At 71.6% G+C, this 114,315-nt stretch carries 97 protein-coding genes and 2 pseudogenes (2 of these 99 only partly in view); 40 read left to right on the forward strand and 59 right to left on the reverse strand.

Annotation, left to right across the window (positions count from 1 at the left end):
* Positions 1–229 carry the 5' end (the start) of a dimethylargininase gene (gene ddaH / locus DSC45_RS14985; RefSeq protein ID WP_346426662.1) on the reverse strand. Its footprint begins 662 nt before the window's first position, so only the first 229 of its 891 coding nucleotides appear in the window; its start codon is at positions 227–229; the stop codon falls past the left edge of the window.
* 153 nt (positions 230–382) lie between these two features.
* Between ddaH and DSC45_RS14990 the strand changes: the two genes are divergently transcribed.
* Positions 383–1,015 (forward strand): TetR/AcrR family transcriptional regulator, encoded by a 633-nt coding sequence (locus DSC45_RS14990; protein ID WP_119291017.1) that lies wholly within the window; start codon positions 383–385, stop codon positions 1,013–1,015.
* A 24-nt stretch (positions 1,016–1,039) separates the two neighbouring features.
* Here the strand turns inward: DSC45_RS14990 and DSC45_RS14995 are convergent, their stop codons facing one another.
* Positions 1,040–1,864, reverse strand: a complete 825-nt coding sequence (locus tag DSC45_RS14995) for a glycerophosphodiester phosphodiesterase (protein WP_240434652.1) — start codon at positions 1,862–1,864, stop codon at positions 1,040–1,042.
* Positions 1,865–2,029: 165 nt separating this feature from the next.
* On the opposite strand from DSC45_RS14995, the gene DSC45_RS15000 reads away from it, so the two are divergent.
* Positions 2,030–2,770: a bifunctional DNA primase/polymerase gene (locus DSC45_RS15000; RefSeq protein WP_119291021.1), complete on the forward strand. Its 741-nt coding sequence runs from the start codon at positions 2,030–2,032 to the stop codon at positions 2,768–2,770.
* 27 nt (positions 2,771–2,797) lie between these two features.
* On the opposite strand, the gene DSC45_RS15005 is transcribed toward DSC45_RS15000, so the two are convergent.
* From DSC45_RS15005 to DSC45_RS15020, 4 genes are all read right to left on the reverse strand, one after another.
* Positions 2,798–3,787, reverse strand: coding sequence for an SCO2278 family lipoprotein (locus tag DSC45_RS15005; RefSeq protein ID WP_119291023.1), 990 nt, complete (start codon positions 3,785–3,787; stop codon positions 2,798–2,800).
* 104 nt (positions 3,788–3,891) lie between these two features.
* On the reverse strand, positions 3,892–4,731 hold the full coding sequence (locus DSC45_RS15010; protein ID WP_119291265.1) for a heme ABC transporter ATP-binding protein: 840 nt from the start codon (positions 4,729–4,731) through the stop codon (positions 3,892–3,894).
* Positions 4,722–5,789: a FecCD family ABC transporter permease gene (locus DSC45_RS15015; RefSeq protein ID WP_119291025.1), complete on the reverse strand. Its 1,068-nt coding sequence runs from the start codon at positions 5,787–5,789 to the stop codon at positions 4,722–4,724. The genes DSC45_RS15010 and DSC45_RS15015 overlap by 10 nt, the downstream gene beginning before the upstream one ends.
* Positions 5,790–5,899: 110 nt before the next feature.
* Positions 5,900–6,937 (reverse strand): heme/hemin ABC transporter substrate-binding protein, encoded by a 1,038-nt coding sequence (locus tag DSC45_RS15020; protein WP_119291027.1) that lies wholly within the window; start codon positions 6,935–6,937, stop codon positions 5,900–5,902.
* A gap of 165 nt (positions 6,938–7,102) precedes the next feature.
* Here DSC45_RS15020 and DSC45_RS15025 point away from each other — a divergent pair, with 165 nt between their 5' ends.
* The 3 genes from DSC45_RS15025 (at position 7,103) to DSC45_RS15035 (ending at position 10,966) form a co-directional block, all read left to right on the forward strand.
* Positions 7,103–8,545 carry an HtaA domain-containing protein gene (locus DSC45_RS15025; protein WP_119291028.1) on the forward strand — a complete coding sequence of 481 codons (1,443 nt, stop codon included), beginning with the start codon at positions 7,103–7,105 and terminating at the stop codon, positions 8,543–8,545.
* A 104-nt stretch (positions 8,546–8,649) separates the two neighbouring features.
* Positions 8,650–10,179, forward strand: a complete 1,530-nt coding sequence (locus tag DSC45_RS15030) for an HtaA domain-containing protein (RefSeq protein ID WP_119291030.1) — start codon at positions 8,650–8,652, stop codon at positions 10,177–10,179.
* Positions 10,180–10,249: 70 nt separating this feature from the next.
* Complete coding sequence (locus tag DSC45_RS15035; RefSeq protein WP_240434639.1) at positions 10,250–10,966, forward strand: PhzF family phenazine biosynthesis protein; 717 nt, start codon at positions 10,250–10,252, stop codon at positions 10,964–10,966.
* A gap of 97 nt (positions 10,967–11,063) precedes the next feature.
* Here DSC45_RS15035 and DSC45_RS15040 read toward each other — a convergent pair whose 3' ends face one another.
* Both DSC45_RS15040 and map read right to left on the reverse strand, forming a co-directional pair.
* A complete protein-coding gene (locus DSC45_RS15040; RefSeq protein WP_119291031.1) occupies positions 11,064–11,717 on the reverse strand; it encodes a biliverdin-producing heme oxygenase in 654 nt (217 codons plus the stop codon).
* Positions 11,718–11,856: 139 nt separating this feature from the next.
* On the reverse strand, positions 11,857–12,714 hold the full coding sequence (gene map, locus DSC45_RS15045; RefSeq protein WP_119291033.1) for a type I methionyl aminopeptidase: 858 nt from the start codon (positions 12,712–12,714) through the stop codon (positions 11,857–11,859).
* 77 nt (positions 12,715–12,791) lie between these two features.
* On the opposite strand from map, the gene DSC45_RS15050 reads away from it, so the two are divergent.
* Complete coding sequence (locus DSC45_RS15050; RefSeq protein WP_119291035.1) at positions 12,792–13,025, forward strand: hypothetical protein; 234 nt, start codon at positions 12,792–12,794, stop codon at positions 13,023–13,025.
* Between the two features lie 28 nt (positions 13,026–13,053).
* On the opposite strand, the gene DSC45_RS15055 is transcribed toward DSC45_RS15050, so the two are convergent.
* Positions 13,054–13,662, reverse strand: coding sequence for a hypothetical protein (locus DSC45_RS15055; RefSeq protein WP_119291037.1), 609 nt, complete (start codon positions 13,660–13,662; stop codon positions 13,054–13,056).
* 127 nt (positions 13,663–13,789) lie between these two features.
* On the opposite strand from DSC45_RS15055, the gene npdG reads away from it, so the two are divergent.
* Both npdG and DSC45_RS15065 read left to right on the forward strand, forming a co-directional pair.
* Positions 13,790–14,506 carry an NADPH-dependent F420 reductase gene (gene npdG / locus DSC45_RS15060; protein ID WP_119291039.1) on the forward strand — a complete coding sequence of 239 codons (717 nt, stop codon included), beginning with the start codon at positions 13,790–13,792 and terminating at the stop codon, positions 14,504–14,506.
* Between the two features lie 76 nt (positions 14,507–14,582).
* Positions 14,583–14,873 (forward strand): hypothetical protein, encoded by a 291-nt coding sequence (locus tag DSC45_RS15065; protein WP_162929230.1) that lies wholly within the window; start codon positions 14,583–14,585, stop codon positions 14,871–14,873.
* 16 nt (positions 14,874–14,889) lie between these two features.
* Here DSC45_RS15065 and DSC45_RS15070 read toward each other — a convergent pair whose 3' ends face one another.
* Positions 14,890–15,693 (reverse strand): site-2 protease family protein, encoded by an 804-nt coding sequence (locus tag DSC45_RS15070; RefSeq protein WP_119291042.1) that lies wholly within the window; start codon positions 15,691–15,693, stop codon positions 14,890–14,892.
* Positions 15,694–16,045: 352 nt separating this feature from the next.
* On the opposite strand from DSC45_RS15070, the gene DSC45_RS15075 reads away from it, so the two are divergent.
* Positions 16,046–19,363: an AfsR/SARP family transcriptional regulator gene (locus DSC45_RS15075; protein WP_240434640.1), complete on the forward strand. Its 3,318-nt coding sequence runs from the start codon at positions 16,046–16,048 to the stop codon at positions 19,361–19,363.
* A gap of 80 nt (positions 19,364–19,443) precedes the next feature.
* On the opposite strand, the gene DSC45_RS15080 is transcribed toward DSC45_RS15075, so the two are convergent.
* Entirely contained in the window at positions 19,444–20,286 is an 843-nt protein-coding gene (locus DSC45_RS15080; RefSeq protein ID WP_119291044.1) for an ABC transporter permease, read from the reverse strand.
* Positions 20,283–21,326 (reverse strand): ATP-binding cassette domain-containing protein, encoded by a 1,044-nt coding sequence (locus tag DSC45_RS15085; protein ID WP_119291046.1) that lies wholly within the window; start codon positions 21,324–21,326, stop codon positions 20,283–20,285. The genes DSC45_RS15080 and DSC45_RS15085 overlap by 4 nt, the downstream gene beginning before the upstream one ends.
* Positions 21,327–21,623: 297 nt before the next feature.
* Between DSC45_RS15085 and DSC45_RS15090 the strand changes: the two genes are divergently transcribed.
* Positions 21,624–21,776, forward strand: a complete 153-nt coding sequence (locus DSC45_RS15090; RefSeq protein WP_205571330.1) for a hypothetical protein — start codon at positions 21,624–21,626, stop codon at positions 21,774–21,776.
* Between the two features lie 164 nt (positions 21,777–21,940).
* Here the strand turns inward: DSC45_RS15090 and panB are convergent, their stop codons facing one another.
* Entirely contained in the window at positions 21,941–22,807 is an 867-nt protein-coding gene (panB, locus tag DSC45_RS15095; RefSeq protein WP_119291047.1) for a 3-methyl-2-oxobutanoate hydroxymethyltransferase, read from the reverse strand.
* Positions 22,808–22,984: 177 nt separating this feature from the next.
* On the opposite strand from panB, the gene DSC45_RS15100 reads away from it, so the two are divergent.
* The 4 genes from DSC45_RS15100 (at position 22,985) to DSC45_RS15115 (ending at position 28,107) form a co-directional block, all read left to right on the forward strand.
* Positions 22,985–24,568 (forward strand): MFS transporter, encoded by a 1,584-nt coding sequence (locus DSC45_RS15100; protein WP_119291049.1) that lies wholly within the window; start codon positions 22,985–22,987, stop codon positions 24,566–24,568.
* A 139-nt stretch (positions 24,569–24,707) separates the two neighbouring features.
* The gene (locus DSC45_RS15105; RefSeq protein WP_119291051.1) at positions 24,708–25,412 is read left to right on the forward strand and encodes a TetR/AcrR family transcriptional regulator; all 705 of its coding nucleotides are present in this window, start codon (positions 24,708–24,710) and stop codon (positions 25,410–25,412) included.
* A gap of 199 nt (positions 25,413–25,611) precedes the next feature.
* A complete protein-coding gene (locus DSC45_RS15110) occupies positions 25,612–26,634 on the forward strand; it encodes an endonuclease/exonuclease/phosphatase family protein (RefSeq protein WP_119291053.1) in 1,023 nt (340 codons plus the stop codon).
* A 252-nt stretch (positions 26,635–26,886) separates the two neighbouring features.
* The gene (locus DSC45_RS15115; protein WP_119291055.1) at positions 26,887–28,107 is read left to right on the forward strand and encodes an MFS transporter; all 1,221 of its coding nucleotides are present in this window, start codon (positions 26,887–26,889) and stop codon (positions 28,105–28,107) included.
* Positions 28,108–28,214: 107 nt separating this feature from the next.
* On the opposite strand, the gene DSC45_RS15120 is transcribed toward DSC45_RS15115, so the two are convergent.
* A complete protein-coding gene (locus DSC45_RS15120; RefSeq protein WP_119291056.1) occupies positions 28,215–29,981 on the reverse strand; it encodes an NAD+ synthase in 1,767 nt (588 codons plus the stop codon).
* Between the two features lie 196 nt (positions 29,982–30,177).
* On the opposite strand from DSC45_RS15120, the gene DSC45_RS36360 reads away from it, so the two are divergent.
* A complete protein-coding gene (locus DSC45_RS36360) occupies positions 30,178–30,891 on the forward strand; it encodes a DUF998 domain-containing protein (protein ID WP_240434641.1) in 714 nt (237 codons plus the stop codon).
* Positions 30,888–31,730 carry an alpha/beta fold hydrolase gene (locus DSC45_RS36365; protein ID WP_240434642.1) on the forward strand — a complete coding sequence of 281 codons (843 nt, stop codon included), beginning with the start codon at positions 30,888–30,890 and terminating at the stop codon, positions 31,728–31,730. The genes DSC45_RS36360 and DSC45_RS36365 overlap by 4 nt, the downstream gene beginning before the upstream one ends.
* Here the strand turns inward: DSC45_RS36365 and DSC45_RS15130 are convergent.
* The gene (locus DSC45_RS15130) at positions 31,715–32,386 is read right to left on the reverse strand and encodes a TetR/AcrR family transcriptional regulator (protein ID WP_119291060.1); all 672 of its coding nucleotides are present in this window, start codon (positions 32,384–32,386) and stop codon (positions 31,715–31,717) included. The genes DSC45_RS36365 and DSC45_RS15130 overlap by 16 nt on opposite strands.
* A 117-nt stretch (positions 32,387–32,503) precedes the next feature.
* Between DSC45_RS15130 and DSC45_RS15135 the strand changes: the two genes are divergently transcribed.
* Positions 32,504–33,121: an NADPH-dependent FMN reductase gene (locus tag DSC45_RS15135; protein ID WP_119291062.1), complete on the forward strand. Its 618-nt coding sequence runs from the start codon at positions 32,504–32,506 to the stop codon at positions 33,119–33,121.
* Positions 33,122–33,127: 6 nt separating this feature from the next.
* Here the strand turns inward: DSC45_RS15135 and DSC45_RS15140 are convergent, their stop codons facing one another.
* Positions 33,128–33,784, reverse strand: a complete 657-nt coding sequence (locus DSC45_RS15140) for a DUF305 domain-containing protein (RefSeq protein WP_119291064.1) — start codon at positions 33,782–33,784, stop codon at positions 33,128–33,130.
* Positions 33,781–34,461: a thioredoxin-like domain-containing protein gene (locus tag DSC45_RS15145; RefSeq protein ID WP_119291066.1), complete on the reverse strand. Its 681-nt coding sequence runs from the start codon at positions 34,459–34,461 to the stop codon at positions 33,781–33,783. The genes DSC45_RS15140 and DSC45_RS15145 overlap by 4 nt, the downstream gene beginning before the upstream one ends.
* Positions 34,462–34,664: 203 nt before the next feature.
* On the opposite strand from DSC45_RS15145, the gene DSC45_RS15150 reads away from it, so the two are divergent.
* Positions 34,665–36,026 carry a glutamine synthetase family protein gene (locus tag DSC45_RS15150; protein WP_119291068.1) on the forward strand — a complete coding sequence of 454 codons (1,362 nt, stop codon included), beginning with the start codon at positions 34,665–34,667 and terminating at the stop codon, positions 36,024–36,026.
* Positions 36,027–36,129: 103 nt separating this feature from the next.
* Here the strand turns inward: DSC45_RS15150 and DSC45_RS15155 are convergent, their stop codons facing one another.
* Positions 36,130–36,708: an HAD domain-containing protein gene (locus DSC45_RS15155; protein WP_119291069.1), complete on the reverse strand. Its 579-nt coding sequence runs from the start codon at positions 36,706–36,708 to the stop codon at positions 36,130–36,132.
* A 5-nt stretch (positions 36,709–36,713) separates the two neighbouring features.
* The gene (locus DSC45_RS15160; RefSeq protein ID WP_119291071.1) at positions 36,714–37,136 is read right to left on the reverse strand and encodes a VOC family protein; all 423 of its coding nucleotides are present in this window, start codon (positions 37,134–37,136) and stop codon (positions 36,714–36,716) included.
* Positions 37,137–37,454: 318 nt separating this feature from the next.
* On the opposite strand from DSC45_RS15160, the gene DSC45_RS15165 reads away from it, so the two are divergent.
* Positions 37,455–40,511, forward strand: coding sequence for a bifunctional [glutamine synthetase] adenylyltransferase/[glutamine synthetase]-adenylyl-L-tyrosine phosphorylase (locus DSC45_RS15165; RefSeq protein ID WP_119291073.1), 3,057 nt, complete (start codon positions 37,455–37,457; stop codon positions 40,509–40,511).
* Positions 40,512–40,638: 127 nt separating this feature from the next.
* Here the strand turns inward: DSC45_RS15165 and DSC45_RS15170 are convergent, their stop codons facing one another.
* A complete protein-coding gene (locus tag DSC45_RS15170; RefSeq protein ID WP_119291075.1) occupies positions 40,639–41,556 on the reverse strand; it encodes a phosphatase PAP2 family protein in 918 nt (305 codons plus the stop codon).
* A gap of 114 nt (positions 41,557–41,670) precedes the next feature.
* A complete protein-coding gene (locus DSC45_RS15175; RefSeq protein ID WP_240434643.1) occupies positions 41,671–42,708 on the reverse strand; it encodes a LacI family DNA-binding transcriptional regulator in 1,038 nt (345 codons plus the stop codon).
* 457 nt (positions 42,709–43,165) lie between these two features.
* On the opposite strand from DSC45_RS15175, the pseudogene DSC45_RS15180 reads away from it, so the two are divergent.
* Together DSC45_RS15180 and pulA are read left to right on the forward strand one after the other, a co-directional pair.
* A pseudogene (locus tag DSC45_RS15180) lies at positions 43,166–44,539 on the forward strand (alpha-amylase family protein); the annotation flags it as partial.
* Between the two features lie 93 nt (positions 44,540–44,632).
* Complete coding sequence (gene pulA, locus DSC45_RS15185) at positions 44,633–47,305, forward strand: pullulanase-type alpha-1,6-glucosidase (protein ID WP_119291081.1); 2,673 nt, start codon at positions 44,633–44,635, stop codon at positions 47,303–47,305.
* A 45-nt stretch (positions 47,306–47,350) separates the two neighbouring features.
* Here pulA and DSC45_RS15190 read toward each other — a convergent pair whose 3' ends face one another.
* From DSC45_RS15190 to DSC45_RS15210, 5 genes are all read right to left on the reverse strand, one after another.
* Complete coding sequence (locus tag DSC45_RS15190) at positions 47,351–48,076, reverse strand: TetR/AcrR family transcriptional regulator (protein WP_119291083.1); 726 nt, start codon at positions 48,074–48,076, stop codon at positions 47,351–47,353.
* A 48-nt stretch (positions 48,077–48,124) separates the two neighbouring features.
* Complete coding sequence (locus DSC45_RS15195) at positions 48,125–49,210, reverse strand: PDR/VanB family oxidoreductase (RefSeq protein ID WP_119291085.1); 1,086 nt, start codon at positions 49,208–49,210, stop codon at positions 48,125–48,127.
* Positions 49,210–50,124: a metal-dependent hydrolase gene (locus tag DSC45_RS15200; RefSeq protein WP_119291086.1), complete on the reverse strand. Its 915-nt coding sequence runs from the start codon at positions 50,122–50,124 to the stop codon at positions 49,210–49,212. Before DSC45_RS15200 ends, DSC45_RS15195 begins: the two co-directional genes overlap by 1 nt.
* Before the next feature lie 248 nt (positions 50,125–50,372).
* Positions 50,373–52,307: a hypothetical protein gene (locus DSC45_RS15205; RefSeq protein ID WP_119291088.1), complete on the reverse strand. Its 1,935-nt coding sequence runs from the start codon at positions 52,305–52,307 to the stop codon at positions 50,373–50,375.
* Positions 52,308–52,418: 111 nt separating this feature from the next.
* Positions 52,419–55,529 carry an alpha-N-acetylglucosaminidase gene (locus DSC45_RS15210; RefSeq protein ID WP_119291090.1) on the reverse strand — a complete coding sequence of 1,037 codons (3,111 nt, stop codon included), beginning with the start codon at positions 55,527–55,529 and terminating at the stop codon, positions 52,419–52,421.
* A gap of 173 nt (positions 55,530–55,702) precedes the next feature.
* Between DSC45_RS15210 and DSC45_RS15215 the strand changes: the two genes are divergently transcribed.
* Entirely contained in the window at positions 55,703–56,158 is a 456-nt protein-coding gene (locus tag DSC45_RS15215) for a hypothetical protein (protein ID WP_119291092.1), read from the forward strand.
* A 127-nt stretch (positions 56,159–56,285) separates the two neighbouring features.
* Here the strand turns inward: DSC45_RS15215 and DSC45_RS15220 are convergent, their stop codons facing one another.
* The 5 genes from DSC45_RS15220 to DSC45_RS15240 all read right to left on the reverse strand — a co-directional run bounded on the left by DSC45_RS15220 (position 56,286) and on the right by DSC45_RS15240 (position 61,706).
* On the reverse strand, positions 56,286–57,761 hold the full coding sequence (locus DSC45_RS15220) for a DUF1996 domain-containing protein (RefSeq protein WP_119291094.1): 1,476 nt from the start codon (positions 57,759–57,761) through the stop codon (positions 56,286–56,288).
* Positions 57,762–57,931: 170 nt separating this feature from the next.
* Positions 57,932–58,585 (reverse strand): response regulator transcription factor, encoded by a 654-nt coding sequence (locus tag DSC45_RS15225; RefSeq protein WP_119291096.1) that lies wholly within the window; start codon positions 58,583–58,585, stop codon positions 57,932–57,934.
* On the reverse strand, positions 58,570–59,826 hold the full coding sequence (locus DSC45_RS15230) for a sensor histidine kinase (RefSeq protein WP_119291098.1): 1,257 nt from the start codon (positions 59,824–59,826) through the stop codon (positions 58,570–58,572). The genes DSC45_RS15225 and DSC45_RS15230 overlap by 16 nt, the downstream gene beginning before the upstream one ends.
* Before the next feature lie 124 nt (positions 59,827–59,950).
* Positions 59,951–60,664 (reverse strand): SDR family NAD(P)-dependent oxidoreductase, encoded by a 714-nt coding sequence (locus DSC45_RS15235; RefSeq protein WP_119291099.1) that lies wholly within the window; start codon positions 60,662–60,664, stop codon positions 59,951–59,953.
* A gap of 121 nt (positions 60,665–60,785) precedes the next feature.
* On the reverse strand, positions 60,786–61,706 hold the full coding sequence (locus DSC45_RS15240; protein WP_119291101.1) for an NADP-dependent oxidoreductase: 921 nt from the start codon (positions 61,704–61,706) through the stop codon (positions 60,786–60,788).
* 79 nt (positions 61,707–61,785) lie between these two features.
* Between DSC45_RS15240 and DSC45_RS15245 the strand changes: the two genes are divergently transcribed.
* On the forward strand, positions 61,786–62,355 hold the full coding sequence (locus DSC45_RS15245; RefSeq protein ID WP_119291103.1) for a TetR/AcrR family transcriptional regulator: 570 nt from the start codon (positions 61,786–61,788) through the stop codon (positions 62,353–62,355).
* A gap of 66 nt (positions 62,356–62,421) precedes the next feature.
* Here DSC45_RS15245 and DSC45_RS15250 read toward each other — a convergent pair whose 3' ends face one another.
* The 3 genes from DSC45_RS15250 to glnII all read right to left on the reverse strand — a co-directional run bounded on the left by DSC45_RS15250 (position 62,422) and on the right by glnII (position 65,723).
* Positions 62,422–63,420, reverse strand: a complete 999-nt coding sequence (locus DSC45_RS15250) for an NAD-dependent epimerase/dehydratase family protein (RefSeq protein WP_119291105.1) — start codon at positions 63,418–63,420, stop codon at positions 62,422–62,424.
* A gap of 184 nt (positions 63,421–63,604) precedes the next feature.
* Entirely contained in the window at positions 63,605–64,246 is a 642-nt protein-coding gene (locus tag DSC45_RS15255; RefSeq protein WP_119291107.1) for a winged helix-turn-helix domain-containing protein, read from the reverse strand.
* A gap of 448 nt (positions 64,247–64,694) precedes the next feature.
* Positions 64,695–65,723 (reverse strand): glutamine synthetase, encoded by a 1,029-nt coding sequence (gene glnII, locus DSC45_RS15265; protein ID WP_119291111.1) that lies wholly within the window; start codon positions 65,721–65,723, stop codon positions 64,695–64,697.
* A gap of 208 nt (positions 65,724–65,931) precedes the next feature.
* Here glnII and DSC45_RS15270 point away from each other — a divergent pair, with 208 nt between their 5' ends.
* On the forward strand, positions 65,932–66,831 hold the full coding sequence (locus tag DSC45_RS15270) for a Gfo/Idh/MocA family protein (protein ID WP_119291113.1): 900 nt from the start codon (positions 65,932–65,934) through the stop codon (positions 66,829–66,831).
* Positions 66,832–66,860: 29 nt separating this feature from the next.
* On the opposite strand, the gene DSC45_RS15275 is transcribed toward DSC45_RS15270, so the two are convergent.
* Positions 66,861–67,229, reverse strand: coding sequence for an arsenate reductase family protein (locus DSC45_RS15275; RefSeq protein ID WP_119291115.1), 369 nt, complete (start codon positions 67,227–67,229; stop codon positions 66,861–66,863).
* A gap of 166 nt (positions 67,230–67,395) precedes the next feature.
* Between DSC45_RS15275 and DSC45_RS15280 the strand changes: the two genes are divergently transcribed.
* The 7 genes and pseudogenes from DSC45_RS15280 to DSC45_RS15310 all read left to right on the forward strand — a co-directional run bounded on the left by DSC45_RS15280 (position 67,396) and on the right by DSC45_RS15310 (position 72,680).
* The gene (locus DSC45_RS15280; protein WP_119291116.1) at positions 67,396–67,680 is read left to right on the forward strand and encodes a hypothetical protein; all 285 of its coding nucleotides are present in this window, start codon (positions 67,396–67,398) and stop codon (positions 67,678–67,680) included.
* Positions 67,681–67,910: 230 nt separating this feature from the next.
* The gene (locus DSC45_RS15285) at positions 67,911–68,915 is read left to right on the forward strand and encodes a fibronectin type III domain-containing protein (protein WP_240434644.1); all 1,005 of its coding nucleotides are present in this window, start codon (positions 67,911–67,913) and stop codon (positions 68,913–68,915) included.
* Between the two features lie 50 nt (positions 68,916–68,965).
* Positions 68,966–69,756: pseudogene (locus DSC45_RS15290) on the forward strand (SDR family NAD(P)-dependent oxidoreductase).
* Positions 69,757–69,823: 67 nt separating this feature from the next.
* Positions 69,824–70,264, forward strand: a complete 441-nt coding sequence (locus tag DSC45_RS15295) for a cytidine/deoxycytidylate deaminase family protein (protein ID WP_119291119.1) — start codon at positions 69,824–69,826, stop codon at positions 70,262–70,264.
* Positions 70,265–70,442: 178 nt separating this feature from the next.
* A complete protein-coding gene (locus DSC45_RS15300) occupies positions 70,443–71,213 on the forward strand; it encodes an NPP1 family protein (RefSeq protein WP_119291271.1) in 771 nt (256 codons plus the stop codon).
* Between the two features lie 175 nt (positions 71,214–71,388).
* Positions 71,389–72,000, forward strand: a complete 612-nt coding sequence (locus tag DSC45_RS15305) for an AAA family ATPase (protein WP_119291121.1) — start codon at positions 71,389–71,391, stop codon at positions 71,998–72,000.
* Positions 72,001–72,230: 230 nt separating this feature from the next.
* Entirely contained in the window at positions 72,231–72,680 is a 450-nt protein-coding gene (locus tag DSC45_RS15310; RefSeq protein ID WP_119291273.1) for an NUDIX hydrolase, read from the forward strand.
* A gap of 80 nt (positions 72,681–72,760) precedes the next feature.
* Here the strand turns inward: DSC45_RS15310 and DSC45_RS36105 are convergent, their stop codons facing one another.
* Complete coding sequence (locus DSC45_RS36105; protein WP_205571331.1) at positions 72,761–74,875, reverse strand: iron chelate uptake ABC transporter family permease subunit; 2,115 nt, start codon at positions 74,873–74,875, stop codon at positions 72,761–72,763.
* A 44-nt stretch (positions 74,876–74,919) separates the two neighbouring features.
* A complete protein-coding gene (locus DSC45_RS15325) occupies positions 74,920–75,939 on the reverse strand; it encodes a FecCD family ABC transporter permease (protein WP_240434645.1) in 1,020 nt (339 codons plus the stop codon).
* A 169-nt stretch (positions 75,940–76,108) separates the two neighbouring features.
* On the opposite strand from DSC45_RS15325, the gene DSC45_RS15330 reads away from it, so the two are divergent.
* Complete coding sequence (locus DSC45_RS15330; RefSeq protein ID WP_205571332.1) at positions 76,109–77,095, forward strand: ABC transporter substrate-binding protein; 987 nt, start codon at positions 76,109–76,111, stop codon at positions 77,093–77,095.
* A gap of 114 nt (positions 77,096–77,209) precedes the next feature.
* On the forward strand, positions 77,210–79,006 hold the full coding sequence (locus tag DSC45_RS15335; protein WP_119291125.1) for a siderophore-interacting protein: 1,797 nt from the start codon (positions 77,210–77,212) through the stop codon (positions 79,004–79,006).
* A gap of 73 nt (positions 79,007–79,079) precedes the next feature.
* Here the strand turns inward: DSC45_RS15335 and DSC45_RS15340 are convergent, their stop codons facing one another.
* From DSC45_RS15340 to glnA, 3 genes are all read right to left on the reverse strand, one after another.
* Positions 79,080–79,574, reverse strand: a complete 495-nt coding sequence (locus DSC45_RS15340) for an SH3 domain-containing protein (protein ID WP_119291127.1) — start codon at positions 79,572–79,574, stop codon at positions 79,080–79,082.
* 203 nt (positions 79,575–79,777) lie between these two features.
* Positions 79,778–81,154, reverse strand: coding sequence for a PQQ-binding-like beta-propeller repeat protein (locus DSC45_RS15345; RefSeq protein ID WP_162929232.1), 1,377 nt, complete (start codon positions 81,152–81,154; stop codon positions 79,778–79,780).
* Positions 81,155–81,568: 414 nt separating this feature from the next.
* Positions 81,569–82,978 (reverse strand): type I glutamate--ammonia ligase, encoded by a 1,410-nt coding sequence (glnA, locus tag DSC45_RS15350; protein ID WP_119291131.1) that lies wholly within the window; start codon positions 82,976–82,978, stop codon positions 81,569–81,571.
* 248 nt (positions 82,979–83,226) lie between these two features.
* On the opposite strand from glnA, the gene DSC45_RS15355 reads away from it, so the two are divergent.
* Complete coding sequence (locus DSC45_RS15355) at positions 83,227–83,694, forward strand: RDD family protein (protein WP_119291133.1); 468 nt, start codon at positions 83,227–83,229, stop codon at positions 83,692–83,694.
* A gap of 202 nt (positions 83,695–83,896) precedes the next feature.
* Here the strand turns inward: DSC45_RS15355 and DSC45_RS15360 are convergent, their stop codons facing one another.
* The 4 genes from DSC45_RS15360 to lipB form a co-directional block, all read right to left on the reverse strand.
* The gene (locus DSC45_RS15360) at positions 83,897–84,601 is read right to left on the reverse strand and encodes a DUF4191 domain-containing protein (RefSeq protein ID WP_119291135.1); all 705 of its coding nucleotides are present in this window, start codon (positions 84,599–84,601) and stop codon (positions 83,897–83,899) included.
* A gap of 151 nt (positions 84,602–84,752) precedes the next feature.
* Complete coding sequence (locus tag DSC45_RS15365; protein WP_119291137.1) at positions 84,753–84,983, reverse strand: SCO2195 family GlnR-regulated protein; 231 nt, start codon at positions 84,981–84,983, stop codon at positions 84,753–84,755.
* Positions 84,984–85,249: 266 nt separating this feature from the next.
* Positions 85,250–86,236, reverse strand: coding sequence for a lipoyl synthase (gene lipA, locus DSC45_RS15370; RefSeq protein WP_119291279.1), 987 nt, complete (start codon positions 86,234–86,236; stop codon positions 85,250–85,252).
* Positions 86,237–86,443: 207 nt separating this feature from the next.
* A complete protein-coding gene (lipB, locus tag DSC45_RS15375) occupies positions 86,444–87,262 on the reverse strand; it encodes a lipoyl(octanoyl) transferase LipB (protein ID WP_119291281.1) in 819 nt (272 codons plus the stop codon).
* 207 nt (positions 87,263–87,469) lie between these two features.
* Here lipB and DSC45_RS15380 point away from each other — a divergent pair, with 207 nt between their 5' ends.
* On the forward strand, positions 87,470–88,930 hold the full coding sequence (locus DSC45_RS15380) for an NsdA family TPR-like regulatory protein (RefSeq protein WP_119291138.1): 1,461 nt from the start codon (positions 87,470–87,472) through the stop codon (positions 88,928–88,930).
* 356 nt (positions 88,931–89,286) lie between these two features.
* Here DSC45_RS15380 and DSC45_RS15385 read toward each other — a convergent pair whose 3' ends face one another.
* Together DSC45_RS15385 and DSC45_RS15390 are read right to left on the reverse strand one after the other, a co-directional pair.
* On the reverse strand, positions 89,287–90,648 hold the full coding sequence (locus DSC45_RS15385) for an NAD(P)/FAD-dependent oxidoreductase (protein ID WP_119291140.1): 1,362 nt from the start codon (positions 90,646–90,648) through the stop codon (positions 89,287–89,289).
* A gap of 209 nt (positions 90,649–90,857) precedes the next feature.
* Positions 90,858–91,760, reverse strand: coding sequence for a TIGR01777 family oxidoreductase (locus DSC45_RS15390; protein WP_119291142.1), 903 nt, complete (start codon positions 91,758–91,760; stop codon positions 90,858–90,860).
* Positions 91,761–91,844: 84 nt separating this feature from the next.
* On the opposite strand from DSC45_RS15390, the gene DSC45_RS15395 reads away from it, so the two are divergent.
* Together DSC45_RS15395 and DSC45_RS15400 are read left to right on the forward strand one after the other, a co-directional pair.
* Positions 91,845–92,330: a GNAT family N-acetyltransferase gene (locus DSC45_RS15395; protein WP_119291143.1), complete on the forward strand. Its 486-nt coding sequence runs from the start codon at positions 91,845–91,847 to the stop codon at positions 92,328–92,330.
* Positions 92,331–92,482: 152 nt separating this feature from the next.
* Positions 92,483–93,679, forward strand: a complete 1,197-nt coding sequence (locus DSC45_RS15400) for a PP2C family protein-serine/threonine phosphatase (RefSeq protein ID WP_119291145.1) — start codon at positions 92,483–92,485, stop codon at positions 93,677–93,679.
* A gap of 852 nt (positions 93,680–94,531) precedes the next feature.
* On the opposite strand, the gene DSC45_RS15415 is transcribed toward DSC45_RS15400, so the two are convergent.
* The 3 genes from DSC45_RS15415 to DSC45_RS15425 form a co-directional block, all read right to left on the reverse strand.
* Positions 94,532–95,644 (reverse strand): alkene reductase, encoded by a 1,113-nt coding sequence (locus DSC45_RS15415; RefSeq protein WP_119291151.1) that lies wholly within the window; start codon positions 95,642–95,644, stop codon positions 94,532–94,534.
* A 105-nt stretch (positions 95,645–95,749) separates the two neighbouring features.
* Positions 95,750–96,352: an NADPH-dependent F420 reductase gene (locus DSC45_RS15420; RefSeq protein WP_119291152.1), complete on the reverse strand. Its 603-nt coding sequence runs from the start codon at positions 96,350–96,352 to the stop codon at positions 95,750–95,752.
* Positions 96,352–97,380 (reverse strand): zinc-binding dehydrogenase, encoded by a 1,029-nt coding sequence (locus DSC45_RS15425; RefSeq protein WP_119291154.1) that lies wholly within the window; start codon positions 97,378–97,380, stop codon positions 96,352–96,354. The genes DSC45_RS15420 and DSC45_RS15425 overlap by 1 nt, the downstream gene beginning before the upstream one ends.
* Positions 97,381–97,486: 106 nt before the next feature.
* Here DSC45_RS15425 and DSC45_RS15430 point away from each other — a divergent pair, with 106 nt between their 5' ends.
* Positions 97,487–98,086, forward strand: coding sequence for a TetR/AcrR family transcriptional regulator (locus DSC45_RS15430; protein ID WP_119291156.1), 600 nt, complete (start codon positions 97,487–97,489; stop codon positions 98,084–98,086).
* A gap of 364 nt (positions 98,087–98,450) precedes the next feature.
* On the opposite strand, the gene DSC45_RS15435 is transcribed toward DSC45_RS15430, so the two are convergent.
* Complete coding sequence (locus DSC45_RS15435; RefSeq protein WP_119291158.1) at positions 98,451–98,972, reverse strand: DUF4240 domain-containing protein; 522 nt, start codon at positions 98,970–98,972, stop codon at positions 98,451–98,453.
* Between the two features lie 151 nt (positions 98,973–99,123).
* Here DSC45_RS15435 and DSC45_RS15440 point away from each other — a divergent pair, with 151 nt between their 5' ends.
* Positions 99,124–100,071 (forward strand): SDR family oxidoreductase, encoded by a 948-nt coding sequence (locus DSC45_RS15440; protein WP_119291159.1) that lies wholly within the window; start codon positions 99,124–99,126, stop codon positions 100,069–100,071.
* Positions 100,072–100,078: 7 nt separating this feature from the next.
* On the opposite strand, the gene DSC45_RS15445 is transcribed toward DSC45_RS15440, so the two are convergent.
* The 7 genes from DSC45_RS15445 to DSC45_RS15475 form a co-directional block, all read right to left on the reverse strand.
* Positions 100,079–101,074 carry a helix-turn-helix transcriptional regulator gene (locus DSC45_RS15445; protein ID WP_119291161.1) on the reverse strand — a complete coding sequence of 332 codons (996 nt, stop codon included), beginning with the start codon at positions 101,072–101,074 and terminating at the stop codon, positions 100,079–100,081.
* 135 nt (positions 101,075–101,209) lie between these two features.
* Positions 101,210–103,906, reverse strand: coding sequence for a pyruvate dehydrogenase (acetyl-transferring), homodimeric type (aceE, locus tag DSC45_RS15450; protein WP_119291163.1), 2,697 nt, complete (start codon positions 103,904–103,906; stop codon positions 101,210–101,212).
* A 313-nt stretch (positions 103,907–104,219) separates the two neighbouring features.
* Positions 104,220–104,888, reverse strand: coding sequence for a GntR family transcriptional regulator (locus DSC45_RS15455; protein ID WP_119291165.1), 669 nt, complete (start codon positions 104,886–104,888; stop codon positions 104,220–104,222).
* A gap of 117 nt (positions 104,889–105,005) precedes the next feature.
* The gene (sucB, locus tag DSC45_RS15460; protein ID WP_119291167.1) at positions 105,006–106,784 is read right to left on the reverse strand and encodes a 2-oxoglutarate dehydrogenase, E2 component, dihydrolipoamide succinyltransferase; all 1,779 of its coding nucleotides are present in this window, start codon (positions 106,782–106,784) and stop codon (positions 105,006–105,008) included.
* A gap of 77 nt (positions 106,785–106,861) precedes the next feature.
* Positions 106,862–108,250 (reverse strand): dihydrolipoyl dehydrogenase, encoded by a 1,389-nt coding sequence (lpdA, locus tag DSC45_RS15465; RefSeq protein WP_119291169.1) that lies wholly within the window; start codon positions 108,248–108,250, stop codon positions 106,862–106,864.
* Between the two features lie 264 nt (positions 108,251–108,514).
* Positions 108,515–110,044 carry a leucyl aminopeptidase gene (locus tag DSC45_RS15470; protein ID WP_119291171.1) on the reverse strand — a complete coding sequence of 510 codons (1,530 nt, stop codon included), beginning with the start codon at positions 110,042–110,044 and terminating at the stop codon, positions 108,515–108,517.
* 159 nt (positions 110,045–110,203) lie between these two features.
* Positions 110,204–111,004: an adenosylcobinamide-GDP ribazoletransferase gene (locus DSC45_RS15475; protein WP_119291173.1), complete on the reverse strand. Its 801-nt coding sequence runs from the start codon at positions 111,002–111,004 to the stop codon at positions 110,204–110,206.
* A 139-nt stretch (positions 111,005–111,143) separates the two neighbouring features.
* On the opposite strand from DSC45_RS15475, the gene DSC45_RS15480 reads away from it, so the two are divergent.
* Complete coding sequence (locus tag DSC45_RS15480) at positions 111,144–111,923, forward strand: hypothetical protein (RefSeq protein WP_119291175.1); 780 nt, start codon at positions 111,144–111,146, stop codon at positions 111,921–111,923.
* A gap of 17 nt (positions 111,924–111,940) precedes the next feature.
* On the opposite strand, the gene DSC45_RS15485 is transcribed toward DSC45_RS15480, so the two are convergent.
* Together DSC45_RS15485 and cobT are read right to left on the reverse strand one after the other, a co-directional pair.
* Positions 111,941–113,821 carry a phosphatidylglycerol lysyltransferase domain-containing protein gene (locus tag DSC45_RS15485; RefSeq protein ID WP_119291177.1) on the reverse strand — a complete coding sequence of 627 codons (1,881 nt, stop codon included), beginning with the start codon at positions 113,819–113,821 and terminating at the stop codon, positions 111,941–111,943.
* Between the two features lie 130 nt (positions 113,822–113,951).
* A protein-coding gene (gene cobT / locus DSC45_RS15490) for a nicotinate-nucleotide--dimethylbenzimidazole phosphoribosyltransferase (protein WP_119291179.1) crosses the window boundary here: on the reverse strand, positions 113,952–114,315 show its end. Its footprint extends 713 nt past the window's final position; 364 of the gene's 1,077 nt are visible here — the last part of the coding sequence; its start codon lies beyond the right edge, outside the window; its stop codon occupies positions 113,952–113,954.

Consider the following 114,315-nt stretch of genomic DNA (forward strand, 5'->3'; position numbering starts at 1 on the left):
CCCGGTAGCGGTCCCTGAGGTCCTCCCACTGTGCGACGGCGAGCGGTACGTCGACGGGCTTGGCCGGATCCATCCAGGGGTTGATGGAGTACGTGACGCGGAAGTGCGCGGGTGGGCACATGAGATAGCGCCGGGGTGTGGCGCCGCGGTCCGGTCGCCGGGATGGGGCGGCCGTGGCGTGACGAGGCAAAGAGGGCTCCTCACGGTTGTCGGGTCGTGTGGTGCCCATGGTCCGCCCTGGAGCGCCGCGGCGCCCGGTGGCGAACGGGTTGTTTTCCGGCCGATCTGCCGCCGTTCGCGGGAAGTTGACCGTCGGCTAGTCCCGGCACCGCTCCGCAGTGAGACGATACGTCTCGCCTCATGGCGCTGCTACATTCGGACCATGGCCACTCGAACGACCGCCCCTGACGCCTCGCGCCGCAGCGAACGCTCGCGCCGCGCGATCTACGAGGCCGCCCTCTCGCTCATCGGCGAGGTCGGCTACCGCCGGACGACGATCGAGGGGATCGCCGCCCGGGCCGGCGTGGGCAAGCAGACCATCTACCGCTGGTGGTCGTCCAAGGCCGAGGTGCTGCTCGAGGCTTTCCTCGACGCGGGGGAGCGGGCCAACGAGGCGGCGGCCGCACCGCCGGGCGTGGAGCGGTTCGACGGCCTGCCCAACAGCGGCGACCTGGAGGCCGACCTCAAGTTCGTCCTGCGCGCCACGGTCGATGAACTGCTCGACCCGAAGTACGACCTCCCCGCCCGGGCCCTTGCCGCCGAGGGAGTGGTGGACCGGGAACTCGGACGCCAGGTGGTCGAGCGCCTCCTCGAACCGTCCCTGCAGCTCTACGTCCAGCGCCTCGAGGCGGCCCAGGAGGCGGGCGAGGTGCGCACCGGCATCGACCCGCGCATCGCCCTCGAGTTGATCGTCGCACCGCTGGCTCAGCGCTGGCTGCAGAGCTCGGGCCCGCTCAGTCACGCGTACGCCGACTCCGTGGTCGAGTACGCGCTGTACGGTCTGGCACCGCGCTGACCGCAGCCGCCCGGCCGTGCGGGGTCAGTCGTGGATCCGCTCGCGCACCGGAGTGCGCCACATCAGTCCGGGCGCATTGGTGATCACGCCGTTGCAGCCGAGGCGCAGCACCCGGTCCCGCTGCTTGGGCCGGTTCACGGTGTGCGCCCAGACCCGCGGGATGCCGGAGCGGGCCGCCCGCACGAGATCGGCGTTGCGGGCCTTGTAGTCGACGTCGAGCACGTCCACGAAGCCGCGCCACTTCTTCGGCTCGTCGTGCCGCATCTGCTTCGCCGAGCGCCACAGCTGGGCGATCAGGCCCAGTTCGTGGGCCCGTTCCGTGACCGCGGGGCGGTTGGAGTTCACCAGGACCGAGCGGACCAGGCCGCGCTTCTTCAGCATCTTCGCGAGGGCGTCGAGACTGTCCGGATCCTTCGCCTCGAGCATCAGCACGGCCCGTCCCCCGAAGCGGTCGAGCACCTCGGCGATGGTCGGCGGCCGCTCGGGCCGCCAGCGTCCCTCCAGATCCGCGTCCGGCTTGAGCCGTACCTTGCGCCAGTCCGCGGCGGTCAGGTCGCGCACCCGCCCCTTGCTGGTCGTCGTACGGTCCAGGGTCGCGTCGTGCATGGCCACCAGGGTGCCGTCGCGCAGCATCCTGGTGTCCACGTCGAGCACCTGGGCGGTGCCCCGCTCCAGGGCGGCGACCAGGCCGGACATGCTGTTCTCGGGGACTTCGAGGGCTCCGCCGCGGTGTGCCGTGTAGACGACCGGGCGCAGGGTGTCGACGGTGAGCGGGCCGCCGCCCCACTCCAGCGGGGTCAGGGTTCCACCGGTCGCCGCGAGCGCGGTCGCGACGAGCAGCGCGGGCATGGAAGGCGTCACCATGCCAGCCAAGGTAGGGGGATGAAACGGTACTTATCCGGCATCGACACCCGGTGGAACGCATCACCCCAGGCACCCCGACCGGGGACTGCGGCCACCCGGGGCGCAGGATGGTGGCACCATGGACAGCACGACACCTAGGTGAGGGGTTAGATGGGCGCAGGGTTCGGCCGCAACGGCGGCGGGCAGAGCAGGCTCTCCCAGTGGCTGCGCGCCCGGCGTCCCCATCCCGCCGCTGTCGAGGACGACCGCGAGGAACTCCTGGTCGCCGCGGCGGAAGCCGGACTGCCGCTCGCGCCGGCCGCGTACCCCGCCGGGTACCGATGTTCCTGCGAGCGCATCGGATGTCCCACCCCCGCCCGGCACCCGGTCTCGTTCGCCTGGCAGACCCAGTCCACCACCGACCGCTCCCAGATCGAGCGCTGGGCCAGGAACCAGCCGGACGCCAACTTCATCACCGCGACCGGCATGGTGCACGACGTGCTGGACGTCCCGCTGGAAGCGGGCAGCAGCGCTCTGGAGAACCTGCTCGCGGCCGGCATCGAGGTCGGCCCCGTCGCCGATTCGGGCGGCGACCGCATGCTGTTCTTCACCGCGACCCGGGGCACCCCCGAGGACGAGGACGAGTGGTGGCCCTGCGAACTGGACTGCCACCCCGAGACCATGGACGCGCATCCCGGTCTGCGCTGGCACTGCCGCGGCAGCTACGTCCTGGTCCCGCCCGCGCGACTGCCGGGTGACCTCGGACTCACCTGGATCCGCGGTCTCGAGCACCCGCTGCCCGATCCGCTCACCCTGCTCGAACCGCTGACGGACGCCTGCGCCCGCTACATGGACGCGCACGACAGCCCCGAGGACGAGGACGAGGCTGCGGCCTGGCCGTCCCGCCGCTGATCCACGGCGGCGGGGGCCGTCCGCGCGCTACTCGCCCTTCGCGCCCGTCAGGCCCTGGATCCGGCTGAGTACCTCGACCGCGCTCTCGTCGGCGCCCTTCGCCGGTACGCGCGCCGCCTGGTTCGACACCCGTTCCAGGGTGACCGACGTCTTCGCCTCGCCGGTGAGCAGGGCCTTCACCTCGGGGTCGAGCTTGAGCGTCATCCCGCGTGCCGCCGTCTGCCGCTCGAAGTGCCGACTGGCGTAGAACATCAGCGCCCCGCCGTCCTCGGTGCGCAGCCCCACGGGAGCGAAGTCGCCGTTGGTCGCGGGCTGGTCGATGTACTGGGTGGCAAGTCCCGGACGCTTGGCGTTCCTCTCGCGGATGTCGCGCCAGCCCGTGGTGTGGCTGCCCGCGGCGAACGTGTCGCCGCCCTTGCCCAAGTAGTCGGTGTAGCCCCGGCTGAGCCGGTCCGGGCGGACGGCCAGCTTCGCGTCGTCCGCGGGCACCGGCTCGGCCCAGCCGTCGGAGTCCTTCTTGAACTCGGGCACCTCGTCCGGCGACAGCAGCGTCAAGTACGAGGCCTCCCACAGCTGTTCGGCGCTGCCGCGGGTGAAGACCAGGACCCAGCGGGTGTCCTGCTTCGGATCGTCGTCCTTGTCCCGGTTGCTGTCGGTGTCGGCGACGAACCAGCGGGGCCAGCCCGCCTGCTTGGGGATCACGTACTTGGCGTCGTCGAGTTCGAGCGGCGAGTGGTTCGGATTGCCGTCCGGGTTGCTCGCCCGCTTCGCCTTGAGCCCCGACTGGTTGATGGCGCTCAGTGGTCCGGCGACCCGCGCCGCGTCGAGCGACGGGTCGAAATTCTTGTCCGCCTTGTTGTAGGCGGCGGTGAAGTCCTCGAGTGCGCGGGCCGCTTCGGCCTTCGTCGCCGACGGGACGATCTCCCGCTCACCGTGCACTGTCACGCACCCACCGGCGGTCAGGGCCAGCACCGTCACCGATGCCACCGCCGCCACCGCCCGACTCACCCTGCTCATGGCTCGCCTTCTGCTCTTGGGCCCTTTGACGGACGGAACCCTACCGGGCACGGCCGCGGCCCGTGTCGCGAAGGTCCCCCGTCGCGGGAGCGCCGGGGCCCCGGTCAGGCGGGCCGCTTGGGGAAGATCAGGACCGCGCCGGTACGCGGATGGGGCAGCACCTCGACCGGTTGCCGGTAGACACGGGTGAGGAGTTCCTCCGTGAACACCTCGGCCGGCCGGCCCTCCGCGGCCACCGAACCGTCCTGCAGAACGGTGACCCGGTCCGCGTACGCGGCGGCGAGACCGAGGTCGTGCAGGACGACCACGACGGCGTCGCCCGCCGCGGCACGCTCCCGGCAGACCCGAAGCACCAGTTCCTGATGGCGCAGGTCGAGCGCCGCGGTCGGCTCGTCGAGCAGGATCAGCGGGGTCCGTTGGGCGAGCACCCTGGCCAGTGAGACCCGGGCCCGTTCGCCACCGGACAGGGCGGAGAAGGGGCGTTCGGCGAAGGCGCCGGACTCGGTGGCCTCGAGGGCCTCGGTCACCGCGGCGTCGTCCTCGTCCTCCAGCGGCGTACCGGCCCACGGGGCGCGGCCCATCCGCACCACGTCAAGGACCGGGAACGGAAAGGACAGTTGGGCGGACTGCGGCAACACGGCCCGGTGCAGGGCAAGTTCGGCCGCCGTCCAGGCGTCCGCCGGCCGGTCCCTGACCCGTACGGCACCGGAGCTCGCGGGCAGGTCGGCGGCGAGGGCGGCGAGCAGGGTGGACTTGCCGGCGCCGTTCGGACCGACCAGGGCGAGTACCTCGCCGGCCCGTGCGCCGACCGTCACATCGCAGAGCACCTCACGACCGCCCAGACGTACGCCCAAGTCCTCGGTGGCGGCGAGCACTTCCCGGGGTGCGACGGGGTCCGGCAGCGTCCGGACGCGGGACGGGAACAGGGACTTGATCACGCCCAGCCTCCTTGCTTGCGGCGGGTCCTGCGCAGCAGGAAGAAGAAGAACGGGCTGCCGACCAGGGCGGTCAGCACCCCGAGCGGCAGCTCTGCGGGCGCCGCCACGGTACGGGCCGTCAGGTCCGCCACCACCAGGACGAGTGCGCCACCGACGGCGCTGCCCGGCACCAGGAAGCGGTGCCCGGGACCGGCCGCCATCCGCAGCAGATGAGGCACGAGCAGGCCGACGAACGAGACGATCCCGGCGACCGCCACGGCCGCCGCCGTGAGCAGCGCGACGACCAGGATCAGGACGACCCGCAGCCGCTCCACGTCCACGCCCAGGTGCCGCGCGGGCCGTTCGCCGAGCGCGAGCAGATCGAGGCGGCGGGCGTAGAACGGCGCGACGAGCAGACCGGCGAGCGCGCACGGCAGCACGGCCAGGACCTTCGGCCAGGTGGCCGCCGACAACGAGCCGAGCTGCCAGAACGTGATCTGGGTGACCTGCGCGTTGTCCGCGAAGAACAGGAAGAGGCCGATCAACGCGCCCGCGAAGGCGTTCAGGGCGATACCGGTCAGGATCAGCGTGACGACCTCGGTCCGGCCTCCCGACCGGGACAGCGAATACACCACGAGCACGGTGATCAGCCCCGCGACGAACGCGCAGAACGTCACCGTCCAGTTGCCGAAGAAGCTCAGACCGAGCGCGATCGCACCGACCGCGCCGACCGCCGCGCCCGAGGAGATCCCGATCACGCCCGGCTCGGCCAGCGGATTGCCGAACACCCCCTGCATCAGGGCGCCCGCGCAGCCGAGCGAGGCCCCGACCAGGACCGCCAGGGTCACCCGCGGCAGCCGTACGTTCCACAGCACGCTCTCGCCGACCCGCCCGAGGGACTCGCCGCCCAGACCGATCCGGTGCTGCACCGAGGACACCACGTCCCCGAGCGGAATCTCGTACGAGCCGATCCCGGCGGAGAGCAGGGCGCCGAGCGCGAGCGCGGCGACGAGCAGCACGGTGAGGACGTACGGGGCGCTGCGCCGGCGGGGTCGGGTCTCGGGCTCCTTGGCCGAACGGGGCACTGTGGGCGGGGACTTGACCGCCGACTCGGGGTCGGATGCCGTCCCGGGGCCGGATGTCGTCCCGGTGCCGGGTGTCGTCCCGGGCCCGGGCGCGGTGGACGGAGTCGCGGTCACTTGGACCCCTCGCCGTACAGCTGCTCGACGAGGGAGGCGAGTACCTGGTCCGTGCGCGGGCCGTAGTTGAGCAGCACGCCGTCGTCGACGGACACCACCCGCTTCTCCATGCCGGCCGGTGTCTGGGCGACCCCGGGGATCTCGACGAGGCCGTCCACGCCGTCGACCGACTCGAGCCCCTTGCTCATCACCAGGATCGCGTCCGGTGCCGCCTTGGCGAGGGCCTCGCTGGTGATCGCGGTGAAGTCCTTCTTCAGGCCGGACTCCTTGCCCGCGTCCACCGCGCCGGCCGCCTCCAGAAGTGAACTCGCCCCGGATTCCCGGCCGCCGAGCAGATAGACGGAGGCGGAGCCGCGCAGGTACAGGAACGCCACGCGCGGCGGCTGCGACTGCTCGGGGATGTCCTTCTGCACGTCGGAGATGCGCTGCTCGGTGCGTTCGGTGAGCGCCTTGCCGGCGGCGTCGACGCCCAGGGCGTGGGCGACCGTGGTGATGCGGGTGCTCACGTCGTCGAGGGACTTGGCCGGTTCGACGACGACCAGCGGGATCCCGGCGTCGCGTATCTGGGCGATCGCCTCGACCGGTCCGGTGCTGGTGTCCGCGAGGACGACGGTGGGCCGCAGCGACAGCACGCCCTCCGCCGACACATCGTGCGCCCGCGTCACCAGAGGCAGCTTCTTCGCCTGTTCGAAGGTGGCGGTGATGTCCCTGGCCACCACGCCGTCGCCGAGTCCGAGCGTGTACACGATCTCGCTGAGGCTGCCGGTGAGCGGGACGATCCGGTCGGCGGACCTCACCGAGACCTGCTTGCCGTCGGCCGACTCCACGGTGACGGGGAGCTTCGGCTTCGGCGTCCCGGCCAGCGGCTCCACCCGGTCCACCGGTGCCGCGGCCTTCGGCTTCCCGGACTTCTGCGACGCCTCGCCCCCGGCGGAACCGCCGCACCCGGCGAGGGCGAGGCAGAGGGCGACGACCGGGGCGACCCACCGGAGAGGTCCGGTGCCGGCCCGGCGTGAGGACTGCTGCGCGGCCACTCGTTTCCACCGTCCTGTCGTGCTGTCGAGATCTGGCTGCCGAAGTCCGGGGCGCCGGGGGCCTGCTGGGCCGTCCGAAGCTTCCCGTGGGTGGAGGGGTTCCGCCCGACCGGACCATAGCTTAGGTTAGCCTTACCTTCATGACCAGGCCTGGAGGAGGCAACGATGGTGTCCGTCAGAGCCGTGCGCGCGAGCGCCGCGGCCGTGTTCGCGGTACTCGTGGCCGCTCTGCTCCCGGCGCCGGCCGCGCATGCCGCCGACCGTACGGTGCAGGGCGGACGACTCGACTGGGGCATCAAATCGTCCTTCCAGAGCTATGTCACCGGCCCTATAGCCAAGGGGAGTTGGACTCTGTCGGGCGGCGCGGCCACGGCAGGCGGCAGCCAGTTCCGCTTCCACTCGGCGAAAGGCTCGTACGACCCGGCGAGCGGTGGCTTCAGCGCGGGCTACACCGGCGGCGTGCACTTCGTCGGACACAAGAAGGGCGGCGGGTATGAGCTCGACCTCACGGTGAGCCGCCCCACCGTGCGTATCGCCGGCGGCGCGGGCACCCTGCACGCCGACATGGTCAGCAAGGAGAAGGGCACCGGCAAGGTCACCACGGCCGCCCAGGTGCCGCTCGCCTCGCTGAACCTCTCCGGCGTGAACATGAAGGGCGGTTCGGGCCCGATCGCCCTCACCGGCATCCCCGCGACCCTCACCTCGCAGGGCGCCAAGGCCTTCGCCGGCTACTACACCGCCGGCACCGCACTCGACCCCGTCAGCCTCACCGGCGACCTCGCCGCGGCAGCTGCCCACAAGCCCGCCCCGGACGACAAGGACAAGCCCGGCAAGGGGAAGAAGGACGAGAAGGACAAGAGCACCGGCCACGAGAAGGCCGGCCGCATCGAGGACGCCGCCGTCGACTGGGGCGTACGCCGTACCTTCCGCGAGTATGTGTCCGGATCCATCGCCGAGGGCGAGTGGAAGCTGGGCTCCGGCGCCCAGGACGGCGGCGCACTCTTCCGCTTCCCCGAGGGCGAGGGGACGTACGACGCAGGGAAGCAGACCCTCGACGCGTCGTTCGCCGGCTCCGTCCGCTTCACCGGGAAGCACGGCCTCGACCTGACCCTCGACAAGGTCGCCGTGCGCGTGAAGGACGACAAGGGCACGCTCTACGCGGACGTCCGCAGCAAGGACTTCGACGAGAGGAAGGCACCGCTCGTCACCTTCGCCGCACCGGGGTTGAAGCCGAAGGACGACCTGATCGCCCTCTCCGAAGCGCCCGCGAAACTCACCGCCGACGGCTCGAAGGCCTTCGGCGGCATGTACAAGGCGGGCACCGCGATGGACCCGGTATCGCTCGCCGTCGCGCTCGACGCCGGTGCGAAACTGCCCGCCCTGCCCGACCTCGGCTCCTCCGCCTCGCCCGAACCGAAGGCCGAGAAGGCCGAGCCCGAGACCGAGAAAGCCGCCGCCTCCTCGGAGTCCGGCTCGTTCCCCACGGTGCCCGTAGCCGTCGGAGCGGCCGTCCTCCTCGCGGCAGCGGCCGCCCTGCTCGTCGCCCGAGGACGCCGTACCCGCACCGCGGACGGCACCGACACCGACGAGACGCCCGGCTCCTCTTAGCCGGCACCCGGAAGCCCCACCTTCCCGGTCCCCCCACGCACAGCACCAACCGTCCTGTCGTGCACCGCCGTTCGGCGGCCGCCTCACCAAGGAGACCCACCACCATGCCAGCCCTCCGCCGCCCGTCCGCCCTCGCCGCATCGGTGGCCACGGTCGTCGCCATCGGCGCCACCGCGCTCACCCTGCCCGCGATCGCCGCCGACGGCGCCGCCCCGAAGGCCGCGCCGATCGCCCTCAAGGACGGCACCCTCGACTGGGGTCTGAAGGAGTCGTTCCGCAAGTACGTCACCGGCATAGCGGCCGGCGAGATAACCGCGACCGACGGCGCCGAACAGGCCGCGGACAACGGCATCTTCACCTTCACCGACGGCACCGGTACCTACGACACGGGCACCCACGCCGTCGAGACGGCGTTCAAGGGCAAGGTCTCCTTCGTCTCCAAGGCCCACGCCTTCGACATCGGCATCAGCGACGTGAAGGTCTCCACCGAGGGCACCGGCGGCGCCATCGAGGCCGACGTCACCCTCAACGGCGAGACCCAGAACGACATCGCGCTCGCCGAACTCGACCTGACCGACGTCAAGCCCGGCCAGGGCGAGGGCGGCGCGATGACCTTCGAGGACATCCCGGCCACCCTCACCGCGGACGGCGCCAAGGCCTTCAACGGCATGTACGAGGAGGGCACCGCGCTCGACCCGGCCACCCTCACCGTCACGGCGGACACCGGCACTCCGAGCGAGGACCCGGACCCCTCCGAGGACCCGGGCGGCGAGCCCAGCACCGACCCGTCCGACGACACCGGCACCGAGCCCTCCGGGAAGCCCACCACGGACCCGGGTGGCGAGCCGACCACCGCGCCCTCCGGCGACGCCTCCGGGGCCCCCGCGGGCGACGCCGTCGACGGCACTCTCACCTGGGGCCTCAAGGAGTCCTTCCGCCGCTACATCTCCACCGGCGGCGAGGTGAAGACCGCGGACGGCGCCAAGAAGTCCGGCGACGACGGCTACACCTTCCCGTACGACGAGGCAGAGGTGGACGCCGACGCCAAGACGGTCGACGCCTCCTTCGGCGGCAGCGTGCAGTTCCTGTACAAGGCCCACGGCATCGACATGAAGTTCAGCGACATCCGGGTGGAGGCGCAGGGCGCCGAGGGAACCGTCGTCCTGGACGTCACCACGCCCGAAGGCACCAACGACGACGTCGAGTTCGCGAGCCTCGACCTGTCCAAGGCCTCGTACGCGATCAAGGACGACGTACTGCACCTGCAGAAGGTTCCCGCGGCCTTCACCGCGGACGGTGCCGAGCAGTTCGCCAACGAGACCACCGGGTCCATGTACAAGGAAGGCGACGCGATCGACCCCGTCGACGTCGCACTCGCCCTGTCCGACGACGCGAAGCTGCCGGGTGGCGGCTCCGGCTCGGGCGGCGGCTCCGGCTCGGGCGGCGGCGCAGGAACGGGTGGCGCGGGCACAGTCGGCGGCGGCTCCGTCGGCGGCACCGGCAACCTGGCCTCCACCGGTTCCAGCACGCCGACCGGCGCGCTGATCGGCGCCGCGGGCGCGATCGTGGCCGCCGGAGCGGGCGCGGTCTACTTCGCACGGCGGCGCACGGGCGCCCAGGCCGACCGGGCCTGACGCCCGCAGGCACCCGAACACCCTGTGGGGCCCGTGCAGTTGGCGCCCCACAGGGTGCTTCAATGCCACCGTGACCGAACTCGACGACGTGACGCTCGACGTGCTGAGGGTCTTCTGCGGCCCCGACGGCGGACACGGCAACCCGCTCGGTGTCGTCCGCGAAGGCTCGCTCGTGCCGGGCCGCGCGCAGCGTCAGGCGCTCGCGGGCCGGCTCGGGTACGCCGAGACGGTGTTCGTGGACGATCCCGAACGCGGCGTGCTGGACATCTACACCCCCACCGCGCGGCTGCCGTTCGCCGGACATCCGTGCGTAGGCACCGCCTGGCTGCTCGACGTACCGGAGTTGGTCACCGAGGCGGGTGTCGTGGAGGCCCGCCAGGACGGCGAGTTCAGCTGGATCACCGCAGCGGCCGCATGGGCGGGCGGCCGGCAGCTGAAGGAGTACCGCGCCGAGCGGGAACTGGCCGCTCTCGAGGTGCCACCGGCCGGCACCGGCTGGATCTACGCCTGGGCATGGCAGGACGAGGCGGCGGGCCGGGTGCGGACGCGTGGCTTCCCCGGCCGTCCCCGACTTCCGCGCGGCGACGGCCCGTCCGGCCCCGGTGCGCCCGAGAGTACGGCCGAGGACGAGGCCACCGGCGCCGCGGCGATGCTGCTCACCCACCACCTGGGCCGCGCGCTCAACATCACCCAGGGCAGCGGCTCCCAGCTCATCACCGCGCCGGGCCCCGACGGCACGGTCGAACTCGGCGGCAGAGTCGCCCTGGTGGCGAGCACCCGGCTCTGAGGCCGCCCGCCCTCTCGACCCGCACCCTCCCGATCCACGCCGCCGGGCCCGTCGCCGTGGTGGCGAGGGGCCCGGACAGAGCAGGGTGTGCGGTGAACTACGCCGCGCTGAGCGGGAACTCGTCACCCAGCTCGCGGAACACCGCCGTGTTCAGCGAGAAGGCACGCTTGCATTCGTCGACGATGCGCTGCTTCTCCAGGTCGTCCACCGCGATCCCGTCGAGCAGTTCGCGGTAACCGCGCTTGAACGCCGCCGGGTTGGAGATCGACTCGAAGACGTAGAACCGGACGCCGTCGCCCTTGCGGGCGAAGCCCCAGGTCTTCTCCGCCTTGTCGCGGATGATCTGGCCGCCGGAGAGGTCGCCCAGATAGCGCGTGTAGTGGTGGGCGACGTAGCCGCCGGGCCAGCTGCGGGCGCATTCGGTGACCCGCTCCGCGTACGCCGCCGTGGCCGGCAGGGCGGTGAGGCCGGACCGCCAGCCGTCCCCGCGCAGATGCGCGAGGTCCCCCTCGAGGGCGTCCACGCGCATCAGCTCCGGCTGCACGAAGGCGCCCGCGACCGGGTCGCCCTTCAGGCTGTCGGCGGCGTCCTCGAGTGCCCGGTACACGAACCAGAGCTGCTCCGTGTACCGCGCGTACGCGTCCACGCCGAGGCGGCCGCCGAGGAGATCGCTCATGAACGTCGAGGTCTCTGCCTCGGTGTGCTGCTCGTGCGACGCGGTGCGGATGAGCGTGGAGAACGGGGTGTCCAAGGGGACCTCCGGAGCCGAAAGGGGAGGGGAGCCACCGACGATCCTGCTACTTAGGCTTACCTAAGTCAATGACTTCCCGACGTCCTGTCGGTAAAGGTTCCCGACCTCCTGTCGGTAAAACACGCTCCTCGCGTCGGATTCAGGGCAGCGTGAGGATCTCCGCACCGTTCGCGGTGGCCACCAGGGTGTGCTCGAACTGGGCGGTCCGCTTGCGGTCCTTGGTGACCACCGTCCAGCCGTCCTCCCACAGGTCGTACTCGTGCGTGCCGAGCGTGAGCATCGGCTCGATGGTGAACGTCATCCCGGGCTGGATCACGGTCGTCGCGTGCGGGCTGTCGTAGTGCGGGACCACCAGGCCGGAGTGGAAGGAGGAGTTGATGCCGTGCCCCGTGAAGTCGCGCACCACGCCGTAGCCGAAGCGCTTGGCGTAGGACTCGATGACCCGGCCGATGATGTTGATCTGCCGGCCCGGGCGGACCGCCTTGATCGCGCGGTTCAGGGACTCCCGGGTCCGCTCGACCAGGAGCTTCGACTCCTCGTCCACGTCGCCGCAGAAGTAGGTGGCGTTGGTGTCGCCGTGCACGCCGCCGATGTACGCGGTCACGTCCAGGTTCACGATGTCGCCGTCGCGCAGCACCGTGGAGTCCGGGATGCCGTGGCAGATCACCTCGTTGACCGAACTGCACAGCGACTTCGGGAAGCCGCGGTACCCGAGCGTGGACGGGTACGCGCCGTGGTCGCACATGAAGGTGTGCGCGACCCGGTCGAGTTCGTCCGTGGTCACGCCGGGGGCGATGTGCTTGGCCGCCTCCTCCATGGCCTGCGCGGCGATACGGCCCGCGGTGCGCATCAGCTCGAGGGTCTCCTCGCTCTGCGCATGGGGGCCCGTGTACGCGGTGGGCGCCGGCTTGCCGACATACTCGGGGCGCCGGATGTTTCCGGGCACGGAGCGGGTGGGAGAGAGCTCCCCTGGAACGAGCAGTGACTGGCCAGACATGCCGACGAGTGTATCCAGCGCCGATCGGGCACGATGGCGGCGGAAGTACGACGACTGCGGGCGACGAGGAGCCGGACATGGCCCTGTTCAAGAAGCGTACGGTCGGCAAACCGGGCGAGTGGTACTACTGCCTGGAACACCAGAAGGTGGAGGAGGGGCCCGAGTGCCCCAACAAGGACCGGTTCGGCCCCTACACCAGCCGCGCCGAGGCCTCCCACGCGATGGAGACCGCCAAGGAGCGCAATCTCGAGTGGGAGACGGACGAGCGCTGGCACGACGGCGAGCCGCGCGAGGACCCGGACGGGACGTGAGACCTGCCCCGTCGAGGGCGACCGGCGCCTACCAGCGGGCGGGCGGCGGCTGGGTCAGCTGATCCGCGAGACGTGAGAGCCGGTCGCGGAACCGTCGGCGTCCCGCCGGTGCGGCGTCCGGCAGGGCGTTCTCCCCGGCCGCGGCGCTCACCAGGTGCTGCACCGTGTCGAAGTCGAGGTCAGGGTCCTCCGGCACCGTCAGGGCCTCGTGCGCCATCGCCTGCAGCTCACGGTCGCCGGTGTCCAGGGCGAGCACCGTGGCGCCGGCCCGACGGGCGTCGTGCACCCGCTCGAGCAGCTGGCCGCCGGGGCTTTCCGGGGCCACCACCAGGAGCGTCTCGCCGCGCCTGGCCGCCTCGAGCCGGCCGAGTCCGACCGACAGATGCGCGCGGTCGCCGGGCCACACCCGGTGGCGTACCAGTGTCGGCGTCAGCTCCGGAGTGCCCGACCAGGCGGCCTCGTCGACCAGGTGGGCGGCCAGGTGCCACGGTTCGTAGCCGGTGGTGCCCACCAGCAGCAGTCCGCCGCCGTGCGGGACGACCGAACCCCGCAGCGACCCCGCGAAGCGCCGGGTCGCCGCCGGCCACTCGGTCCCGGCGAGCACCTCGCGCAGCAGCGCCACTCGTACGGCATCCATGCCGCCGTATCCTGCCGCAACGGGCCGCTCCTGCGAGGCCGTTGGGGTGTCAATCCCTCCCGAGGGTGACGGTCGACGCTGTCGGGGGCGGGGGTTCGGGCGGACCACCTGCACGTAGGCTCGGGCCATGACTTCCAGTGATGACGTGCAGCAGGCCCCGGCGAAGGCTCCCGCCAAGGACCCCTGGGACCTTCCCGACGTGTCCGGCCTGGTCGTCGGCGTGCTCGGCGGTACCGGTGACCAGGGCCGCGGTCTCGCCTACCGGCTGGCACGGGCGGGCCAGAAGGTGATCGTCGGCTCCCGCGCCGCGGACCGCGCGCGTACCGCTGCCGAGGAGATCGGCCACGGCGTCGAGGGCGCGGAGAACGCCGACTGTGCCCGCCGCAGCGACATCGTGATCGTCGCCGTGCCCTGGGACGGCCACGCCAAGACGCTCGAGGCGCTGCGCGAGGACCTGGCCGGCAAGCTCGTCGTCGACTGCGTGAACCCGCTCGGCTTCGACAAGAAGGGCGCCTATGCGCTGGTGCCCGAGGAGGGGAGCGCCGCCGAGCAGGCCGCGGCGCTGCTGCCCGACTCCCGGGTCACCGCGGCCTTCCACCATCTGTCCGCGGTGCTGCTCCAGGACGAGGCCATCGACGAGATCGACACCGATGTGATGGTCCTCGGCGAGTCCCGCGCCGACACCGACCAGGTCCAGGCTCTCGCTGCCCGCATCCCGGGCATGCGAGGCGTCTTCGCGGGCCGGCTGCGCAACGCCCACCAGGTCGAGTCGCTGGTGGCCAACCTGATCTCGGTCAACCGCCGCTACAAGGCGCACACGGGACTGCGCGTCACCGACATCTGACGGATCTCGGGGCGCGGGCGGACGGGCCGGGGCCGGCCGAGGCCCCCGAGGGGCGACGTACGGGCACGATCGGGGCATGGGGGACACTGGACGGCGAAGCCTCGGGAGCGAGCTCCCGAACCGAGTCCGACAGGAGCTTTCCGCCATGCCCCGCCTCGCCGTGTACGCCCTCGTCGTCTGTGTTCTGTCGGTGGCCGCCGCCGTGGTGGCCTTCACCCAGGGCAGCTGGCTCGGCATCGTGTGGATCCTGCTCGCCGGTCTCTCGTCCAACATGGCCTGGTACTACCTGCGCCGCGGGCGGATGGCCGCGGCGGCCCGCAACCGGGCCGCGGACGGCTCCCCGGCAGGCGGTTCCCCCACCGCCTGACAGCCTGGCCGCCCGGTCAGGGCCCGATCGACGGGATGTCCGGAGCGCCCTGCCAGAACCGGTAGAGCTGCTGCCCCCAGTAGGTGTCCCAGTCCGTCACCCCGAGGCCCCGCAGGATCGCGTCCACGGCGTCGAAGAACACGGCATTGACCCCCGGGATCCACAGGACGCCGAAGACCACGAGCAGTCCGAACGGGGCGAACGGTTCCGCCTGGCGCCTGATGTTGGGCGACAGCCACGGCTCGATCACCCCGTACCCGTCGAGCCCCGGCACCGGCAGGAAATTCAGGATCGCGGCCGTCACCTGCAGCAGCGCGAGGAAGCCGAGCGCGAAGCGGAACGTGTCGGGTACCCCGTCGAGTGCGTCCAGCCAGAACGGTGCGGTGCACACCACGGCGAACAGGACGTTCGTCAGCGGGCCGGCTGCCGAGATCAGGCTGTGCCGCCAACGGCCCGGGATCCGGTGCCGCTCGATGAAGACGGCCCCGCCCGGCAGGCCGATACCGCCCATGATCACGAAGAGCACCGGCAGCACGATGCTCAGCAGGGCGTGGGTGTAGAGCAGCGGATTGAGGGTCAGGTAGCCCTTGGCGCCGATCGAGGTGTCGCCGCTGTGCAGCGCGCTGCGGGCGTGTGCGTACTCGTGCAGACAGAGCGACACGATCCACGCCGCGGTCACGAACACGAACACCGCTACACCGGTGCCGAGGCTGTCGGCGGAGCCGGTCCAGGTGGCCCATCCCGATGCGGCTGCGACGGCGACGATGCCCAGGAATACCGGGCTCACGGGTGCGCTGCGGCGGCGGGTGGGGGTGGTCATGGTCCGACGGTACGTGGTCGGCGGGGGCCGAGGGGGTGGGTTCTCAGGCCCGTGCGCCCGGGGTCTTTGTCCTCGAGTGCCGGACGGGCTTTCCTTTCGGCCTGGCGGCCTTGTCCTCAAGTGCCGGACGGGCTTTGTTCTTGGCCTTCGGCTGGTGTCCTCAAGTGCCGGACGGGCCTTCTTTTCGGCCTGGCGGCCCTGTCCTCGAGCGTCGGACGGGCTTGATTTTGGTCGGTCTTGGTCTCCGTCGCGGTCTCGGTCGAGGCCTCGAGGGTGGGACGGGCTTGCGGCGGAGGGGCTTGGTTTGTGGCCCGTCGAGGCCTGTGGATGCCGGTCCGGGGACAATGAGGGCGTGCAGATCTACGTACTCGGCAGTGCGCAGGCCGTTGATGACCAGGGACAGGCCGTCCCGCTCGGCCCCCGGCTGCGCGCGTTGCTCACCGTGCTCGCGCTGCGGGCGGGGCGGGCCGTGTCCGTCGAGTATCTCGTCGGTGAGGTGTGGGAGTCGGATCCGCCGGCCGATGCGACCGCCGCGCTGCAGGCGCTGGTCGGGCGGCTGCGCAGGGCCGTCGGGCACGCTGTCGTCGCCTCCGAGGACGGCGGCTACCGGCTCGCCGTGCCGCCGGACCAGGTGGACGTCCACCGCTTCGAGCGTCTCGTGGCCGACGGCGGGCGGGCACTCGCCGACGGCGACGCGGAGAAGGCGGGCGGGCTGCTCGACGAGGCGCTCGGCCTGTGGCGCGGTCCCGCCCTCGCCGACCTCCCGGACCGTACCGCCGACCTGGCGCGCCTCGAGGCGTTGCGCCTGACGGCCCGCCGTACCCGGATCGAGGCGGGCCTCGCGCTCGGCCGGGCCGAGCAGGCCCTGCCGGAACTCACCGCGCTCACCGGCGCCCACCCCCTCGACGAACCTCTGCACGCCCTGCACCTGCGCGCGCTGCGCGACGCGGGCCGCCCGGCCGAGGCGCTCGCCGCCTACGAGGACGTACGGACCACACTCGCCGACCGGCTCGGCGCCGACCCGGGGCCCGAACTGCGCGCCCTGCACACCGAGTTGCTGACCTCCCAGGCACCCGCCGCACGCCCCCCACACCGTCCCGAGCCGGCCCCCGCCCCGTCCGTGACGGGCAACCTCCGGGCACGCGTCACCAGTTTCGTCGGGCGGGAGGCGGACATCGAGGCGATCCGCGGCGACCTCGGGCGCTCGCGGCTCGTCACGCTGCTGGGGCCCGGCGGTGCGGGCAAGACGCGACTCTCCCAGGAGGCCGCGGAGTCGCTGGCCACCGGCACCGTCCCGGACGGGGTGTGGCTCGCCGAACTCGCTCCCGTCGACGCCACCGGCGACCCGGACGCCGTACCCGAGGCCGTACTGGCCGCGATCGGCGGGCGCGAGACGGTACTGCACGGGGCCGGCGCCGACGAGATGCGGGCCGCCGATCCGCACGCCGCCGATCCCCTGATGCGCCTGACCGCGCACTGTGCCTCGCGCCGCATGCTGATCCTGCTCGACAACTGCGAGCACGTCGTCGACGCGGCGGCCCGGCTCGTCGAGGAGCTGCTCGCCCGCTGCCCGGGTGTCACCGTCCTGGCGACCAGCCGGGAACCCCTCGGTGTGCCGGGGGAGTCGGTGCGTGCCCTCGAGCCGCTCCCCGAGCCGGTCGCGCTGCGTCTGCTCGCCGAGCGAGGAGCGGCCGCCCGCGCCGGATTCCGCGTCGAGGACGACCCGGAGGCCGCGGCGGAGATCTGCACCCGGCTCGACGGGCTGCCGCTGGCCATCGAACTGGCGGCGGCACGCCTGCGGTCGCTCACGCCCCGCCAGATCGCGGACCGGCTCGACGACCGCTTCCGGCTGCTGACCTCCGGCAGCCGTACGGTGCTGCCCCGTCAGCAGACCCTGCGTGCGGTCGTCGACTGGTCCTGGGACCTGCTCGACGCAACGGAACGCGCGGCCCTGCGCCGGTTCTCCGTCTTCGCCGGTGGCTGCGACCTGTCGGCCGCCGAGGCCGTCTGCTCGGGCGCGCCGGTCGGGGACGCACCCACTCCGCTCGACGCCGCCGCCGTACTCGGCGTCCTCGGCTCACTCGTGGACAAGTCGCTGGTCGTGGCCGCCGCGGGAACGCGCGGCGAGATGCGCTACCGGCTCCTCGAGACCGTCGGCGAGTACGCCGGGGAGCGCCTGGACGAGGCCGGTGACCGTGCGGCGGCCGAACGCGCGCACCTCGTGCACTACCGGGAACTGGTCCGCACCTCGGACTTCGAACTCCGCGGCCCCGGCCAGCGCGCCGCGATCCGGCGGATCGAGGAGGACTACGAGAACCTGCGTACCGCCATGCGCCGCGCCCTCGCCGCCGGCGACGAGGACGAGGCGCTCTGCCTGGTCCACGCGCTCGGCTGGTACTGGTGGATGCAGGACCTGCGCAGTGAGAGCCGTTACTGGGCGGGGCAGGCCGCCGAGCTCGGGCCCGACCCGTTCGCCGAACCGGTGCGCCCGGCCGAGCCGCTGTTCGAGAGATGCACCCAGGAGCCGCCTCCGTTCCGGCCGGAGGTACGCGCCGAGGCCCGGCGCGGGGCCCATCTGATGGCCCTGGCGACCATGGACCCGTCGTCCGAGTCCTGGTCGAGCGAGGAGAGTCTGGCGCGCCTGAGGGCCGTCACACGCAGCTATCTGCCGGGCCAGCCGCAGACCTGCCGGATGCCGGGTTGGCTGTGGGTCTTCGCCGTGATGCTGACGGGTGAGCCGATCGGCATCCGCGAGCTGGCCGACATCACGGTGGACGCCTGCCGCCGTCACGGCTTCCGCTGGGAACTCGCCTCGGCCCTGCAGATGCGGGCCAACGTCTCCGCCAACAGCGTCGCGTGGGGCGGCGACGCGAACGCCGACGCGGACGCGTCACTCGCCCTGTACACCGAACTCGGCGACCTGTGGGGCGCGGCCGAGGCGCACTCCGCCCGGGGCGAGGCCCACGAGAACCGCGGCGACTTCGATGCCGCGGGCGCGGATTTCCGCGCCGCGATCGACCACATGGAACGCCTCGGCGCAGGGGCACAGGTAGCGGTCCTGCGGGTGCGCTTCGCCAGCACCCTCCTCGAGAGGGGCCGGACCGATGAGGGCGAGCGGCTGATCCGGGAGGTGCTCGACGCGCCGGGCCAGAACAGCGAGGCCCTGTCGATGAGCCGCCTCTATCTCGCGAAGTGGCTCGGGCGTACGGGACGCACCGAGGAGGCGAGGGCGCTGATGCGGCAGATGCGCAGCCAGTTCGTGTCGGGCCCCGCCGCTCTGTTCCAAGGGGTCGCGTACGGGCTGCTCGGCTGGTTGGACACCCTGGACGGCCACTACGAGGAGGCGCTCGTCTCGCTCCGTATCGCCCTGGAGAGCGGACTGCAGCAGGTGTCGATGACGGTGGCGCCGCAGCTGCCGCCGTCCCATCTGGTCACTGCCGCACGGGCGTTGGGCGGATCCGCTGATCCGGGGCGGGCGGCGGAGGGCGTCCGGCTGCTCGGTGCCGCCGACGCGCACCTGCCCGACCGGCACGTCCGTTCCCCGGAGGAACGCGAGAACCGCGAGGCCACCGAGGCGGTGCTGCGCGCGACCCTGGACGAGGAGACCTACGCGCGCGCCTACGCCCAGGGCGGCGGCCTCTCCATCGAGGAGGCCGCCGCCCTGGTCTGAGACCCGCCCCGCACCGCCCGGCCGGACGCGATTCTGGTGGGGGGTGCGGAGCCGGGACTCGTCCCGGCTCCCGTCCGGCGTCAGCTCCGCTTGCGGAACTTGGCGACGGCGAGCGGTGCGGTGATCGCGGTGATGCCGATCGCCCAGGCGAGCGTGACCAGGGTGGGCTGGGCGATCGGGCCGACGCCGTTGACCAGCGCGCGGGCCGCGTCCGCCAGGTTGGACAGCGGGTTGACCTTGGTGAAGCTCTCCAGCCAGCCCGGCATGGAGGACGTCGGGGCGAAGATCGACGAGCCGAACTGCAGAGGCATGATCACGAGCATGGCGACCCCCTGGACGGCCTGCGGGGTCGGCAGTGACAGACCCAGCAGGATGAAGATCCACATCAGTGAGGCGCCGAACACGGTGGACAGCGCGATCGCGGCGAACAGTTCGAGGACCGAGGTGTGGATCTGCAGCCCGAGCAGGAAGCCCATGCCGAGCAGGATCCCGGTGGCGACCAGCATCCGGCCGATCTCGACGACGATCTTGGCGATCAGGACCGAGGACCGGGCGATGGGCATCGTACGGAAACGGTCCATCACCCCCTTCTTGAAGTCCTCGTTGACTCCGGAGCCGACGGCCATGGCGATGTTCATGCCCATCATCGCCATCATGCCGGGGACCACGTAGTTGACGTACTCCTGGTTGTTGCCCTTGCCGGCGATCGCGCCGCCGAAGACGTAGACGAACAACAGGATGAAGATGATCGGCATCAGGACCGCGTCGAACATCGACTCCGGGTCCTTCTTGATCTGCAGGGCGTTGCGGCGGACCAGGGCGCCGATGTGCCGGAGATTGGCGCGCAGGCCGATCCGGCCCTCGTCGGCGACCGGTGGCTGCTGCTGCGTGGCGGGTGGTGGGGTGAGGGTGGCGGTACTCATGCGGCCACCTCCTTGATCTCGTCGGCGGTGGCGTCCTGGACGTCGGCGGTCTTCTGGCCCGTGATGGCCAGGAACACCTCGTCGAGGCTGGGCAGATGGGTGCCGATGTCGGCGACGGCGTAGCCGCGGGCGGCGAACAGGCCGATGACGGCGGTGAGTTGCTCGTCGCTGAGGATCGGTACGTAGAGCGCGCCCTCGTCCGGCACGGCCTGCGAGCCGCCGACTCCGTCGAGGCCCGCCTCGTTCAGGTCCCGGACCATCGCGGGGAGCTGCCCGGCGTCGCCGGGTACGACGCGCAGGGTGCGGCCGCCGACCTTCGCCTTGAGCTCGTCGACCTTGCCGCCGGCGATGACCTTGCCCTTGTCGATGACCGTCAGTTCGTCGGCCAACTGCTCGGCCTCTTCCATGTACTGGGTGGTGAGCAGGACGGTCACGCCTTCGGCGACCATCCGCTGGACCTCGTCCCACACCTCGTTGCGGGTCCGCGGGTCGAGGCCGGTGGTCGGCTCGTCCAAGTACAGGATCGCGGGCCGGCCGATCATGGAGGCGGCGAGGTCGAGGCGGCGCCGCATGCCGCCGGAGTACTGGCCGACCGCGCGCTTGGCGGATTCGGTCAGCGAGAAGCGCTCCAGCATCTCGTCGGCGCGGGAGCGGGCCGCCTTGCGCGGGAGATCGAGCAGTCGCCCGATCATGTAGAGGTTCTCCCAGCCGGAGAGCTTCTCGTCCACGGAGGCGTACTGGCCGGTGAGGCCGATGGTGCGGCGCAGCTGCCGGGGCTGGCGGACCACGTCGTAGCCGGCCACGACGGCGTGGCCCGCGTCGGGCAGGATCAGGGTGGACAGGCAGCGGACGAGCGTGGTCTTGCCCGCGCCGTTCGGCCCGAGTACACCGAGGACCGTGCCCTCGTGCACGTCCAGGTCCACCCCGTCGAGGGCCTTGGTCTCTCCGTAGTGCTTGACGAGGCCCCTCACTTCCACGGCGACGGGCGAGCCGCCGGCGCCGTGGCCGCCGGGTGTCGGGTTCTTGTCGAATCGCGTCATACGACAAGAGTCGCGGGCGGCGCCGACAGGCGACCGACAGACTGCCGACACGGGGCCTGCGGCGGCGATCGGGTACCGATATGCCGCCGATACATCGAGTCTCTGCCCGGACTTCGGTCTGCCGGCGCGGCACCCACGCACCTGAAAGTGCCTTTTGCGCGCTCTGTCTTACTCGCCGGCAACGGGGTTGCGCACTACTGGTGAGGTGAGGGGCGCGGCGGCTACGGCCCCGGCGCCACCCGGTACGGCTTCGACTACGTCGTACCCGTCCTCGATGCGCTGCTCGGCCACGAGGACATGTTCGGCCTCGACGTCACCACCGTGATCCCCGAGCTGACCATGGCTCCGCACTCGCCGGCACTGGCTGCGCTGCTTGCGAAGCACGAGGCATCCATGACCGAGGCCCACGACCGTGCTCGCGAGCTCGCCGCGACGATGGCCGCCGCCTGAGCTCCGAACCGACGTGTCCGAGGAGTACCGGTTCGACGGCGCCCCGGTGATCGGCGCGGGTCACGACCCGCTCTGTACGTCGCTCGCCGGACGGGCTCGGGAGAGCCCGTCCGGCGAGCGACGGCACGGCGCCGAGCGGCGGGGCCGGAACGCGAACGCGCGCGTCAGCGCACAGAGTGTTCCGCCGCGGGGAAGGAGCCGCCGACGACGTCGTCGGCGAAGGCCTTGGCGGCATTGCCCATCACCGAGCGCAGCTCCGCGTACTGCTTCACGAAGCGGGGGACCTTGCCGTCGGTGAGGCCCATCATGTCGGTCCAGACGAGGACCTGGGCGTCGCACTCGGGGCCCGCGCCGATGCCGATCGTCGGGATCTCCAGGGAGCGGGTGACCTCCGCGGCCAGCTCCGCCGGGACCAGTTCGAGGACGACCGCGAAGGCGCCGGCGGCCTGCGCGGCCTTGGCGTCGTTCACCAGGCGGTGGGCCGCCTCGTCGCCGCGGCCCTGTACCCGGTACCCCATCGTGTTGACGGACTGCGGGGTGAGGCCCAGGTGGGACATCACGGGGATGCCGGACTGGACGATCAACTCGGTCTGCGCCAGGGAGCGTTCGCCGCCCTCCAGCTTGATGGCGCCGACCCCGGCCTCCTTGACCAGGCGAGTCGCCGAGCGCAGTGCCTGCACGGGTCCCTCCTGGTAGCTGCCGAAGGGGAGGTCGCCGACGATCAGGGCGCGGCTCGTGCCGCGTACGACCGCGGCCGAGAGCATCGCGATCTGGTCGAGGGTGACGGGGACGGTGGTGTCGTACCCCAGGTGACAGTTGCCCATCGAGTCGCCGACCAGCATCACGGGGATGCCGGCCTCGTCGAAGACCGAGGCGGTCATCGCGTCGTAGGCGGTGAGCATCGGCCACTTCTCGCCGCGCTCCTTGGCGGTGACGATGTCGCGGACGGTGATGCGGCGTGTGCCCTTGCCGCCGTACAGCGCTTTGCTGCTGTCGACGGGCTGTGTGCGGGCAGCCGAGATCTCCTGCATGGCACGGCTCCTTCAGGTCATCTCGAGGCGCCCTGACGGCGTCCCCGGATCCCTTCCATGGTGGCATCCCGTGCCGCGTTGCGGCTAGGTCGTGTCCACCCGGATCCCGCCCGGCCGCAGGCAAAATCTTTACAATACGAGACGGTCTCGTATCGAAATGGCTCTACGCTGACGTCCATGACTTCACCCACCACCGAACGCCGCGTGCCGGAGGCCGTCCACCGCCGCCGGTGGGCCATCCTCGCCGTGCTGATGTTCAGCCTGCTGATCGTCGTCCTCGACAACTCGATCCTGAACGTGGCTGTCAAGGTCATCGCCACCCCCGAGCCGATCGGCCTCGGAGCCACCCAGAGCGAGCTCGAATGGGCCATCAACTCCTACACCCTGGTCTTCGCCGGGCTGCTGTTCACCGCCGGCCTGCTCGGTGACCGGCTCGGCCGCAAGAAGATGCTGATGACCGGCACGCTGGTGTTCGGCATCGGATCGGTGCTCGCGGCCGTCTCCGCTTCGCCCGGCCAACTCATCGCGTTCCGGGCCGTGATGGGTCTCGGCGGCGCCCTGGTGATGCCCGCCACCCTGGCCATCCTGATGAACGTCTTCGAGCGCGACGAGCAGCCCAAGGCCATCGGCATCTGGGCCGGCAGCGTGGGCCTGGCGATAGCCGTCGGCCCCATCACCGGAGGCGTGCTCCTCGACCACTTCTGGTGGGGCTCGGTCTTCCTGGTCAACGTTCCCGTGGTGGTCCTCGCCCTGATCGGCATGCTGTTCCTGGTGCCCGAGTCCAAGGATCCCCGGCCAGGTCGGCTCGACCCGATCGGCGTCGGCCTGTCCATCGCGGGGCTCGTGCTCCTCGTGTTCGGCATCATCCGCGGCGGCGAACTCGCCGACTTCACCGACCCGTTGGTGCTCCTCACCACTGGCGCGGGCATCGCCGTCCTGGCCGGCTTCGTGGTCCACGAGAAGCGCATCGAGAACCCGTCGATCGACATCTCGTACTTCCGCAAGCCCGCCTTCGCCGCCGCGGTCTCCGCGATCGCGCTCGTCTTCTTCGCCCTGATGGGCGTGACCTTCTTCTCCGCCTTCTATCTGCAGAGCGTGCGCGGCTACACGCCCCTGCAGTCGGGCCTGATGATTCTGCCCCTCGCCGTCGCCCAGATGGCGTTCGCGCCCCGTGCGCGGCTGGTCGTCGACCGGTTCGGGGCGCGGCTCACCTGCACGGTGGGCATGAGTCTGGTGGCCGTCGGGCTCGCGTCGTTCACGATGTTCGACGCGGACACCCCGGTCTGGGTGATGGGGATCGTCTTCTTCGTCCAGGGCACCGGGATGGCGCACATCATGCCGCCGGTCACTGTCGCCATCATGCAGGCGCTGCCACGGGAGAAGGCCGGTTCGGGCTCAGCCCTGAACAGCACCTTCCGCCAGGTCGGGGGTGCTCTCGGGATCGCCGTGCTCGGTTCCGTCCTGTCCACCGTGTACCGCAGCGAGATCGAGGGCAGCCTCGGCGCCGTTCCGGCGGGCGTACGGGACGCGGCAGGCGAATCGATCGAGGCCACCCTGGGCGTGGCGGAACGGCTGGGTCCTGCCGGCCGCGACCTGGTCGGCCCCGCACACGACGCGTTCCTGCACGCCATGCACATCACGGCGGTCGGCTCGGCGGCCGTCGCCCTGATCGGCGCGCTGGTGGTGGGCCTGTTCCTGCCGGGCCGCAGCACGCCCCAGGCAGAAGCGCCCGCCGAGGAACCGGTGACCGCGGACCGCTGAGCCCCGGCGCCCCGGCTGCCGCTCGAACGGGGGCGCGCGAGAGGCCGGGACCGCCTCCCGCGGCAGGATCGGCTCCGACCTCCCCGCCGGGCGCGGGACAATCGTCCCGACGGCGGGCGTGACGACAGGGAGGACCGGCATGGGGCTCGGAGAGCGGAGCGGCGGGGCGCACGAGAGGCGAGCCGGCACCCGGGGCGCAGCCGCCGGAGCCGCGGCCGGTGCCGAGGCCGGTGCCCGCGTCGCCCGCGGCCGCCCCCGCAGCGAGGCCGTCGAGCGCGCCATCTTCGAAGGGGTACTCACCGTCCTCGAAGAGGGCGTACCGCTGGCCGCTCTCTCGATCGAACGCATCGCCCGCACCGCGGGGGTGGGCAAGGCCACCATCTACCGGCGCTGGTCCGGCAAGGAGGAACTCCTGGTCGAGGTGCTCGCCGCGATGGAGGACCCCGGTCCCGAACTCGCCGGGATCGATGTACGGGACGACCTGGTGGCCCTCGTCGAGGGCATCCGGCAGCGCGGACTCGCCAAGCGCAACTCCGCCCTCCTGAGCAACCTCGTCGCGCAGGCGAAGACCTTTCCGAAGCTCTGGGACTTGTACCACCGCAATGTCGTCGCGGAGCGGGCCGCCCAGATGCGCGACGTGCTGCGCCGAGGGGTGGAGTCCGGGGAGATCAGGGGCGACCTGGACCCGGAACTGATGGGCCTCCTGATCACCGGCCCGATGCTGACCCGCACGATCCTGCACTCCGACGACCCGCTGCCCGAAGGCCTCTCCGAGACCGTCGTCGACGCGGTGCTCTCGGGGCTCAGGCCGGCGGACGGCGAACCCGGTGCGAGCGGCAGGTGAGCCCGTACCGCTCTGTCCGCATCCCGTCCCGTTCGTGTCACGGACATCACTCCTGCCCCCGGCCGGGGAACCCGGTCCGACAGGCCGGACGTCCTCAGCACCGTACGGCCGCGCTCCGGGGCGGCGAGGAGCACCGTCCGTATCCCCTAGGGTTTCGGGGCAGGGGACGGTGTGCACGGCAGGTCAGTGAGGCGACGGTATGGCGCAGGCGTACGCGACGGAGACGGGCCACGACGGGTCCGGCCCCGAGAGCCGGACGGACCGCATGCGCCGGGCCCTGACCGGCCTGCGGCACGATCGCGGGATCTGGCGCCGTGGCCTGGTGCTCGCCGCGATCGCCGTACTGATCGCCATGGTCATGGGCCTGCACGCGCGTGTGCCGAACGCCGTGGGCAACCTGGGCAGCCTCGTCGAGACCTTCCTGCCCTGGCTGGGCCTCGGGATCCCCGTCGTGATCGTCCTGGCGTTCGTACGGCGTTCCGCCACGGCGCTGATCGCCACGGTCCTGCCGGTGGTGGTCTGGCTGAACATGTTCGGCGGCCTCGTCTTCGACAAGTCCGGTTCCGGCGGCGACCTCACCGTCGTCACCCACAACGTCAACGCGGAGAACACGGACCCCGGGGGAACCGCGGCCGAGATCGCCGCCTCCGGCGCGGACGTGGTGGCCCTGGAGGAACTGACCCAGGACGACCTGCCCGCCTACCGCGAGGCGCTGGCCGGCACCTTCAAGTACCGCACGGTCGAAGGCACCGTCGGGGTGTGGAGCAAGTACCCGCTCAGCGACAGCAAGGCCGTCGACATCAAGCTCGGCTGGAGCCGGGCCCTGCGCACCACCGTCGCGACCCCTGAGGGCAAGGTCGCCGTCTTCGCCGCGCACCTGCCCTCGGTCCGGGTCAAGCTCGACGCCGGGTTCACCGCCGGGCAGCGCGACCGGAGCGCGCAGGCGCTCGGCGTCGCGATCCGGGACGAGCCGCTCGACCGGGTCATCCTGCTCGGCGACCTCAACGGCACGATGAACGACCGCGCCCTTTCGCCGGTCACCTCGCAACTCCGCTCGACCCAGGGCGCGGCCGGCGACGGGTTCGGCTTCAGTTGGCCGGCCGCCTTCCCGATGGCACGGATCGACCAGATCATGGTGCGCGGGGTGGAGCCGGAGTCGTCCTGGGCGCTGGGCCGCACGGACAGCGACCACCTTCCGCTGGCGGCTTCGGTCCGGCTCTGAATCCAGGGGCGGGCGTACCGCGCGAGACGTGCGGGACCTGCCGCCCGGCTCGCGGGACCTGCCTGCCGGCCTCGGGGCGAGTGGCCGGCGTCACGGCGCGCTCCGGGGCCCGACCGGTGGCCGACATCGAGTGTTAACACCGCGGAATACAAGACCTGCGAGACTTTGTTCCGTTCAAGAACTTATCGGGCCGTATCCACCGGACGATCTCCGGTCGATGCGGCCTTCCTCCTGCTGTTCGAAAGGCCTCTCATGCCTCTGGCGCTGCTCGCGCTCGCCGTCTCCGCCTTCGGCATCGGCACCACCGAGTTCGTGATGATGGGCCTGCTGCCCGATGTCGCGGGCGATCTCGGCACCTCGGTGCCCACCGCGGGCTACCTCGTCTCCGCGTACGCCATCGGAGTCGTCGTCGGGGCCCCGCTCCTGACCGGATTCGGCTCGCGCATCCCGCGTAAGCGGATGCTTCTGCTCCTGATGGCCGTCTTCACCGTCGGCAACCTCGCCTCGGCGCTCGCGCCGGGCTTCGGCACCCTCGCCGCGAGCCGGGTGCTCGCGGGTCTTCCGCACGGTGCCTTCTTCGGGGTCGGAGCGGTGGTCGCCGCCCGCCTGGTACGCAAGGACCGGCAGGCCCGTGCGGTCGCCACCATGTTCCTCGGCCTCACCGTGGCCAACATCGTCGGCGTACCCGCCGCAACCCTGCTCGGCCAACACCTCGGCTGGCGCGCCACGTTCCTCGTCGTCGCAGCGATCGGGCTGGTCTCGATGGCGGCACTCGCCCGCTGTGTGCCGGACATGCCGCGCGACACCACGCAGAGCGTCCGTCGCGAGGTCAGGGCGCTGGGCGACCGTCAGGTGGTGCTCGCCCTGCTCACCGCCGTCTTCGGCTTCGCCGGTGTCTTCGCGGTGTACTCCTACCTCGCGTCGATCACCACCGAGGTGATGGGCTTCTCGACGTCGAGCGTGACGCTGGTCCTCGCGCTCTTCGGTATCGGTATGACGCTCGGTGCACTCGCCGCGGGACCCCTCACCGACCGGGCGCTGCGTCCGACGCTGTACGGCTCGCTCGGTGCGCTCGCCGTCGTCCTGGTCGCCTTCCACTTCACCTCGCACGTGAAGTGGGCGGCGCTGGTGACCGTCGTCCTGCTCGGCGCGGTGGGCTTCATGACCACGACGCCCCTGCAGATGCTGGTGATGCGCAAGGCCGAGCACGCCCCGACGCTCGCCTCCGCCTCCAACCACTCGGCCTTCAACCTGGCCAACGCCGGCGGAGCCTGGATCGGCGGTGTCGCCATCGCCGCCGGCTGGGGCTGGACCTCTCCCACCCTCGTCGGTGCCGTACTGGCCGTCGTCGGCCTGGCGATCGCCGTCACCGCCGGACTCCTCGACCGCGAGCCCGCACGGGACAGCTCCCGGGTGGTGGCCTCCGGCGGTGCCACCGCCGAGCACGCTCCTTCCGGGGAACGGGTGGGCTGAACCCGGGCCGACAGGCCCTGGATGCCGCGAACGAACGCGAAGGGCCGCCGCACCGACTTCTTCCGAGTCGGTGCGGCGGCCCTTCGCGCTGTTCCGGGCTCGCGGAGTCAGGCTCCGGCAGCGGGCCGCGATTCGCGCCAGCGGCTGGTGATCGGCAGGCGGCGGTCCTTGCCGAAGCCCTTCGCGGAGATCTTCGTGCCCGGCGGGTACTGCCGTCGCTTGTACTCGGCGGTGTCGACCATGCCGAGCACCCGCGTGACGACGTCGGGGTCGAAACCGGCGGCGACGATCGCCTCGAGTCCCTGATCCGCGTCCACGTACATCGCCAGGACCCGGTCGAGCACGTCGTAGTCCGGCAGGGAGTCCGTGTCCACCTGATCCGGGCGCAGCTCGGCGCTCGGCGGCTTGGTGATCGAGTTCTCCGGGATCGGCGGGGTCCGACCGCCCTCGCCGGCGGCACGGTTGCGCCACTTCGCGAGCCGGAAGACCGACGTCTTGTAGACGTCCTTGATGGGTCCGTAGGCGCCGACCGAGTCGCCGTAGAGCGTCGAATAGCCCACCGCGAGCTCGGACTTGTTGCCCGGGGCCAGGACGATGTGGCCCTCCTGGTTGGAGAGCGCCATCAGCATCGTGCCGCGCAGCCGGGACTGCAGATTCTCCTCCGCGAGCCCCGTGAGGCCGAGCGATTCCATGTACGCGTCGAACATCGGCTCGATCGGCACCGTACGGAAGTTGAGCCCGGTACGCCTGGCCAGGTCCGCCGCGTCGCCCTTCGAGTGCTCGGAGGAGTACTTCGACGGCATCGCCACGCCGTACACGTTCTGGGCGCCGAGCGCGTCGCAGGCGATCGCCGCGACGAGAGCCGAGTCGATACCGCCGGACAGGCCGATCAGGACCGACCGGAAGCCGTTCTTGGCGGCGTACGCGCGCAGACCCACCACCAGCGCCGAGTACACCTCCTCGTCGTCGTCGAGCCGCTCCGCGTACCCGCCCGACAGCTCCGCCTCGTAGGGTGCGAGCGGGTCCTCGGAGCAGACCACGTGGTCGATGCGCAGGCCGTCGTCGACGACACCCCCCGGAACCGGTCCGGCGGCGGGCAGGTCGAGGTCGACGACCACGCAGCCCTCGGAGAACTGCGGGGCGCGGGCGACCACGTCTCCATCGGCGTCCACCACGATGGAGTCGCCGTCGAAGACCAGCTCGTCCTGGCCGCCGATCATCGCCACGTAGGCCGTGGTGCAGCCGGCCTCCTGGGCGCGCTTGCGGACCAGCTCGAGGCGGCTGTCGTCCTTGTTCTGCTCGTAGGGCGAGGCGTTGATCGAGATCAGCAGGCCCGCGCCCGCGCTCCGGGTGGCCGGCACCCGTCCGCCGTCCTGCCAGAGGTCCTCGCAGATCGCGAGCGCGACATCGACGCCGTGCACCCGTACGACGGGCAGCGTGTCGCCCGGCACGAAGTACCGGAACTCGTCGAACACCCCGTAGTTCGGCAGGTGGTGCTTGGCGAAGGTGAGGCGCACCTCGCCGCGGTGCAGCACCGCGGCGGCGTTCTGCGGCGCTCCGGCCGGTTGGCCGTACTTGGGCTGCGCGGTCGAGGATCGGTCGAGATAGCCGACGATCACCGGGAGTTCGCCGAGCCCCTCGTCCGCGAGGCGGGCGGCGAGCGCCCGCAGTGCGGCCCGGGAGGCCTCGACGAACGACGACCGCAGCGCGAGGTCCTCGACGGGGTAGCCGGTGAGGACCATCTCGGGGAACGCCACCAGGTGGGCGCCCTGCTCGGCGGAATGACGGGTCCAGTGCACGACCGACTCGGCATTGCCGGCGAGGTCACCGACGGTCGAATCGATCTGATTCAAGGCGAGGCGTAGTTGAGGCACGCCGCCCAGTGTAATCGTCTTTCTGACGCGATGTGGTCCGGGAGGTGCCGGCGTCTGCCGGGGCGGTCCTTCGCGGGCGGGGCGGGGGTGGGTGGTGCGGCCGGCTCGCCCGGCCTCGGACGGGCCCGATCCGGAGGCTCGCTCGGCCGGGTGACCGGCCGCGGCTGCCGCCCTGGGTCGTAGGATTCGGCCCACTATGCCCCGATTCGAACCATCGCCACCGCCCTCGTTCCCGCCGCCCGGCACACGATGCCGTGCGGCGGCCGTCCTGCTCGTGCTCGGTGCGGTGGCCTACAGCGCCTGGCTCGTCGAGGTGTTCGTGGCGACGGGGCTCGATCCGCTGCGCAATTACGTCAGCGAGCTCGCCGCCGAGGGGGAGCCGCTCGGCGGGCTCCTGCGGACGACCGACCTGGTCTCCGGGCTGCTCGTGATGGTCGCCGCCCTCGTGGTCCTTGCCGGTCGCACATCAGGGACCCGCTGGACCGTCACCGGCCTCGGGGCCCTGGCCGTCTTCGGTGCCGCGACCGTCGCGGACTCGCGGGTGCCGCTGAGCTGCACACCCACCGCGGACCCCGCGTGCGCCGAGCGAGAGGCGGCGGGCCTGGTGCCCGCGTCCCACGTCGCGCACACCTGCACCAGCTCTCTCGCCGCAGCGGCCGCGCTCGTGGCGATGGCGGCGTTGACCGTCGCCGTGCGCCGCGGCCGCGGCCGGTCGCTCCTGGCGCGTACCGGTCCGTGGATCGTCGCGGCGGAAGTGGCGGCCGGAGCCTGGACGTTGACGTCCGTCGGGGCCTTCGAGGCGGGGCAGGGCACCTGGTTCCTCGGTCTCGCGCAGCGGCTGCAGGTGATTCTGATCGCCCTGTGGCTCGTCCTGTTCGCCCGTTCACTCGCCAAGGAGGGGAGCCCGTGAGCGCGTTCGTACGGATCGGGGGTGTGGCTCACCATGTGGTCGTGCAGGGGCACGGGCCTGTGTGCCTGCTGTCGGGCGGGCTCGGGCAGGCGTGGTTCGACTGGGACGCGGTGACGCGGCTGCTCGCGCCGTACCGAACCGTCGTCCGCTTCGACCGTCCGGGGCTCGGTCTCAGTGCCCACGCGCGCGTGGCGCCCTCGCTCCTCGGTGAGGCCGACCGCATCGGAAGGGTGCTCGACGCGTGCGGTGCGACCGGGCCGGTCACCGTGGTCGGGCATTCGCTCGCGGGCCTGCACTGCGAGGCGTTCGCCCGGCTCCGGCCCGAGCGCACGGCGGCTCTGGTGCTGGTGGATTCCAGCGTCGAGGAGGACGCCAGGCCCCGTCCCGCACCGGCGCTGCGGGCGGGCGCCACGCGCGCGTGCGGCACGGTGCTGGCCGCCTCGGGTCTGCCGTACGCCCTCGGCCCGGCACTGCGCCGCGCGGCCGTACGCCTCGCCCGTACGGGAGGCCGCGACCCCGCCCCGCGCGACCTCGTGCGCCGGGTCTACGGCACCGGACGCGCCACGCGCGCGGTGCTCGCCGAGAACGCCGGCTACCGGGACGTGGCCGCCCAACTGGTGGCGGTACGACGACAGTTCCCGCTCCCCGAGGAGCTGCCCGTCACCGTGCTCGCGGCCGGTGAGAGCCGTCGCTGGCTGGAACGGCAGGTCTGGCTGGCCCGCACCCTGGACGCACGGCTGCGCATCTCTCCGGGGTCGGGGCATCTGGTGATGCTCGACCGTCCCGAGGACGTGGCACGCGCGGTCCTCGACGCCGGGACGGCTCAGGCCGAGGCGTAGCCGTACAGGAAGGCCCGTACGCCGGCGGCGACCGTCTCCCGGACGGTCTCGTCCGCGCAGGCCCGGCCCGGCAGGGACGGGGTCCCGGCCGCGACGAGCGCGCTGAAGTGGCGTGCCGCCCGGCGTGGTTCGGGCACGTCCAGTAGGCCGCGGGCGGCCAACTCGCCGAACCGGAAAGCCAGTTCACGCTGCACGCGCTGCGGCCCGGCTGCCTGCCACGCCTCGATCGCGGTGGCCGGGATGTGCTGCACCTCCGCGTTGATCTGGCGTACCAGGGCGGAGTGGTCGGCGTAGTCCGCCGTCGGCGACACCCAGTCGGTACCGAAGGCCACGAGGTCCTGCTCGAGGTCGGTGACCTCGCTCAAGTGGCGTTCCAGGAGGGCGATCTGGGCCTCGGCGACCCGGGTCGCGCTCTCCTGGATGACGGTCTCGAAGAGCTCCGCCTTGTCCTGGAAGTGGTTGTAGACCGTGCGCGTGGACACCTCGGCGGTCCGCGCGATGGTGTCGATACCGGCCCGGGTGTACCCGTCGCGCGCGAACACCGTGAGCGCGGCGTCGAGGATGGCCCGCCGCTTGGCCAGTACTCCGCCGCGGGGCCGGCCCTTCGCGGCCCGGGCGTTCCCCGTCCCGAGCTGCGCCGCATCGTCGCTGGTCATCCGCACACCCTTCCATTTTCTGCATGAACCGTTTTACTTTTTTGCGCTACCCGTTGTACTTTACTCGTGTCCGCCGCGGAAGCACCGGCCGAGGAACGCGCCACGAGAGGGAGCGCCATGACCACCCGCATCGCCATCATCATCGGAACCACCCGCCCCGGCCGCCGAAGCCCCACCGTCGCCGCCTGGGCCCACGAGGCGGCCACCCGGCACCGGACGGTGCGGGAGGGGCACGCCGAGTTCGACATCGTCGACATCGCCGACCACGCCCTGCCGCTCCTCGACGAGGAACTCCCCGCCGCCTGGGGGCACTACAGCCACGAACACACCCGCCGCTGGGCCGAGCGGATCGCCGGCTACGACGGATTCGTCTTCGTCACACCCGAGTACAACCACGCCCCACCGGCCGCTCTGAAGAACGCCATCGACTACCTCGCCGCCGAATGGCACAACAAGGCCGCGGGATTCATCAGTTACGGCTCAAGTCTCGGCGTGCGCGCGGTCGAGCAGCTGCGCCCGATCCTCGGCGAAGTGCGGATCGCCGACGTGGCGACGCAGGTGGCGCTCTCGGCGTTCGCCGACTTCACCTACGCCGACGAGACCGACCCCAGCACCTGGACCTTCGCGCCGGGCGCTCACCAGGAGGCCGCGCTGCAGGAACTCTTCGACGACGTCATCGCCTGGTCCGACGCCCTCGCCCCGCTGCGCGCGGACGCAGCGGCCGTCGCGGCCTGACCCCGCTCAGCCGGCCTTGCGCGGAGCCGCGCCCCGCTTCTCCAACAGGTCGGCCATCAGGTCGAGTTCGGACTCCTGGGCGCTCACCATGCCCTTGGCGAGGGACCGTTCGGCGCCGACCGTGCACTGGTCCGCGCAGCCCTCGGCCATATGCACCCCGCCCTTGTGGTGCTCGGTCATCAACTGCAGATACAGGACCTCCGCCTGCCGGCCGTCCGCCTTCGCCAGCCGGCCGAGTTCGCTCTTGGTGGCCATCCCGGGCATCAGCGCACCGTCCGCGTCCATCCCGGGCGATTGCTCCATGCCCATCCACTTCATGGGCTTGTCCGCGGTCACCTTCGGCAGGTCCCACAGGTCGAGCCAGCCGAGCAGCATGCCGCGCTGGTTCGCCTGGGTGTTGGCGATGTCGTACGCGAGACGCCGTACCTCCTCGTCGTCGGTGCGGTCCCGTACGACGAAGGACATCTCGACGGCCTGCTGGTGATGGATCGCCATGTCGCGGGCGAACCCCGCGTCGGCGGGGCCGGGCGAGGCCGTCGCGGCCCCGGCCGGCCCCGCAGCGTCCTGGCGAGCGTCCGGGCTGCCCGCGAGCGCCGCCGTCACACCGCCGGCAGCGGCCAGTGCGACGGTGGCGCACACCGCGGCCCACCCGGAACGCCTCACTTCGCGACACCCCCGGTGCAGGCGGCACCCGGCTCCGGGGTCTGCTTGCCCTGCACGTACTTGCCGAAGAAGCTCTCGACCCGCGGGTCGGAGGCGCTGTCCACGGTCACCTGCTTGCCCCAGGCGCTGAGCATGATGGCGCCCTTCTGCTCGGCGATCGGGCTCATCAGCGAGTACGGCGTGGCCTTCACCTTCGCCTCGAACTTCTTCAGCTCGCCCTCGGGCGCCTTGTCGTTGTACGTGACCCAGACGGCGCCGTGCTCCAGGGAGTGCACCGCGTGCCTGTTCGGGATCTCCTTGGCGTACACGTCGCCGTTGCAGTTCATCCAGACCTGGTCGTGGTCGCCGCCGACCGGGGGAGTCATCGGGTAGCTGACGGGCTTCGTCACATGGTCACGGCCCAGCTTCTTGGCGTCCCAGGACTTCTCGTCCGCTATCGGCTTCTTCGCCGCCTTCTCGCGGTTCTTCTGGTCCGTCTCGACCGCCGCCTGCTCCTTGTCCTTCTTGTCCTGCTCCTTGAGGAAGAGATAGGACCCGAAGCCGACCAGGCCCGCCACCACCGCGGTGCTCGCGACGATGGCGATCAGACGGTTGCGGCGCTCTCGCGACTGCTCCGCCCGGCGCATCTCCTCTATGCGGGCCTTGCGGGCGTTCGAACCGGACTTGCTGGAACTCATGACGTGTCCTTCTGGAGGGGAGTCGAGCTCGGAAGGGGACAGCGGAGCGCCCGGACGGGCAGCGTGCTGATCGTAGTGGTCCGCGGGATGCCCCGGGCCAGGGGGAGTGCGTAATCTGGCGGAAACCCCGGGGCGTGACACTGGAGCCCTCACCCGATGCCCGCCCGGTGTGCACAGGCCGTCTGAACTGCAAGGATGTAGCTATGGACAAGCAGCAGGAGTTCGTGCTTCGCACACTTGAGGAGCGCGATATCCGGTTCGTGCGGCTCTGGTTCACCGACGTACTCGGCTTCCTCAAGTCGGTCGCGGTGGCCCCCGCCGAACTGGAACAGGCCTTCGACGAAGGCATCGGCTTCGACGGCTCCGCGATCGAGGGCTTCGCGCGGGTCTACGAGTCGGACATGATCGCCAAGCCGGATCCGGCCACCTTCCAGATCCTGCCGTGGCGCGCGGAAGCCCCCGGCACCGCCCGGATGTTCTGCGACATCCTGATGCCGGACGGCTCCCCGTCCTTCGCCGACCCGCGCTACGTACTCAAGCGGGCGCTCGCCAAGACCTCCGACCTCGGATTCACCTTCTACACCCACCCCGAGATCGAGTTCTTCCTGCTGAAGGACAAGCCGGTCGACGGCACCCGGCCCACGCCCGCCGACTCCTCCGGCTATTTCGACCACACCCCGCAGAACGTCGGCATGGACTTCCGCCGCCAGGCGATCACCATGCTCGAATCCATGGGCATCTCGGTCGAGTTCAGCCACCACGAGGGGGCGCCGGGACAGCAGGAGATCGACCTGCGCTACGCCGACGCGCTCTCCACCGCGGACAACATCATGACGTTCCGCCTGGTGATGAAGCAGGTCGCGCTGGAGCAGGGGGTCCAGGCCACCTTCATGCCGAAGCCGTTCTCGGAGTACCCGGGCTCCGGCATGCACACCCACCTCTCCCTCTTCGAGGGCGACCGCAACGCGTTCTACGAGTCCGGCTCCGAGTACCAGCTCTCCAAGGTCGGCCGTTCCTTCATCGCGGGACTGCTGCGGCACGCCGCCGAGATCTCGGCGGTCACCAACCAGTGGGTGAACTCCTACAAGCGCATCTGGGGCGGCTCCGAGCGCACCGCGGGCGCGGGCGGCGAGGCCCCCTCGTACATCTGCTGGGGGCACAACAACCGCTCGGCCCTCATCCGGGTCCCGATGTACAAGCCCGGCAAGACCGGCTCCGCGCGGGTCGAGGTCCGCTCCCTCGACTCCGGTGCCAACCCCTACCTCTCGTACGCCGTGCTGCTCGCCGCCGGCCTCAAGGGCATCGAGGAGGGGTACGAACTCCCGCCCGGCGCCGACGACGACGTGTGGGCCCTCTCCGACGCCGAGCGCCGAGCGATGGGCATCGAGCCGCTCCCGCAGAACCTCGGCGAGTCCATCGCCCTGATGGAACGCAGCGAACTCGTCGCCGAGACCCTGGGCGAGCACGTCTACGACTTCTTCCTGCGCAACAAGAAGCAGGAGTGGGAGGAGTACCGGAGTGAGGTCACGGCCTTTGAGCTGAGGAAGAACCTGCCGGTGCTGTAGGCGGGGGTCGGAGCGCTTTTCGCTTCCCGCTCCGGAGGGGCCCACGACGACGGATCGTGGGCCCCTCCGGGCGTCGGGCCGCCCCGGGGCGGGGCGCCCGCGGTCACTGCGCGGCCCGGAGCCAGTCGTCCAGGACGGTGAAGTCCCTTGCGGTCAGGCCCAGTCGAGCATCCACGGGGTGGAGCAGGGCCCGGCCGGGATGGTGCGCCGCGACCCACGCACGATCGGTGCCCGAGACCTCGTCGTCGACCCAGACGAATGCGCGTCCGGCCGCCCACGCGACCATGGCCGGGACCTTCCAGTGCGGGGCCCGGCGCCCGAGGCCGACCGCGGTCGGCTCCTGCTCCGGATCGTCGGGTACGGGCAGGTCGTCGAGTACCGGCAGGTGGGGCAGGCCCAGTCGCGGGGCGACGGAGTCGTTCGCCTCGTCCATCCAGGTCGTCGCCCACACCAGCTCGCACGGCAGGGCGGCGAGCAGGGGCCCGAGCGCGGGATCGAGTCTGGTGAGCAGGGGATTCGCGGCCGGATCCGGCGCCCCGGAGGAGCCGGACGGGAACGTGGGGTACCCGCCCGGCAGTTGCTGCGGCGTCGCCCCGAACGGGATCAGGGGGCCGTCGACGTCCAGGAAGAGCAGCGGACCGCCGGGCGCGGGAGCCGCTCCGGCGCGTTCTACGTCGCGCATGCCCCTCAGATCGCGCTCCGCAGCGGCTGCGTAGCCCGTACGCGGTACTCCTGGATCGCCCACCCGTTGCCGTCCGGGTCCTTGAAGTACATGAAGGTCGCGCCGTCCGTGTCGCCGTACGAGACGGGCTCGCCGACCTCGAGGCCGCGCTCGGTCAGCTCCTGGTGCGCGGCCTTGATGTCGGCGACGCACAGCTGCATCCCCTGGTACGAGCCGGGGGCCGGGGCCGGGCCGTCCATCGTGTCCCAGATGGCGTCGCCGAGCGCGATCGAACAGCCGGAGCCCGGTGGCGTCAGCTGGACGATCCGCATGCCGGGCATCACCTCCTGGTCGATGTCGACGTGGAAGCCGAGCTTGTCGCGGTAGAAGTCCCTGGCGCGGTCGATGTCGCTGACCGGCAGCAGTACGACTTCGAGGGTGTAGTCCACAGTCCGTCTCCTAGCGTGTCCGTGTCCGTGCCCGTGCGTGTCCGTAAGCAGTGCAGTGCAGTGCAGTGCGCCCCGCCCGTCCGCCATCGCGGATCCCCGGCGTGCGGCGCGAGCCGCCGCGATCACCTGCACGGCCTGGAACCGATGGTGCCCACCGAACACGCCCCCCGCACCCGGATCGCCCCGATCCCCGCCCGGGCCCCCGACGCCGCAGGCCCCCACGGCCCGCGCTGCGGATAGGCTCGGACCACCGCGGGCGCGGCGGACGGACGCACGGCACGACCCGATGCGAACGCCCCGATCGGACAGGAGGCCGGGATGACAGCGCCGGGGCGCCGGAGCAGTACCTTCACCCGTCTACTGCGGCACGGCTTCACCGATCCGTCCGCGGCGGGCCGGCTCCTCGAGAGCCCGGAACTGGCCGAACTGCGCACGGACCCCGTACTCCTGGACGCCCTGGGCGCCACCGCGGACCCGGATCTCGCGCTGCTCAGCCTGGTGCGCCTCGTCGAGGCGCAGCCCGAGGACGAACGCCGCACCCTGATCGACACCCTGCTCGCCGCGAAACCGCTGCGCGACCGGCTGCTCGGGGTTATCGGGGCCTCCGAGGCACTCGCCGACCATCTGGCCCGCCACCCCCGCGACTGGCAGGCCCTCGTCCGCTACGAGCACGCCGATCTGCACCCCGGTGTCGAGGATTTCGAACGCGGTCTCGCCGAGGCCGACGACCCGGTCGCCCTGCGGGTGGCGTACCGCCGCTGCCTGCTGTCCATCGCGGCCCGCGACGTCTGCGGCACCACCGGCGTCGCCCAGACCGCCGCGGAACTCGCCGACCTCGCCACCGCGACCCTGCGCGCCGCCCTGGCCATCGCCTCGGCCGACGCCCCCGAGGACGCGGCGGCCTGCCGGCTCGCGGTCGTCGCCATGGGCAAGTGCGGCGGACACGAGCTGAACTACGTCTCCGACGTGGACGTCATCTTCGTGGCAGCCCCCGCGGATCACGCGGCCGGCGCCGACGAGACCAAGGCCATGCAGGCGGCCGGGCGGCTCGCCGCCCACATGATGCGCATCTGCTCGGACACCAACGTCGAGGGCACCATCTGGCCCGTCGACGCCAACCTCCGCCCCGAGGGCCGCAACGGCCCCCTCGTCCGCACCCTGTCCTCGCATCTCGCGTACTACCAACGGTGGGCCAAGACCTGGGAGTTCCAGGCCCTGCTCAAGGCCCGGCCGGTGGCCGGCGACAGTGAACTCGGCGAGGAGTACGTGGCGACCATCGCGCCGCTGGTGTGGCAGGCGGCCGAGCGGGACAACTTCGTGCCGGACGTGCAGCGGATGCGCCGCCGGGTCGTCGACAACATCCCCGCCGCCGAACTCGACCGCGAGCTCAAGCTGGGCCCCGGCGGCCTCCGGGACGTCGAATTCGCCGTCCAGCTCCTGCAGTTGGTGCACGGCAGGTCCGACCCCTCGCTGCGCAGCGGCAGCACACTCCAGGCGCTGCAGGCGCTCGCCGAGGGCGGCTACATCGGCCGCGCGGACGCCACTCGCTTCGACGAGGCGTACCGCTTCCTGCGCGCCATGGAGCACCACATCCAGCTGTACCGGCTGCGGCGCACCCACCTGGTGCCCGACGACGAGGCCGGCCTCCGGCGCCTCGGCCGCTCGCTCGGTCTGCGCACCGACCCGGTGGCGTCCCTCAACCAGGCCTGGCGCAAGCATGCGGCCGCGGTCCGGCGCCTGCACGAGAAGCTGTTCTACCGGCCGCTCCTGGACGCCGTCGCCCAGCTGGCACCCGGCGAGATCCGGCTTTCCCCGGACGCCGCCCGGGAGCGCCTGGTGGCACTCGGTTACGTGGACCCGGCGGCCGCGCTCCGCCACCTCGAGGCACTCGCCTCCGGGGTGAGCCGGAAGGCCGCGATCCAGCGCACGCTGCTCCCGGTGCTGCTCGGCTGGTTCGCGGACTCGGCGGACCCGGACGCGGGGTTGCTCGGCTTCCGCAAGGTCTCCGACGCGCTCGGCAAGACCCCCTGGTACCTACGGCTGCTGCGCGACGAGGGCGCCGCGGCCGAGAACCTGGCCCGGGTCCTGTCCGCCGGCCGGCTCGCCCCGGACCTGCTCCTTCGCGCCCCCGAGGCAGTGGCGCTGCTCGGCGACCCCAAGGGTCTCGAACCGCGCGACCACGCCCAGCTGGAGCAGGAGATCCTTGCCGCGGTGGGCCGCGCGGACGACGCCGAGCAGGCGGTGGCCACGGCACGAGGTGTACGCCGGCGCGAATTGTTCCGCACCGCGGCGGCCGATCTGATCGGCAGTTACGGCACGGAGGGTCCCGCCCTGGACGGCGAGGCGCACCCCGCGCAGGAGCCCCCCGGTCACGTCGGTTCCGAGGAGCCCGCCGATCCCGGCGATCTGGTGGACCTGGTCGGCGGCGCGGTGTCCGACCTGACCGCCGCGACGCTCGCCGGCACCCTGCGCGCGGTGGTCCGCGCGGGCTGGGGCGACGAGCTGCCGACCCGCTTCGCGATCATCGGCATGGGCCGCTTCGGCGGCCACGAACTGGGCTACGGCTCGGACGCGGACGTGCTGTTCGTGCACGAGCCCCGCGAGGGCGTCGACGAGCGGGAGGCGGCCGAGGCCGCGAGCCGGGTGGTCTCCGAGATGAGCCGGCTGCTGCAGATCCCGAGCGGAGACCCGCCCCTCCTCATCGACGCCGATCTGCGCCCGGAGGGCAGGAACGGCCCGCTGGTCCGCACCCTCAAGTCGTACGAGGCCTACTACCGGCGCTGGTCCAGGGTCTGGGAGAGCCACGCACTGCTGCGTGCGGAACCGGTGGCGGGCGACGCGGACCTCGGGCGGCGCTTCGTCGACCTGATCGACCCGCTGCGTTACCCGGTCGAGGGCCTCGGGGACGACGCGGTCCGCGAGATCCGCCGTCTGAAGGCCCGGATGGAGGCGGAACGGCTGCCGCGCGGCGCCGACCCGACCCTGCACGCGAAGCTCGGGCGCGGTGGGCTGAGCGACGTGGAATGGACCGTGCAGCTCTTCCAGCTGCAGCACGCGTGGGCCGAGCCGGGGCTGCGTACCACCAGGACCCGCGAGGCGCTGGCTGCCGCCTGCGCGGCGCGGCTGATCCCGGCCGAGGACGCGCAGATCCTCGACGAGGCGTGGGTCCTGGCGACACGGGTGCGGAATGCGGTGATGCTGGTACGGGGGCGAGCCGGCGACACGTTTCCCTCGCACACGCGTGAACTGGCCGCGGTCGGGCGCTATCTGGGCTATGAGCCCGGGACGGTGGGTTCCATGATCGACGCGTATCGACGCGTCACGCGCCGCGCGCGCGGGGTGGTGGAGGAGCGCTTCTACGGGGCGGTTTCCTGACGCCCCACCGCCCAGGGGCGAACGGGCCGGCTTGCACGAAGCCCGTCCGGCGCCGAGATGAAGCCCGTCCGGCGATGGAAGAGGTGGCCGTCAGGCCGGACGGCTCGAGCAGGGGCTCACCCCCAACTCAATCTCCGGAAGGGCGCGAGACGGCCTCGGAGGAGCGGGACGTGGCGCCGGCGCGCGAAGGGCCGTACGGAAGCGATCCGTACCAGAGGCGGACCACCCCGAAGCCCACTGCGAGGCACAGCACGCCCCCCACCGCGTCCAGCCAGAAGTGGTTCGCGGTGGCGATGATGACGATCAGCGTCGCGACCGGGTAGAGCAGGCCCAGGATCCGTACCCACGGCAGCTTGGCGAGCGCGAAGATCGTCAGCCCGCACCACAGGGACCACCCGATATGCATGGACGGCATCGCCGCGTACTGGTTGGTCATGTCCTTGAGGTCGCCGGAGGCCATCGACCCCCAGGTCTGGTGCGCGACGACCGTGTCGATGAAGTCCGGTCCGCTCTCCATGAGCCGCGGCGGGGCGAGCGGGAAGAAGTAGAAGCCGACCAGGGCGATGCCGGTGGTGACGAAGAGGACGGTGCGGGTCGCGGCGTACCGCCCGGGATGGCGGCGGTAGATCCACACCAGGACCACGATGGTGATGATGAAGTGCAGCGTCGCGTAGTAGTAGTTCATGCCGACGATCAGCCATGTCACCGAGTCGATGGCCCGGTTGACCGAGTGCTCGAAGGCGAGGCCGATGCTGTGCTCCGCCTGCCAGATCCAGTCCGCGTTGCGCATCGCCGCGGACTTCTGCTCGGGGACCGCGTTGCGCACCAGGGAGTACAGCCAGTAGCTGACCGCGATGAGCGCCAGTTCCCACCAGATGCGAGGGCGGCCGGGGGTGCGCAGGCGGCGCAGCACGGAACGCGCCGTACGCTGCCGCTCCGTGTCGCCCCCGACGTCCGGGACGCGCTGTTCGGCGTCTCCTTCTTTGACGGGTGACGGGTCGGCGGCCGTACGGCCTTCCGCTGCTGTCACAGTCGTCTCACCCATGAGGAAGAAGTCTGCCAGATTCCCGTCTTCGCCTGATCATCCCTCGGTTGGGTCCTTACTGCATGTTCTACGCCCTACGGACGATCCGGCCCCGGAGGCGTTCGGGGCCCTCCCTTAGGGGGCCGTCCCTCGTGCGCCTGCCCGGGCCGAGGCGGTTGAACCGCGGACCACCAGCTCCGGCATGAACACGAATTCGCTGTGCGGCGCGGGGGTGCCCGCGATCTCCTCGAGCAGTGCGCGTACGGCGGCGAGTCCCATGGCGGTGACCGGTTGCCGCACGGAGGTGAGCGGAGGGTCGGTGAACGCGATCAGCGGGGAGTCGTCGAAGCCGACCACGGAGACGTCGTCGGGGACGGCGAGCCCGCGCTGCCGCGCCGTCCTGACGGCACCGAGTGCCATCATGTCGCTGGCGCAGACGATCGCGGTGCAGCCCTTCTCGAGCAGTGTGCCGGCCGCTGCCTGGCCGCCCTCCAGGGTGTAGAGGGAGTGCTCGACGAGGACTTCCGTCTCCGCGCTGTCCAGGCCGCGCTGTTCGCGCAGGGTGTCGGTGAATCCCTCGAGCTTGCGCTGGACCGGGACGAAGCGCTGCGGGCCGAGCGCGAGGCCGATCCGTTCGTGGCCGAGGGACAGCAGGTGGGTCACGGCGAGCCGCATCGCGGACCGGTCGTCGGGAGAGACGAACGGTGCCCGCACCTTGGGCGAGAAGCCGTTGATCATCACGAACGGGACGCCCTCGGCCCGCAGCCGGTCGTAACGACGCATGTCGGCGGTGGTGTCGGCGTGCAGCCCCGAGACGTAGACGATTCCGTCGACACCGCGCTCCACCAGCATCTCGGTGAGCTCGTCCTCGGTGGCGCCGCCAGGAGTCTGGGTGGCCAGGATCGGCGTGTAGCCCTCGCGCGTCAGGGTTTGGGCGATGACCTGGGCGAACGCCGGGAAGATCGGGTTCTCCAGCTCCGGGGTGAGGAGGCCGACCAGTCCTGCGCTGCGCTGTCGCAGCCGTACCGGGCGCTCGTAGCCGAGCACATCCAGGGCGGCGAGCACGAGTTGGCGGGTGGTGGCGGCGACGCCCGGCTTGCCGTTGAGTACCCGGCTGACCGTGGCCTCGCTGACTCCGGACTGGGCTGCGATGTCGGCAAGTCTCGCGGTCACGGAACGGGACTGTACCGCCCGCACCTCCCGCTTCCCACCAGATGGGCGCTTCCCGCCGGAATCGGGCGGAAGCGGCGGCAGCCCGGGAGTGGCTGCGCTGCCCATCGCGCTTGCGGTGGAGGGGAGTTGGCGGTGGCACGTGGCAGGCGCGGCTGGTCGAGACAGGGACGACTTGCAAGTTCTTACGGAAAGCGCTCGACCGGGTTTCCTGGCCATGTCCCCTGTGTGTCCTAGGTATTGACCCTGGAGGGGAGGGCTTCTACGGTCTGCATCGCAGGAACTTGCGGTCATCTTTCTGAAAGAGGCTGCAAGTTCGGCAAGTTCAGCAAGCAACCGTTCCAGGTCCGTGCACCCCCGTGCTGGACCGTTCCCCAACGGCGTGACGGGCAAGGCGCGTTGTCAGCAGGGCCTGCCTGCCCCACTCCGTACCCGCACCTCCCCACGTGCAGGAGGAAACATGGCCAGAAAGACCCTGGCTGCCACCCTCGCCCTGGCGGCGGGCACCGCGGCCGCCCTCGTCGTCCCCTCGTCCGGAGCCGAGGCCGCGCCGCCCGCCGACAGTGACGTCACCGCCGTGCTCTTCGAGTGGAAATTCGACTCGGTGGCGACGGCGTGCACCGACCAACTCGCCCCCGCAGGCTACGGATCCGTCCAGGTCTCCCCGCCCCAGGAACACATCCAGGGCGAGCAGTGGTGGACCTCGTACCAGCCCGTCAGCCACAAGATCGCCGGTCGGCTCGGCGACCGCGATGCCTTCAAGGCCATGGTGGACACCTGCCACGAGGCAGGCGTCAAGGTCATCGCCGACTCGGTGATCAACCACATGGCGGCCGCGTCGGGCACCGGCACCGGCGGCACCGCGTACCAGAAGTACGAGTACCCGGGCCTGTACTCCGGCGCGGACCTGGACGACTGCCGCGACGAGATCACGGACTACGGCGACCGGACCAACGTGCAGAACTGCGAACTCGTCGGTCTCGCCGACGTGGACACCGGCGAGGAGCACGTCCGTACGGCCATCGCCGGATACCTGGACGACCTGAGCTCGCTCGGCGTGGACGGCTTCCGGATCGACGCCTCGAAGCACATGCCGGCAGAGGATCTCGAGGCCATCAAGGGCAAGTTGAGCGATCCGGGCGTGTACTGGAAGCACGAGGCCATCCACGGAGCGGGCGAGGCCGTCTCCCCCGAGGAGTACCTGGGCAGCGGCGACGTCCAGGAGTTCCGCTACGGCCGCGGCCTCAAGGACGCCTTCGGCGGCGGCAGCCTCGCAGGTCTGCAGAACTACGGCGAGGGCTTCATGGAGTCCGGCAAGTCCGCGGTCTTCGTGGCCAATCACGACACCGAGCGCGGCGGCGACACCCTCACCTACAAGGACGGAGCCGCCTACACCCTCGCCCACGTCTTCATGCTGGCCTGGCCCTACGGCTCGCCCGACGTGCACTCCGGCTACGAGTTCGACGACAAGGACGCCGGCCCGCCGAACGGTGGCGAGGTCAGCGCCTGCAACAGCGGCGGCTGGTCCTGCCAGCACGCCTGGCCGGAGATCTCCTCCATGGTCGGCTTCCGCAACACGGCCGGTGACGAGGCCGTGAGCGACTGGTGGGACAACGGCGGCGGGCAGATCGCCTTCGGCCGCGGCGACAAGGGATTCGTGGCCATCAACCACGAGGACGGGGAACTGGACCACACCTTCCAGACCTCCCTCGCGGCCGGCGAGTACTGCGACGTCCAGAGCGGCAACCCGGTCACTGTCGACGACTCCGGACAGTTCACCGCGACGCTCGGCGCGCACACGGCGCTCGCCCTGCACACCGGCAAGCGCAGCTGCTGAACCGCACGTCCCGATTCCCCGGCCGCTCGGCACACCTCCCCGTGCCGGGCGGCCGTCGTCCCTGCGGCATCACCTCCAAGGAGCCCCACCGTGAAACGCCCCGCACCGCGCCGAGCCGCGGTCTCTCTGGCAGCCCTCGCGGCGCTGCTCGTCCCACTCGCGCCCGCGGCCACCGCCGGCTCCGCCGCTCCGGCAGCGAGCGGGGAGCAGGCCGAGGCGCAGGCCCAGTGGATCGACCGTGACACCGTCGTGTGGCAGGCGCCGGACGCGGACGGGGCACGCCACCGCCTCCTGTACACCGACAGCGGCGTGCTCCCCGCCGAGAAGGGCCAGGAGGCCGGCGGCGCCAAGGCGATCCGCCTCGCCCCCGGCAGCCTCAGCGCCGCGCAGCGCGCCAAGTACCCCCATCTGGCGGGCCGTTCGGCCTTCCGCGTCGACCCGCGCGACCGCGACCGGATCCGCACCGCGCTGCGCGGCCGGCTGCTCGCCGTCCAGGACACCGCGGGCGGACCCGTCACCGCCACCACCGAGATCCAGATCCCCGGCGTGCTGGACGACCTCTACGCGACGAAGGCCGACCTCGGCCCCGTCTTCCACCACGGCCGCCCCACTCTCTCCGTCTGGGCGCCCACCGCACGCGATGTGCACCTCGAACTCGATGGCCGCACCGTCGAGATGAGGCGGGACGCCCGCACCGGCGTCTGGTCCGTCTCCGGCGACCGCGACTGGCGCGGCAAGAGCTACCGCTACGTCGTACGCGTGTGGGCCCCGAGCGAAGGGAAGTTCGTCACCAACAAGGTCACCGACCCGTACTCCACGGCCCTGACCGCCGACTCCGAACGCAGCGTCCTCGCCGATCTCGACGACCGCTCGCTCGCCCCCGCCGGCTGGTCACGGCTGCGCAAGCCGGACGCCGCGGCGCTGGGCAGCGCGCAGATACAGGAGTTGCACATCCGCGACTTCTCCGCGTCCGACCGCACCGCGAGCCACCGCGGCAAGTACCTCGCCTTCGCCGACCGCGACAGCCGCGGGACCCGGCATCTGCGCGAACTCGCCGACGCCGGAACCTCGTACGTCCACCTGCTGCCCGCCTTCGACATCGCCACCGTCCCGGAACGCGAACAGGCCTCCCCGGACTGCGACTTGGCCGCCCTGCCCGCCGACTCGCCGCGCCAGCAGGCGTGCGTGGGCGAGACCGCCGCCGACGACGCCTACAACTGGGGCTACGACCCGTACCACTACACGGTCCCCGAGGGCTCCTACGCCACCGACCCGGACGGGGCCCGCCGCACCCTCGAGTTCCGGGAGATGGTCAAGTCCCTCAACACGGACGGCCTGCGCGTCGTCATGGACGTCGTCTACAACCACACCGCCGCGAGCGGCCAGGACAAGACCTCCGTCCTCGACCGCATCGTGCCCGGCTACTACCAGCGCCTCCTGGACGACGGCAGCGTCGCCGACTCCACCTGCTGCGCGAACACCGCACCCGAGCACGCCATGATGGGCCGCCTCGTCGTCGACTCGATCGTCACCTGGGCCAAGCAGTACAAGATCGACGGTTTCCGCTTCGACCTCATGGGCCACCACCCGAAGGCCAACATCCTGGCCGTGCGCAAGGCGCTCGACGCCCTCACCCCGGCCCGCGACGGCGTCGACGGCAAGGACATCGTCCTGTACGGCGAGGGCTGGAACTTCGGCGAGATCGCCGACGACGCCCGCTTCGAGCAGGCGACCCAGCAGAACATGGCCGGCACCGGCATCGCCACCTTCTCCGACCGCGCCCGCGACGCCGTCCGCGGCGGCGGTCCCTTCGACGAGGACCCCGGCGTCCAGGGCTTCGCCACCGGCCTGTTCACCGACCCCAACGCGTCGAAGAACAACGGCACCGAGAAGGAGCAGAAGGCCCGCCTCCTGCACTATCAGGACCTGCTCAAGGTCGGCCTGACCGGCAGCCTCGCCGACTACACCTTCACCGACACCACCGGCCGCACCGTCACCGGCGCCGACGTCGACTACAACGGCGCCCCCGCCGGATACGCGGCCGCCCCCGACGACGCCCTGTCCTACGCGGACGCCCACGACAACGAGACCCTCTACGACTCCCTCGCCTTCAAGCTGCCCGCCGGTACCTCCACGGCCGACCGGGCCAGGATGCAGGTCCTCGCCATGAGCACCGCCGCACTCGCCCAGGGGCCGGCGCTCTCGCAGGCGGGCACCGACCTGCTCCGCTCGAAGTCCCTCGACCGCAACTCCTTCGACAGCGGCGACTGGTTCAACGCGCTGCACTGGGACTGCCGGGACGGCAACGGCTTCGGCCGCGGACTCCCGCCGGCCGCCGACAATGAGCCCAAGTGGCCTTACGCGGCGCCCCTGTTGACCGGAATCCCGGTGCCGGGCTGTGCGGAGATCGAGGGCACGTCCGCCGCGTACCGCGATCTGCTGAAGATCCGCACGGGGGAGCGGGCCTTCGCCCTGCGGACCGCCGGCGAGGTGCAGGACAAGCTGTCCTTCCCGCTGTCCGGCAAGGACGAGACGCCTGGAGTGGTCACGCTGCGCGTGGACGATCTGGTGGTCGTGTTCAACGCCACGCCCGAGGAGACGGACCAGCGGGTGGAAGACCTCGCGGGCTCCCGCTACGGGCTGCACCCCGTGCAGGGCTCCGGCGCCGATCCGGTGGTCAAGGACGCCTCGTACGACACGAGGACGGGGACGTTCACCGTGCCCGCGCGGACCGTCGCGGTGTTCGCCGCCGGCGGTCGCTGAGCCGAGGGGCGTCCGGGCGGGGAACACCGTCCGGACGGCCCGCTGTCAGCCGGTCGGGGCCAGTGCGGCGAGCCGTCCGACGAGTTCCGCGAAGGGGCCGTCGGCCGGTTCGTCGGCGAGTACCGAGCGCAGGATGCCTGCCATCTCCTCGTCGTAGGCGGCGCTCACCGCGGCGAGCGCCGCGAAGTCGTGCACCAGCTGGAGTTCGAGTTCGGCGCGCGGCACCCGGCGGCCGTCCAGCCAGATCAGGGCTGTGGACTCGGCGAGCGACACCCAGGAGCGGACGACCAGTTCGAGCCTGGCCGGGGGCTGGGGCAGCCCCAGGTGGGAGACGATCTCCTCGTACGCGGCCTGGCGGACCGAACCGATCAGCGCGTTCGTCGTCGGCGTGCCCGCGAGCGTCGTACCGCCGCCGTTCGGCAGTACCGCGGGCCCGCCGCGCATGAGTGCCGAGAAACCCGGGCCGTGCTCGTCGACGAAGTCGAAGAACCGTCGCATCACCCGCTGCAGGCGGGCACCGAGCGGACCCTCGTGCGGCTCCACGAAACGGCCCGCGAGATCGTCCGCCGCCTTGCGCAACGCCGCCTCGTAGAGGCTCACCTTGCCCGGGAAGTAGTGGTAGACGAGCGGCCGCGATATACCGGCGGCCGCCGCTATCTCGTCGATGGAGACCTCGTCGGGGGAGCGGTGGCTGAAGAGCTCGAGCGCCACCGCGATCAGCTGCTGCCGCCGCTCCTCGACACCCATCCTGCGGCGCACCCCGGTAGTCATACCGACAACCCTAACGGCCGTCCGCAGGTGCCTCGGTGCACAGCCCCCTCACAGGTCGAGCACCAGCCGTGCCCCCCGCGCGCGGGAGACGCACAACAGCATGGAATCGGACCGCTCCGCGTCCGTGAGCAGCTCGTCGCGGTGGTCTATCTCACCCTCGACGACCCGCTGTTGGCAGGTACCGCAGAAGCCCTGCTCGCAGGAGTACGGCAGATCCGGCAGCTCCGCGCGCACCGCGGCGAGCACCGTGGAGTCGGCCGGCACGGTCACCGTGCGCCCGCTGCGCCGCAGTTCGACCTCGATCGGAGCGTTCCCCTCGACGGCGGCCGCCGGGGTGAAGCGCTCCAGATGCAACGGGCTGCCCGCCGGCAGGACCGCGGCCACCGCGTCCATCAGACCCTCGGGGCCGCAGCAGTACACCGACGTGGCCGGCGCAGCGGCGTCGAACAGGGCGCTCAGGTCCGGCAGTCCCGCCTCGTCCTGCGGGACGACGCTCACCCGCCCCCGTCCGGCGTCCAGCTTCTCGATCTCCGCGAGAAACGGCATCGACGCGCGCGTGGAGCCCCCGTACAGGAGCCGCCACTGGGCGCCGGCCGCGTCGGCTGCCCGCAGCATCGGCCACAGCGGGGTGATCCCGATACCGCCGGCGACGAACACGTAGGAGTGCGAAGGCACCAGTGGGAAGCGGTTGCGCGGTCCGCGGACCTCCACCTCGGTGCCCTCGTGCAGTTCCTCGTGCAGCTCGCGCGAGCCACCCCGGCCGCCGGCCACCAGACGTGCGGCGACGGTGTACGAGGACACCCCGAACGCGCCGGCCGGACCAGGCTCCCCGCACAGCGAGTACTGCCGCATACGGCCCGAGGGGAGCAGTACGTCGAGGTGGGCACCGGGCTCCCAGGCGGGCAACTGTCCGCCCGCACCGCGCGCTTCCAGGCGCAGTCGGACCACCGAGTCGGCGATCGTCTCGCGGCCGGTGACCACCAGGCGCATGGCACGCGCGCGTGGCCGTCCGCTGACCGGCACTTCGAGCGCGGGCAGCGGCCACAGCGGCGAGCGGGCGATCCTCCGACGCAGGGCCCGCCGGGCCAGCAGCGCCGCGCCCGCCACCGCGGCCGCGGTACGCAGTGAGGGCATCAGCCGGCTCCCGTCTCGCGGGCCTCGGCGGCCGTGGCCGCGGGCGAGCTCGCCAGGTACGCGACGGCCTGCTCCGTCGAGCCCTCCTGGGACGGGTGGTAGGAGCGCGACAGATAGCGGGGGATGGAGCGCACCATGGATCCGGTGGAGGGCAGTACGCCCGCACGGCCCCGCTCCACGAAGGCCCGCACCGACGCCCGGCCCTCGGTCAGCGTCGGGTCGTTCGCCATGAAGAAGCGGGTGCCGCGCTGCCACAGGAAGACCAGGGCACCGAAGGCGGTGGCCCAGGTGCGCACCCGGCGCGCGTACGAGCCGTCCACGTGCAGGAAGAGCTCGAAGGCCACCGAACGGTGCTCGACCTCCTCGGCGCCGTGCCAGCGCAGCAGGTCGAGCATCGTCGGGTCCGCCTCGCGGCGGTCCAACTCGTCGGCGTTGAGCACCCAGTTGCCGAGGAAGGCGGTGTAGTGCTCGATGGCGGCGATGGTCGCCACCCGTTCCATCAGCCACCACTTGCGGGGCCGCCCGGGCGGCAGAGTGCGGTCACCGAGCAGTTTCTCGAAGAGCCAGTCGACCTGCGCGGTGTACGGGGTCGGGTCGAGGCCCTGCTCGCGCAGGTGGGGCAGCACCTCGTCGTGGGCCTGCGCGTGCATGGCCTCCTGGCCGATGAACCCGACGACGTCGGCGCGCAGTCGCTCGTCCTTGATGTACGGCAGGATCTGCTTGTAGACGTGCACGAACCAGCGTTCGCCGGCCGGCAGCAGCAGATGCAGCACGTTGATGGTGTGGGTGCTGAACGGATCGCCGGGAATCCAGTGCAGCGGTGTCTCGTCCCAGGCGAAGGAGACCTGCCGGGGTTTCAGGTCTATGTGCTCGGACGCGACGGGCTGCGGCAGCCGGGCCTGCGTATTAGACATGCTGTCAATGTACTGAGGGGTAGGCGGGCGGCACACCCCTCGTGCAGCGGGAATCCTGCGGGGTGCGGACGGGCACGGGGAAACGTTCCCCACGCGCGCGTGGGCAACGGGGAACGGGGTCCAGAAGGATCACACCCCACGCGCGCGTGCACGTGCAGAGGAAGGAGGGTGGTCCGAAGTGCCGTCCCGCATACGCGCGCAGGACGTTCCCGAAGCGCCGGCCGGTACGCGAGGACCGCCCGGCTGCCTCACCCGAGCGCCGCGATGGCGGAGCCGTCCTCGAGGGTGCCGCGCAGCGACGCCGTCGCGCCCTTCTCGGTGCGGACCGCCAGCAGCCCGCCACGGGCCGAACCCCGCGCGTCCCCCCTCGCCGTGACCGTGGCCAACTGGCGGCTGCCGCCGGCCAGCACGTACCAGCTGCCCGCCCGCGACTTCCACAGCACGCCCGCGAGCACCCGTGGCTGCCGCGGGCCGCAGGCCGGGGAGTCCTGCGCCTTCGCCGCGATCGCCGCGGCCCCGTCGCCCGGCGCCTGGAACTGGGCGAGCGTCCGCGATCCGGTGCCGCGCCAGGTCTCCGCCCGGGTGCACACCCAGGTCGCCGAACCGTTCGCCTCCGGGAGCCGCTGGGTGGCGTACGCCCAGGAGTTGACCGAACGGACACCGTGCGAGCGGACCGCGGTGAGATGGCAGGCGGCCCGCGACCACTGCTGCCGGGCCGCGGTGCCCGAGACCTCCCCGGGGTCCTCGGGGCGGCCCGAAGTCAGTCGGGCCGGGGTCAGTTCGCCGAGGTCGGTGAGCAGCCGGGTGGCGCCCGCCTCGCGCACCTCGAGGGCGGTCCACGACTTACAGTCGCGCTGCTGTACGGGGCTGGCGAGCGCCTCGGTCACCCCCTGCTCCGACACCTGCAGCGTCCGAGCGTCCCCAGCCGGCTCGAGCAGGTCCCGGACCGCTGCCGTCCGCACCCAAGGGGCGGTCAGATAGCGGACCTTGTCGCTGCCCCTGCCGACGATCACCGCGCTCGCCGAGCCCTCCTCGGCGTGGTCCACGCGCGCGAAGTCCAGGGCCGCGTCGCCGCCGCCGTCCCGCGGCTCCGCGTAGCGGGCGATCCGCAGGCCGTCGTGCAGGATCACCACACGGCTGCGACCCAGCTTCCCCGCGTACAGCAACTGGGCGGGACCGGGCGGCGGACCTGTCGCGGTGCCCGGTGTGTGCGACACCCGCACGGCATCGCCCGGCCGCGCCCAGGCGGTCAGCGCGCGCCCCAACAGGTTCTTGTCCCCGGTGAGTTCGCCGCGCGCGGGCCAGACCGTGAAGTCCCGGCGTGCGGACCGCTCCCAGTCACCGGTGCCGGCCCTGGTCAGCCGCGCGGGGTCGAGTGCCGCCTCGACGGCCGGGTTGTCCGCGTACCCGGCCGGAGCGTCGCCGCCACCCCAACCGTCGGCCGGAAGCCCGAGCAGCGTTCCGCACACCGCAGCCGCCACCAGTGAGACCAGGGCAGCCGTCCAGTGCCTGCGGCGCCGCAGCAGATCGGTCGGCCTGGCCTGCAGCGAACAGGCGTCGAACTCCGGCGAACCGAGCAGCTCCGCCGCCGTCCGACCGCACGGGGCCACGGCATCCGCCTCGACGAGCGCGCCGCGCGGATCCGCGACACCGGCGGCCACCAGTGCCCGGCGCACATCGGCGTCCGGCAGCTGCTCCAGGGTCCGTAGGACGTACGCGGCGCGACCGGGCGCAGAGAGTGCTGACAGCTCCTGGTCCAGGGCGAGTTCGGCCGCACCGCCGGAGCGCGGGAACAGGCTCAGCCCCCACACCCGCGGCAGCAGCGGTGCGAACGCGGCCCGGCCGAACAGGCCGGCGCTCCGGCGCGCCAGGGCCGCCCGCAGCACCCGCCCGCGCAGGAACGCGTACCCCGGACCGCCACCCGCGCCGCGCCCGCCACGCTGCCCCGGGACGTCCGGCATCCTGGTCGGCCCCCGGCCGCGCGGCAGGGCCCGCTGGACCAGGGCGTGCGCACGCAGGACCCGGCGGCTGCGCCCCAGCGACGGCGGCAGCACCAGGTAGCCGAGCCGTACGAGCCGTGGATAGTGCTCCACGAGCGCGGCCTCGGCCTGCTCCGTGTCGATCAGGGAGCCTGCCTCGGGGGTGGCCTGGGTGACGGCGTCCGGTGAGCTCACATTCAGCAGAACGAGCGAATCGTCCGATGGTCACTCGAACCCACCGTGCGCCCGGTCACGTCGGCCCACCGGGCGCACCGACACGTGAACTCCATCTACGTCGAGGGGAGTTCGGCACGCTCAGGACAGCGACCAGGCACTGAACTCGACCGTTCCGCGCGCCCCGCTGCCACCGTGCGTGGCCGTCATGAACAGCCCCACGTCCTGCGCTGCGGCCGCCCCCGGCACGGTCACCGCGGCGACCGTCCGCCAGGTGCCACCGTCGTCCGTCGAGTACTCGGCGGTCAGCGCCCCGTCGGCACGCCCCAGGCGCAGCGTCACCGGCGCCGTGACGCCTTTGACCTGCTCATAGGTGTCGAGCGTGCCGTCGCCGTTCGTGTCGTAGGAGAACACCACTCCGTTCGACGGCGTCACGGAGAGATTGGCGAAACCGGCGGAGCCCGGCGTGCCGAGCTCGTTGCGGACGATCACGCCCGCCCGCGCCCACCCGCCCGTCTTCTCCTGCGCATCGACCCGGACGGTGGCCCTGCCGCCGTCCCGCAGCGCCTGGGCCCGGTAAGCGGTGCCGAACTCCGCGTTCGCCTTCCACAGGTCCTGGCCCGCTCCGTTCACCGCGAACCGGTCCTCCAGCCTGCCGAACACCGCCGCATTGCTGGTGTACGTCCGCCAGCCCTCGCCCAGCGGCCCCGCCACGTACAGGCTCCCCTCGACGACACCCCGCACACGCCGCTCACCGGCCGGGCCGTACGACGTCGTCAGGGTGTACGGCAGCGGCAGCAGCGGGGACGTGAGCGGCTCGTCCGGCGCCGACACCCGCCAGCTCACCCGGCCGCTGCCCGCCGCCGGCACGGACGGCAGCGACGGCTCGCCGTCGGGCTCGGCCTCCGGCCCCCTCAGGGCGAAGTCGACACGCCCGGTGGCCCGCAGCCCGTTCACGTTCCGGAAATCGGCGTCCACGCGCGCGTGGCCACCCGGCGGGATCTGCACCGGGTCCGCCACCACGTCCACCGTCCCCTGATACGGAGCCCGGGACAGTACGTCGTGCACCCTGCGCGCGGTCCGGTAGGCGTCGTTCGGCGGGCGCAGCGGGTGGTCCTTGCGTTGCCGCCGGAAGGGTTCCTCGATCGCGTACCAGTCGAAGGCCTCCGGCTCGCGGCCCGCCGCGAGTGCGTCCTCCAGCTCGTCCAAGTAGGCCTTCCACTGCGGCAGATGGAAGTCCCCGATGAGTCCGTGCCAGTCGCGGTTCGCGTAGTTGGCGAGCTTCCCGCCGTCCGCGGTGGGCCGGTCCGCCCAGGTGGTGACCAGGATGCGGGCCGTCTCCTCCAGCCGGTCCCGCTCGTCCGCCGAGGTGGCCGAACGGCGCGCGTCGTCGATCCACGGGCCGAGCAGGAAAGCCCGGTGCGCACCGGCCATCTCGTCACTGAGTTCCATCAGCCGCAGCCACAGCCGGGACAGCGCACGAAAGGCGTCCAGATCGCCGCGCTCGTGGGCCGACTGCAGCTGAGGGATCAGCTGCCACGAGCGGTTGGCGAGCGCCTGCCGGCCCAGATCGGTGAGGTCGTAGCGGTAGGCGTCCGACCGGCGCAGCGGCTCACGTACGGAGAGCAGCGCGGCGAAGGCGCCGTCGAAGTCGGCGGAGTCGAAGGCAGGCGTGTGAGTGGCGTAGTTGGTGCCCGAGCGGGCGGTGAGGCTCGGCCGTGCGGCGAACACCGAATCGTGCGGCCGCCCGTCCTTGCTGGTGATCCGGTACGCCGTCTCGCGGAGCACCGCGAAGGCACGGCGGGCGTCCCGGTCCCGGCCGCCGTAGCGCAGATCCGCGTAACCGGCGAACCACGCGGAGCGGTCCACCGGCTCCTTGCGCCAGGCCAGTTCGGAGAACAGCTCGAACGCCGCCGGGTCGCGCTCCGCGGCCTCCGGCATGTAGGCCGTCCCCTCCAGGGTCGAACCGGCTCGGTCCCGCCACTGCGTGAACCGCTCCGCCCACTGGTGCGTCTTGGCGCCGATCGTGGTGCGCCCGCCGAAGTTGGGGATGGTGCCGAAGGCGTACGGGACCCCGCCCCAGTCCTCCTCCCGTTCGGTGACCGTCTCCAGGTCCGAGAGACCGTCGACGATCAGGAGGCGGTCCTTGTCGAGCGCGTCGATCACGTCGCGTCGCGGGTTCTCCTGCCAGCCGAGGATCGTCCACACCGCGTCGGGCCGCGCGGTGTGCAGTGCCCGCTCGACCGCGCGGGCGGCGTCCGGCACCGACACGTCGCCCGGTGTGCCGCCCTCGTGCAGCAGATCCATCTTGAACTGATCCACCGGGCCGAGGAGTTCGTCCAGATGCCGGTAGAAGGCGGCCGCCACGTCCTGGAAGACATCGGTGCGAGGGTCGAGCCAGTCGGGGCGCTTCAGGCCGTTCCAGTCGCCCTGCGGGACCGTTTCGGCGCCCGGATTGCGGTCCGCGAAGCCGTCGGGAACGGTGCCGAAGTAGCCGGGCAGTACCGGAGCGATGCCCAGATCCCGCATCCGGTCGGTGATCCGACGTCCCAAGTCGGCGCGCCGGCCGATGAGTTCGGCACTCAGCGGGCCCCCGTAGCCGCTCATGTTCTGCAGCAGCCACCAGGACTGGTGCGAGGGCGCCGGCAGCCAGGCGCGGGCCTCGGTGTCGGAGTAGCCGAAGTCCTTCAGGAGCCGGTGGTACACGGCCTCCATACCGACGGTGACCAGGGCCTCGTTGCAGCCGTGCAGGGCGAGCAGGTCGATCATCCGCTCCCAGCGCGGCCAGTCGGCGTACGGCGAGGTGTAACCGTCGTGGGTGTCGTTGAAGGCGAAGCGGTGCGGGACCGTCGCCGCGCGCTCCAGCGCTTCGGCCGGCGCGGGCAGTCGGCGCGGCAGCCCGAGTTGGCTTCCCGCCCACGAAAGGTGCGCCCCGCAGGTGTACTTGAGATACCAGTGGACGCCGGTCAGCGCGGCGGCGGGGCTGGTCGCGGCCACCGTGATCCGTCCCGTACCGCCGTCCACCCGGAAGCGGTCCCCGTCCGCGCGATCGCCCGGTGCGCCGGCCAGTTGCTCGACGCCGATCTGGTCGGCGTGGTCCGGCAGCAGCCGCCCCAGCGCGTCCTGGGCGGCCCCCATGCGCGCCGTGGACGGCCGGGGCGCGGCGGCCGCGGTGGTGTACGACGCGAGTGCGGCGCCGGCGCCCAGCGCCGATGCCGTGCCGAGGAGTGTGCGTCGCGACAGTTCGGTCATCGGGGTGCCCCCACGCTGTGACGGAAATGGACCAGGTACTGGAACATCGGTGATGCCGGTGCCAACAGGTGCGTACGGCACGCACGTTAATGACGGGACGAGGGGCGGGCAATGGTGCGCGGGAACCTGGCGTTTCGCCTCCGCGGGCCGTCCGTGGACGGCACCATGGGGGTATGCGTGGACTGCAGGCAGGACCCCGTTCGGTGGCCGTCGTCGCGCTGTTCGCCCTGGTGACGGGCTGTGGTGCGGGCCACTCCGACGACTCCCGCGACGATGTGCCCGAGACGGCCACGGGCAGCCTGGAGCAGCTCGCCGGCAAGGTGGACTGCGAGCCGAACATCCAGACCGACGCGGACGAGCTGCGCCAGGCCAACTGCCGTAACGACGACGGCCGTTTCATCCTCACCACGTTCGACACGGACCGCGGCCAGCGCGAGTGGATCAACGAGGCCAACGACTACGGCGGCACGTATCTGGTCGGCCGCAAGTGGGTCGCCGTCGGGAACCCGAAGGTGGTCACGGCGCTGCGCGGCCGGCTCGGGGGGACCGTGGAGGAGTCCGCACACCACTCAGGGAGCGGCGATGGGGGGAACGGGAACTCGGGGCACTCCGGTCACCACGGGAGCTGACCGCGCAGGTTCTGGGGCGGGCGGGCCTGTTCCGGCCGACGCGGGGGCGGCCCCGCCGTGGGCCGCCCCCGCGTCGCCCGCCGCCCACCGGCGGCGGGCGGGGATCAGGACGAGGTAGTGGTGAGGATCAGCCGCACTCACGGCCCTCGTTGATGCAGGACACCATCTCGTCCATCACCTCGTCGTCGAAGACGTTGATGAAGTCGCCGTGGTCGGTGATCGGTTTGTGCAGCTGTTCCGGGAAGGCGTCGACCGCGAAGTTCCGCTCCGGCGCCACGTCGTAGACGATCCGCTGCACCAGCTGCGGAATGGCCTGGAAGCCCTCGGGGCATCGGCCGCTCTCGTCTGCGAAGGCCACATGGGTGCGGTGGTTGGCGCTGTCGGTGTTCTGCCCGTCCCAGCAGCTCTGGAAGCGGAACGACCGCACCACGCTGCTGCCTTCGGGGCACAGCGGGTACTTGTCCTTCAGCTGCCGGTCCTCGAAACCGGTGCAGCTCCAGGAGGCGTTGGCGTTCGCGTCGCCGTTGGTGAAGGCCTTGGCGTCGCCGGTGATGATGCGCAGGAAGCGGGGCATCTCCACCACCTCGCCGACCGGGCTGCCGACGAAGTCGAGGGTGACCTCGGACGGCGTCTGGATCTTGCCGACGTTCTGGTCGTTGCCGCCGCCGTCCTCGTTCGCGTCCGCCTCGTCCTCGCCGTTCTGCACGCGCAGGACGGGCCAGTAGTACGTGGAGCGGTCGCCCTGGTCGTCGCAGCTCGTCTCTCCGGCGGCCAGGTCGTCGTCGCTGGCGAAGGCGTCGTTGGCCTGGTTGCCGACGTAGTCGTGCATGTGGTGGGCGCCGTTGCTCACCCCGGGGGCTGCGATGACGTTGTCGGAGTTGCGGTTGCCGTTCTCGTTGACGCCGCACTGGGTGGCGAACTTCCCGGTGGACGCGTCGTCGCCGTTCTCGGGGGTGTTCACATTGGGCTCGACGGACTCGATGTCGACGAAGTCCTCGTCCACCGGGCCGTTCCCGGCCTGTCCGCCGCCGGACTCGTCGCCGCCTTGGCCGCCGTCCTGACCGCCGTTGTCGCCCTGTCCGCCGTCCTGTCCGCCGTCCTGGCCATCCCCGCCTTCGCCACCGCCGTTGTCGTCGGCGCGCATCGTGCACGGGGCCATGCCCTTGAGGCCTTCCGGCGCGGAGCCGCCGGCCCGTTGCAGTGCGCCGTTGATGCGCCGCAGGGACCTCTCCCGCTGGTCGCGCAGTGAACCGAGCAGATCCTCCTGCCGTGCCGGGTCCGCGTTCTCCGCGAACCGCCGGTAGGCATCGGTGATCTGGCTGTCCATGGCCGCGAGCGTGCGGTCCACCTTGCCGCGTGCCCGACGGGGTACGTCTCCGAGTCCGTTGGCCACTTCCGGGCAGTCGATGGTCGACACGGCGGGCGGTCCGGATCCACCGCCCTGCCCGCGCCCGCCGTCCTGCGCGGAAGGCCGGCCGCTGCCTTCGCCCGCTGAGGCGTAGACATTCACCGCGACCAGACCGCCCCCGCCCAGGACGAGTGCCACCGAGGCCGCGACGGCCCGGCCGGCCAGAGTTGATCGTTTGCGTGAGGTGCGTCCCATGGGGCTACGTACGCACCACGGGCACCGGCGTCTCAACGCCCGGCGAAGTTCGGAGCATCCTCCAGGGGCAAGCGGGGGCAACCGTACTCAAGTCGGCTCCGCGGACCGGGAATCGGCGGATGAACAGACACCCCGGAACCGTCACCACCCCAAGTGCCGTACAGGGGACTTCAGTTGTCGCCCCGGTCCAGGTAGGCGAGTACCGCGAGCACCCGCCTGTTGTCGTCGTCGGACACGTTGAGGTCGAGCTTCAGGAAGATGTTGGAGGTGTGCTTGGCCACGGCCCGTTCGGTCACGAAGAGCGCTCCCGCGATGGCCGCGTTCGACCGGCCCTGAGCCATCAGCTCCAGCACCTCCACCTCCCGCGGCGTCAGCCCGCCCAGCGGCGCGTCGGCGGACCGCCGCGACAGCAGCTGCTGGATCACCTGCGGATCCATCGCCGTACCGCCGGACGCGACCCGGCGCACCGCGTCGATGAACTGATCCGCCTCGAAGACCCGGTCCTTGAGCAGATACCCCACCCCGCCGTTCCCGTCCGCGAGCAACTCGCGCGCGTACAGCTGCTCCACGTGCTGGGAGAGCACGAGCACCGGCAGCCCGGGCCGGTCCCGGCGTGCCGCGAGCGCGCACTGCAGCCCCTCGTCCGTCTGGGAAGGCGGGAGCCGGACGTCGACGACTGCGACGTCCGGCTGCAACTCGGCCAGTGCCCGGGTGAGTTCGGGCCCCGTCTCGACCGCTGCCGCGATCTCGAAGTCGTAAGCCTCCAGCATGCGGACCAGACCGTCCCGCAGCAGAAAGAGGTCTTCGGCTAGGACAACTCGCAAGGGATCTCCATGGTCACCATGGTGGGACCGCCCGCGGGGCTGCTGACGGCCAGGACGCCGTCGAATGTACCGAGCCTCCGCTCGATGCCGCTCAACCCGCCCCCGGGTGCGACGGCCGCGCCACCGCGACCGTCGTCGGTCACCCCGACCCGCAGCATCCCGTCGCGATGGTGCAGATCGATCCAGATCCGCTCGGCGCCCGCGTGCTTGACGGCGTTCGTGAGCACCTCGCTGATCGCGAAGTACGCCGCCGACTCGACGGGCGCGTCCGGCCGGCCCGGCAGGTCCACGGCCACCTCGGTCGGTACGGGCATCCGCAGCGCGAGCGCCTTGACCGCGTCACCGACGCCGCGTTCCGCGAGCACCGGCGGGTGGATTCCGCGGACCAGGTCGCGCAGCTCGGTCAGGGCGTCCGCGGAGGACTTCCTGGCCTGGCCGATCAGCCGCTTCGCCTGCTCGGGGTCCTTCTCGATGAGCGCCTCGATGGTGCCGAGGTCCATTCCCACGGAGACCAGCCTGGCCTGCGCTCCGTCGTGCAAGTCCCGCTCGATGCGGCGCAGTTCGGCGGCCGAGGTGTCGACCGCGTCGTTCCTGGTCTCGGTGAGCCGGTCGATGCGCTGGGTCAGTTCGGCACCCTCGCCCGGGGCGAGCGAGGCCTGCGCGATCTTGAAGTGCCCCTTGACGAGATACGGATTGAGATACGTCGCCAGGGTGATCCAGACGCAGCCGAGCAGCGCGGCGAGGGTGGCGGTGCCCTGGCTGTCGACCGGGATGAACGCGTACCAGTAGCCGTCGATCGGCTTCCACAGCCCCGCCATGAGCAGCAGCCCGAACACGCCCTCCGCATACAGCCCGGGCGCGAGGATGGCGACGACGAAGCCACCGGTCATGTCGGTGACCAGCCACCGCATGTCGCGCCAGGTCGCCGGGTCCTTCATCAGCAGGCTGCACTGCTCGACCTGCCCGGTGACCCCGGTACGCAGATCCGCGGGGAACTTCCGGTACGGCACCGGAATCCGCACATCCGACCAGCTGGCGGCGAGCAGCCGGCGGTGGTTGGCGTGCGTCCTGACCATCCTCAGCACGAGCGGGGTGGTGAAGACCCCCACTCCGAGCACGATGAATGCCATCGAGAGCACCGTCACGATGAACAGGGCGAGCGAGACACCCAGCGAGAGCAGGGCGAGCGCGAGCCCCTGTACTGCGGCGAGCAACGCCCCGCGCACCCTCGACGTGTTCATGATCCCCTGCCTTCTGTCGTGGACTCCCCGTGTGCGTCCAGTGTCGCCGCCGCGACCCGGCCCGGGCACGGGGTTTCCCACCCGGATGTCGGGTGTACCCAGCAACACCCTCGCGGGTCCGGAGTCAGAGGGGCCGGGTGTGAACGCCGGTCCCTCCGGAGACGACGAGGTTGTTCCCGGTGATGTAACCGGCTGCGCCGGAGGCGAGGAACGCGACCGCTTCGGCGACGTCGGCCGGGACTCCGACGCGCCCCAGCGGGATGCCCTCCGCCCAGGAGTCGATCACTTCGTCGGAGATGCCCATCTTGCGGTAGGCGGGCGTCTTGATCGCGCCGGGGCTGACCGCGTTGACCCGGATTCCGCGCGGAGCGAGTTCGATCGACAGGGCGCGCATCAGGGGGAGCAGGGCCCCTTTGGCGGCGGTCATCGCGGCTCCGAGTCCTTCCCCGGCGCCGACGGTGAAGACGACCGACGCGCCCTCGTTCAGAGGCGGCAGCGACTTCTGCAGGGTGAAGAAGCTGCCCTTGACGTTGATGTCGAAGAGGGCGTCGAAGGCGGCTTCGTCCGTGGTCTCGATCGGGCCGGGGCGGGAGACACCTGCGTTGAGGAACAGCAGGTCCAGCGAGCCGAACGTCTCGCGGGCGCGGCCCACCAGGCGGTCGGTGTCCGCCAGGGACCGTGTATCGGCGTGGACGACGGCGATGTCCTGCGGCAGGCCGGGGTCGGTGTCGTGGACTCCGGTGACCATGACGCGATAGCCGCGTGCGTGCAGCGTCCGGGCGGTGGCCTCGCCGATGCCACTGGTTCCGCCGGTGATCAGGGCTGTGGGTTTCGACATGGGTGTCTCCATGAGTAGTAGTGCCCAGGTGTGGGCCGGGCGACTGCCGGGAGGGGGAGCGGACCGGTCCCGCGAAGTGGCCCCGCTCGTGCGTATCCCCGCCGCGTACCCGGGTGCGGAGTCAGAGGGTGACGACGACCTTCCCGTGCACGTGGCGCCCCGCCTGCAGTTCGACGGCTTCGCGGATCCGGGACACGGGGAAGGTGGCGGCGATCGGCACGGTGATCTCACCGGTGGCGACGGCGTGGGCGACCCGCTGCAGGTCCTCGGGCCGCGCCTCGAAGCCGCCGGTCGCACGTACGCCGCCGGGTGGGTTGGCGCCCACGGCGATGGTGGCGATCCTTTCCGCGGGGACGCCGAGCGCCAGCGCCGCCTCGGCCGCCTCGGCGCCGAACAGGTCGGTCGCCGCGCTCACTCCGTCGGGAGCCAGCTCGCGCACCCGGTCCTCGAGGCCGGGGCCGTACGTGACGGGTTCGACCCCGAACTGCCGGAGAAAGCCGAAGGTGCTCTCCGAGGCGGTGCCGATCACCCGCGCCCCGGCGAGCCCGGCCAGCTGGACGGTGAGCACACCGACGCCCCCGGCCGCGCCCCCGACCAGGACGGTGTCGCCGGCCTTCACGCCGGCGGACGCGAGCGCGGCAGCGGCCGTCAGCCCCGCCACGGAGAGCGTGCCGGCAACCTCGTCGCCGATCCCTGCCGGCGTGTGGAGGAGCGAACCCGTCGAGGGGTCGACCACCACATGGTCCGCCGCGGCCCGGCCCACCGCGCCTCCGTAGACGCGGTCGCCCACGGAGAAGCCGGAGACGCCGGCACCGACCTCGTCGACGACGCCGGCGATGTCGGTGCCGAACCCGGACGGCAGCGTGATGCCGAACCGTTGCGCCGCCTCGGGCGCCGAGGCGAGGAGCCAGTCCATCGGGTTGAGGCCGACGGCAGTCACGCGTACGCGCACCTCACCCGCTGCCGCATGCGGCTCCGGGACATCGCGCAGCTGGAGTACCTCCGGGCCTCCGAACGTCTCGTACACAACGGCTCGGCTCATGACGTGCCTCCACATCAGTGATGGGACTTGGTCCTATCACAGTACATGGTGACGAGACCGAGTCCCGTAAGCTGTCGCCATGGCTCGCTGGGAACCCAACGCACCGCAACGACTCGCCGACGCCGCTCTGGAACTGTTCACGGAGCGCGGTTACGACAACACGACAGTGCTCGACATCGCACAGCGCGCCGGACTCGCCAAGAGCTCCTTCTTCCGGCACTTCCAGGACAAGCGAGAGGTGCTCTTCGGCGAGAACGTGCTGATCGAGCCGATGGCCACGGCGATCGCCGAGGCGCCCGCCGGTGCCTCCCCGCTCGAGGCGATGGCGCGCGGCTTCGACGTTCTCGGACGTGACGTCTTCACCTCGGACCACCGGTCCTTCGCCGTGCGCAGGAGAGCCGTGATCGAGACGCACCCCGACCTTCAGGAACGCGAGGCTCTCAAGGGGGTGAGCCTCACCGCCTCGATGGCGGAGGCGATGGCGCGCCGCGGAGCTCCCGAACTCGTCGCCGACGTGACCGCACAACTGGGCACGCTCGCCTTGAAACTGACTCTCGATCGATGGATCGACCCGGGGAACACCGAGGAGTTCGCGGACATCGCCCGGCTGATCGTCCAAGACGTCCGGACCGCGGTCGCCACCGTGTGAACCGCGGTCTCCTCGGTGTGAGCGGAGCCGCTGCGGCCGACGGCTCCTGCCGGGGCGTGCCGTCGGCTAGGCGCCTTCGCCCAGCACCTTCGCCTCGAGCTCCGGCGGCACGCCCACAGCGGGGCGGTCCGGGCGCTGCGGCGCGGTGCCGCCGATCGACTGCAGCCAGGCCCAGGTCGCCTCGACCGTCTCCTCGACGGGGCGGCAGCGCAGCCCGGTCGCCAGGGCCCGCTGTACGTCGACCGTGAACAGGCCGTCGTACAGATCGCTGCCGGGAGGCAGCCAGGCCGGCAGATGGTTCCAGGGTTCGATCCCGGCTGCGAGGACGGTCTCCGGGGCGGTCCACCGCAGTTCGGCCGACGTCGACCCGGTGGCGCGCAGGCAAGCCTCCAGGAGCCCGCCCGTCGTCGTGTGCCCCTGCGGACCGACCAGGTTGTACGGACCGCTGAGCCCGTCCGCTGCCGCGTCCAGGATCCACTCGGCCAGATCCCGCGCGTCGATGTACTGCAACGGCATATCGCGTGGACCGGGTGCGAGCACCGGGCCGCCCGCCGCGATCCGTCCTAGCCACCACGGCAGCCGGCCCACGTTCTCGTACGGGCCGAGGATCAGGCCCGCGCGGGCGAACAGCGAGTGGTCCTCGCCGAAGGCTTCGAGCGCGGCCAGCTCACCGCCCCGCTTGTCGGCGGCGTAGTCGGTCTGCTCCGCGTCCGGGGCACCCGCCACGAGCCGGGCGCTCTCGTCCGCGCCCGGGCCGCGCGGCCAGTCGTACACCGAGCAGCTCGACACATAGAGGTAGTGCGCCACCCGGCCCGCCAGCAGCTGCGCGGTGTCGCGTACCGCGCGAGGGGCGCCGGACCAGGTGTCGACCACCGCGTCCCACTCGCCGTCGGTGAGCGCGGCGAGGCCGTCCGGTGAGAGGCGGTCGCCGTGCAGCGCCGTGACGCCGGAGGGCGGATCGTGCCGGCCGCGGTGGAAGACCGTCACGTCGTGGCCCCTGGTCGTGGCCGCCTCGGCCACCGCGCGGCCGACGAACTCCGTACCGCCGAGAATCAGAAGTCGCATGGCGTGAACTCTGCCTGCGCACGTGCCGCCGCGCACCGGATTCTGCTGTCAGGCGATCCGGCGATCCAGGCGCCCCAAGCGATCCACGCGGCACAGGAGCACAGGGTGCGTGGCCGGCCCCAGTACGGCAGGGACCGGCCACGCACCTGCGAGCGCCGCTACCCGCGGTGGGCGCTCGGGTGTCTCAACGGCCCGCGGGCGGCGCGTACTTGTAGCCGACGCGACGTACCGTCTGGATCACCTGGCGGTGCTCGGCGCCGAGCTTGCGGCGCAGCCGCGCGACGTGCACGTCCACGGTGCGGCCGTCGCCCACATGTCCGTACCCCCACACCGTGCTGACCAACTGGTCACGGGTGTGCACCCGCTGCGGGTGGGCGACGAGATGGGCGAGCAGTTCGAACTCCAGATACGTGAGGTCGAGCGGTCGCCCGTCGACGTCGGCCGTGCGCTGTACCGGGTCGATCCGGACCAGTGCGTCGGCGGAGCCGCCCTGCACGGGCAACTGCGGCGCCGGGGAAGGCGCGACCGCAGGCGCCGGTGCGTGCAGCCGGCCGGCCACCCCGGGAGTGGTCGCCGCGCGGCCCGCCAGTGCCGCGGGCTGCTGGTCGGCGGGTACCAGCACCAGGTAGCCGACCATCGGCGGGTGGCCCGGCAGAGTCGGCACGGTGTGCTGGGGTGCGGGCAGCCAGGTGGCGCCCGGCGGCAGGAAGTCCGCGACGTCGACCACCTCGTCACGGTCGACGGCACGCAGACGGTGCCGTGCGGGCGGCAGTGCGCCGGACGATGCGGAGGCGGTCGCGGTGGAGAAGGGACGGGTGTTCGCCATGGGAAGTCAGCTCTCTTCGCGCAGGAAGACGTCGGTTCGTCGAAGTACCGAAGGACGGAGTTACGTCTGCGCGCCGACCGAAGACCGGGGTGAGCGGCTTTAGAGGGCCGGCGCGTTCAGCGCGCGGCAACACACCCGGTCGAAGTCGTGATGCTGACGGGAAGGCCAGAACGGCTCGAGGTCATGGCGCCCCGTAGCGGTGTCCTGGTATCCGGTCATGGGTCCCATTGAAGCAGAAGTCACGGCCGGGCCCCAGGGCCCGGCCGGACACCGGTGGCTTTCCGGCCGCCCACCGCGGCTTTCCGGCCTCCGCAAGAGGCCGCGGTGCGCGGCGAAGTGGCCCACCTCACCCTCGGCGCCCGCGTTGTCCACATGCCGGAACACCCCTCCGGGCGTCCGCACAAGAGGCGGACGCCCACAGGGAGTTGCTCGGGGGCGGCGCAGGGTCTCAGACCTGTCCGGCCTTCTCGAGCGCCGTGCAGCAGGTGTCGACGAGCAGCCGCGTCACCACGTACGGGTCAACATTGGCGTTCGGCCGCCGGTCCTCGATGTAGCCCTTGCCTTCCTGCTCCACCTGCCAGGGGATACGCACCGAGGCGCCGCGGTCGGAGACGCCGTAGCTGTACTCGTTCCAGGGGGCCGTCTCGTGCAGGCCGGTGAGGCGGTCGTCGATGCCGGCGCCGTAGTGCTTGACGTGGTCGAGCGGCTTCGAGCCCTCACCGAGCGACTCGCAGGCGGTGATGATCGCGTCGTAGCCCTCGCGCATGGCCTTCGTGGAGAAGTTCGTGTGCGCGCCGGCGCCGTTCCAGTCGCCCTTGACCGGCTTGGGGTCGAGCGTCGCGGAGACCTCGAAGTCCTCCGCCGTGCGGTACAGCAGCCAGCGGGCGACCCACAGCTGGTCGGCGACCAGCAGCGGGGCCAGCGGGCCGACCTGGAACTCCCACTGTCCGGGCATCACCTCGGCGTTGATGCCGGAGATGCCGAGCCCGGCCTTCAGGCAGTTCTCCAGGTGCGCCTCGACGACGTCCCGTCCGAAGATCTCGTCCGAACCGACACCGCAGTAGTAGCCGCCCTGCGCGGCCGGGAACCCGCCCTCGGGGAAGCCGAGCGGCCGGGCACCCTTGAAGAAGGTGTACTCCTGCTCGATGCCGAAGATCGGCTCCTGGGAGGCGAACTGTCCGGCCGTCTCGGCGAGGGCGGCGCGGGTGTTGGACTCGTGCGGCGACATGTCCGTGTTGAGGACCTCGCACAGGACGAGGATGTCGTCGCCGCCGCGGATCGGGTCCGGGCAGGAGAACACCGGGCGCAGCACGCAGTCCGAGGCGTGGCCCTTGGCCTGGTTGGTGCTCGACCCGTCGAAGCCCCAGACGGGCAGGTCGGCGGTGGCGACGGCGGCTTCGAGGATCTTCGTCTTGGAACGAAGCTTCGCCGTCGGCTCGGTGCCGTCGATCCAGATGTACTCGGCCTTGAACGTCACGGTCGCCATCCTTTGCGGACATGTACGGGCATGTGCGGGCATTGCGGGTGTCCCACGCGGTACATGCAGCCTGACAACGCGCGATTTCCCGGCCGTTGCCCGATCGTGAACCCCGTGTAACGGACGCCGCGCACGGGGCCCGGCGGCGGTGAGCGTCGTATACACGTCGCGGTGTCCGTCCCGGGCTCAGGGCCCGCAGACTGGGGGCATGACGAAGCTGCGGAAGACACGGGTCGGGCTGTTCGGAACGGGGTCATGGGCACAGCGGGTGCACGGACCCGCACTCGCCGCCCATCCCGGGGTGGAGCTCACCGGTGTATGGGGGCGGCGCCCCGAGGCTGCCGGTGCGCTGGCGGAAACACTCTCCACGCGCGCGTACCCGACGCCGGACGCGCTCATCGAGGACGTCGACGCGGTGGCCGTCGCACTGCCTCCCGATGTGCAGGCGCCGATCGCCGCGCGGGCCGCACGTGCGGGCCGTCACCTGCTGCTCGACAAACCGGTGGCCACCACCGTCGGCCACGCGCGCGAGGTCGTCGACGCGGCAGCCTCCGGCGGGGCCGCGTCGGTGGTCTTCCTCACCCTGCGCTTCTCGTCCGCGGTACGCCCCTGGCTGGCCGAACAGGCCCTGCGCGACGACTGGTTCACCGCGCACGCCGCGTGGCTGGGCTCGATCTACGCGCACGACGCCGAAGGTCCGGCCGTCGACTCGCCCTGGCGTCACGAGAAGGGCGCCCTGTGGGACGTCGGCCCGCACGCGCTGTCCGTGCTGCTCCCGGTACTCGGCGACGTCACCGCGGTGACCGCGGCGGGCGGTCCCGAGGACACCACACATCTGATCCTCCGGCACACCTCGGGCGCCTCCAGCACCGCCACCCTCAGCCTGACCGCCCCGTCGAAGGCCGGCGGTGTCGACGTCGAACTGCGCGGAACCGGCGGCGTGGAGCGCCTGCCCGAGACATGGGGTGACGGGCCGGTCGACGCCTACGCGCGCGCGGTCGACGCGCTGCTCGCCGCCGCGGCCTCGGGAGAGCCCGACCCGTGCGACGTACGGCTCGGGCTCCGGATCACCGAGATCCTCGCCCGGGCGGAACGTGATCTTGGCTGAACTGCCCAGGTGTGAAACGCAGTTCGCGCTCAGCGCCCCAGCGCGTCCCGCACCGCCTCGTCCGTGCGGGCCACCACCGCGGTTCCGTCGTCCGCCGTGATGATCGGGCGCTGGATCAGCTTCGGGTGTGCGGCGAGGGCGGCGATCCACCGGTCGCGGCCGCTGTCGTCGCGCGGCCACTCGGTGCGGTCCGCGAGCCCGAGCTCCTTGGCGGCGGCCTCCTGGGTGCGAGTGATGTCCCAGGGCTCGAGGCCGAGCCGGCCGAGTACGTCCCGGATCTCGTCCTCGGACGGGACGTCGTCGAGGTAGCGGCGCACGGTGTAGTCCGCGCCTTCCGCGTCGAGCAGGGTGAGTGCGCTGCGGCACTTCGAGCAGGCCGGGTTGATCCAGATCTCCATGCCGTCAGCGTAGACCGCGCGCGAGCGGTGGCCGGTTGTCCCCGAGCGACCGCCGCGCATCGGTCAAAGCCCTTGTGGCCAGGGGCTTTTGTCAGTGGTGGGTCGTAGAATAGAAGCAGTGTTCGAGATGGTCCGAAGGGCCCCCGACCGCCCAGGAGGATGCCTCATGGCCGCTGCTGTTCTCACGGCGAAACCCCTGCCGATCGACCTGCCGTACATGCCCTTGGTGAAGAAGCCGCTGCCCGCGGGACGCCCCCGCGAGTGGTACGTCATGCACAACCGCCGCCTGAAGGCGATGCGCCTGGCCATCGCCCTCCTCGACTCGGGTGTGTACCGCGCCGAGCAGGCGGACAACCGCCGGATACGCACCACCGCCGACCTCGTCGGCGTCCGTCCGCCGTCGGAGATCACCTGCCACATGGTGCGCGCGCTGATGCGCTACAGCCGTTGACCGGCCGCCGCGCGGGCAGTTGACGTAAGACTCCGGGGCGCCGGCCGGTCGGCGCCCCGGAGCCGACGTCGTGGCGCCGGGCGCACGGAGTCACGCGTGCGGAGCCGGCGCACGGCGGTCCATGCGCCGGTCTTGAAGTGCACGGGACATGTGTGGCACACATGTCCAGACCAATGTGACGCCCGCCCGGGGCGTACGGCATGACGCGAACGCCGACCGGAAGGCACGCCGTGCGACGCACCGTCCGAACCGTCCCCGCCCTGCTCGTCGCACTCTGCCTGTCGTCGGCCACGCTGACCGGATGCTCGCTGTTCGGTGCCGGGGCCGACGGCGCCGAGGAGTCGGTCGAGCCGCCGTCCGCGCCACGTGGCCTGACCGTGCACGCGGGCAGCGCGACCTCGGTCCACGTCATGTGGAACAAGTCACCGGGCGCCGCCGCCGTCGACCGCTACGAAATATTCCGTGGCCGGACCAAGGTCAAGTCCCTGCCCGGGAAGACATACATGGCCGACCTCAACGGCCTGCGCCCCAAGGCCACTTACAGCTTCCGCGTACGGGCCCTGGACGCCGAGGGCAATGCCTCGCAGCTGAGCCGCAAGGCGACCGTCACCATGCGTGAACCGGCCCCCGCCGACGACACCCCGCCGGCCGCGCCCTCCGGGCTGCGGGTGGCTGCGGCCGGCTCCCGGGCCGCCACGCTCACCTGGACCCCGTCGAAGGACGGCAAGGACGTCACCTCGTACGACGTCTACCAGCGGGGGGCCCGCATCCACAGTGTCCCGGGCGGGGCCACCTCGGCCCTGGTCACAGGGTTGCGACCGGGCACGGACTACATGTTCTCCGTCAAGGCGCGGGACGCGGCGGACCATTCCTCCACGGCCACCGAGGGCGTACGGCACACCACCGGGGGAGCGGGCGGCGGCAGCACCGCGGGCACGGCGCCCGCCGACTTCGAGGTGGCCACCCACGCGGAGGACGGAGCCCACCACCTGGACCTGTCCTGGGACCCGCCGCGCACCGGGGGAGAGGTCTCCGAGTACCGGATCTACCTCAACGGCCGGCAGACCACGACCCTCGCCTGGGGCGCCGACGCTCCGAAGGGCCGCGCGAAGCACAGCTTCTTCATCAGTCGCGAGTCCGGCCAGACCTACCGCGTCAAGCTCAGGGCCCGCCTCCCGGACGGCAATTGGGGCGCGTTCTCGCCGGAGCGCACGGTGACTACGGGCGAGGGCTGAGGGTCGTCCCGCCCCGGGTGTGGCATCGCTCCGGCCGGATCGGGGACGTCATGGATCTGCGGCTCACCGGGAAGACCGCCGTCGTGACGGGGGCGAGCCGAGGCATCGGCCTCGCGGCCGTCGCCGCCCTCGTCGACGAGGGTGTGAGGGTCGTGGCGGCCGCTCGCACGATCACTCCGGAACTCGAGGACACCGGCGCTTTCGCCGTCCCGCTCGACCTGGCCGAGCAGGGTGCCCCGGCCCGCCTGCCGGCTCGAGCCGACTGCGAACTCGGCGGCCTCGACATCCTGGTCGACAACGTCGGCGGAGGTGAGGGGGGGGCCGGGGGCAGACGGGCGGCTTCCTCAGCTTCACCGAGGAGCAGTGGAGTCAGTCGTGCGAGCTCAACTTCCTTGCCGCGGTGCGGACGACCCGGGCTGCTCCGCCGCATCTGGCGGACGCCCGCGGCGCGATCGTCTCCGTCTCCTCCAACGGTGCCCGGGTGCCGCACGCCGGACCCGTCCCGTACACGACGGCCAAGGCGGCTCTGACGGCCTTCGGCAAGGCGCTCGCCGAGGAGTTCGGCCCTCAAGGGGTGCGCGTCGACAGCGTCTCGCCGGGGCCGGTCCGCACCGCCCTGTGGGAAGCCGCCGACGGATACGGTGGCGAACTCGCCAAGTCTCTGGGCCTGGAGCACGATCAGCTGCTCGCCGGGCTGCCGGGCGCGATGGGCCCGGTCACGGGACGGCTGGTCGAGCCGGCCGAGGTCCCCGGCCTCGTCGCTCATCTGGCCTCGCCGCTCGCGGCGAGCATCACCGGCGCGGATTATCTGGTCGACGGAGCCTCGATCAGGACGGTATGAATCGCAGGTCCGGTCCTCGCGGATCGGACTTCCAGCCGTCGAGCACAGAAGTGGGCAGCGAGTCGTCATGCCGGAAACCGATCGCACCGGACCTCGCCCGGTCGACCACGAACTCGTCGCGGTCGCACGTCAGTTGGCGGCCACTCGCAGTCGAGGCGACAATCACACAGTGGCGGCGGCCGCGCGTGCCCGGGACGGACGGATCGCCACCGGCATGAACGTCTACCACTTCACCGGCGGGCCCTGCGCGGAGTTGGTCGCCATCGGGGCCGGCGCGGCCGAGGGTGCGTACGACCTGGTCACGATGGTCGCCGTCGGCAGTGACGGGCGCGGGGTGATACCGCCGTGCGGCCGCTGCCGCCAGGTCCTGCTCGACTACCACCCGGGTCTGGACGTCGTCGTGGCCGCCGAGGATGCGCTCATTCAGGTGCCCGTCGCCGAACTCCTTCCGTACGGCTATGTCTGGGCGGATCACCAGGAGCCGTCCCCGGGTGAACGGCAGGGCTGAGGCCCCGAGGCCCGGGAAGCCGCAATCGGGCCCTGTGTGCCCCCTTCACCCCAACTGTCCCTGAGGTCACCGGTGTTCGCCGGTGGCCTCAGGCCTGCTCGCACGGTTCACCCCTCCTGATCTGGGCATGCCAAGCATGGCCGTGCACCCCCACACCGCGGCCGATCAGGAGGAATCCGTGCGCACCGGCTCACGCCTACGTACCGTCGCGATCACTCTCGGCAGCGCGCTCGCGCTCGTCGTCGCACTGCCCGGCAGTGCCCTCGCCGATCCGCCGGGCAGCCTGCCCGGACAGGCGGACCCGCTCGAGGAGACCCACCAGCCCGCCTACGACTACGACGGGGACGGCTGCTACCCGACACCGGCCATCGCACCGGACGGCACCACCGCCCCCGGCCTCGATCCGGGCGGAGCCGTCAACGGCCAGTGCCACGACGCCTCCGACCTCGAGAACACCAACGGCTACGCACGCTCGAAGTGCAACAACGGCTGGTGCGCGGTGATGTACGCCCTCTACTTCGAGAAGGACCAGGCCGTGGCCGGCAGCGGCCTCGGCGGGCACCGGCACGACTGGGAGCACGTCGTGGTGTGGGCGCCGGAGGGCGGAGAGGCCGAGTACGTGGCCACCTCCGCGCACGGCTCGTTCAGCGTGCACGCGCGCGACGACATCCAGTGGGACGGCAGTCACCCGAAGATCGTCTACCACAAGGACGGCCTCAGCACGCACTGCTTCCGGCCTGCCACGACCGGCGACGAGCCACCCGAGAACCACGCGGGCGCCTGGCAGTTCCCGTCTCTCGTCGGCTGGGAGGGCTACCCGGACGGGCTGCGCGACAAGCTCACCGGGACCGACTTCGGCAGCGCCAACTTCGGCCTGAAGGACGCGAGTTTCGGCGATCATCTCGCGGGGGCGAAGCCCGCGGACATCCCGTTCGACCCGTACGCGTGATCACGCAGAGGTGATGCGCCCCGTGCGTGCGATGTCTGCAGGTGGCATCTCTCGCACGGGCATCCCTGTACGGGTCATCCCTGTGCTTGTGATTCCGTAAGGGTCCGGAGCAACGGGTGCCGGCTCCGCTCCGTCGACGGAGCGGAGCCGGCCGGAGCGAGAGAGTGCGAGGACCATGGCGTACGACGAACCGCAGGCGGCGCAGGGAGAGCAGTCACCGCCCGAAGGCCCGGCGGACGGAGTGGACGGACTCCCCGGCGAGCTGGTCCTCCTGACGGGTCCGCCCGGTGCGGGCAAGAGCACCGTGGCGCAGACGGTCGTCCAGGACCGGTCGCCGAGCGTGTACCTGCATGCCGACGACTTCTGGGCGTGCATCCGCAACGGCGTCATCCTCCCGTATCTGCCGGAGGCCGACCGGCAGAACAGAGTCGTGATCAACGCCCTGGTCGAGACGGCCTTCGCCTACGCGACCGGGGGCTACCGCGTGGTCCTGGACGGTGTGGTGGGCCCCTGGTTCCTCGAACCGTTCCGCGTCCGCGCGCGGGCCACCGGCATCCCGCTCCACTACGTCGTACTGCGCCCCGACGAGGCCACCACCTTGCGCCGCGGCACGAACCGGGGCCCCGACGCCCTCACCGACGTGGAACCCCTGCGCCAGATGCACGGCCAGTTCGCGGACCTCGGCCCGTACGAACCGCACGCGGTCGACACGACGAAGCACACGTCCGAGGAAACGGTCCGTACGCTCCTGCGGGCGCTCGCCGACGACACGTTCCGGCTCAGTTAGGACGTACGGCCCGTCCCTCGGGTCAGCACACCGCTTCGCCGACCGGGCGTGAACGCCCCGTCCACAGAGCGCTCTTGCGGCTCCGTCCGTCCGGCTCCCGGAGGTTATCCACAGGCCGAGCGCCCATCACCGTGCCTCACCTACGCTCCCGCCATGACGCACCGGAGCACACCACCGCGGGTGCTCCTGGCCGGTGTCATGTCGCAGATGACGGGAGACCCGCGTTGACCCTGACCGCGCCGCGTATTCGCGTAGCCGCCTACATCACGAGGCACCGCACCCTGCCCGAGCTCCTGGTCTTCGGCCATGTCGGGGTGCCGGAGGCCGGTACTCAAGTCCCCGCAGGGGGAGTGGAGTCGGGTGAGGCGTTGCAGGACGCTGTGCTGCGCGAGACCGTCGAGGAGACCGGACTGCGGACGGCCACCCTGCTCGGGCCGCTCGCCGTGGAGGACAGGCCGCACCCCGACACCGGTCTGCCCCGCCGTACCACCTTCTTCCACCTCACCGTTCCCCCGGACACTCCCGACGCCTGGCGGCACCGGGTGGCAGGAGGGGGTGAGGACGAAGGCATGCAGTTCGACTGCCGTTTCGTACCCCTCCCGCTCGACGCCCCGCTCGCCGACGACCAGGACATATGGCTGGCTCGCATCGACCCGGTGTACGGCCGCGACTGCTCGTGACGGGCCGGGATATGACACCCTGCCGCGGATCGGGGCGGCGTCTGCCGCGCGGGCTGCGGACCGGCCGAGTCAGGTCGCGGTCAGGCGGGTCGCGCCGCCTCGGGCGAGGGCGTCTTGGCATCCTGCTCCGGGCAGCCGCCGCGCTCACGGCCGCCGCGTTCACGGCCGCTCGCGCCCGGGTCGGCCCCGGCGCGACTGCGGGGTACCACCGTCGGCAGCCCGTCGTAGGGGTCCGCGAAGACATGGGCCGGGAAGCCGAAGCCTTCCAGGAGCAGTTCACTGGTGAGTGTGCCGGCGGGCGGCCCCTCGGCGATCAGGGCACCGTCCTTCATCACCATCAGGTGGTCGCTGTAGCGGGCGGCGAGGCTGAGATCGTGCAGCACCATCACGATGGTCCGGCCGGTCTCCCGGCGCAGCCGCACCACCAACTCCAGGATCTCCACACAGTGCGCCGGGTCCAGGTGCGTGGTCGGCTCGTCGAGCAGCAGAATGTCGGTCTCCTGGGCCAACGCCATGGCCACCCAGGCACGTTGACGCTGACCGCCCGACAGGTCCTCGAGAGGGCGGTCGGCCAGTTCGAGTACCCCCGTCGCCAGCATCGCGTCGGTCGCGATCCGGTCGTCCTCCTCGCTCCAGCCCCGGTACCAGGGTTGGTGCGGCTGCCGGCCGCGCGCCGCCAGATCCCTGACGGTCATGCTCTCCGGCGCCACAGGGCTCTGCGGCAGGATCGCCATCCGGCGCGCCACTTCCCGGGGCCGCAGCCCGTCGAGCGGCTCGCCCTGCAGCAGAACCTGCCCCTGGCTCGGCGCGAGCAGCCGCGCGAGCACCTTGAGGAGCGTGGACTTGCCGCACCCGTTGGACCCGATGATGGTCGTGACCTGCCCGCGCGGTATGTCCACGCTCAGATCACCGATGACGGTCTTCCTGCCGTAGCCCGCGGTGATGTGACGCGCACTCAGCGGACTGTCGCTCGCCGGCGTCGGGTCCACCCGAGCCGCCTTGTCGTGGGGGCATGCGTCTTCAGGCACTTTCTCTCCGGCGTTGGCGTTGCAGGACGAAAGGAGGTACGGCGCCCCGACGGCAGCCGTGGCGACGCCGACCGGCAGCTCCACCGGCAGGTGCTGGACGCCCAGATCCGCGCCCAGTACGAGCAGGGCACCGGTCAGCCCGGCCGCGATCGGCGGAGGCCCCGGTGTTCCGAAGGCCCGCATCGCGACCTGCGGCGCGGCGAAGGCGACGAACGGCACCGGACCGGCCACCGCGGTGGCCCCCGCCACCAGGACGACGGCGACCACCAGACTCACCACGGACGTACGCCCTGCCGACGTGCCGAGCGCCGCCGACATATCTCGGCCCAACCGCAGCGCACCCAGATCACGGGCCAGCGCCACACACACCACGGCGCCGACGATCACCAACGGCACCAGGGCGGCCGTACCGACCAGACGCGTTCCGTTCAGTGAGCCGGTGAGCCAGCGGGTCGCCACCTGCGCCTGATCCAGGTCGGCGCGCGTCAGTAGCCAGGAAACGCCTGCCAGCGCAAGGGAGTTGATGCTCAGCCCCACCAGGATCAGCCGCATGCCGTCGAACCCGGACCGCCAGGACAGAGCGAGGATCACGAGCGTGGTGACCAGCCCGCCGACCACGGCGGCCGGAGCGAGCGCCGCCCCCGCGCCCTCGTCGCTGACCCGGTCGGCCAGCGAGGGTACGGCCACGAGCAGTACGGCGAAGAAGCCCGCACCCGCGGTGACTCCGAGGATGTCGGGACTGGCGATCGGATTGCGCGTCACCGACTGGGTGAGCGCTCCGGCACAGCCGAGGGCGAAGCCGACGAGCACACCGGCCAGGGTGCGCCCGAGCCGGTGGTCGAGGACGACGAGTTCCTCGAGCCGGTCGCCCGCCCCGCCGAGTGTGGCGAGCACCCGGTCGGGCGCCACCGCGTAACTCCCGGTGAACAGGCCGGTCAGGACGAGCGCCACCAGCGCCGTACTCACCACGACCGTCGCGGCCACCGTACGGCGCCGCAGCCGGAAGCCGACCCGACCGAACTGAACACCCGCCCGAGGCGGGCGAGTCGAGCGCCCGCCGCCGTTCCGCGGAGGGGACGTGTCCACGCCGGCGCCCAGGCGCTCCGCCGAGCCCCCGTCGAAGCCTCCATCGAACGCGGACTCGCCGCCGGCGACACTGTCGGTCACCGACACCCGGGCCTGATCAACTGCCCCCGTGCGCCGGTCCCCCGTCACAGCGCCACCAGCTTCCGGCGGCGGCTCACGGCGAGCAGGACCGGGGCGCCGACCACGGCCATGGTGATTCCGGCGGCCAGTTCGCCGGGCGGCGCGACCACCCGGCCCGCGGTGTCCGCGAGCAACAGCACGGTCGCCCCGGCCAGTCCGGACAACGGCACCAGCCAGCGCTGGTCGTAGCGCGCGAACACCCGCGCCGCGTGCGGCGCGACCAGACCGAGGAACGCCACCGGACCGCACACCGCGGTCGCCGGACCGGCGAGCAACGTCACCGCCGCGATCCCGGTGATCCGGCTGCGGCGCACCCGGGTGCCGAGGGAGCGCGCCACGTCGTCGCCGAGACCGAGCGAGTTGAGCGAGAAGGAGTTGAGTACGGCAAGCAGCGCGCCGAGCGCGAGCAGCGGCCAGACCAGGCCCACCATCGCGTAGTCCCGGTCGGACAGCGCACCGACCTGCCAGAAGCGCATGACGTCCAGCGTGCGCTTGTCGAGCAGTACCAGAGCGGTCGTCAGAGCGGACAGCATCGCGCTCAGCGCGGTGGCCGCCACCGCGAGCGACACCAGCGCGCCCCGGCTGCTCCCGCCCCGCAGCCCGGCCAGTGAGACCACACCTGCCGCAAGCGCGGCACCGATCAGCGCGGCAAGCACGACAGCGGGCGACGAGGCGACCCCGAAGCCGTACACCAGACAACTCACCGCGAAAGCCGCACCCGCGTTCACCCCGAACAGGCCAGGATCGGCAAGGGGATTGCGGGTGTGCCCCTGCATCAGGGCCCCCGCCATGCCGAGTGCCAGACCCACGCCCAGGCCGAGCAGCGTGCGCGGCAGTCGCTGGGTCGTGATGACCGTCGCCTCGGGAGAATCCGCGTGCTGGAACACGGCGGCGAAGACGTCGGCCAAGGGGATCGAATTGCTGCCGAAGGCCAGGCTGACCAGCACGGCACCACCCGCGGCGACCGTGAACGCGCCGGTGATCAAAGGGAGCCGCACCACTGGGCTCGACCGTTGGCTTTTCACATTGGTTAGCCTAACCTAAGTGCGAAAAGCGGCTCGGTGGTGCCCCGGTGAACTCGGTCCATCGGTCGCGCCCGTCATCGGATTCGCACGCCCCGACGCGTACGCGGACGGGCCGAGGAACGAGACGTGTGCGGACGAACGGCCCGCGCTCGGTGAACGAGGAGAGAACATGACGCGCTTCGCGCGCCGGATGCGCACGGCCCTCGCAGGTTTCGCCGTCCTTGCCCTCGCGGCCACGGCAGGTTGCGCGGGAGGTGACACCGACACCGCGGCCAAGAGCAGCGGGGACGGCGCCACCCGCACGATCAAGAACACCCTCAACGGCGACGTCAAGGACGTACCCACCAAGCCCAAGCGGGTCCTGGCCCTGTGGCGCACCGGCTCCGAACTGGCCGACCTCGGCGTACGCCCGGTGGCGTCCCTCGAAGGCGAGTTCCTCGAGACCGAGTTGGGCGCGGACACCTTCAAGAAGTTCAAGAACATCCCGACCGTCGGCAGCTTCGAGGGCGTAGACGTCGAGAAGGCGCTCAACGCCAAGCCCGACCTGATCGTCGGAATGGACAACGGCGGCCTCGAGATCGACTACGACGAACTCTCCGACATCGCCCCGACGGTCATCTTCAAGATCGCCGAACCCACCGACGTCTGGGACAACTACCCCAAGATCGCCGACACCGTGGGCCAGGCCACCCGCTACAAGGAGCGCAACGCCGGGCTCGACAAGAAGCTCGCCGCCGTCGCGAAGCAGCACGGCGCCAAGACGAAGAGCGCCAAGGCCGTCTCCATCAACACCACCGGCAATCAACTCTTCATCGACACCAGCAAGTCGCTGACCTGGCGCCGCATCGACGCCGCCGGCTTCGGCTACCTCGACCGATACGCCAAGAACCCGAAGCGCTACGTCGAGGAGACCTCCCGCGAGAAACTCCCCGACCTGGCCGGCGCGGACGTCATCTTCTACGAGACCGACCTGAACGGGACGATCGAACCGGGCGCCAAGTCCCTCATCGAATCGGCCTCGTTCAAGCGACTGCCTGCCGCCGAGGCCGGCCACGTCTACCCCGTCGCCTCCGGCACCATCTACACCTTCCCCGGCGGCGACGCACAGGCCAAGGACCTGGCCGCAGCGGCGAAGGACTACGCCGGGACCAGCTGACCGGACGCCGCCCGCCGCGCCGCCGACGGCGCGACGAGCCGCACCCGTTCCGGGCCCCGGCCCGCTACCACCACGCACGCGCGCCGGGCACCCCCGGTCGGAAGGGAAGCCTCCATGGCAGGCCGTCGCCACCAGCCGTTCCCCATCTGTATAAGGGAGTTGGAAGTCCTCGAGGTCTTCAACGTCACCCCGCTGATGCGCCGTGTCGTCCTGACCGGGGAGCAGCTCGGAGCCTTCCGGAACAACGGGATCGACGTCGGGCCCTTCCACACCGACAACGCCGACGACCACGTGAAGCTGGTCATCCCGGGCGACGATCCCGACTTCCCCGGCATGCCCCAGCAGGTCGACGGCACCCTCGACTGGCCCGCGGGCGGCCTCGCCTACGCCCGCGACTACACCCCGCGCTACTTCGACGCGGAGGCCGGCCGCCTCGAGCTCGACTTCGTACGGCACTCGGGCGGACTCGCCGCCGGCTGGGCCGAAGACGTCACGCCAGGTGAGCGCGTCCACGTCGCCGGACCGCGCGGCACCACCGTGCTCCCCGACGGCATCGACTGGTACTTCCTCGTCGGCGACGAGACCGCGCTGCCCGCCATCGCCCGCCGCATCGAGGAACTGCCGCCCGGCACACCGGTCACCGCCGTCATCTCCGTCCCCCGGGCGTCCGAGGAACAGACCTTCCGGCACGCCACCGATCTCGACATCACCTGGGTGCACAGCGACCGGTCGGGACCGGACGACCTGATGCGCGCCGTAGAGGCGGCACCGTGGCGGGACGGCCAGGTCTACGCCTGGGCGGCGGGCGAGGCCAACATGCTCCGGCCGTTGCGCCGTTGGTTCTCCGCGACCAAGCAGGTGCCCCGCGACTACACCGACATCGCCGGGTACTGGCGGGCCGGCCAGACCCAGATGGAGGTGAGCCTGCAGCGCAACCGCATCCGGCACATGGCCGACCTCGGCACCCCCTACGTCCTGCGCGCGGCCGTCTCCCTCGACATCGCCGAGCTGGTCTCCGAGGGCCACCGCACGGTCGAGGCACTGGCCAACGCCACCGGAGCGGACGTACGGGGACTGCGCCGGCTCGTACGGCTGCTCGCGCACGACGAACTCGGCGTGCTCACCCGGGCCGAGGACGGCACCCTCGGCCTCGGCCCGGCGGGACCCGTACTCCAGGAGCCGGCCTTCCACGAACGCCTCGACCACCGCGGCGGATACTCCCGGATCGACGACGGCTGGCCCGGCCTGCTGCACGCCCTGCGCACCGGCGAGTCCGGATTCCAGCACGTCAAGGGCCGTTCGTTCTGGGAGGAGTTGGGCTCGGACGACGAACTCGGCCGCACCTTCGACCAGGCCCTGTCCGGCTGGACGAACGACTGGGCGCCGCCCGTCGCCAAGCAACTCGATCTCACCGACGAGCACGTCGTCGATGTCGGCGGCGGCACCGGAGTGCTCCTCGCCGAGATCCTGGAGCAGGCGCCGGACACCCGCGGCACCCTGATCGAACTGCCGACCACCGCAGAACGCGGAGTCGCCCAGTTCGCCGCCCGCGGCCTGGCCGACCGGGCCCGCGTCGTCCCGCAGAGCTTCTTCGAGCAACTCCCGGACGACGGCGACGTCTATCTGATCTCCCAGGTACTGCACGACTGGCCCGACGCCGAGTCCACCGCCATCCTGCGCCGGGCCGCGGAGGCAGCGGGCGCGGGTACGGTCGCCCTGCTCGAACGCCTCGCCAAGGACAGCGACGACGACCACGAAATGATCTTCGACCTGCAGATGTACGCCCTCTTCGGCAGCGGCGAACGCTCCCAGGCCGAGTACACCGCCCTCGCCGCCGAGGCCGGACTAGTCCCGACCGCCGCCCACCGCATCCACGAGGACCTGCACCTCCTGCTGTACCGCAACGCGTAGCACTCCAGCCCCGACAGCCCGCGCCCGGCTCCGAGTTACGGAGCCGGGCGCGGCTTTCCCCCGTGCCGCTACCTCAGTAGCGGGAGCTCTCGCACTTGTTGCTCTTCGGCAGATCGGCCTTCTCGTCACCCTTGAAGTAGATGGCGCTGGCCCAGCCGAGCTTGGTGTCGCCCGCCCACACCATGATCCAGATGTCGTTGGTGTAGCCGTCCGACTTCACCGTCTGGTAGTGCCCCCAGCACACCGTGGTGTACGTCTTGCCGGCCTTGAGCGTGGCGACCTTCTTGCTGCCGGTGTCCGGCAGGTCACGCACATTGACGTTGTCCCACACCGTGCGGCGGTGGTGCTCACGGCCCTTCGCATCGGCCCCGCCCGCCATACCGACGACCGCGCCCGCACCGCCGGCCTCCTTGGCCTGTGCGAGATCACTGCCCGCCGCGGACCTCGCGGAGGCGGAGATCGGCGCTGCGTCCTCCTCGGCGGTGGCCGCATAGGCCCCGACACCGCCACCCGCCACCAGCGCCGCGGCAGCGGCCGCAATCACGATGCGCTTCTGGATCTTCTTCACGATGATTCCCCCGAATCGTGTGTCTCCCCGTATACCGACGACTCCCGCCGCCGACACCCCCGACCATGCCCAACCCCCGCCCCCCACACCACCGTTCCCCGACCCCGGTAACACCCCCACAACACCCCGAAACCCGAACCGGACATTCCCCACCCGGTGGTCACGCCCCTGAGACGTGAACGGGATCGGCGGGCACGGCCGCTCTACGGACCGGGGGAGTGGGCCACGGAACAGTCGATGATCCTCCCGTCCACGGTGCCGATCAGCAGTCGTCCCGGCCCGGTGAGTACGAGCGACAGCGGAACCACGGGGTGGCCGCCGAGCTCCAGCCGCTGCCGCCACCGAACAGTCCCGTCCGAACCACGCAGGGCCACAAGTTCGCCGGAGTTGAGAGTGACGTAGACGGTGTCCTCGTCCCCGTCCAGGGCAGTGACCGGGGAGTCGGCGGTGAAGACCCAGCGCGCGGCGCCGTCCCCGAGGCTCCGCCGCACGACGAAGGCGGTGCCGGGCCGCAGGACGGCGCCCTCGAACACCGTCCCCGCGTGAACCAGGTCCTGGCTCTCCCCGGCACCGACCTCGACGCCCGGTCCGCCGAAGAGGTGTGCGTGCCCGGTTTCCCAATCGTGGGGGAACAGGGGCCGGACTCGAGGCTCGCCATCCGTGCCGGCCGGATCAACGGCAACCACCCACTTGTCCCGCCACGGCGTCTCCCCCGTGCCCTGGAGGAAGAGCAGGAAGCTGCTGCGGCGGATCGGGAAGGAGTGGTTGAAGAGGTCGAATTTCCCCAGCGGCACTCGCGCCTCCGGGACTTCGCCCGCAGGACGTACCAACGCTGTCGCTGCCTGCTGGTACCGGTCCGTGGAGCGCGAGCGCAACGCCAGCCAGCCGTCGTCGCGCGTGGCGAGTACGGCGGAAGCTCCGAGACGTAGGGTGTCGAGCACCCTTCCGTCCGTGAGGGATACCCGGGCGACGAGCGGGGGCGCGGTCACCCACTCCCTTCCCGCTTGGCGTACCTGCCACCGCTCCACGTTGACCCAGGCATCCAACTCACCGGCGCGCACAACGAGTTGTCGTCCGCCTTCGTCGTCGGGGACCCGCCACTCGAGACGGCCGTCGGGCGACCACAGCTCGGCAAGTACTTCGTCGAGGCATGCCAACACCCGCCCGTCCTTGAGGACGTGGACGTCCCACACCCGCCGCCGCGGCTTCCATGACGGTTCCCGGGCCAAGGCGGCAAGCGACTCGACGATCCGGTCGGTCGCCTCCCGGGACTCCTTGCGCCGCTCGAACTCGACCCACCGGCCCGTCAGTTCCTCCTGCGGAACCGATCCGCGGGGGACGTCACTCCAGTCGCGCTGTCGGAGCGTCACGGCGAACCCGTGCGTATGCGCCTCGTCGAGTCCGTCGTCGTCCGGCGGAGCCACCACGACCTGCAGCGCCTGCTCGCCCGCCCACTCCACGTGCAGCACCTCGCGTGGCCCCCGTATCACCGAGGTGGACCGCCCCGACCCGAGGTCGATGATCAACAGCTCACCTTCGAAGGCGTAACCACCGTCGTACGACCCGGTCCCGACGGCCACGACCGGCAACGTCGGATGAAAGGCGACGCGATGCACGGGCCAGTGGGACTCCACTACCCACCGGCACCGCAGGTCTGCCGTGCCATACAGGCCCACTCGGTAAGGCAGCCACCGGCCCTCGGCGGTACCGCACCCGGACCACTGCAGGTGGCCCAGGTCGCCGCCGACGACGACGAGTCCCCGCTCTGCGTCGATCGCCACGGCCGAGGGCGTGCCGACCTCGGCGAACGCCTGATCCCCGAATACGCGGCGGACGGACAACGGACCGGACATGGCGACGCCCCCCCCAGAAGGTGCTGGACAATCCTCGCACCCGCCCCGCCCGGTACAGAGCGAGGGCCGCCATCCCCGGACAGGGATGACGGCCCTCGCCGTCGCACAGGGAGTCGGGCCGGCAGAGCCCGACGCCGAGCTTTAGATGTCGAAGTAGAGCTCGAACTCGTGCGGGTGCGGGCGGAGTTGGATCGGGGCGATTTCGGTCGTGCGCTTGTAGTCGATCCAGGTCTCGATGAGGTCGGAGGTGAAGACGCCGCCGGCCTGCAGGTACTCGTTGTCGGCCTCGAGCGCGTCGAGGACCGCCGGGAGCGAGGTCGGGACCTGCTGGACGCCCGCGTGCTCCTCGGGGGCGAGCTCGTAGAGGTCCTTGTCGATCGGCTCGGCCGGCTCGATCTTGTTCCGGACGCCGTCGAGGCCCGCCATCAGCAGTGCCGAGAAGGCGAGGTACGGGTTCGAGGACGGGTCCGGCGCGCGGAACTCGACGCGCTTGGCCTTCGGGTTGGAGCCCGTGATCGGGATACGCATGGCCGCGGAGCGGTTGCGCTGCGAGTAGACCATGTTGACCGGCGCCTCGAAGCCCGGGACCAGGCGGTGGTACGAGTTCACCGTCGGGTTGGTGAAGGCGAGCAGCGACGGGGCGTGCTTGAGGATGCCGCCGATGTAGTAGCGGGCGGTGTCCGAGAGGCCCGCGTAGCCCTGCTCGTCGTAGAAGAGCGGGTTGCCGCCGGACCACAGCGACTGGTGGACGTGCATGCCCGAGCCGTTGTCACCGAAGATCGGCTTCGGCATGAAGGTCGCGGTCTTGTTGTTGCGCCAGGCGACGTTCTTCACGATGTACTTGAAGAGCATCAGGTCGTCGGCCGCGGCGAGCAGCGTGTTGAACTTGTAGTTGATCTCGGCCTGGCCGGCGGTGCCCACCTCGTGGTGCTGGCGCTCGACCTGCAGGCCCTGGGCGTCCAGCTCGAGGGAGATCTCGGCGCGCAGGTCGGCGAAGTGGTCGACCGGCGGGGCCGGGAAGTAGCCGCCCTTGTAGCGGACCTTGTAGCCGCGGTTGTTCTCGACCGCGCCGGTGTTCCAGGCGCCGGCCTCGGAGTCGATCTCGTAGAACGACTTGTTGGCGGACGTCTCGAAGCGCACCGAGTCGAAGACGTAGAACTCGGCCTCGGGACCGAAGTACGCGGTGTCCGCGATACCGGTCGACGCGAGGTAGGCCTCGGCCTTCTTGGCCACGTTCCGCGGGTCACGGCTGTACTGCTCGCCGGTGATCGGGTCGTGGATGAAGAAGTTGATGTTGACGGTCTTGTCACGGCGGAAGGGGTCGACGCGGGCCGTCGTCAGGTCCGCGCGCAGCGCCATGTCCGACTCGTGGATGGCCTGGAATCCGCGGATCGAAGAGCCGTCGAAGGCGAGCTCCTCGGTCGGGTCGAACACCGACGCGGGCACCGTGAAGTGCTGCATCACACCCGGGAGGTCGCAGAACCGGACGTCGACGAACTTCACATCCTCATCTGCGATGAACTTCTTGGCATCGTCGGCGTTCTGGAACATCCAGCTCCTCCTACTCCCGGCCCGGTCCCGAACCGGGGATGTCTCGCTCGAGGCGCGGCCAGTGCGGTGGCGCACGCTGGGCCCGACCTTAGGGACGGGGGATTTCTCAAGCATGACCCATTTGTTTCGCCGAAGTTAACCGGCGCGAGCGTGAGCGGCATCTCAGAGCCCGTACGGTCCTGCGTCGCGGGCGGCATTCCCGTACCCCGCCGGGCCTGCGGCGCAGTGCGGCGCAGTACCGTGGTCGGGTGGACAACAGGAAAGCAATCGGATCGTGGCTCTCCGGCCCGCGGCAGGCGGCCGAGGACATGGGAGCCGACTTCGGTTACCGCGGCGAGCAGCTCGGTCTGCCCAAGGAGGGGCCCGGCTCGATCGCCCCGCTCGGGCGGCGCTTCGGCGCGATCGCGGTGGACTGGGCGCTGTGCATGCTCATCGCATACGGCCTCTTCGCCCGGGGTGACCAGCAGGCCATGGGGAACTGGGCACTGGGCGTCTTCTTCGTACTGGCCGTGCTCACGGTCGGGACCGTCGGATTCACGCCGGGCAAGCGGCTGCTCGGGCTCCGTGTCGTGGCGGAGGACGGTGGGCGCCTGGGCATCGGGCGGGTGCTGGTGCGCAGCGTGCTGCTGTGTCTCGCCATTCCGGCGTTGATCTGGGACCGCGATACGAGGGGCCTGCACGACCGCTTGGCGCGGGCGGTCCAGGTACGGAGCTGAGCAAGCCCGGTCCGGCTCGGCCGGACGGCTTCGGGGCTACGGAGCCGCGCGCTCCGGCTCCTCCCGGGACCCGGCCCGGGCCGCGGCCGCCGGCATGACCCGCGACGAACGAACGGGGCGCCCAGGACCACCAGGTCCCGGGCGCCCCGTTCGCGTGGAGATTCGCGTGGAGATTCGCGTGGAGAACGGACGTCGGAAGACGTCACCGCATCTTCGGACCGCCCCCGCGCGGCGTCCGCATGCCCTTGGGCATCGGGCCCTTCGGCAGCGGCATGTTCGACATCAGGTCGCCCATCGCGCGCAGACGGTCGTTGGTCGTGGTGACCTGCGGGCCGGTCAGGACCCGAGGGAGCTTCAGAAGCTTGGTGCGGAGCTTGGTGAGCGGGACCTGGTCCTCGCCGTTGCCGATGATGAAGTCCGTGACCGGGACGTCGGTGACGATCCGCGCCATCTTCTTCTTCTCGGCGGCGAGCAGGGTCTTGAGGCGGTTCGGATTGCCTTCGCCGATCAGGACGATGCCGGCCTTGCCGACCGTGCGGTGCACCACGTCCTGGTTGCGGTTCATCGCCACGGCCGGGGTCGTAGACCAGCCTCGCTTCATGTTGTCGAGCACCGCCGCCGCAGCTCCCGGCTGGCCTTCCATCTGCCCGAACGCGGCCTTCTCGGCACGGCGGCCGAACACGATCGCCATCGCGAGGAAGGCCAGGATGAAGCCCAGGATCCCCAGATAGACCGGGTAACCGATCAGAAGGCCGATGCCGAGGAAGACACCGAAGGTGACGATGCCCACCGCTGCGATGATCAAGCCGATCTTGGAATCGGCCTTGCGGGTCATCTTGTACGTGAGGGCGATCTGCTTGAGTCGCCCTGGGTTCGCAGTACTCGCTGCGTTGTCCTTCCTCGCCATAACTGGAAGTTTACGTGCCCCGGGGGCTGGTCACGACGCGCGGGTGGAGCTGATCACCCACCGTGTGCGCAGGGCGACAGCGAGGCATGCCCGTGCCGTCTCGCCGGCGGGCCGGGGCGTACGCCTGTGTGACCTCACGCAGGGCGAACGGCTACGACGTACGGCCGGGCACGGTCGAGGCGTCGAGTACGCGCTGGGCCTCCACCCGGTCCTTGGCCCGACGGCGGTCCTCCAGTACGGAGGTCCAGGCGTTGCGGCGGGCCGTGCGCTGGCCGCTGCTCATGAGCAGTGACTCGACGGCGCGCAGTGCGCCGGTGACGGACGGAACGGCGGTGGCGCGGGTGGCGGTCGGCAGTGCTTCGTCGACGGGCGCGGCCTGCATGGCGTGGATCCCCCTCTGAGCGGCGGGCGGCGTGGATTGCGGTACGTGGCGTAAGGAGAGCGTCACAGACTGGTGTTACCAGGGCGTGTCCGACCGGTCAAACACCGATGAAGGGCCGATGTGGGGCCGTGGAGAGACGACGCGGCCCGCACGGGTGCCCCCACCTGCGGGGACCGTACGGGCCGCGCCTTCCGAGCCGTTACCGGCCGGTAGCGTCTTGTGCGCGAGTTCACACAGTCGAGGTGTGCTGCCGTCGCACCGTCAGGTCACACAGCCTGCCGTGCGGAGAAGTCGGCGTCCTGGGTGACGACGCCGTTGCGGCGGTCCATGGCCATGCCGAACAGCCGGCCCGCGCGGTACGAGGAGCGGACCAGCGGCCCGGACATCACGCCGGAGAAACCGATCTGCTCGGCTTCCTCCTTGAGCTCCACGAACTCGTGCGGCTTGACCCAGCGCTCGACCGGGTGGTGGCGCACGGAGGGGCGCAGGTACTGGGTGATGGTGATCAGCTCGCAGCCCGCGTCGTGCAGCTGCTGCAGCGCCTCACTGACCTCCTCGCGGGTCTCGCCCATGCCGAGGATCAGGTTCGACTTGGTGACCAGGCCGTCGTTACGGGCCTCGGTGATCACCTTGAGGGAGCGCTCGTACCGGAAGCCGGGGCGGATGCGCTTGAAGATCCGCGGCACCGTCTCCACGTTGTGCGCGAGGACCTCGGGGCGCGAGGAGAAGACCTCGGCCAGCTGGTCCGGCTCCGCGTTGAAGTCGGGGATGAGCAGCTCGACCTTGGTGTGGCCGGACTCGCGCTCGGCGGTCATCGCGTGGATCTGGCGGACCGTCTCCGCGTACAGCCAGGCGCCGCCGTCCTCCAGGTCGTCGCGGGCGACGCCGGTGATGGTCGCGTAGTTGAGGTCCATCGTGACGACGGACTCACCGACGCGGCGCGGCTCGTCGCGGTCCAGGGGCTCGGGCTTGCCGGTGTCGATCTGGCAGAAGTCGCAGCGCCGGGTGCACTGGTCGCCGCCGATGAGGAAGGTCGCCTCGCGGTCCTCCCAGCATTCGTAGATGTTGGGACAGCCGGCCTCCTGGCACACCGTGTGCAGGCCCTCGCTCTTCACGAGTTTCTGCATCTTCGTGTACTCGGGACCCATCTTCGCGCGGGTCTTGATCCACTCGGGCTTGCGCTCGATGGGCGTCTGACTGTTCCGGACCTCCAGGCGCAGCATCTTGCGTCCGTCGGGTGCGACAGCGGTCACGTCCGGCACTCCCCTTTGCTATCGCGGCATTCGAATCGTCGGCGCCCACCAGGGTACGCCCGTCGTTTGTACGGTCTTACGCCCGGCCGACCAGGTGGCTCTGGGCGTGGACGGCGGGGCCGCCCGTACCGGCAACCTCCCGGTGGCGGGCGGCATTCCCCGGCCGGACCGCGTCGGCGGTGGCAGGGGAGGGGCCGGTCGGGACGGTCATGCGGTCGCGGGCGAGCCGGCGGCGGCCGTCGCGCCCTCGCCGACCGGGCGCGGCAGCGGCTCGGCCTCGTCCAGGACGGCGCGCAGGTGCTTCTCGACGACCGGCAGTACCTCGTCGATCGTGACGTCACGGCCGAGTTCGGCGGCGATCGACGCGACCCCCGCGTCGCGGATGCCGCACGGCACGATCCGGTCGAACCAGGTGTTGTCCGGGTTCACGTTCAGTGAGAAGCCGTGCATCGTGACGCCCTTGGCGACCCGGATCCCGATCGCGGCGAGCTTGCGGTCCTCGCGGCGCTGGCCGGCGTTCGACGGTGCGTACTCCGGGCCGTTGAGCCTCGGGTCGAACTCGTCGTCGCCGATGCGCGGATCGATGTCGAGGGCGAGTCCGCCGAGGCGCTGTTCGACAGGGTCACCGAGCACCCAGACTCCGCTGCGGCCCTCGATGCGGGTGGTCTCCAGGCCGAACTCGGCGCAGGCGCGGATCAGCGCCTCCTCGAGCCGGCGCACGTGCGCCACCACGTCGACCGGACGCGGCAGCTTGAGGATCGGGTAGCCGATGAGCTGGCCGGGGCCGTGCCAGGTGATCTTTCCGCCGCGGTCCACGTCGATGACCGGAGTGCCGTCGAGCGGGCGCTCGCTGTCCTCGGTTCTGCGTCCGGCCGTGTAGACCGGCGGATGTTCGAGGAGCAGGCAGGTGTCCGGGATCTCGTCCGCGAAACGTGCCGCGTGCACCCGCCGCTGTTCGTCCCACGCCTGTTGGTACTCGACTGCGTCCGGACCGAAGCCAAGACGTACGAACCGCAGCTCATTCACGGCACGTGCCTCCTTGAAACGTTCACCGTGCACCTTGTGCGCCCCGGCCACTGTACGACCCGGGCGACACGGTCAGCCCGCCGCCCAATCCTCACACGATCGGATGAATGCGGGGCGAAGGTGGCGATGCGGGCCGCGCGGCTCGTTACATTCACGCCGTTCATGAGGGCTGCCGACCGGCCCGGAAGGCAGGAGACCGCACAGCTGATGACGGAACGACCCCCGCAGCGCACGCCCAACCGCCAGCTTGCCGCGCTGATCGCCGAGGCAGGTTTCTCGAACGCAGGGCTGGCCCGCAGGGTCGACCAGTTGGGGCTCGAACACGGCCTCGATCTGCGCTACGACAAGACCTCGGTGACCCGCTGGCTGCGCGGACAACAACCGAGAGGCACCACGCCCGCACTCATCGCGGAGGTGTTCACCCGTCGGCTCGGCCGTCGGCTCGGCGCCCAGGATCTCGGGCTCGACGCCTGCGCCCCGGTGTACGCGGGGCTCGAGTTCGCCGCCTCGCCCGACGAGGCGATCGACATCGTCAGCGGCCTGTGGCGCAAGGACTCCGGCAGCCACGCCGAGTTGCGGAAGATCGCCTTCACCCCCGCGGGACTCGTGGTGCCGAGCCGGGACTGGCTGATCGGCCGCGCGGACGAGCGGGTCGGGCGCGGGGAGCCGGGCGGGGACGGACCGACTGGTTCCGGAGCCCGGGTGCCCGCGCAGGGCCGCTCTCTGGTGCCCCGGCAGCGCAAGGACACCGAGCGCGCGCCGGGACAGCGTGTGACGTCCGGCGACATCGCGGCCCTGCGCTCGGTCGGCGAACTCTTCCGGGCCCTCGATCACGCCTACGGAGGCGGCCACGCACGCCAGGCGCTGGTGCGCTATCTGGAGCACGAGACGGAGCCGATGCTGCGCGGCGTCTACAGCGAGCCGGCCGGCCGGCGGCTCTTCGCCGCAGCCGCGGACCTCACCAGGCTCGCCGGCTGGACCTCGTACGACATCGCCGCGCACGGGCTCGCGCAGCGGTACTTCGTGCAGGCGCTGCGGCTCTCGCAGGCCGCCGCCGACCGGGCGTACGGCAGCTATGTGCTGGTGACGATGAGCCGGCAGGCGGTCTACCTCGGGCACGGCAGGGAAGCGGTGCAGCTGGCCCGGGTCGCGCAGCAGGGCGTCGGGGCTTCGGCGCCGCCCGTGGTGCAGGCGCTGCTGCATGCGGTGGAGGCCCGGGCGCACGGCGTGCTCGGCGAGGTGCGGGCCTGTACGGCCTCCGTGGTCAGGGCCGAGCGGGCGATGGCCGCGGCCCGGCCGGGTGACGAAGTGCCGTACTGGGCGCGGTACTTCGACGAGGGGCAGCTGGCGGACGAGTTCGCGCACTGTCATCGGGATCTGTTGCAGTACCGGGCCGCGGCGCAGCACGCGGAGCGCTCGCTGCAGTTGCGGGCGCCCGCGTTCGCGCGGTCACGGGTGTTCTGCCGGGTGGTGCTCGCCACCGCCCGTCTTGGGCTCGGCGAGCTCGACCAGGCGTGTGTGCTCGGCGCGGAGGCTGCCCAGCAGGCCTCGGAGATGCGTTCGGCGCGCGCCACGGAGTACGTGCGGGACTTCGAGCGCCGGCTCGAGCCGTATCGCGACGCGAGCCCGGTGCGGGGCTACCGGGACCGGGTCGCGGCCCTGGGGTGAGGCCCGCCGTCTCCTCGTGCGGGACGCGCCTCATCGAACGCGGAGCGGGCCGGGGCACGGCAACCGGCTGTCGCCGTACCGGGTCCTGGCCGCCGGTCTGTGAACCGCGCGCATCACGGTCGCCGCGGTGCCCGGCGAGCTGGAGGCGGAAGGGTGGCTGACCGCCCCGCCAGGGGTCGGGCAACCGGGGCGCCGTCCGGCGGGCGTCGCACACGGCTCCGCACGAGTCGTTCCGCGGGCGCCGCAGGGGCGCCGAGCTGCGAGAGGCGCTTGCCGAGTGTCCGGCCCGCGTCCGCGGCGCGCGGACCCGTACCGAACGCAGCGTGATCTGCGCGGAGTTCGCACGGGGACGGTGGTCAGGCCGCGGTGGTGGCCGACGGCGCCGCTGCCTGTACGCCCAGGTCGGTGAGGACGGACCGGGCGGCACGGGCGCCCGAGTACAGCGTGCCCTGGACGGTGCTGGTGTCGCGGTGGTCGCCGCAGACGTACAGGCCCGACAGCACGCGCACCGGACGGCGCAGGTCGTGCGGGGGAGGCATCGCGGGGACGGCCTCCGGGTCGTGGTGGACGGCGAGCAGTTCCCAGCCGGCCGTCGACGTGCCGTAGAGGCGGGCGAGTTGGGCGCGTACCTCGGTCTCGGCCGGGGGCGGGCCGTGCACCACCGAGGTGACCAGGGCACGGCCCGCGGGTGTCCTCGACGGGTCGACCTCGCTCATCACGGCCGTGTGCGCGACGGGGCCGCGACGCTCGGCGTCCAGGACCAGGGCGGGTTCGGCCAGGGGGCGTTCCGGCGCGGTGTGGTGGAGGACGGTCACGGGGTGGAACGCCGGCATCCGGAGTCCCGGCAGCAGTTCGGCGGCCTGCCGTGCGCCCGTCGCGAGCAGGACGGAGCGGCAGCGGATCTCCCCGTGTCCGGCGGTGCGTACCGCGGACGCCGAGACCTCCACGGCCTTCACGCCGGTGCGGACGGTGCCGGACGGCAGTGCGGCCGCCAAGGTGGTGGGCAGGGTCGCGGCCCCGCCCACCGGCACGCAGAGCCGCCCGCGGGCGAACCCGCGCAGGACCAGGTCGGCCACCCGGCTCGAGGTGCCGAGTCCCGGGTCGGCGAGCAGCGCGGCGAGCAAGGGGCGCAGGAATCCGTCGACCGCCCGCTGCGGCATCCGGCCGCACGCCGAGGCGGCCAGCGCTTCCGCGGCGGTGAGTTCGGGCCGTGCGAGGAGCCTCGGTACGTCGGTGGCGGCGAGCCGGCCGAGCGCGCGGCCGAGTCGGGCCTGGTCGAGCGGACTGGCCATCAGCGGACGGCCGCGGGAACCGGATCCGGGGAGCCGGTGAGTACGGGGAGCGCTCGCCAGGGCGCGTGCAGCCGTAAGTGCGCCCCTTGCGCTCCGTCCGGCCGCCGACGAGCCGGACTGCGGTTCTCCCGCCCGGTGCAGTCGGCCCTCGCTGTGCACGAGTACCCCTGGGGCGAAGGTCCGCAGTGGCAGTGCGTCGAGCCCCGGCGTGCGCCGGAGCTCCGGGTACGAGGTGGACAGCAGTGGGCCGATCCGGTCGAGCCGGAACCCGTCGACCACCTCCGTGGACATCCGCCCCCCGATGGCGGGTGCGGCCTCCAGCACCGCCGTGGTCACCCCGGCCGCGTGCAGCCGGTGTGCGGCGGACAGGCCGGCGATGCCGGCCCCCACGATGACGACGTCCACTTGCTCCGCGGGCTCACGCACGTGCCCCTCCCCGAGGTCGCTCGCCTTTGTCGCTCGCCTGTGGAGGGGTCATGCCCCCAACAAGCTCCGGGAATACCCGAGTTGGGCCCGAGCGTAGGAGCAGTTCCGGTCAGGGGCAGTCGCGCACCGACCGGGCACCGTCGCACAGCGGTCGCACACGGTCGGGGCAAGCGGCGCGACGCCAACGGCAACGGCACCGATCGCGTGAGTCAGGTCGCAGCCGCGCCGGCCGCAGCTCCCACCGCGTCGTCGATCGTCGGGAACGCGAACCGGAAACCGGACTCGGTGAGCCGAGTGGGCAACACCCGCTGGCTGCACAGCACATCGCCCGCCATCTCGCCAAGTACCAGGCGCAGCGCGGGAGTCGGTGCGGGAAACAGTGTCGGGCGGTGCAGTACGCGGCCCATCGCGGCCGTCACCTCACGGTTCGTCACCGGATGCGGAGCGGTCAGATTGACCGGACCCGACAGCTCTTCGGTGGCGATCAGGTGGCGCAGGGCCGCCACCTCGTCATGCAGCGCGATGAAACTCCAGTACTGCCTGCCGTCCCCGAGCCGCCCGCCCAGACCGGCCTTGAACAGCGGGAACATCCGGCCCCAGGCGCCGCCCTTGCGGGCCACCACCAGACCGGATCGGGCGAAGACCGTGCGCACCCCCGCCTCGACCGCGGCGCCCGCCGCCTCCTCCCACTCCACGCACAGCTGCGGCAGGAAGCCGTCGCCGGCGGGCGCGCTCTCGTCGACCGCCCGGCCGCCCGTGTCGCCGTAGTACCCCACCGCGCTGGCGTTCACGAAGACGTCAGGGGGTACGTCGAGTGCGGCGACGGCCTCCGCGAGGGTGGCCGTACCGAGCACCCGGCTGTCCCGGAGCTCCCGCTTGTACGCGTCGGTCCAGCGGTGATCGCCGACCCCGGCCGCGGCCAGGTTCACCACGGCGTCACAGCCGGGCAGCGCCGTCGGGTCGACGTACTGGCGATGGGGGTCCCACTCGGCCTCGCCCGGTGCGCTCGGGGCGCGGCGCACCAGGGTCACCACCTCGTGCCCGTCCGCGACGAGCGAGCGCACGAGGTTCCTGCCGATGAGTCCGGACGAGCCGGTGACCGCGATCCGCATGGCTCCATCCTGCCCGCTGCGGAGCCGGCACGGGAACCGGAGGCGCCGCCGGACCGCTCCGGGCGCGGATCTACAGTGGCCCGCATGTCCGAGGCATTCATACGCTCGGCCCGGTGGAGCGACGCGGACGCCCTCGGGCGGCTCGACCGCGCCACCTGGTCCACTGTGCACGCCGTGCAGCCGAAGCCCGCGCCGTCCGCGCCGTTCTTCGACGCGACGCACGACCCCGGCCAGTTCCTGGTGGCCGAGGCGCACGGGGATGTCGTGGGCTACATCCGTCTCTGCCGCTCCCTGCCCGTCCGGGCCAACGCCCATGTGCTGCAGATACAGGGCTTCGCGGTCGCCGAGGCCGCTCGCGGCCGCGGCACCGGCCGGGCGCTGGTCCGGGCCGCCTGCGCCGCTGCCCGGGACCGAGGTGCACGCCGCCTGACGCTGCGCGTGCTCGGCCACAACGTGGCCGCCCGCGCGCTGTACGCCTCCGAGGGCTTCGCGGTCGAGGGCGTACTGCCGGGGGAGTTCCTGCTCGACGGGAAGTACGTCGACGACGTCCTGATGGGGCGCGCGATCTGATGGGCCGCGCGATCGGGCCGGACGCCGGGGCCTGAGCCGGGCGGGTGTGCGCCGCGGATGCCTGGGTGGCGGCCCGCGGGACGGAGCGCCGGCGGGCTCCGCGTGGGCGGCCCGGGGTGCGGCACGGCCCTTCGAGCCGCAGTGTTCTCTGTATGCTCCCCTGGAAGGTGACGCGCCGGGACGGCACTCCGGACGAGGACCTCCACGCCGGTCTGCGGGGCGCACCACCCATCCACTCGGTGCGCCGAGCCCTGCCCGTCCTGCTGATCCTGACCGCGCTGCTGCGGATCTTCTTCCATCTGGACACCGAGTTCGCGCTGACGCTCGCGGCCACCCCGCCGGTCGCCGCACTGTCCTACGGGCCGCTCGCGACCGCCGGCTTCGGTGCCGTCGCGATCCTCCTCTTCGAGTTGCCCCTGCTCCAGTGGGACACCCCGGGCACCGGTGATTTCGGCTCGCTGCTCTTCGTGGTGCTGCTCAGCGTCGCGGTGTCCTGGGTGCGCAAGCGCCGCGAGGACAAGCTCTTCAGCATCCGGACCGTCGCCGAGTCCGCCCAGCTCGCCGTACTCACACCGCTGGCGGAACGGGTGGGCGAGGTGCGGTGCTCGGGGCTCTACCGGGCGGCCGCCCGTGACAGCCGGGTCGGCGGCGACCTCTTCGACGTACGCGACGGGCCCTACGGAGTGCGGGCCGTCGTCGGCGATGTGCAGGGCCACGGGCTCGCGGCGGTGGGCACCGTGGCCGCGCTGCTCGGGGCGTTCCGCGAATCCGTGCTCGACGATCCGGATCTGGAGCGGGTGGCCGCCCGCCTCGACCGGCGCATGGTCATCGACTCCGAGGGCGTCGAGCACGCGGAACTGTTCGCCACCGCACTCCTGATGGAGTTCCCGCCCGGCTCGTCGGTGGTACGGCTGCTGTCCTGCGGGCATCCGGCACCGCTGATGCTGCGGGACGGGCGGCTCGTCGAACCGGCGGTGCAGTCCAGCCCGCCGCTCGGACTCGGCCTGTCCCTCGACGGGATCGGCGCGCCGGTCGTACGCACGGTCGAGCTGGAGGCCGGGGACGTGCTGGTCGCGTTCAGCGACGGCGTCACCGAGGCGCGGGACGCCTCCGGCGCGTACTACCCGCTGGAGGAACGGCTGCCCGCGCTCGGGGTCACCGACCCGGATCGCCTTGCCGAGGCGGTCTGGCAGGACCTCAGGCGCTTCGTACGCCGGATCGAGGACGACCTGCAGCTCCTCGTCCTGGCCCCGGATCTCCAGGCGCGGGCCGAGGCGGGCCGGACCCAGGCGGGCCGGACCGGCGGGCCGAGCGCTGAGGACGGCGGCAGCAGACCACCGCGTGCCTAGAGCCTGTCGTGCGGATCCGTGTCATGGGGATCCGCGCGGGGCCGCGGCGCCGGCACAGTACCCGCCCCGGCGCCGCAGGTGGTGACGGCAGGGACCGTTGCTGTATGCCTCGTCCGCGGCAAGGCTGCCGGGCCCGCCGCGCGTCCTGCCCGCGGTCGTGCGCAGGACGCGGATCTTCTCCGGCACCGCTTCGAACCGGGTGCAGTCCGCCCGCTGTCCGCCAGTCGGTACCAGGGACAGTGGGCGGCAGTGCCCGTCTGCGCTCAGGTGGAGTTTGCTGGTGAAGCCGCCCCGCGAGCGACCCAGGCCCTCACCTCCTGCACCACCTCCACCAGCCGGCCGTCCAGGCTCTGCCAGGATGCTTCGCCCTGGTATTCGGCCTGTTCGACCCCCTCTTGAGGACGCCGGCGGCGGATCGGTACGAGCGCCGGCGGCATGCTGCTGCGCACGCACGATGGTGGAGTCGACCGCACTGTCATCCCGATCGATGTCACCCGCCGCGGTGGCCGCGGCCTGGACCTGCCGCAACAGGCGTTCCCGCGTCCCGTCCGCCGGACATCGCCCATGGCGTTCGTCGACGGTCTGCCACGGTCCGAACCGCTCCGGAAGATCACGCCGGTGCTCGCCGGTGCTCGCCGGTGCTCGCCGGTGCTCGCCGGTGCTCGCCGGTTCGAACTCGGTACGGGATCCCGTCGATCACCTGCCGGTGATCGCGCCACCGGCCGCAACAGTGGTTGCCGACCGGCAGGAACGGCCGCGGCCGCTCCCGCTCCGCATCCGTCGAGTCACCCCGCCCCACACCCAGGACCACGAGCCAGAAGTCAGGCAGCCACATGGTCGAGCGGACAAGCTCTAGTCGGCGGTCATTGCGGGGTAGTCCGTGTATCCCTCCTCGCCACCGGCGTAGTACGTGTCGCGGTTGCCCGCGGCAAGAGGGTGGCCGTGGGCGAAGCGGTCGACGAGGTCCGGGTTGGCGATGAAGGGGGCGCCGAAGGAGACCGCGTCGGCGAGGTTCCGTTCGAGCAGGTCGTTGGCGCTCTCCTGGGTGAAGCCGAGGTTGGCGACGACGGAGCCCCGGTAGTGGCTGCGGTAGCGCGTGAAGGCGGTCAGGGTGTCGCCGGTTCCCGTGCCGGGTTCGGGACCGACCAGGTGGAGGTAGGCCAGGTCGCTGTCGCCGAGGCGCTTGAGGAGCTGGTCGTAGTCGGCAAGCAGCTCGGGGTCCGCGGTGAAGGCGGGGCCGCGGTTCCAGTAGGGGCTGAGTCTGACGGCGGTGCGGTCGCTGCCCCACACGGCGCTGACAGCGTCCACGATGTCGAGGAGGAACTGGGCCCGCCTCTCCGTGCTGCCGCCGTAGGCGTCGGTGCGCCGGTTGAGGCGGGGGTTGAGGAACTGGGCCACGAGGTGCTGTGCCTGCGCGTGGATCTCCAAACCGTCGAACCCGGCGCGCAGGGCGTTGGCGGCGGCCTGCCGGTAGGTGTCGATGGTGGTGGCGATCTCCGCGGCGGTCAGGGCGCGCGGGGTGCGGGTCTCCTTCGGCCCTTCACGGGTGAAGGACATCTCCTGCGGGTTGATCGCCGAAGGGCTCGCGGGGAGTGTGCCGCCGAGGTGGTCCGGGTGGGAGATGGCGCCGACGTGGCCGAGCTGCGAGACGATCCTCCCTCCGGCGGCGTGCACGGCTTCGGTGACTCCGGCCCAGCCGTCGGTCTGGGCGTCCGTGTAGATGCTGGGCACGTCGACGAAGCCGATGGCGTCCGTGCTGACCCAGGTGCCCTCACTGACGATCAGGCCGGAGCCGGCGCGCTGTGCGTAGTAGGCGGCGTGCAGGTCGGTGGGGGCCAGCTCGGCGTTACTGGCGCGGGCACGCGTCATGGGAGCCATCACGACGCGGTTGGGCAGTGCGAGCCCGCCCAGTCGGACGGGCCGCAGAAGGGGCTGGGTACCGGATGCCGGGGCATGGTCGGACATGGGGTTTCTCTTTCGTGACGTGGCGGAAGGTGCTCCCCGAGAAGGCGTGCGGGAGCACGGTGGGTTGGCTCCCCGCGGACCCGAGGGGCACCGACAGGCGGGGGCTCAGTCCTGCTTGAGGACGTGGAGGGCCGACAGGGGGCCGCCGAGCTGCATGAGGCGTCCGCCCGCTCGCAGGGTTCCGAGGTCGACGGGCGCGAAGCCGAAGTCGGCCGTCAGGTCCCGCACGATGTGCTTGGCGTCGGCGTCGTCACCGGCGAGGAACAGCACCTGCCGCCCGGCCTCGTGGCGAGGATCGGGGGCGATGAACTGCGCGTAGAGGGTGTTGAAGGCCTTGACCAGCCGCGCCTCGGGGAGCAGGGAGGACACGTACTCGCTTCCAGTGAGGTCGCCCAGGTCGGCGATCCTCGGGTTCGGGGGAGAGGACGCGAACTGGTTGGTGGCGTCGATGACGACGGTGCCGTCCATGCGGGGCAGTGCGGCGACGGCGTCCGGGATCCGCGGCCAGGGGACCGCGAGCAGGACGAGGTCCGCAGCGGCGGCCTCCGCGGGGGTCGCCGCTGTCGCGAGCGCGCCGAGGTCCTCGACCACCGGGGCCAGGGATGCCGGGCCGCGGCTGTTGCTGAGCACGACCTCGTGGCCCTGGCCGATCGCGTGCCGGGCAACGGCCCGGGCGATGATTCCGGCTCCGAGGGTGCCGATCCGCATCAGGCTGCCCTCCGTCCGGAGTCGGTGGACCGCGGCGTGGTGAGCAGGACGGTGCCGCTCTTGGCCGGGCGGCGGGCGTGCTCGACGGCAGTCTTGAAGTCGGCGAGGTCGTAGCGGTCCGCGACCTCGAACAGGTCCGGGGTGCTCTGCGCCAGGTCCAGCGCGAACGCGACGTCCTGGGTGCGCTCCTCAGGGGTACGGCTCAGCCACCGCAGCACGTTCACACCCCGCACCGTCAGCTCCCGCGCGACGAGGGGCAGCGACTCCAGCGAGGTCGTGCCGGAGCCCAGTCGTCCGTAGGAGATCAGGGTGCCGCCGTCGGCGAGCAGTTCGGTCAGGTCCTGGGTCAGGGCGCCGCCGACGCTGTCGAGTACCACGTGCACGCCTTGCTCGCCGCCGTGTCCGCGCACTTGGTCCCGCCAGTCGTCGTCGCAGGTGGCGACCGTGGGGAAGGAGGGGTACAGGGCGCGCATCCGCCGGGCGCCCGCGGTGCTGCGCACGAGGTTGATCAGCTGAAGCTCGTGCCGGACCGCGGCCGCAGCGACCAGCCTGCCGAGGGAGGAGCCCGCGGCGGTCTGGAGGACGGGGCCCTTCCGTCCACGCAGGGCGCTCTCCGCCGCGCGGTACAGCATGCTCAGCGTCAGCGGGTTGACCAGCATCAGGGCCGCGGTCTCGTCGCTGACCCCATCCGGCACCGGCACCGCGAGACCGGCCGGGACCACGACGGCGTCGCTCCACGTCCCCGGCACCGGGAACACGGCCACGCGCTGCCCCGGACGCAGGCCTTGAACGTTTGCTCCGGCGCTCTCGACGACGCCCATCCCCTCCACCCCGGGAGTCCTGGCCTGCGCATACTGCTCCGGCGCCCCCGGCAGGCCCTCCACGCCGACCAGGTCGCCCAGGTGTACGGGCCTGACCAGCATGCGCACCAGAACCTCTCCGGCACCGGGAGCCGGGGGGCGTGGCCTCTCCTCCAGCGTCAGCACCTGTGCGGCTGCTCCCTGCCGGGTGTGCTCCACGGTGCGCATGAGTTCCTCCACATGGCGAAGACATTATTGATGACGTTCAACATTAATAGCAATGATGAGAGGTAACATTGAAAACGTCAAACACTGCCGACGCGGGAGGGCGGCCATGCCGCGGATCACCAGAGAAGCCAAGGCCAGGAACCGGCAGAACATCGTCGAGGCGGCAGGGCGCATGCTCCGCTCGCAGGGCGTCGACGCCGTCGGGATCGCCGACCTGATGAAGGAGGCGGGCCTGACTCACGGCGGCTTCTACAACCACTTCGCCTCCAAGGGTGAACTGGCCGCCGAGGCTTGCAGCGCCTCGTTCGAGGCGTCCCTGGGCGCCCTTGACCAGGCGCGCGAGGAGGGCACGGGCCCCGCGGGCTCGCCGCTTGAGCGCGTGGTGGACGACTACCTCTCGGCCGCCCACCGCGACGCCGACGACGGCGGTTGCCCGTCCGCCTCCCTGGTCATCGACGCCGGACGGCACAGCGACACCGTGCAGAGCGCCTACACGGGCGGCGTGGAGGGATATCTCACGGGCTTCGCCGAGGAGTTCGCCCGTGAGTACGAAGGGGAGATCACCTCGGAGGAGGCGCGGAACAAGGCGGTGCTGCTGCTCAGCCGGCTCGTGGGGGCGATGACGCTCGCCCGCGCGGTGCGCCAGGTCCAGCCGGAACTGTCCGACGAGATTCTGCGGACCTGCCGCGCCCACGCCCTCGACTGACCGGCCGACTCGGGCGCGTACCCCCGCGCAGCCCGCCGCGCCCTCCACCCCGTCGGAGCCCTGTGCCGTCGCACCGGGCGGCGGTGGGGCGCTCGCGCACTGCGCTCACCTGGCACCAACTCGGCCGAGCCGCCCGGTCGAGGCGCGCCCGGCGCACCGCAACGGAAGCGCTCGGCCGCCTACTTCGCCGGGATCCTCCGTTTCCCTGCCGTGAGCTCCACCTGAGCGCCGACGGGCACTGCCGCCACTACCCGAGGCGTCGGGGTACCCGGCACACGACCCCGGAGAAGAGCGACAGCCGGGCCGCACCGCCACCGCAGCGACTCTCGTCGTCCGGCTCCGCACATGATCGTCCGGGCAGGCCCTAGTCGGAGGCGAACCGCTCCCAGAGATTCGGGTAGTACCGCGCCAGCTTCCCGTCGTCCTCGAAGTCGATCGCGGTGCCCTCCGGTTCGCGCGGCGCGGGTGGGATGCCCAGGTCCGGGGCGACCGTGCCGGTGAGCTGCTCGTACGCCTCGTCCGCCGCGTAGCCCAGTTCCTCGCCGTCGCCGTCGATCTCCTCGTCGAAATCGTCGAGGAGTTCGGCCAGCGAGTCCGGATCGTGCAGCGCACCCTCGAAGGTCTCCCGGCCCTGGCCGATGAGCCAGCAGCGGAAGTAGTCGAAGGCGTCGTCGCTGACGCCGTCGAGCAGCACGGCCGCAGCGCCCCACAGATCCCAGCGGTACGCACGGTTGTAGCGCGACTCGAAGTGGCGGGCGAAGTCGAGCACGGAATCCGGATCACGCCCCAGCAGCCGTTCCACGAGCAGGTCGGCGTGCTCCTCGGGGTCGCCGTCCGCGGCCGCGCGGGTGCTGTCGATGAGCTCCCAGAACTCCGTCTCGTCCATCACGGGTCCAGCATCGTCCCTGGCGGAGGGCCGCGCATGCGGAGTGCTGCTCTTGTTACCTGGGAGGATGCCGGCGGCATGGCCCGGACGGCCCGGCGAGGGGCCGAAAAGCCGGACAGAAGGTGTCGGGTATCGCTGCCAGCATCGGAGCATGCAGACGAACCCAGCCGGGAACACCCCGGCGTACCAGCCGTTGACGGGCCGTATCGCCCTGGTCGCGGGGGCCACCAGAGGCGCGGGACGTGCGATGGCGGTGGAGCTCGGCAGAGCCGGAGCCACCGTCTACGCCACCGGCCGCACCACCCGCGAGCACCTCAGCGAGGTCGGCCGCGCGAGCGAGACGATCGAGGAGACGGCCGACCTCGTCACCGAGGCGGGCGGTACCGGAATCGCCGTACGCGTCGACCACCTGGTCCCCGACGAGGTCCGCGCCCTCACCGAGCGCATCGACCGCGAGCACGGCCGGCTCGACATCCTCGTCAACGACATCTGGGGCGGCGACGACCTCATCGCCGGGGGCAAGAAGATGTGGGAGCACGACCTCGAAGACGGTCTTCGCGCTCTCCGGCTCGGCGTGGAGACCCACATCGTCACCAGCCGGTACGCGGTCCCGCTGCTGATCCGGAACCCCGGCGGCCTGCTCGTCGAGGTCACCGACGGCACCGCCGAGTACAACCGCCGCTACCGCGAGCCGCTCTACTACGACCTCGCCAAGTCCGGCCCGCTGCGGATGACCCTGGGCCTCTCCGAGGAGCTCGTCGGGTACGGCTGCACGGCCCTGTGCCTGACGCCGGGCTGGCTGCGTTCCGAGGCCATGCTCGACACCCACTTCAAGGTGACCGAGGAGGACTGGCAGGCGGGCTGCGCACAGAACCCGCACTTCGCCATCTCCGAGACGCCCACCTACATCGGCCGCGCCGTGGCCGCGCTGGCCGCCGACCCCGACGTCGCGCGGTTCAACGGAGCGTCCCTGTCGAGCGGTGGTCTGGCGGCCGAGTACGGCTTCACGGACGTGGACGGCTCTGCGCCGGACGCCTGGCGGTACCTGACCGAGGTGGACCAGGCTGCGCCGACGGCGGATGTCACGGGGTACCGGTAGGGCTGCTTCAGGGGCGCGCGTACAGCGCGCGCATCCGCTCCGCCGTGGCCGCCAACTGCTCGCGCAGCAAGCGGGGTTCGAGCACCTCCACCTCGGCGCCGAGGCCGAGCAGCTGGGTGTGCGCCACCTGCTCCGACTCGACGGGCAGGGTGACGGTGATCCGGCCCTGCTCGTCCGGTCGCTCGGCGGCGTCCAGGGCCTCGCGGGCCGCGGCCGCGTCCAGGGCGTGCGGGAGCATGCGTGCGCCGGCGGGGGAGAGCCGCAGGACCGCCTCGGTGTGCAGGATCGAGCGGGCGAACTGGGCGGCCCGCTCCTCCCAGAAGGCCGGCAGGTCGAACTGGTCGTCGCGCTCGAACCGTTCACCGGACGGCGTGACCGAGGTGAACCGGTCGATCCGGTACACCCGGAACTCCTCCGCCGCCGGCTCCTGCGCGACCCCCGGCGCCCGGGCGCACAGGTACCAGACGCCGGCCTTGAGGACCAGACCGTACGGTTCGAGCTCGCGCTCCACCTCGGACTCCCGGCGGCGGTACCCGGCCGAGACCCGCAGGTCGTCCCAGACGGCCTCGGCCAGATCGGGCAGCAGTGCGGGGGTCTCGGGCTCCTTGTACCAGCCGGGAGCGTCCAGGTGGAACCGCTGGGCGGCGTTCTGCGAGGCGTCCCTGAGGGACGGCAGCAGGGCGGCGGAGACCTTGAGCCGGGCCGCCGATGCCTCGTCCTCGAGCCCCATCTCGCGCAGGGCGCCCGGGAGTCCGGACAGGAAGAGGGCCTCGGCCTCGCCGCGGGCCAGGCCGGTGAGACGAGTGCGGTAGCCGCCGATCAGGCGGTATCCGCCGAGTCTGCCGCGGTCCGCGTAGACGGGGACGCCGGCCTCCGAGAGGGCCTGGGCGTCCCGTGTCACCGTCCGCTCCGAGACCTCGAGCTCGCGGGCGAGCTCGGCTGCGGTCATGGAGGGCTTCGCCTGGAGCAGGAGCACCATCTTGATGAGGCGGGCGGCGCGCATGGGGGCATTGTCCCCTACCGGCCCTTCCCCGAGGACTCCTGCCGGAGGGGCCTCTTCGAACGCCGGAGGGGGGCCACCTCGAACGCCGGAGGGGCTTGGGAAAAGCCCCTCCGGCGGAGGAAGTGGCGGCCCGACCTAGAGGCCGTACTTCTCCCGGGCCTCCTTGACCGCGGAGGCGGACACCTCGCCGCGGCGGGCGAGCTGCGCGAGCGCCGCGACGACGATCGACTCCGCGTCGATGCCGAAGTGGCGACGAGCCGCGTCACGCGTGTCGGACAGACCGAAGCCGTCCGCACCGAGGGAGGTGTAGTCCTGCGCGACCCACTGCGCGATCTGGTCCGGCACCTGCCGCATGTAGTCGCTGACCGCGAGGACCGGACCGTCCACACCGTCGAGCACCTGGCGCAGATAAGGCGTCCGCTCCTCGCCGCGCAGCAGCGCGTCGTCCGCCTCCATGGCGTCCCGGCGCAGCTCCGTCCAGGAGGTGGCGGACCACACGTCGGCGGCCACGCCCCACTCCTCGGCGAGCAGCCGCTGCGCCTTGAGGGCCCAGTGGATCGCGGTGCCGGAGGCGAGGAGCTGGGTGCGCGACGCGTCGCCGCTCACCGAATGGCCCGCGCTCTCGGCGGTGTTGAAGCGGTACAGACCGCGGACGATGCCCTCGTCGACGCCCTCGGGCTTGGCGGGCTGCGGCATCGGCTCGTTGTACACGGTCAGGTAGTAGAAGACGTCGGAGTCCTCGCCGGGCGCGGTCTCGCCGTACATCCGGCGCAGACCCTCCTTGACGATGGCCGCGACCTCGTACGCGAACGCCGGGTCGTAGCTCAGCGCCGCCGGGTTGGTCGCCGCGATCACGGGGGAGTGGCCGTCCGCGTGCTGCAGGCCCTCGCCCGTCAGCGTCGTGCGGCCGGCCGTGGCGCCGACCAGGAAGCCCTTGCCCAGCTGGTCGCCGAGCTGCCACATCTGGTCCCCGGTCCGCTGCCAGCCGAACATCGAGTAGAAGATGTAGAACGGGATCATGGTCTCGCCGTGCGTCGCGTACGCGCTCGCGGCGGCGATGAAGTCGGCCATCGAACCGGCCTCGGTGATCCCCTCGTTGAGGATCTGGCCGTCCTTCGCCTCGCGGTAGTACATCAACTGGTCGCGGTCGACCGGCTCGTACGTCTGGCCCTTCGGCGAGTAGATGCCGAGCGAGGGGAAGAGCGACTCCATGCCGAAGGTCCGCGCCTCGTCGGGCACGATCGGCACCCAGCGCTTGCCGGACTCCTTGTCCCGCATCAGGTCCTTGACCAGGCGGACGAAGGCCATGGTCGTCGCCACCGACTGCGAGCCGGAGCCCTTGTCGAAGGCGGTGAAGGCCTTCTCGGCCGGGGCCGGGAGTGCGGGCAGCGGCTGGGAGCGACGGGCCGGGGCAGGGCCGCCGAGCGCGGCGCGGCGCTCCTGGAGGTAGCGGACCTCGGGGGAGTCGGTGCCCGGGTGGCCGTAGGGCACGACGCCGTCGGCGAACGCGGAGTCCGGGATGGGCAGATCGAGCAGGTCGCGCATCTGCTTGAACTCGTCGTTCGTCAGCTTCTTCATCTGGTGGTTCGCGTTCTTCGACGCGAAGCCGTCACCGAGGGTGTGGCCCTTCACGGTCTGCGCGAGGATCACGGTCGGCGCGCCCTTGTGGGCGAGCGCGGCGCGGTAGGCGGCGTAGACCTTGCGCGGCTCGTGGCCGCCGCGGGACAGCTGGAAACACTCGATGATCTTGTCGTCGGACAGCAGCTTCGCCATCTCGGCTAGCGCCGGGTCCTTGCCGAAGAAGTCCTCGCGGATATAGGCGGCGTCGCGCGTCTGGTACGTCTGGATCTGCGCGTCCGGTACCTCGCGGATGCGGCGGACCAGGGCACCGGTGGTGTCGAGCTCCAGGAGCTCGTCCCAGGCGTTGCCCCACAGGGACTTGACGACGTTCCAGCCGGCGCCGCGGAACTGGGCCTCCAGCTCCTGCACGATCTTGAAGTTGGCGCGCACCGGACCGTCGAGCCGCTGCAGGTTGCAGTTGATGACGAAGGTCAGGTTGTCCAGGCCCTCGCGGCTGGCGAGCGCGAGTGCGGCCGTGGACTCCGGCTCGTCCATCTCGCCGTCGCCGAGGAAGGCCCATACGTGCGAGTTCGATACGTCCTTGATGCCGCGGTGGGTCAGGTAGCGGTTGAACCGCGCCTGGTAGATCGCGGACAGCGGGCCGAGGCCCATCGAGACGGTGGGGAACTCCCACAGCCACGGCAGGCGCCGCGGGTGCGGGTAAGAGGGGAGGCCCTCGCCGCCGGACTCCTGGCGGAAGTGGTCGAGGTGGTCCTCGCTGAGGCGGCCGTCGAGGAAGGCGCGGGCGTAGATGCCCGGCGAGGCGTGGCCCTGGATGTAGAGCTGGTCGCCGCTGCCGTCCCCCTCCTTGCCGTGGAAGAAGTGGTTGAACCCGGTCTCGTAGAGCCATGCGGCGGAGGCGAAGGTGGCGATGTGGCCGCCGACGCCGTGCTTCGAACCGCGGGTGACCATCGCGGCCGCGTTCCAGCGGTTCCACGCGGTGATACGGCTCTCGAGCTCCTCGTCGCCGTCCACGGTGGGCTCGGCGGCGGTCGGGATGGTGTTGACGTAGTCCGTCTCGAGCAGCCGGGGCAGGGCGAGCCCCGCGCTCTCGGCGTGCTGGAGGGTGCGCCGCAGCAGGTACTCGGCGCGGTGCGAACCGGCGTGCTCACTCACGGCGTCCACGGAGGCCGCCCACTCGGCGGTCTCCTCCGGGTCGCGGTCCGGCAGCTGGTCGAGCTGGCTCGGAAGCTTGCCTATGGGGTCGGTCATGATCGACGCCTTCCGGACAGGTTCTCCTGCCGTTGGGCGGGAGAGGGGGTGGAGATGGCCCTGGCTGGCAGGACAGGGCGGAGGGCTGGGTGCAGCCCGAGGTCGACTGTAAGCCGGTGATCGATGATCGATCAAAGGTTGATAGGCAAAATTTCCCTCGGCGAGGAAAGTCGGCACGGCGTGCCCTGGGGGCGGGCACGGGGTGCCGGGTATTTCGGGGTGAAACGGACGCGCGTTTGGGGTGGTTGGGGCGCAGGTGAGCGGCGTTCCGTTCCCTTGTCCAGGGAGTGTCCCAGGGGGTGCCCGGGAAGCTCTACGCCCGCGGCGCGCAGCCGAGGACGTGCTCCTTGACGAGGACCCCGATCGACGGGTCGCGCCGGCGGAAGGCCGCGACCAGCGCCTCGTGCTCCTCCGCGTACGACTGCTGCACGGTCCCGAGCCACCGGATGGACAGCGCCGTGAAGACCTCGATGCCCAGGCCCTCCCAGGTGTGCAGCAGCACCGCGTTCCCCGCGGCCCGCACCAGCTCCCGGTGGAAGTCCACCGTGTGCCGGACCTGGGACTCGCCGTCCGCGTTCCGGTCCGCCTCGTACAGGGCGGCCACCGAGGGCTCGAGCGACGAGACGTCCTCGGCCAGCCGCTCCGCGGCCAGTTCGGCGGCGATCTGCTCCAGGCCGGCCCGTACGGGATAGATCTCGTCGAGGTCGGACGCGGTCAGATTCCGCACCCGTACGCCCTTGTTGGGTGCCGATTCGATGAGCCGCAGCGCCTCGAGCTCGCGCAGCGCCTCGCGTACGGGCGTCTGGCTGACCTCGAGCTCCACGGCGATCCTGCGTTCCACGATCCGCTCACCGGGCTGCCAGCGGCCGCTCACGATCCCGTCCACGATGTGCTCGCGGATCTGCTCGCGCAGGGAGTGGGCCAGGGGCGCGGTGACGGGCGCTCCGGTGGAGCCGCTGCTTGCAGCGGTGGGCGCGGTCATGCGGTGCTCCTTAAGCAGGAAGAGACCTCTCAAGCACGAAGAGACCTATGAACAATACGGCCGCGCCCCCGTCCGGAAGTGCTCCGGACGGGGGCGCGGGCCAGGATGAGACGAGCCTTACAGACCCAGCTCCACCTCGAACTCACCGGCTTCGAGGATCTCCTTGACCGTCGTCAGGTAACGGGCGGCGTCCGCGCCGTCCACCAGACGGTGGTCGTAGGAGAGCGCGACGTAGGTCATGTCGCGCACCGCGATCGTCTCGCCGAGGTCCGGGTGATTGATCACCACGGGACGCTTGACGGTGGCACCGATGCCGAGGATGCCGACCTGGTTCGGCGGCACGATGATCGTGTCGAACAGGGCGCCGCGCGAACCGGTGTTGGAGATCGTGAAGGTAGCGCCGGCCAGGTCGTCCGGGGTGATCTTGCTGTTCCGGACGGCGCTCGCCAGCTCCGCGGTCTTCTTCGAGATGCCGGCCAGGTTGAGGTCACCCGCACCCTTGATGACCGGGGTCATCAGGCCCTTCTCGGAGTCCACGGCGATGCCGATGTTCTCCGAGTCGAAGTACGTGATGGTGCCCTCGTCCTCGTTGATCCGGGCGTTGACGACCGGGTGGGCCTTCAGCGCCTGGGCCGCCGCCTTGACGAAGAACGGCATCGGGGACAGCTTGACGCCCTCGCGGGCGGCGAAGGAGTCCTTGGCCTGCGCGCGCAGCCGCATCAGCTTGGTGACGTCGACCTCGACGACCGTGGTCAGCTGGGCCTGGCCGTGCAGCGCCTTCATCATGTTGTCGCCGATGAGCTTGCGCATGCGGGTCATCTTGACCGTCTGGCCGCGCAGCGGGGACACCTCGAGCTTCGGCGCCTTGGAGGCGGCCGGAGCTGCCGCGGCCGGAGCCGGGGCGGCGCTCTTCGCGGCCTCGGCCGCCGCGACGATGTCCTGCTTGCGGACACGGCCACCGACGCCGGAGCCCTTGACCGTCGCGAGGTCCACGCCGTTCTCGGCGGCGAGCTTGCGGACCAGCGGGGTCACGTACGCGGCGGAGGCGTCACCGGCCGGAGCCGGGGCTGCCGGTGCGGCGGGCGCCGGAGCAGCCGGCGCGGCCGGAGCCGGAGCAGCCGGTGCGGCGGGCGCCGGGGCTGCCGGTGCGGCCGGAGCCGGGGCAGCGGGCGCGGCCGGAGCAGGCGCCGCGGGGGCTGCCTGAGCAGGCTCGGCAGCCGGGGCCGGAGTCGGCTCCGGGGCGGCGGGAGCGGCGGGGGCGGCAGCCGGGGCCGCAGCACCGGCGGCGCCGATGACGGCCAGCTTCGCGCCGACCTCGGCCGACTCGTCCTCGCCGACCACGATCTCGAGCAGCGTGCCGGAGGCCGGTGCCGGGATCTCGGTGTCGACCTTGTCGGTGGAGACCTCGAGGAGCGGCTCGTCGGCCGTGACCTCCTCGCCGACCTCCTTCAGCCAGCGGGTCACGGTGCCCTCGGTGACGGACTCGCCGAGCGCCGGCAGCGTCACGTCGGTGCCCTCGGCGGCGCCGGCGGCCGGAGCCGCGGGTGCCTCGGGGGCGGGCGCCGCCGGAGCCTCGGCCTGAGCCGGGGCCTCGGCCTCGGGAGCCGCCGCGGGCTCCGGCTCGGCGGCCGGAGCGGGGGCGGCGGCGGGGGCGCCGCTGCCGTCGTCGATCAGCGCCAGCTCGGCGCCGACCTCGACGGTCTCGTCCTCGGCGACCTTGATGGACGCGAGGACACCGGCCGCGGGAGCAGGGATCTCGGTGTCGACCTTGTCGGTGGAGACCTCGAGCAACGGCTCGTCGGCCTCCACGCGCTCACCCTCGGCCTTCAGCCAGCGGGTGACAGTACCTTCGGTGACGCTCTCGCCGAGCGCCGGCAGGGTTACGGAAACCGCCATGGTTTCGGTTGCTCCTAACGAACTACGTACGGAAAAGGGGTGCGCGCTCCAAGAAGCACGGTCAGCGACTAGTCCGACTAGTCGTGGGAGTGCAGCGGCTTGCCGGCCAGCGCCAGGTGCGCCTCGCCCAGGGCCTCGTTCTGCGTCGGGTGGGCGTGTACGAGCTGCGCGACCTCGGCGGGCAGCGCCTCCCAGTTGTAGATCAGCTGAGCCTCGCCGACCTGCTCGCCCATCCGGTCACCGACCATATGGACGCCGACCACGGCACCGTCCTTGACCTGGACGAGCTTGATCTCGCCCGCGGTCTTGAGGATCTTGCTCTTGCCGTTGCCCGCGAGGTTGTACTTCAGAGCGACGACCTTGTCCGAGCCGTAGATCTCCTTGGCCTTGGCCTCGGTGATACCCACGGAAGCGACCTCGGGGTGGCAGTACGTCACCCGCGGCACGCCGTCGTAGTCGACCGGGACGGGCTTGAGCCCGGCCAGGCGCTCCGCGACCAGGATGCCCTCTGCGAAGCCGACGTGCGCGAGCTGGAGCGTGGGCACCAGGTCACCGACGGCCGAGATCGTCGGCACGTTCGTCTGCATGTACTCGTCGACCAGGACGAAGCCGCGGTCCGTCGCGACGCCCTGCTCCTCGTAGCCGAGGCCCTCCGACACCGGGCCGCGGCCGATGGCCACCAGCAGCACCTCGGCCTCGAAGGTCTTGCCGTCGGCGAGCGTGACGCGTACGCCGTCCTGCGTGTACTCGGCCTTGTCGAAGAAGGTGCCGAGGTTGAACTTGATCCCGCGCTTGCGGAACGCACGCTCGAGGAGCTTCGAGCTGTTCTCGTCCTCAACCGGCACCAGGTGCTTGAGGCCCTCGATCACCGTCACGTCGGTGCCGAAGGACTTCCACGCGGAGGCGAACTCGACGCCGATGACGCCGCCGCCGAGCACGATCGCGGACTGCGGCACGCGGTCGATCTTCAGAGCGTGGTCCGAGGAGATGATGCGGTTGCCGTCGATCTCCAGACCGGGCAGCGACTTCGGCACGGAGCCGGTCGCCAGCAGTACGTGGCGGCCCTCGACCCGCTGGCCGTCGACATCGACGGACGTCGGGGACGAAAGCCGGCCCTCGCCCTCGATGTACGTCACCTTGCGGGAGGCCACCAGGCCCTGCAGCCCCTTGTACAGGCCGGAGATCACGTCGTCCTTGTACTTGTGGACGGCCGCGATGTCGATGCCCTCGAAGGTCGCCTTCACGCCGAACTGCTCGCTCTCGCGGGCCTGATCGGCGATCTCGCCCGCGTGCAGCAGGGCCTTCGTCGGGATGCAGCCGTTGTGCAGGCAGGTGCCGCCGAGCTTGTTCTTCTCGATCAGGGCGACGTCCAGGCCCAGCTGCGCTCCGCGCAGCGCCGCGGCGTAACCGCCACTGCCGCCGCCGAGGATCACTAGGTCGAAAACAGTGCTGGCGTCGTTCGCCACGTCACGTCCTCCATGCATGTGCGCCGGTCGCCGGACCCCTTGTCCCTTACGGGAGGTTGACCGACCGGTCGGCTGGTGTTCGGCCGCTTGTGATTCGGCCCTGTGGTGGGGGCCCTGTCCTGCCGAGAACCCATCTTCGCACTTGTTGCCGGATGACGGGACGCGGGGCCGCCCCTCGGGACGGGCAATGGTACGAGAACGCCTACGGCCCCGGGCGCGCACCCGGGGCCGTAGGCCGTGTCCGCAGGCGGAACGGAGCGAGCGTCAGCCGAGGTCGCCCGCGGCGGTGCGCTCGGCGAGCCGCACCAGGGTGCGCACGGCGGAGCCGGTGCCGCCCTTCGGGGTGTAGCCGAACGGCGCCTGCTCGTTGAACGCCGGACCCGCGATGTCCAGGTGCGCCCAGGTGATGCCCTCGCCCACGAACTCCTGCAGGAACAGGCCGGCCACCAGGCCGCCACCCATCCGCTCGCCCATGTTGGCGATGTCGGCGGTGGTGGACTCCATGCCCTTCTTGAGGTCCGCGGGCAGCGGCATCGGCCACGCGGGCTCGCCGGACTCCTCCGCGATCTCGTGCAGGGAGGTGCGGAAGGCGTCGTCGTTCGCCATCACGCCGAAGGTGCGGGCGCCCAGGGCCAGCATCATCGCGCCGGTCAGGGTCGCCACGTCGACGATCGCGTCCGGCTTGTCCTCGGAGGCCTTCGCGATCGCGTCGGCCAGGACCAGGCGGCCCTCGGCGTCGGTGTTGAGCACCTCGACGGTCTTGCCGCTGTACATCCGAAGGACGTCGCCGGGGCGGGTGGCCGAACCCGACGGCATGTTCTCGGCCAGGGCCAGCCAGCCGGTGACGTTCACCTGCAGACCGAGCCGGGAGGCCGCGACGACCGCGGCGAACACGGCGGCGGCACCGCTCATGTCGCACTTCATCGTCTCGTTGTGGCCGGCCGGCTTCAGCGAGATGCCGCCCGAGTCGTACGTGATGCCCTTGCCGACGTAGGCGAGCGACTTCTGCGCCTTGGGGTGCGTGTACGACAGCTTCACCAGGCGGGGCGCGGAGGCGGAGCCGGCGCCGACGCCGAGGAGACCGCCGTAGCCGCCCTTGGTGAGCGCCTTCTCGTCGAGTACCTGGACCTTGATGCCGTGCTCCTTGGCCGCGGCCGAGGCGACGGCGGCGAAGGCCTCCGGGTCGAGGTCGTTCGGCGGGGTGTTGATCAGGTCGCGGGCTCGGTTGAGTTCCTCGGCGACCGCGGTCGCGCGCTCGATCGCGGCCTTGAACGCCTTGTCGCGTGCCTTGCCGCCGAGGATCACGGCCTCGCCGAGGGGGCCCTTGGCGTCCTTGTCGTCGTCCTTGTACGCGTCGAAGGAGTACGCGCCGAGCGCGGCGCCCTCGGCGACGGCACCGGCCTGGTCGGCGTCCTCGACCGGCAGTGCGAACACGGCCTTCTTGGTGCCGGCGAGCGCGCGGGCCGCGACGCCGGCGGCACGGCGCAGCGCCTCCTCGCCGTAGCCGGACTCGGCGTCCTTGTCCGGGACCGCTCCGAGCCCGACCGCGATGACGACCGGCGCCTTCACGCCGTCGGGCGAGGGAAGTTTGGTCACCTCGCCCTCGCCGCCCGAGGCGCCGAGGGTCTTCAGGACGTCGGCGAGCTTGGAGCCGAAGGCCTTGTCCACGTCCTCCGCGCCCGGCGCGACGACCGGCGTTCCCTTGGACGAGGCGGCGCCCTTCGCGACACCGACGACGATCGCGTCGGCGCGAAGGCCGGCCGCGCCGGCGGGCTTGAGAGTCAGAGCAGTCACGGTGGTGAGTTCTCTCTTCCGTTGAGTCGGTGGCCGATTGGGTGGGGTCGACCGGGCCCGCCCGCATCGTAGGCAGCGCCCTTGTTGCGATATTCAGTGAGCCTACGCTCGGCCACCGGCGACGTGTCCTCGGCCCGGGCGACGGCCCGTGGCGAGCCGTCAGCCGAGTGAGAGCACGAGGAGCGCGGCCGTCGCGGCGGTCTCCGCGACACCGCCGAACACGTCCCCCGTCACCCCGCCGAACCGCCGTACGCAGTGCCGGAGCAGCACCTCGGCGACGGCCGCGGCGGCGAGCACGGCGAGAGCGCAACGCAGCGCGGCCGCCGGGCTGTTGAGCATTCCGGCAGCGGCCGCGAGGACGGTGGTGGCGGCGAGCGTGGCCACGGCGGCGCCCGCCGGGACGGTGCCGGCGACGACCGCACCGAGCCCTTCGGGCCGTGCCGCCGGGATGCGGGTACGGGCGGCGAGCGTGAGCGCGGTGCGGGCGGCGGTCCCGGCGACCACGGCCGCCAGCGCGCCCTGCGCCCAGCCGTGCGCGTAGGCCCCCGCGAGCGCGGCCACCTGGGTGAACAGAACGAACAGCAGCGTGACGACCCCGAACGGCCCGATGTCCGACCGCTTCATGATCCGCAGCGCCTCGTCGGCGGGCTTGGCGCTGCCGAGGCCGTCCGCGGTGTCGGCCAGACCGTCCAGGTGCAGGCCCCGGGTGAGTACCGCCGGGACGGCGGCGGACGCGACGGCGGCGAGCAGAGCTCCGGCGCCCGCGGCCAGCAGCGCGGTGCCGAGCGCGGCCGCGGCGAGGCCCACGACCAGGCCGGCCACCGGAGCGCAGAGCATCCCGGCGCGCGCCGCCGCCCGGTCCCAGCGCGGCACGTCCACCGGGATCACGGTCAGGGTGCCGAAGGCGAAGGGCAGTCCGTCACGCAGGGCGCGTACGGGCCGCTGGTCGGAGGCGGTCATTCCGCGCAGGTTAACCGTCCGTGCGGCCCCTCGGTCCGTCGGCGTCGGTCGCCGGACGAGCACGAGAGCGGCAAAAAGGTGTGAAGTGGTACGTATCCCTCAATGGCAAGGTGAGCGGGCGAGCGGGAGAGCGGGCGGTATGGACAGCTGGTGGTACCGGAACATCCTGGAGCCGGGCAAGCTCCCGCTGCTCCTCGCCCTGTCCTCGTTCGTCCTGACGTTCCTCGCCACCCGGGTCGTCACGCGGATGATCCGGGCAGGCCGTGGTCCGTTCCGCAATGTGCAGACCGGCGGGCTGCACATCCACCACGTGGTGCCCGGCGTGCTGCTCACCGTGGTCGGCGGCTTCGGGGCGATCGCCGGCGGGCGGCACGGCTTCGGGTCGATGGTCGCCGCGGTGCTCTTCGGGATGGGCGTCGGTCTGGTGCTCGACGAGTTCGCGCTGATCCTGCATCTGGACGACGTGTACTGGAGCGAGGCCGGCCGGCAGAGCGTCGAGGCGGTCGTGCTGACCGCCGCGCTGGTGGCGTTGATGCTCGGCGGGTTCCTGCCGTTCGGAGTCAACGAGCTGACGCCCGACGAACTGCACGACCGGGGCGTGGTCGCTCTCAACGTCTCGGTCAACTTCCTGTTCGCCCTGGTGGCCCTGGTCAAGGGGAAGTTCCGGGTGGCGTTGATCGGGGTGGTGGTGCCGTTCGTGGCGCTGTTCGGCGCGATCCGCCTCGCCCGGCCGGGCTCGCCGTGGGCGAAGCGGCTCTACCGGAACCGGCCGCGGGCCCGGGCACGGTCCGGGCTGCGCGCCGTGCGGCACGACCGGCGCTGGGTCCGGCTGCGCCGGGGGTTCGAGGACCTGATCGGCGGCCGGCCCGACGCCGAGCGGGAGGCGCGGGCGAAGAAGCGTTCGGGGGACGGGGGTTGAGGGCCCGGCGGCCGCGGTCAGTGCGGCCGGCGGGGCCTCGGGCTCAGGCGGGCCGCGGCAGGCGCGGGCGGTTCCGGGGGCGTGAGGGCTGCCGGCCGGGCGGGCGCCGCCGGGTTCCTCGGTCGTCGGCGCAGCAGGCGAGGGGCGCGCGGGGTCTCCAGGAAGCCCTCCGCGCGGGCCGCGGCGAGACCGATGCGCAGCAGGTCCGCGCTCCGCTCGAAGAGCAGGAAGCGCGGCTCCCAGACCGGGCGGTACTTGGCGTTGGCCCGGTACAGCGACTCGATCTGCCACCAGCGTGAGAAGAAACTGAGCAGGGAACGCCACAGCCGCAGCACCGGCCCCGCACCGATCCGCGAGCCGCGCTCGAACACCGAGCGGAACATCGCGAAGTTCAGTGACACCTGGGTGATGCCCACCTCGTCCGCGCGCTGCAGGAGCTCGATGACCATGAACTCCATCAGGCCGTTCTCGCTGTCCCGGTCCCGGCGCATCAGGTCCAGCGAAAGCCCCTTCTCGCCCCACGGCACGAAACTCAGCAGGGCGCGCAACTCGCCCTCCCCGTCCCGGCACTCGAGCATCACGCACCGCCCGTCGCCGGGATCGCCGAGCCGGCCGAGCGCCATCGAGAAGCCCCGCTCGGTGGTTCCGTCGCGCCAGTCGTCCGCACGCTCGGTCAGCAGGGCGAGCTCCGCCGCTCCGATCTCCTCGTGGCGCCGGATCCGCACGGTGTACCCGGCCCGTACGACGCGGTTGTACGCCTGGCGTACGGTGCGCATCGCCCGGCCCTCGAGCGTGAAGTCCGCGATCTCGACGAGTGCCTCGTCGCCCAGTTCGAGCGCGTCGAGGCCGTGCCGGGCGTAGCACGTACCGCCCTCCTCGCTCGCGCCCATCACGGCCGGCAGCCAGCCGTGCTCGCGGGCCTCGGCCAGCCACGGCTCGATCGCGCCCGGCCAGGCCTCGGGGTCGCCGAGCGGATCGCCCGAGGCGAGCGAGACGCCGCCGACCACGCGGTACGCCACGGCCGCCTTGCCGCTGGGGGAGAGGACGACCGACTTGTCGCGGCGCAGGGCGAAGTAGCCGAGCGAGTCGCGGTCGCCGTGCCGCGCGAGCAGTTCACGCAGACGTGCCTCGTCCGCGGCGGTCGGCGGATCGGTCGCGCGGCGGGAGCGGAAGGCGGCGTACAGGACCGCGAGCAGCAAGGCGGTGCTCAGGACGTTCAGCGCGATGTGCACCCAGGCGGGGGTGCTGATGTGCGGTACGGGGGAGTCGTCGGCCAGCGACGCCAGGCGCATCGTGCCGTAGCCCCAGCGTTCGGCGAACGTGGAACGGGCCGCGTCCGGCGCCTCGTTGGTGGCCGACACCAGGAGCGCGGCGGTCAGCGAGCAGACCAGGAGGCCCGCGCCTGCGACCGCGGCCGCGAGCTTGGGGTTGGCGCGGTCGCCCTTCGCGTAGAACTCGCTTCGGCCCGCCGCCAGGGCGGCGACGAAGCCTGCGGTGATCGCGAGGGACGCCCAGTTCTGCGGGTGGCGGCGGATCTCGGGCAGGAGCATCGAGCCGGCCAGGAGCAGCAGGAACAGCCCGCTGAGGACCATGTTCAGGATCCACGCGGCCCGTTTGCGCCGTCGCAGGGTGATCGCCAGGAACAGGGTGAACGCGCCCGAGGCGAAGCCCGCGGTGAGCAGGTACGGGGTGAAGTAGTCCTCGGTGTTGTGGCGGCGCAGGTCCTGTCCGAGCGAGACCCAGACGGCGCTGAGCAGGTTGATGAACGCTACGGCTCGTACGTACCAGACTGCCGTGCCGGCGTAGGCCCGTCGTGGGCGGCCGGTGTTCGGGCTTCTGTCTTGTCCCGGGGTGCGCGGGGCTTTTGGTTCGGGCGATTTCGGGACAACTTCGGCCATTCCCATGGAGGGCGATCTTAAGGGCGGTGGCGCCCGGGGGTGGGATGGCGCCGCCGGTTCGGAGGTGGTCCGCGCCAGGAATCGTGCGGGGGCGCTCGTCCTCGATCGCCGGACGGGTCGGAAGGTGCCCTCAATCGCCGGACGCGCCGGAAGAGGTGGCGGGTTCGTGTTCCGGGAGGTCGGCGGCGAGGTTCGCCGCGGCGAGGACGAGGGGGAGAGCGAGGGTTGCGCCCGTGGCCTCGCCGACCGTGACGCCCTGGGTGAGCAGGGGGTCCAGGGCCAGGCGGTCGAAGGCCTTGGCCTGGGCCGGCTCACCGCTGGTCTGTCCGGCCAGCCACCAGTCCGGCGCACGGAACGCGACCCGCTGGGCGACCAGCGCGCACGCCGCGGTCACCACGCCGTCGAGCAGTACCGGCGTACGGCGTACCGCGCTCTGCAGCAGGAACCCGGTCAGAGCGGCGAGGTCCGCACCGCCCACCGTCCGCAGCAGATCG

Origin of the sequence: Streptomyces sp. YIM 130001 (assembly GCF_003574445.1) — a bacterium.
Classification (GTDB): domain Bacteria; phylum Actinomycetota; class Actinomycetes; order Streptomycetales; family Streptomycetaceae; genus Streptomyces.

Coding starts and splice junctions, on each gene's coding strand:
- DSC45_RS14990 (WP_119291017.1), top strand. CDS start 383: ATGGCCACTCGAACGACCGCCCCTGACGCCTCGCGCCGCAGCGAACGC.
- DSC45_RS14995 (WP_240434652.1), bottom strand. CDS start 1,864: ATGCCCGCGCTGCTCGTCGCGACCGCGCTCGCGGCGACCGGTGGAACC.
- DSC45_RS15000 (WP_119291021.1), top strand. CDS start 2,030: ATGGGCGCAGGGTTCGGCCGCAACGGCGGCGGGCAGAGCAGGCTCTCC.
- DSC45_RS15005 (WP_119291023.1), bottom strand. CDS start 3,787: ATGAGCAGGGTGAGTCGGGCGGTGGCGGCGGTGGCATCGGTGACGGTG.
- DSC45_RS15025 (WP_119291028.1), top strand. CDS start 7,103: ATGGTGTCCGTCAGAGCCGTGCGCGCGAGCGCCGCGGCCGTGTTCGCG.
- DSC45_RS15030 (WP_119291030.1), top strand. CDS start 8,650: ATGCCAGCCCTCCGCCGCCCGTCCGCCCTCGCCGCATCGGTGGCCACG.
- map (WP_119291033.1), bottom strand. CDS start 12,714: ATGTCTGGCCAGTCACTGCTCGTTCCAGGGGAGCTCTCTCCCACCCGC.
- DSC45_RS15050 (WP_119291035.1), top strand. CDS start 12,792: ATGGCCCTGTTCAAGAAGCGTACGGTCGGCAAACCGGGCGAGTGGTAC.
- DSC45_RS15055 (WP_119291037.1), bottom strand. CDS start 13,662: ATGGATGCCGTACGAGTGGCGCTGCTGCGCGAGGTGCTCGCCGGGACC.
- npdG (WP_119291039.1), top strand. CDS start 13,790: ATGACTTCCAGTGATGACGTGCAGCAGGCCCCGGCGAAGGCTCCCGCC.
- DSC45_RS15065 (WP_162929230.1), top strand. CDS start 14,583: ATGGGGGACACTGGACGGCGAAGCCTCGGGAGCGAGCTCCCGAACCGA.
- DSC45_RS15070 (WP_119291042.1), bottom strand. CDS start 15,693: ATGACCACCCCCACCCGCCGCCGCAGCGCACCCGTGAGCCCGGTATTC.
- DSC45_RS15080 (WP_119291044.1), bottom strand. CDS start 20,286: ATGAGTACCGCCACCCTCACCCCACCACCCGCCACGCAGCAGCAGCCA.
- DSC45_RS15085 (WP_119291046.1), bottom strand. CDS start 21,326: ATGACGCGATTCGACAAGAACCCGACACCCGGCGGCCACGGCGCCGGC.
- DSC45_RS15090 (WP_205571330.1), top strand. CDS start 21,624: ATGTTCGGCCTCGACGTCACCACCGTGATCCCCGAGCTGACCATGGCT.
- panB (WP_119291047.1), bottom strand. CDS start 22,807: ATGCAGGAGATCTCGGCTGCCCGCACACAGCCCGTCGACAGCAGCAAA.
- DSC45_RS15100 (WP_119291049.1), top strand. CDS start 22,985: ATGACTTCACCCACCACCGAACGCCGCGTGCCGGAGGCCGTCCACCGC.
- DSC45_RS15105 (WP_119291051.1), top strand. CDS start 24,708: ATGGGGCTCGGAGAGCGGAGCGGCGGGGCGCACGAGAGGCGAGCCGGC.
- DSC45_RS15110 (WP_119291053.1), top strand. CDS start 25,612: ATGGCGCAGGCGTACGCGACGGAGACGGGCCACGACGGGTCCGGCCCC.
- DSC45_RS15115 (WP_119291055.1), top strand. CDS start 26,887: ATGCCTCTGGCGCTGCTCGCGCTCGCCGTCTCCGCCTTCGGCATCGGC.
- DSC45_RS36360 (WP_240434641.1), top strand. CDS start 30,178: ATGCCCCGATTCGAACCATCGCCACCGCCCTCGTTCCCGCCGCCCGGC.
- DSC45_RS15130 (WP_119291060.1), bottom strand. CDS start 32,386: ATGACCAGCGACGATGCGGCGCAGCTCGGGACGGGGAACGCCCGGGCC.
- DSC45_RS15135 (WP_119291062.1), top strand. CDS start 32,504: ATGACCACCCGCATCGCCATCATCATCGGAACCACCCGCCCCGGCCGC.
- DSC45_RS15145 (WP_119291066.1), bottom strand. CDS start 34,461: ATGAGTTCCAGCAAGTCCGGTTCGAACGCCCGCAAGGCCCGCATAGAG.
- DSC45_RS15150 (WP_119291068.1), top strand. CDS start 34,665: ATGGACAAGCAGCAGGAGTTCGTGCTTCGCACACTTGAGGAGCGCGAT.
- DSC45_RS15155 (WP_119291069.1), bottom strand. CDS start 36,708: ATGCGCGACGTAGAACGCGCCGGAGCGGCTCCCGCGCCCGGCGGTCCG.
- DSC45_RS15165 (WP_119291073.1), top strand. CDS start 37,455: ATGACAGCGCCGGGGCGCCGGAGCAGTACCTTCACCCGTCTACTGCGG.
- DSC45_RS15170 (WP_119291075.1), bottom strand. CDS start 41,556: ATGGGTGAGACGACTGTGACAGCAGCGGAAGGCCGTACGGCCGCCGAC.
- DSC45_RS15190 (WP_119291083.1), bottom strand. CDS start 48,076: ATGACTACCGGGGTGCGCCGCAGGATGGGTGTCGAGGAGCGGCGGCAG.
- DSC45_RS15195 (WP_119291085.1), bottom strand. CDS start 49,210: ATGCCCTCACTGCGTACCGCGGCCGCGGTGGCGGGCGCGGCGCTGCTG.
- DSC45_RS15200 (WP_119291086.1), bottom strand. CDS start 50,124: ATGTCTAATACGCAGGCCCGGCTGCCGCAGCCCGTCGCGTCCGAGCAC.
- DSC45_RS15210 (WP_119291090.1), bottom strand. CDS start 55,529: ATGACCGAACTGTCGCGACGCACACTCCTCGGCACGGCATCGGCGCTG.
- DSC45_RS15215 (WP_119291092.1), top strand. CDS start 55,703: ATGCGTGGACTGCAGGCAGGACCCCGTTCGGTGGCCGTCGTCGCGCTG.
- DSC45_RS15220 (WP_119291094.1), bottom strand. CDS start 57,761: ATGGGACGCACCTCACGCAAACGATCAACTCTGGCCGGCCGGGCCGTC.
- DSC45_RS15230 (WP_119291098.1), bottom strand. CDS start 59,826: ATGAACACGTCGAGGGTGCGCGGGGCGTTGCTCGCCGCAGTACAGGGG.
- DSC45_RS15235 (WP_119291099.1), bottom strand. CDS start 60,664: ATGTCGAAACCCACAGCCCTGATCACCGGCGGAACCAGTGGCATCGGC.
- DSC45_RS15240 (WP_119291101.1), bottom strand. CDS start 61,706: ATGAGCCGAGCCGTTGTGTACGAGACGTTCGGAGGCCCGGAGGTACTC.
- DSC45_RS15245 (WP_119291103.1), top strand. CDS start 61,786: ATGGCTCGCTGGGAACCCAACGCACCGCAACGACTCGCCGACGCCGCT.
- DSC45_RS15250 (WP_119291105.1), bottom strand. CDS start 63,420: ATGCGACTTCTGATTCTCGGCGGTACGGAGTTCGTCGGCCGCGCGGTG.
- DSC45_RS15255 (WP_119291107.1), bottom strand. CDS start 64,246: ATGGCGAACACCCGTCCCTTCTCCACCGCGACCGCCTCCGCATCGTCC.
- DSC45_RS15270 (WP_119291113.1), top strand. CDS start 65,932: ATGACGAAGCTGCGGAAGACACGGGTCGGGCTGTTCGGAACGGGGTCA.
- DSC45_RS15275 (WP_119291115.1), bottom strand. CDS start 67,229: ATGGAGATCTGGATCAACCCGGCCTGCTCGAAGTGCCGCAGCGCACTC.
- DSC45_RS15280 (WP_119291116.1), top strand. CDS start 67,396: ATGGCCGCTGCTGTTCTCACGGCGAAACCCCTGCCGATCGACCTGCCG.
- DSC45_RS15295 (WP_119291119.1), top strand. CDS start 69,824: ATGCCGGAAACCGATCGCACCGGACCTCGCCCGGTCGACCACGAACTC.
- DSC45_RS15305 (WP_119291121.1), top strand. CDS start 71,389: ATGGCGTACGACGAACCGCAGGCGGCGCAGGGAGAGCAGTCACCGCCC.
- DSC45_RS15330 (WP_205571332.1), top strand. CDS start 76,109: ATGACGCGCTTCGCGCGCCGGATGCGCACGGCCCTCGCAGGTTTCGCC.
- DSC45_RS15335 (WP_119291125.1), top strand. CDS start 77,210: ATGGCAGGCCGTCGCCACCAGCCGTTCCCCATCTGTATAAGGGAGTTG.
- glnA (WP_119291131.1), bottom strand. CDS start 82,978: ATGTTCCAGAACGCCGACGATGCCAAGAAGTTCATCGCAGATGAGGAT.
- DSC45_RS15360 (WP_119291135.1), bottom strand. CDS start 84,601: ATGGCGAGGAAGGACAACGCAGCGAGTACTGCGAACCCAGGGCGACTC.
- DSC45_RS15365 (WP_119291137.1), bottom strand. CDS start 84,983: ATGCAGGCCGCGCCCGTCGACGAAGCACTGCCGACCGCCACCCGCGCC.
- DSC45_RS15380 (WP_119291138.1), top strand. CDS start 87,470: ATGACGGAACGACCCCCGCAGCGCACGCCCAACCGCCAGCTTGCCGCG.
- DSC45_RS15390 (WP_119291142.1), bottom strand. CDS start 91,760: ATGCGGATCGCGGTCACCGGCTCGTCCGGACTCATCGGCAGGAACCTC.
- DSC45_RS15395 (WP_119291143.1), top strand. CDS start 91,845: ATGTCCGAGGCATTCATACGCTCGGCCCGGTGGAGCGACGCGGACGCC.
- DSC45_RS15400 (WP_119291145.1), top strand. CDS start 92,483: ATGCTCCCCTGGAAGGTGACGCGCCGGGACGGCACTCCGGACGAGGAC.
- DSC45_RS15415 (WP_119291151.1), bottom strand. CDS start 95,644: ATGTCCGACCATGCCCCGGCATCCGGTACCCAGCCCCTTCTGCGGCCC.
- DSC45_RS15420 (WP_119291152.1), bottom strand. CDS start 96,352: ATGCGGATCGGCACCCTCGGAGCCGGAATCATCGCCCGGGCCGTTGCC.
- DSC45_RS15425 (WP_119291154.1), bottom strand. CDS start 97,380: ATGCGCACCGTGGAGCACACCCGGCAGGGAGCAGCCGCACAGGTGCTG.
- DSC45_RS15430 (WP_119291156.1), top strand. CDS start 97,487: ATGCCGCGGATCACCAGAGAAGCCAAGGCCAGGAACCGGCAGAACATC.
- DSC45_RS15435 (WP_119291158.1), bottom strand. CDS start 98,972: ATGGACGAGACGGAGTTCTGGGAGCTCATCGACAGCACCCGCGCGGCC.
- DSC45_RS15440 (WP_119291159.1), top strand. CDS start 99,124: ATGCAGACGAACCCAGCCGGGAACACCCCGGCGTACCAGCCGTTGACG.
- DSC45_RS15445 (WP_119291161.1), bottom strand. CDS start 101,074: ATGCGCGCCGCCCGCCTCATCAAGATGGTGCTCCTGCTCCAGGCGAAG.
- aceE (WP_119291163.1), bottom strand. CDS start 103,906: ATGACCGACCCCATAGGCAAGCTTCCGAGCCAGCTCGACCAGCTGCCG.
- DSC45_RS15455 (WP_119291165.1), bottom strand. CDS start 104,888: ATGACCGCGCCCACCGCTGCAAGCAGCGGCTCCACCGGAGCGCCCGTC.
- sucB (WP_119291167.1), bottom strand. CDS start 106,784: ATGGCGGTTTCCGTAACCCTGCCGGCGCTCGGCGAGAGCGTCACCGAA.
- DSC45_RS15475 (WP_119291173.1), bottom strand. CDS start 111,004: ATGACCGCCTCCGACCAGCGGCCCGTACGCGCCCTGCGTGACGGACTG.
- DSC45_RS15480 (WP_119291175.1), top strand. CDS start 111,144: ATGGACAGCTGGTGGTACCGGAACATCCTGGAGCCGGGCAAGCTCCCG.
- DSC45_RS15485 (WP_119291177.1), bottom strand. CDS start 113,821: ATGGCCGAAGTTGTCCCGAAATCGCCCGAACCAAAAGCCCCGCGCACC.